Annotated in this window: 103 protein-coding genes, 1 rRNA gene and 2 pseudogenes; 52 read left to right on the top strand and 54 right to left on the bottom strand. The window is 60.4% G+C overall.

Features of this window, described 5'->3' with window-relative positions:
* Positions 1 to 11: 11 nt before the first annotated feature.
* Positions 12 to 311 carry a DUF3077 domain-containing protein gene (locus ACLD1Y_RS22660; protein WP_135289839.1) on the bottom strand — a complete coding sequence of 100 codons (300 nt, stop codon included), beginning with the start codon at positions 309 to 311 and terminating at the stop codon, positions 12 to 14.
* A gap of 492 nt (positions 312 to 803) precedes the next feature.
* Here ACLD1Y_RS22660 and ACLD1Y_RS22655 point away from each other — a divergent pair, with 492 nt between their 5' ends.
* Positions 804 to 2,048: an AAA family ATPase gene (locus ACLD1Y_RS22655; RefSeq protein ID WP_429480025.1), complete on the top strand. Its 1,245-nt coding sequence runs from the start codon at positions 804 to 806 to the stop codon at positions 2,046 to 2,048.
* A 148-nt stretch (positions 2,049 to 2,196) separates the two neighbouring features.
* Here the strand turns inward: ACLD1Y_RS22655 and ACLD1Y_RS22650 are convergent, their stop codons facing one another.
* Together ACLD1Y_RS22650 and ACLD1Y_RS22645 are read right to left on the bottom strand one after the other, a co-directional pair.
* Positions 2,197 to 2,772 (bottom strand): PIN domain-containing protein, encoded by a 576-nt coding sequence (locus ACLD1Y_RS22650; RefSeq protein ID WP_236531590.1) that lies wholly within the window; start codon positions 2,770 to 2,772, stop codon positions 2,197 to 2,199.
* A complete protein-coding gene (locus tag ACLD1Y_RS22645) occupies positions 2,769 to 3,239 on the bottom strand; it encodes a helix-turn-helix domain-containing protein (RefSeq protein WP_429480024.1) in 471 nt (156 codons plus the stop codon). Before ACLD1Y_RS22645 ends, ACLD1Y_RS22650 begins: the two co-directional genes overlap by 4 nt.
* A 194-nt stretch (positions 3,240 to 3,433) precedes the next feature.
* Here ACLD1Y_RS22645 and ACLD1Y_RS22640 point away from each other — a divergent pair, with 194 nt between their 5' ends.
* The 6 genes from ACLD1Y_RS22640 to ACLD1Y_RS22615 all read left to right on the top strand — a co-directional run bounded on the left by ACLD1Y_RS22640 (position 3,434) and on the right by ACLD1Y_RS22615 (position 9,510).
* A complete protein-coding gene (locus ACLD1Y_RS22640; protein ID WP_429480023.1) occupies positions 3,434 to 4,597 on the top strand; it encodes an S-type pyocin domain-containing protein in 1,164 nt (387 codons plus the stop codon).
* A gap of 15 nt (positions 4,598 to 4,612) precedes the next feature.
* Positions 4,613 to 4,897 carry a colicin E3-like toxin immunity protein gene (locus ACLD1Y_RS22635; protein ID WP_429480022.1) on the top strand — a complete coding sequence of 95 codons (285 nt, stop codon included), beginning with the start codon at positions 4,613 to 4,615 and terminating at the stop codon, positions 4,895 to 4,897.
* Positions 4,898 to 4,905: 8 nt separating this feature from the next.
* On the top strand, positions 4,906 to 5,382 hold the full coding sequence (locus ACLD1Y_RS22630) for a hypothetical protein (protein WP_429480021.1): 477 nt from the start codon (positions 4,906 to 4,908) through the stop codon (positions 5,380 to 5,382).
* 307 nt (positions 5,383 to 5,689) lie between these two features.
* The gene (locus ACLD1Y_RS22625; RefSeq protein WP_429480020.1) at positions 5,690 to 6,193 is read left to right on the top strand and encodes an RNA polymerase sigma factor; all 504 of its coding nucleotides are present in this window, start codon (positions 5,690 to 5,692) and stop codon (positions 6,191 to 6,193) included.
* Positions 6,190 to 7,023 (top strand): FecR family protein, encoded by an 834-nt coding sequence (locus ACLD1Y_RS22620; RefSeq protein ID WP_429480019.1) that lies wholly within the window; start codon positions 6,190 to 6,192, stop codon positions 7,021 to 7,023. Before ACLD1Y_RS22625 ends, ACLD1Y_RS22620 begins: the two co-directional genes overlap by 4 nt.
* A 93-nt stretch (positions 7,024 to 7,116) precedes the next feature.
* Positions 7,117 to 9,510, top strand: a complete 2,394-nt coding sequence (locus ACLD1Y_RS22615; protein ID WP_429480018.1) for a TonB-dependent siderophore receptor — start codon at positions 7,117 to 7,119, stop codon at positions 9,508 to 9,510.
* A 266-nt stretch (positions 9,511 to 9,776) separates the two neighbouring features.
* On the opposite strand, the gene ACLD1Y_RS22610 is transcribed toward ACLD1Y_RS22615, so the two are convergent.
* Both ACLD1Y_RS22610 and ACLD1Y_RS22605 read right to left on the bottom strand, forming a co-directional pair.
* Positions 9,777 to 11,120 (bottom strand): ATP-binding protein, encoded by a 1,344-nt coding sequence (locus ACLD1Y_RS22610; RefSeq protein ID WP_429480017.1) that lies wholly within the window; start codon positions 11,118 to 11,120, stop codon positions 9,777 to 9,779.
* On the bottom strand, positions 11,117 to 11,779 hold the full coding sequence (locus tag ACLD1Y_RS22605; protein ID WP_429480016.1) for a response regulator: 663 nt from the start codon (positions 11,777 to 11,779) through the stop codon (positions 11,117 to 11,119). The genes ACLD1Y_RS22610 and ACLD1Y_RS22605 overlap by 4 nt, the downstream gene beginning before the upstream one ends.
* A gap of 146 nt (positions 11,780 to 11,925) precedes the next feature.
* On the opposite strand from ACLD1Y_RS22605, the gene ACLD1Y_RS22600 reads away from it, so the two are divergent.
* The 5 genes from ACLD1Y_RS22600 to ACLD1Y_RS22580 all read left to right on the top strand — a co-directional run bounded on the left by ACLD1Y_RS22600 (position 11,926) and on the right by ACLD1Y_RS22580 (position 16,719).
* A complete protein-coding gene (locus ACLD1Y_RS22600) occupies positions 11,926 to 12,192 on the top strand; it encodes a PepSY domain-containing protein (RefSeq protein WP_429480015.1) in 267 nt (88 codons plus the stop codon).
* Entirely contained in the window at positions 12,192 to 12,737 is a 546-nt protein-coding gene (locus tag ACLD1Y_RS22595) for a cytochrome b/b6 domain-containing protein (RefSeq protein WP_429480014.1), read from the top strand. The genes ACLD1Y_RS22600 and ACLD1Y_RS22595 overlap by 1 nt, the downstream gene beginning before the upstream one ends.
* A 22-nt stretch (positions 12,738 to 12,759) precedes the next feature.
* The gene (locus ACLD1Y_RS22590; protein ID WP_429480013.1) at positions 12,760 to 14,028 is read left to right on the top strand and encodes a sialidase family protein; all 1,269 of its coding nucleotides are present in this window, start codon (positions 12,760 to 12,762) and stop codon (positions 14,026 to 14,028) included.
* The gene (locus ACLD1Y_RS22585; RefSeq protein WP_429480012.1) at positions 14,028 to 14,630 is read left to right on the top strand and encodes a hypothetical protein; all 603 of its coding nucleotides are present in this window, start codon (positions 14,028 to 14,030) and stop codon (positions 14,628 to 14,630) included. Before ACLD1Y_RS22590 ends, ACLD1Y_RS22585 begins: the two co-directional genes overlap by 1 nt.
* A 67-nt stretch (positions 14,631 to 14,697) precedes the next feature.
* Positions 14,698 to 16,719: an LTA synthase family protein gene (locus ACLD1Y_RS22580; RefSeq protein WP_429480011.1), complete on the top strand. Its 2,022-nt coding sequence runs from the start codon at positions 14,698 to 14,700 to the stop codon at positions 16,717 to 16,719.
* On the opposite strand, the gene ACLD1Y_RS22575 is transcribed toward ACLD1Y_RS22580, so the two are convergent.
* Positions 16,720 to 17,094 carry a c-type cytochrome gene (locus ACLD1Y_RS22575; RefSeq protein ID WP_429480010.1) on the bottom strand — a complete coding sequence of 125 codons (375 nt, stop codon included), beginning with the start codon at positions 17,092 to 17,094 and terminating at the stop codon, positions 16,720 to 16,722.
* Between the two features lie 43 nt (positions 17,095 to 17,137).
* On the bottom strand, positions 17,138 to 17,659 hold the full coding sequence (locus tag ACLD1Y_RS22570; protein ID WP_429480009.1) for a demethoxyubiquinone hydroxylase family protein: 522 nt from the start codon (positions 17,657 to 17,659) through the stop codon (positions 17,138 to 17,140).
* A gap of 153 nt (positions 17,660 to 17,812) precedes the next feature.
* Here ACLD1Y_RS22570 and ACLD1Y_RS22565 point away from each other — a divergent pair, with 153 nt between their 5' ends.
* From ACLD1Y_RS22565 to ACLD1Y_RS22495, 15 genes are all read left to right on the top strand, one after another.
* A complete protein-coding gene (locus tag ACLD1Y_RS22565; protein WP_429480008.1) occupies positions 17,813 to 18,193 on the top strand; it encodes a response regulator in 381 nt (126 codons plus the stop codon).
* A gap of 194 nt (positions 18,194 to 18,387) precedes the next feature.
* A complete protein-coding gene (locus ACLD1Y_RS22560) occupies positions 18,388 to 18,990 on the top strand; it encodes a biliverdin-producing heme oxygenase (RefSeq protein WP_429480007.1) in 603 nt (200 codons plus the stop codon).
* Positions 18,987 to 21,230 (top strand): ATP-binding protein, encoded by a 2,244-nt coding sequence (locus ACLD1Y_RS22555; protein WP_429480006.1) that lies wholly within the window; start codon positions 18,987 to 18,989, stop codon positions 21,228 to 21,230. Before ACLD1Y_RS22560 ends, ACLD1Y_RS22555 begins: the two co-directional genes overlap by 4 nt.
* A gap of 145 nt (positions 21,231 to 21,375) precedes the next feature.
* Positions 21,376 to 23,271 (top strand): alkaline phosphatase D family protein, encoded by a 1,896-nt coding sequence (locus ACLD1Y_RS22550; protein WP_429480005.1) that lies wholly within the window; start codon positions 21,376 to 21,378, stop codon positions 23,269 to 23,271.
* Positions 23,272 to 23,464: 193 nt separating this feature from the next.
* Positions 23,465 to 23,806, top strand: a complete 342-nt coding sequence (locus ACLD1Y_RS22545; RefSeq protein WP_429480004.1) for a type II toxin-antitoxin system RelE/ParE family toxin — start codon at positions 23,465 to 23,467, stop codon at positions 23,804 to 23,806.
* A gap of 10 nt (positions 23,807 to 23,816) precedes the next feature.
* Positions 23,817 to 24,125: a helix-turn-helix domain-containing protein gene (locus ACLD1Y_RS22540; RefSeq protein WP_429480003.1), complete on the top strand. Its 309-nt coding sequence runs from the start codon at positions 23,817 to 23,819 to the stop codon at positions 24,123 to 24,125.
* Between the two features lie 182 nt (positions 24,126 to 24,307).
* A complete protein-coding gene (locus ACLD1Y_RS22535) occupies positions 24,308 to 25,321 on the top strand; it encodes a diguanylate cyclase (protein ID WP_429480002.1) in 1,014 nt (337 codons plus the stop codon).
* Positions 25,322 to 25,474: 153 nt separating this feature from the next.
* A complete protein-coding gene (locus ACLD1Y_RS22530; RefSeq protein ID WP_429480001.1) occupies positions 25,475 to 26,725 on the top strand; it encodes a 2-aminoadipate transaminase in 1,251 nt (416 codons plus the stop codon).
* Between the two features lie 46 nt (positions 26,726 to 26,771).
* Positions 26,772 to 27,044: a response regulator transcription factor gene (locus tag ACLD1Y_RS22525; protein WP_429480000.1), complete on the top strand. Its 273-nt coding sequence runs from the start codon at positions 26,772 to 26,774 to the stop codon at positions 27,042 to 27,044.
* A complete protein-coding gene (locus tag ACLD1Y_RS22520; protein WP_429479999.1) occupies positions 26,977 to 27,219 on the top strand; it encodes a response regulator transcription factor in 243 nt (80 codons plus the stop codon). The genes ACLD1Y_RS22525 and ACLD1Y_RS22520 overlap by 68 nt, the downstream gene beginning before the upstream one ends.
* Positions 27,220 to 27,340: 121 nt before the next feature.
* Positions 27,341 to 28,018 (top strand): sensor histidine kinase, encoded by a 678-nt coding sequence (locus tag ACLD1Y_RS22515; RefSeq protein WP_429479998.1) that lies wholly within the window; start codon positions 27,341 to 27,343, stop codon positions 28,016 to 28,018.
* The gene (locus tag ACLD1Y_RS22510) at positions 28,015 to 28,659 is read left to right on the top strand and encodes a response regulator (RefSeq protein ID WP_429479997.1); all 645 of its coding nucleotides are present in this window, start codon (positions 28,015 to 28,017) and stop codon (positions 28,657 to 28,659) included. The genes ACLD1Y_RS22515 and ACLD1Y_RS22510 overlap by 4 nt, the downstream gene beginning before the upstream one ends.
* A 204-nt stretch (positions 28,660 to 28,863) precedes the next feature.
* Positions 28,864 to 30,228, top strand: a complete 1,365-nt coding sequence (locus tag ACLD1Y_RS22505) for a hypothetical protein (protein WP_429479996.1) — start codon at positions 28,864 to 28,866, stop codon at positions 30,226 to 30,228.
* A 69-nt stretch (positions 30,229 to 30,297) separates the two neighbouring features.
* Positions 30,298 to 31,443 (top strand): hypothetical protein, encoded by a 1,146-nt coding sequence (locus ACLD1Y_RS22500; RefSeq protein WP_429479995.1) that lies wholly within the window; start codon positions 30,298 to 30,300, stop codon positions 31,441 to 31,443.
* Positions 31,444 to 31,945: 502 nt separating this feature from the next.
* Positions 31,946 to 32,650, top strand: a complete 705-nt coding sequence (locus tag ACLD1Y_RS22495; protein ID WP_429479994.1) for a hypothetical protein — start codon at positions 31,946 to 31,948, stop codon at positions 32,648 to 32,650.
* Positions 32,651 to 32,800: 150 nt separating this feature from the next.
* Here ACLD1Y_RS22495 and ACLD1Y_RS22490 read toward each other — a convergent pair.
* The 8 genes and pseudogenes from ACLD1Y_RS22490 to hmpA all read right to left on the bottom strand — a co-directional run.
* Positions 32,801 to 33,106, bottom strand: a pseudogene (locus ACLD1Y_RS22490) (aminotransferase); the annotation flags it as partial.
* Positions 33,107 to 33,275: 169 nt separating this feature from the next.
* A complete protein-coding gene (cyoE, locus tag ACLD1Y_RS22485) occupies positions 33,276 to 34,163 on the bottom strand; it encodes a heme o synthase (RefSeq protein ID WP_034100500.1) in 888 nt (295 codons plus the stop codon).
* An 11-nt stretch (positions 34,164 to 34,174) separates the two neighbouring features.
* Positions 34,175 to 34,510: a cytochrome o ubiquinol oxidase subunit IV gene (gene cyoD / locus ACLD1Y_RS22480; protein WP_429479993.1), complete on the bottom strand. Its 336-nt coding sequence runs from the start codon at positions 34,508 to 34,510 to the stop codon at positions 34,175 to 34,177.
* On the bottom strand, positions 34,510 to 35,136 hold the full coding sequence (locus ACLD1Y_RS22475; protein WP_017734786.1) for a cytochrome o ubiquinol oxidase subunit III: 627 nt from the start codon (positions 35,134 to 35,136) through the stop codon (positions 34,510 to 34,512). The genes cyoD and ACLD1Y_RS22475 overlap by 1 nt, the downstream gene beginning before the upstream one ends.
* 3 nt (positions 35,137 to 35,139) lie before the next feature.
* Positions 35,140 to 37,158: a cytochrome o ubiquinol oxidase subunit I gene (gene cyoB, locus ACLD1Y_RS22470; protein WP_429479992.1), complete on the bottom strand. Its 2,019-nt coding sequence runs from the start codon at positions 37,156 to 37,158 to the stop codon at positions 35,140 to 35,142.
* A 3-nt stretch (positions 37,159 to 37,161) separates the two neighbouring features.
* Positions 37,162 to 38,103, bottom strand: coding sequence for a ubiquinol oxidase subunit II (cyoA, locus tag ACLD1Y_RS22465; protein ID WP_429479991.1), 942 nt, complete (start codon positions 38,101 to 38,103; stop codon positions 37,162 to 37,164).
* A gap of 793 nt (positions 38,104 to 38,896) precedes the next feature.
* Entirely contained in the window at positions 38,897 to 39,403 is a 507-nt protein-coding gene (locus ACLD1Y_RS22460) for a disulfide bond formation protein B (RefSeq protein ID WP_429479990.1), read from the bottom strand.
* A 212-nt stretch (positions 39,404 to 39,615) separates the two neighbouring features.
* Positions 39,616 to 40,797, bottom strand: coding sequence for an NO-inducible flavohemoprotein (hmpA, locus tag ACLD1Y_RS22455; RefSeq protein WP_429479989.1), 1,182 nt, complete (start codon positions 40,795 to 40,797; stop codon positions 39,616 to 39,618).
* Positions 40,798 to 40,944: 147 nt separating this feature from the next.
* Here hmpA and norR point away from each other — a divergent pair, with 147 nt between their 5' ends.
* Positions 40,945 to 42,468: a nitric oxide reductase transcriptional regulator NorR gene (gene norR / locus ACLD1Y_RS22450; protein ID WP_429479988.1), complete on the top strand. Its 1,524-nt coding sequence runs from the start codon at positions 40,945 to 40,947 to the stop codon at positions 42,466 to 42,468.
* 109 nt (positions 42,469 to 42,577) lie between these two features.
* On the opposite strand, the gene ACLD1Y_RS22445 is transcribed toward norR, so the two are convergent.
* Positions 42,578 to 43,480 carry a DMT family transporter gene (locus ACLD1Y_RS22445; protein WP_429479987.1) on the bottom strand — a complete coding sequence of 301 codons (903 nt, stop codon included), beginning with the start codon at positions 43,478 to 43,480 and terminating at the stop codon, positions 42,578 to 42,580.
* Positions 43,481 to 43,618: 138 nt separating this feature from the next.
* Between ACLD1Y_RS22445 and ACLD1Y_RS22440 the strand changes: the two genes are divergently transcribed.
* On the top strand, positions 43,619 to 44,494 hold the full coding sequence (locus ACLD1Y_RS22440; RefSeq protein WP_429479986.1) for a helix-turn-helix domain-containing protein: 876 nt from the start codon (positions 43,619 to 43,621) through the stop codon (positions 44,492 to 44,494).
* Here the strand turns inward: ACLD1Y_RS22440 and ACLD1Y_RS22435 are convergent.
* The 3 genes from ACLD1Y_RS22435 to ACLD1Y_RS22425 form a co-directional block, all read right to left on the bottom strand.
* Complete coding sequence (locus ACLD1Y_RS22435; RefSeq protein WP_429479985.1) at positions 44,491 to 46,980, bottom strand: LuxR C-terminal-related transcriptional regulator; 2,490 nt, start codon at positions 46,978 to 46,980, stop codon at positions 44,491 to 44,493. The genes ACLD1Y_RS22440 and ACLD1Y_RS22435 overlap by 4 nt on opposite strands.
* A gap of 239 nt (positions 46,981 to 47,219) precedes the next feature.
* Positions 47,220 to 48,578 (bottom strand): DUF1329 domain-containing protein, encoded by a 1,359-nt coding sequence (locus ACLD1Y_RS22430; protein ID WP_429479984.1) that lies wholly within the window; start codon positions 48,576 to 48,578, stop codon positions 47,220 to 47,222.
* Between the two features lie 26 nt (positions 48,579 to 48,604).
* Positions 48,605 to 50,386: a DUF1302 domain-containing protein gene (locus ACLD1Y_RS22425; protein WP_429480040.1), complete on the bottom strand. Its 1,782-nt coding sequence runs from the start codon at positions 50,384 to 50,386 to the stop codon at positions 48,605 to 48,607.
* A gap of 94 nt (positions 50,387 to 50,480) precedes the next feature.
* Here ACLD1Y_RS22425 and ACLD1Y_RS22420 point away from each other — a divergent pair, with 94 nt between their 5' ends.
* Positions 50,481 to 50,756: a hypothetical protein gene (locus ACLD1Y_RS22420; protein ID WP_429479983.1), complete on the top strand. Its 276-nt coding sequence runs from the start codon at positions 50,481 to 50,483 to the stop codon at positions 50,754 to 50,756.
* A 128-nt stretch (positions 50,757 to 50,884) separates the two neighbouring features.
* Here ACLD1Y_RS22420 and ACLD1Y_RS22415 read toward each other — a convergent pair whose 3' ends face one another.
* From ACLD1Y_RS22415 to ACLD1Y_RS22395, 5 genes are all read right to left on the bottom strand, one after another.
* On the bottom strand, positions 50,885 to 51,796 hold the full coding sequence (locus ACLD1Y_RS22415) for an SDR family oxidoreductase (RefSeq protein WP_429479982.1): 912 nt from the start codon (positions 51,794 to 51,796) through the stop codon (positions 50,885 to 50,887).
* Positions 51,797 to 52,053: 257 nt separating this feature from the next.
* Positions 52,054 to 52,956 (bottom strand): alpha/beta fold hydrolase, encoded by a 903-nt coding sequence (locus ACLD1Y_RS22410; RefSeq protein WP_429479981.1) that lies wholly within the window; start codon positions 52,954 to 52,956, stop codon positions 52,054 to 52,056.
* On the bottom strand, positions 52,956 to 53,738 hold the full coding sequence (locus ACLD1Y_RS22405; RefSeq protein WP_429479980.1) for a class II aldolase/adducin family protein: 783 nt from the start codon (positions 53,736 to 53,738) through the stop codon (positions 52,956 to 52,958). The genes ACLD1Y_RS22410 and ACLD1Y_RS22405 overlap by 1 nt, the downstream gene beginning before the upstream one ends.
* A 150-nt stretch (positions 53,739 to 53,888) precedes the next feature.
* Complete coding sequence (locus tag ACLD1Y_RS22400; RefSeq protein ID WP_429479979.1) at positions 53,889 to 54,575, bottom strand: LrgB family protein; 687 nt, start codon at positions 54,573 to 54,575, stop codon at positions 53,889 to 53,891.
* Positions 54,565 to 54,936, bottom strand: a complete 372-nt coding sequence (locus ACLD1Y_RS22395) for a CidA/LrgA family protein (RefSeq protein WP_135289872.1) — start codon at positions 54,934 to 54,936, stop codon at positions 54,565 to 54,567. The genes ACLD1Y_RS22400 and ACLD1Y_RS22395 overlap by 11 nt, the downstream gene beginning before the upstream one ends.
* 97 nt (positions 54,937 to 55,033) lie before the next feature.
* On the opposite strand from ACLD1Y_RS22395, the gene ACLD1Y_RS22390 reads away from it, so the two are divergent.
* A complete protein-coding gene (locus tag ACLD1Y_RS22390) occupies positions 55,034 to 55,930 on the top strand; it encodes a LysR family transcriptional regulator (RefSeq protein ID WP_429479978.1) in 897 nt (298 codons plus the stop codon).
* Here ACLD1Y_RS22390 and ACLD1Y_RS22385 read toward each other — a convergent pair.
* On the bottom strand, positions 55,911 to 56,366 hold the full coding sequence (locus tag ACLD1Y_RS22385; RefSeq protein ID WP_429479977.1) for a flavodoxin: 456 nt from the start codon (positions 56,364 to 56,366) through the stop codon (positions 55,911 to 55,913). The genes ACLD1Y_RS22390 and ACLD1Y_RS22385 overlap by 20 nt on opposite strands.
* A 141-nt stretch (positions 56,367 to 56,507) precedes the next feature.
* Between ACLD1Y_RS22385 and ACLD1Y_RS22380 the strand changes: the two genes are divergently transcribed.
* Positions 56,508 to 56,975: a PAS domain-containing protein gene (locus ACLD1Y_RS22380; protein ID WP_429479976.1), complete on the top strand. Its 468-nt coding sequence runs from the start codon at positions 56,508 to 56,510 to the stop codon at positions 56,973 to 56,975.
* 58 nt (positions 56,976 to 57,033) lie between these two features.
* Positions 57,034 to 57,639: a hypothetical protein gene (locus ACLD1Y_RS22375; RefSeq protein ID WP_429479975.1), complete on the top strand. Its 606-nt coding sequence runs from the start codon at positions 57,034 to 57,036 to the stop codon at positions 57,637 to 57,639.
* A 2-nt stretch (positions 57,640 to 57,641) separates the two neighbouring features.
* Here ACLD1Y_RS22375 and ACLD1Y_RS22370 read toward each other — a convergent pair whose 3' ends face one another.
* Positions 57,642 to 58,589 (bottom strand): MerR family transcriptional regulator, encoded by a 948-nt coding sequence (locus ACLD1Y_RS22370; RefSeq protein ID WP_429479974.1) that lies wholly within the window; start codon positions 58,587 to 58,589, stop codon positions 57,642 to 57,644.
* Positions 58,590 to 58,805: 216 nt separating this feature from the next.
* Here ACLD1Y_RS22370 and ACLD1Y_RS22365 point away from each other — a divergent pair, with 216 nt between their 5' ends.
* Genes ACLD1Y_RS22365 through ACLD1Y_RS22340 form a run of 6 tightly spaced genes read left to right on the top strand, consistent with a single transcriptional unit; the run spans position 58,806 to position 61,743 of the window.
* Positions 58,806 to 59,366: an antibiotic biosynthesis monooxygenase gene (locus ACLD1Y_RS22365; protein ID WP_429479973.1), complete on the top strand. Its 561-nt coding sequence runs from the start codon at positions 58,806 to 58,808 to the stop codon at positions 59,364 to 59,366.
* Between the two features lie 57 nt (positions 59,367 to 59,423).
* Positions 59,424 to 60,134, top strand: coding sequence for a dihydromonapterin reductase (gene folM / locus ACLD1Y_RS22360; protein WP_429479972.1), 711 nt, complete (start codon positions 59,424 to 59,426; stop codon positions 60,132 to 60,134).
* Between the two features lie 20 nt (positions 60,135 to 60,154).
* Positions 60,155 to 60,715: a GTP cyclohydrolase I FolE gene (gene folE / locus ACLD1Y_RS22355; RefSeq protein ID WP_429479971.1), complete on the top strand. Its 561-nt coding sequence runs from the start codon at positions 60,155 to 60,157 to the stop codon at positions 60,713 to 60,715.
* A gap of 2 nt (positions 60,716 to 60,717) precedes the next feature.
* A complete protein-coding gene (gene folX / locus ACLD1Y_RS22350; RefSeq protein WP_033896194.1) occupies positions 60,718 to 61,089 on the top strand; it encodes a dihydroneopterin triphosphate 2'-epimerase in 372 nt (123 codons plus the stop codon).
* Between the two features lie 23 nt (positions 61,090 to 61,112).
* Complete coding sequence (locus tag ACLD1Y_RS22345; protein WP_429480039.1) at positions 61,113 to 61,409, top strand: DUF1244 domain-containing protein; 297 nt, start codon at positions 61,113 to 61,115, stop codon at positions 61,407 to 61,409.
* Positions 61,402 to 61,743 (top strand): HopJ type III effector protein, encoded by a 342-nt coding sequence (locus ACLD1Y_RS22340; RefSeq protein ID WP_015885835.1) that lies wholly within the window; start codon positions 61,402 to 61,404, stop codon positions 61,741 to 61,743. Before ACLD1Y_RS22345 ends, ACLD1Y_RS22340 begins: the two co-directional genes overlap by 8 nt.
* A gap of 125 nt (positions 61,744 to 61,868) precedes the next feature.
* Here ACLD1Y_RS22340 and trxB read toward each other — a convergent pair whose 3' ends face one another.
* Positions 61,869 to 62,831: a thioredoxin-disulfide reductase gene (trxB, locus tag ACLD1Y_RS22335; RefSeq protein ID WP_429479970.1), complete on the bottom strand. Its 963-nt coding sequence runs from the start codon at positions 62,829 to 62,831 to the stop codon at positions 61,869 to 61,871.
* Positions 62,832 to 63,113: 282 nt separating this feature from the next.
* Here trxB and cysZ point away from each other — a divergent pair, with 282 nt between their 5' ends.
* A complete protein-coding gene (gene cysZ / locus ACLD1Y_RS22330; protein ID WP_429479969.1) occupies positions 63,114 to 63,863 on the top strand; it encodes a sulfate transporter CysZ in 750 nt (249 codons plus the stop codon).
* A gap of 54 nt (positions 63,864 to 63,917) precedes the next feature.
* Positions 63,918 to 65,120 carry a glycosyltransferase family 4 protein gene (locus ACLD1Y_RS22325; protein ID WP_429479968.1) on the top strand — a complete coding sequence of 401 codons (1,203 nt, stop codon included), beginning with the start codon at positions 63,918 to 63,920 and terminating at the stop codon, positions 65,118 to 65,120.
* Here ACLD1Y_RS22325 and ACLD1Y_RS22320 read toward each other — a convergent pair.
* The 7 genes from ACLD1Y_RS22320 to rplU all read right to left on the bottom strand — a co-directional run bounded on the left by ACLD1Y_RS22320 (position 65,089) and on the right by rplU (position 70,730).
* Positions 65,089 to 66,192 (bottom strand): NADH:flavin oxidoreductase, encoded by a 1,104-nt coding sequence (locus ACLD1Y_RS22320; RefSeq protein WP_429479967.1) that lies wholly within the window; start codon positions 66,190 to 66,192, stop codon positions 65,089 to 65,091. The genes ACLD1Y_RS22325 and ACLD1Y_RS22320 overlap by 32 nt on opposite strands.
* Positions 66,193 to 66,412: 220 nt before the next feature.
* A complete protein-coding gene (locus ACLD1Y_RS22315; protein WP_429479966.1) occupies positions 66,413 to 66,895 on the bottom strand; it encodes a glutathione peroxidase in 483 nt (160 codons plus the stop codon).
* Between the two features lie 101 nt (positions 66,896 to 66,996).
* Positions 66,997 to 67,461, bottom strand: a complete 465-nt coding sequence (locus ACLD1Y_RS22310) for a CreA family protein (RefSeq protein WP_015885841.1) — start codon at positions 67,459 to 67,461, stop codon at positions 66,997 to 66,999.
* Between the two features lie 15 nt (positions 67,462 to 67,476).
* Positions 67,477 to 68,595 (bottom strand): glutamate 5-kinase, encoded by a 1,119-nt coding sequence (gene proB, locus ACLD1Y_RS22305; RefSeq protein WP_135289912.1) that lies wholly within the window; start codon positions 68,593 to 68,595, stop codon positions 67,477 to 67,479.
* A 111-nt stretch (positions 68,596 to 68,706) separates the two neighbouring features.
* Positions 68,707 to 69,930, bottom strand: a complete 1,224-nt coding sequence (gene cgtA / locus ACLD1Y_RS22300) for an Obg family GTPase CgtA (protein WP_101272965.1) — start codon at positions 69,928 to 69,930, stop codon at positions 68,707 to 68,709.
* A 193-nt stretch (positions 69,931 to 70,123) separates the two neighbouring features.
* Positions 70,124 to 70,381 carry a 50S ribosomal protein L27 gene (rpmA, locus tag ACLD1Y_RS22295; protein WP_003176049.1) on the bottom strand — a complete coding sequence of 86 codons (258 nt, stop codon included), beginning with the start codon at positions 70,379 to 70,381 and terminating at the stop codon, positions 70,124 to 70,126.
* Between the two features lie 34 nt (positions 70,382 to 70,415).
* Complete coding sequence (gene rplU / locus ACLD1Y_RS22290) at positions 70,416 to 70,730, bottom strand: 50S ribosomal protein L21 (protein WP_007950961.1); 315 nt, start codon at positions 70,728 to 70,730, stop codon at positions 70,416 to 70,418.
* Between the two features lie 239 nt (positions 70,731 to 70,969).
* Here rplU and ACLD1Y_RS22285 point away from each other — a divergent pair, with 239 nt between their 5' ends.
* From ACLD1Y_RS22285 to ACLD1Y_RS22275, 3 genes are all read left to right on the top strand, one after another.
* Positions 70,970 to 71,938, top strand: a complete 969-nt coding sequence (locus tag ACLD1Y_RS22285) for a polyprenyl synthetase family protein (RefSeq protein ID WP_017735023.1) — start codon at positions 70,970 to 70,972, stop codon at positions 71,936 to 71,938.
* Positions 71,939 to 72,093: 155 nt separating this feature from the next.
* Positions 72,094 to 72,435, top strand: a complete 342-nt coding sequence (locus ACLD1Y_RS22280; RefSeq protein ID WP_429479965.1) for a zinc ribbon domain-containing protein YjdM — start codon at positions 72,094 to 72,096, stop codon at positions 72,433 to 72,435.
* Between the two features lie 159 nt (positions 72,436 to 72,594).
* Positions 72,595 to 72,852, top strand: coding sequence for a PA4570 family protein (locus ACLD1Y_RS22275; RefSeq protein WP_003194088.1), 258 nt, complete (start codon positions 72,595 to 72,597; stop codon positions 72,850 to 72,852).
* 153 nt (positions 72,853 to 73,005) lie between these two features.
* On the opposite strand, the gene ACLD1Y_RS22270 is transcribed toward ACLD1Y_RS22275, so the two are convergent.
* Positions 73,006 to 73,623: an FKBP-type peptidyl-prolyl cis-trans isomerase gene (locus ACLD1Y_RS22270; protein ID WP_017477811.1), complete on the bottom strand. Its 618-nt coding sequence runs from the start codon at positions 73,621 to 73,623 to the stop codon at positions 73,006 to 73,008.
* 177 nt (positions 73,624 to 73,800) lie between these two features.
* On the opposite strand from ACLD1Y_RS22270, the gene ACLD1Y_RS22265 reads away from it, so the two are divergent.
* The 3 genes and pseudogenes from ACLD1Y_RS22265 to ACLD1Y_RS22255 all read left to right on the top strand — a co-directional run bounded on the left by ACLD1Y_RS22265 (position 73,801) and on the right by ACLD1Y_RS22255 (position 81,596).
* Positions 73,801 to 79,512, top strand: a complete 5,712-nt coding sequence (locus ACLD1Y_RS22265) for a membrane-targeted effector domain-containing toxin (protein ID WP_429479964.1) — start codon at positions 73,801 to 73,803, stop codon at positions 79,510 to 79,512.
* A gap of 164 nt (positions 79,513 to 79,676) precedes the next feature.
* A pseudogene (locus tag ACLD1Y_RS22260) lies at positions 79,677 to 80,693 on the top strand (methyl-accepting chemotaxis protein); the annotation flags it as partial.
* 39 nt (positions 80,694 to 80,732) lie between these two features.
* Positions 80,733 to 81,596: a methyl-accepting chemotaxis protein gene (locus tag ACLD1Y_RS22255; protein ID WP_429480038.1), complete on the top strand. Its 864-nt coding sequence runs from the start codon at positions 80,733 to 80,735 to the stop codon at positions 81,594 to 81,596.
* A gap of 182 nt (positions 81,597 to 81,778) precedes the next feature.
* Here the strand turns inward: ACLD1Y_RS22255 and ACLD1Y_RS22250 are convergent, their stop codons facing one another.
* The 5 genes from ACLD1Y_RS22250 to ACLD1Y_RS22230 form a co-directional block, all read right to left on the bottom strand.
* A complete protein-coding gene (locus ACLD1Y_RS22250; protein ID WP_429479963.1) occupies positions 81,779 to 82,147 on the bottom strand; it encodes a glyoxalase superfamily protein in 369 nt (122 codons plus the stop codon).
* A 78-nt stretch (positions 82,148 to 82,225) separates the two neighbouring features.
* Positions 82,226 to 84,643, bottom strand: a complete 2,418-nt coding sequence (locus ACLD1Y_RS22245; RefSeq protein WP_429479962.1) for a dermonecrotic toxin domain-containing protein — start codon at positions 84,641 to 84,643, stop codon at positions 82,226 to 82,228.
* 118 nt (positions 84,644 to 84,761) lie between these two features.
* On the bottom strand, positions 84,762 to 86,234 hold the full coding sequence (locus tag ACLD1Y_RS22240) for an N-acyl-D-amino-acid deacylase family protein (protein ID WP_429479961.1): 1,473 nt from the start codon (positions 86,232 to 86,234) through the stop codon (positions 84,762 to 84,764).
* 1 nt (position 86,235) lies between these two features.
* Positions 86,236 to 87,096 (bottom strand): MurR/RpiR family transcriptional regulator, encoded by an 861-nt coding sequence (locus ACLD1Y_RS22235; protein WP_429479960.1) that lies wholly within the window; start codon positions 87,094 to 87,096, stop codon positions 86,236 to 86,238.
* Between the two features lie 11 nt (positions 87,097 to 87,107).
* Positions 87,108 to 88,457: a gluconate:H+ symporter gene (locus ACLD1Y_RS22230; protein WP_429479959.1), complete on the bottom strand. Its 1,350-nt coding sequence runs from the start codon at positions 88,455 to 88,457 to the stop codon at positions 87,108 to 87,110.
* Positions 88,458 to 88,704: 247 nt separating this feature from the next.
* On the opposite strand from ACLD1Y_RS22230, the gene ACLD1Y_RS22225 reads away from it, so the two are divergent.
* Complete coding sequence (locus ACLD1Y_RS22225; RefSeq protein WP_429479958.1) at positions 88,705 to 89,085, top strand: lysozyme inhibitor LprI family protein; 381 nt, start codon at positions 88,705 to 88,707, stop codon at positions 89,083 to 89,085.
* Positions 89,086 to 89,189: 104 nt separating this feature from the next.
* Here the strand turns inward: ACLD1Y_RS22225 and ACLD1Y_RS22220 are convergent, their stop codons facing one another.
* From ACLD1Y_RS22220 to ACLD1Y_RS22200, 5 genes are all read right to left on the bottom strand, one after another.
* The gene (locus ACLD1Y_RS22220; protein ID WP_429479957.1) at positions 89,190 to 90,635 is read right to left on the bottom strand and encodes a SulP family inorganic anion transporter; all 1,446 of its coding nucleotides are present in this window, start codon (positions 90,633 to 90,635) and stop codon (positions 89,190 to 89,192) included.
* Between the two features lie 185 nt (positions 90,636 to 90,820).
* Positions 90,821 to 91,714 carry an NAD-dependent epimerase/dehydratase family protein gene (locus ACLD1Y_RS22215; RefSeq protein ID WP_429479956.1) on the bottom strand — a complete coding sequence of 298 codons (894 nt, stop codon included), beginning with the start codon at positions 91,712 to 91,714 and terminating at the stop codon, positions 90,821 to 90,823.
* Positions 91,715 to 91,817: 103 nt separating this feature from the next.
* Positions 91,818 to 92,714 (bottom strand): LysR substrate-binding domain-containing protein, encoded by an 897-nt coding sequence (locus ACLD1Y_RS22210; protein WP_429479955.1) that lies wholly within the window; start codon positions 92,712 to 92,714, stop codon positions 91,818 to 91,820.
* Positions 92,715 to 92,744: 30 nt separating this feature from the next.
* Positions 92,745 to 93,335, bottom strand: coding sequence for an NAD(P)H-dependent oxidoreductase (locus ACLD1Y_RS22205; protein WP_429479954.1), 591 nt, complete (start codon positions 93,333 to 93,335; stop codon positions 92,745 to 92,747).
* Positions 93,336 to 93,453: 118 nt separating this feature from the next.
* Positions 93,454 to 94,218, bottom strand: coding sequence for a sulfite exporter TauE/SafE family protein (locus tag ACLD1Y_RS22200; protein WP_429479953.1), 765 nt, complete (start codon positions 94,216 to 94,218; stop codon positions 93,454 to 93,456).
* Positions 94,219 to 94,417: 199 nt separating this feature from the next.
* Here ACLD1Y_RS22200 and ACLD1Y_RS22195 point away from each other — a divergent pair, with 199 nt between their 5' ends.
* The 3 genes from ACLD1Y_RS22195 to ACLD1Y_RS22185 all read left to right on the top strand — a co-directional run bounded on the left by ACLD1Y_RS22195 (position 94,418) and on the right by ACLD1Y_RS22185 (position 97,295).
* Positions 94,418 to 95,296 carry a LysR substrate-binding domain-containing protein gene (locus ACLD1Y_RS22195; RefSeq protein WP_429479952.1) on the top strand — a complete coding sequence of 293 codons (879 nt, stop codon included), beginning with the start codon at positions 94,418 to 94,420 and terminating at the stop codon, positions 95,294 to 95,296.
* 122 nt (positions 95,297 to 95,418) lie between these two features.
* Complete coding sequence (locus tag ACLD1Y_RS22190; RefSeq protein WP_429479951.1) at positions 95,419 to 96,819, top strand: amino acid permease; 1,401 nt, start codon at positions 95,419 to 95,421, stop codon at positions 96,817 to 96,819.
* A 131-nt stretch (positions 96,820 to 96,950) separates the two neighbouring features.
* Complete coding sequence (locus ACLD1Y_RS22185) at positions 96,951 to 97,295, top strand: cupin domain-containing protein (protein WP_010206533.1); 345 nt, start codon at positions 96,951 to 96,953, stop codon at positions 97,293 to 97,295.
* Positions 97,296 to 97,405: 110 nt separating this feature from the next.
* Here ACLD1Y_RS22185 and mmsB read toward each other — a convergent pair whose 3' ends face one another.
* Both mmsB and ACLD1Y_RS22175 read right to left on the bottom strand, forming a co-directional pair.
* Positions 97,406 to 98,290 (bottom strand): 3-hydroxyisobutyrate dehydrogenase, encoded by an 885-nt coding sequence (mmsB, locus tag ACLD1Y_RS22180; RefSeq protein WP_429479950.1) that lies wholly within the window; start codon positions 98,288 to 98,290, stop codon positions 97,406 to 97,408.
* Positions 98,291 to 98,305: 15 nt separating this feature from the next.
* Entirely contained in the window at positions 98,306 to 99,823 is a 1,518-nt protein-coding gene (locus ACLD1Y_RS22175; RefSeq protein ID WP_429479949.1) for a CoA-acylating methylmalonate-semialdehyde dehydrogenase, read from the bottom strand.
* Positions 99,824 to 99,952: 129 nt separating this feature from the next.
* Here ACLD1Y_RS22175 and ACLD1Y_RS22170 point away from each other — a divergent pair, with 129 nt between their 5' ends.
* Positions 99,953 to 100,900, top strand: coding sequence for a LysR family transcriptional regulator (locus ACLD1Y_RS22170; RefSeq protein WP_429479948.1), 948 nt, complete (start codon positions 99,953 to 99,955; stop codon positions 100,898 to 100,900).
* Between the two features lie 79 nt (positions 100,901 to 100,979).
* On the opposite strand, the gene ACLD1Y_RS22165 is transcribed toward ACLD1Y_RS22170, so the two are convergent.
* The 7 genes from ACLD1Y_RS22165 to rrf form a co-directional block, all read right to left on the bottom strand.
* Positions 100,980 to 101,471: an OmpA family protein gene (locus ACLD1Y_RS22165; protein ID WP_429479947.1), complete on the bottom strand. Its 492-nt coding sequence runs from the start codon at positions 101,469 to 101,471 to the stop codon at positions 100,980 to 100,982.
* Positions 101,472 to 101,475: 4 nt separating this feature from the next.
* Positions 101,476 to 102,738 (bottom strand): diguanylate cyclase domain-containing protein, encoded by a 1,263-nt coding sequence (locus ACLD1Y_RS22160; RefSeq protein WP_429479946.1) that lies wholly within the window; start codon positions 102,736 to 102,738, stop codon positions 101,476 to 101,478.
* Entirely contained in the window at positions 102,735 to 103,310 is a 576-nt protein-coding gene (locus ACLD1Y_RS22155; protein WP_429479945.1) for a YfiR family protein, read from the bottom strand. The genes ACLD1Y_RS22160 and ACLD1Y_RS22155 overlap by 4 nt, the downstream gene beginning before the upstream one ends.
* A 21-nt stretch (positions 103,311 to 103,331) precedes the next feature.
* Complete coding sequence (recD, locus tag ACLD1Y_RS22150; protein ID WP_429479944.1) at positions 103,332 to 105,431, bottom strand: exodeoxyribonuclease V subunit alpha; 2,100 nt, start codon at positions 105,429 to 105,431, stop codon at positions 103,332 to 103,334.
* Positions 105,428 to 109,102, bottom strand: a complete 3,675-nt coding sequence (gene recB, locus ACLD1Y_RS22145; RefSeq protein ID WP_429479943.1) for an exodeoxyribonuclease V subunit beta — start codon at positions 109,100 to 109,102, stop codon at positions 105,428 to 105,430. The genes recD and recB overlap by 4 nt, the downstream gene beginning before the upstream one ends.
* Positions 109,099 to 112,554: an exodeoxyribonuclease V subunit gamma gene (gene recC / locus ACLD1Y_RS22140; RefSeq protein ID WP_429479942.1), complete on the bottom strand. Its 3,456-nt coding sequence runs from the start codon at positions 112,552 to 112,554 to the stop codon at positions 109,099 to 109,101. Before recC ends, recB begins: the two co-directional genes overlap by 4 nt.
* 137 nt (positions 112,555 to 112,691) lie before the next feature.
* Positions 112,692 to 112,777 (bottom strand): 5S ribosomal RNA (gene rrf, locus ACLD1Y_RS22135); the annotation flags it as partial.

Below are 112,777 nucleotides of genomic sequence, written 5' to 3'. Positions count from 1 at the left end.
AACCTCCAGCCTTACACTCCACCCTCTTCAGCAACCCCATTCGGCAACATCCCCTTCGCCAAATCATCCACCACCGCCTTGGCCATCTCCCCCAAATAATGCGCGGCCCAGGCATAGCGGTCGGCGCTCTTGTCCATTGCTGCGTCCATTGCCAGCAGTTTTGAACAGTGGAGAAGCTCGGAGGCATGCTCCAGCGCATCGCGGATGGGCACGCCGGAATTGACGCGAAACAGGTGGTGCAGCGCGGGCTGGGTGCCGCAGGTGGAGAAGGTGATGACGCCGAGGGTTTTGTTTGGGGGTGGATTGATCATTGGGCACCTCCGGGCTGAGCGGGGGCGTTGGTTCCAGGGTTACGAAGGTACGACCGATCAGAAACGCTCATGGGTTTAGCTCCTAATGTAGTGAGCTGCCACGTTCGTTTCTCATGCGAATGGGTGGCAGCTATGCGCGGGCTGAGAAACCGGGACAATAGGAACCCGGCAGACCCGAAGGTCTCCCACGCATAGCCGCCATGACATAGACAATGCGGGCACAAAAAAGCGCCAACAGTCTAATGGATGGTGGCGCCTATGCGCCTATTGTTTCTCGGATTCTCAAGTCCGGTCGCTGGGTTGGAAGCGACGAGCAGAAATTAGCGTGAAGAGTTCTGATGAGCAAAGAACTCTTCTGTTCCAAAAAAATTCGACGGAGGAACCACGCGCAGGGACTGTAGGATTTTTCATACACGTAGTAATATCCAAATGCCACCACAGAAGAAGGCTATTGAGAATGGCCTCTCTCAAAACAATAAATCATGGAAGTCTATGAGCATTAGGAAAGAAATTACCGACGTGTTTACACCTCGCCGTAGTGAGGTGAATGATGCAATGTATGTCGATAGACCACAGTTACAGAAAGCGCTACTACGCTCCTTCGCGAGAAACTCCCACACGCTGGTCTATGGTGAAAGTGGCAATGGAAAATCCTGGCTATATAAAAAAGTACTAGAAACAAACTCGATCCCTTATATCGTAGCAAATTGTGCAAACGCGTCTCGAATAAAATCAATAACACAAGAAATTTGCAGCTGCATCGTGGAGCCCGGAACCATCACAAAGATGGGTTTCAACGAAGAAAAAGCCGCAGAAGTAAGTGCAATGTTTGCCAAAGGAGGCCTAAAACATAACGCCAACTATTCCATATCACAAGAAGAGCCACTGCTAAAAGCATTCCGAATCTTTTCCGCCTCAACACCATTAAAAAAAATTATTGTTTTAGACAACTTAGAAACCATCTTCAACAGCCAAGACTTAATGAGCGAACTGGCTGACATAATAATCCTCCTAGATGACTCTAGGTATGCAGACTGCAATATCAACTTTTTGATTGTTGGCATTCCAAATGGCGTACTGCAATACTTTAGAGAAACCAAAAATTCGGACTCCGTGGCAAACCGTATTCAAGAAATTCGTCGAGTGGACAATCTGCACTCTGGGCAAGTTATGGAGATTGTTCGCAAAGGTTTCAGCCAGTTAAAAATCTCTTTAACGGGCCCCAATCTCACGGAAATTGCCAATCATGTATCAGAAGTAACGCTCGGAATTGCTCAGAGAGTGCATGAATACTGCGAATCTTTAGCATATGAGGTATCTGAAAACAATTGGAAGTATGAGAGAAAATTACTGGAAAAAGCCAACCAACAATGGTTACTGGAGGGGCTGCGCCATAGTTACCAAGTAATGGAAGGACATTTAAACAGCAGAGAAACCGCAGTTGCGCGGCGAAACCAGGTAATTTATTGCATTTCTAGAATTAGGCTTCATCAATTCGACTCATCAGAAATTGATAGAATGGTTCGAGACGAATTCCCCTCTACTGTACCCAACACCAACATGGGAATAGGCACAATTCTTGGCGAGCTTGCAAGTGGCGACACACCATTTATTTTGCGAAACCAAAAAACCGCCGCATACGTCGTCCGCGACCCAAGATACATTATGTGTGCCCGCATAATACTATACAAAGACCACACAGACTCAAAAGTTTGCCGGCGAAGCTTCACAATATAACCAACAATAAAACTCAACAGCCTAACACATACTCAATAGTAACTAATTAAACGGGGCCAGCCCCCCGTTTTCTCCCCGGCAACGCTCTTAACTTAAAAAACTAACTACTCGCCAGATGATTATAGTTTTTTCCCAGAAGACATGAAAACTACAACATCACCCCATAAGGCCCCAACACCTTACTCGTCTGCACCAACCCCTGCCGCATCAACATCTCAAGATACCCCTCCGCATCCACCGAAGGCCGCATCATCGCCCGCCTCTGCTTCTGCGCCGCTGCCAACACCGCCGCCTGATCCAAATCCCAAAGGTCCGAAATAAAGTCATCCGGATGCATCGGCTCAATGTCATAAGCCGCCAGCACATTTGCCGGAAAGTCTTTCAAATTGAAGGTCACGATGACCTCCGCCTTACTCCGAATCGCTGCCGCCAGGACGTGACGATCATCAGGATCGGGTAAATCCAAGCTCGAACATAGATCCTCATACCCCGTCACCAATCCATCCGGGATAGCCTTGTCCATCATCGCCGAGGTGTTATCCACTTGTTCCGGGGTGAGGTCAGGGCGGTTCTTGAGAACGTTGCGCTTCCATTCCTCATGAATCTGGCTGGTCCAACGCGCCCGATACAAACCGGACAGACCTAGCCACATCAACAAATCCCGAAGTGGAGCCGGGTAAAGCACACAAGCGTCGTATACAGCCGTGAAAGGCGAACACCTCATACGTCATATCCCATTCCCAGCTCCTGAGCCTGGCGTACCAACGCCTCCATCGCCTCCTGACTCTCCGCGTCACGCTGCTGTTTAAAAGCCATCAAATCCGAAAACCGAATACGCCGATGCCGACCAGTCTTCGTAAACGGAATCGCCCCCTCCTCCAACATCTTCACCAGATGCGGCCGTGAAACATTAAGCAGGTCGGCAGCCTCCTGAGAGGTCAATTCGGCGTGAACCGGCACGACCTTGACGGCGTTGCCGATAGCCAACTCGCCCAGGATATCGACCAGTAATCGCAGAGCAGAGGTGGGAAGTACAAGGGAATGGGCTTTGTCTTCCTTATCGAAGATATCGATGCGCTGGGTTTCAAATTTGGTCGACAGTAGCGAGGCCAGTTCGCGTTGGCCTTGCACGGCGGCTTCGACTTCGCTTTCCAGCGGAGGAATGGTTTTGGGGAGGTGATGGGTGATCATGATGGTGCTCCAGCGTTGCGCAATTCAATTGAAGCCAAACCTAAACGAAACAAACGAAAATCGCAATAATCGAAACAGAGCCAGCCATCTGACCCCAATTTACTTTTCCCACATACACCATCGAACAAATCCGATTTAGGTCGTTGATCTTCCCCTCGTAGGCTCACTCCCCCACACAAGGAAGTGAGCCCGCCATGTCAGAACGCGCCTACCCCCTCACCGAAGAACAACAACTCAAACAGCGAATCCTGACCCCGCAACCGGCGCGGCAGCATTACTCGCCGCCCATCCATCTATTCGACCCTCCCTCCGCCCCAACACCTACGCCCACCAAACCTCCCGGCTACGTCTTCACCAAACCCTGCCAATTGCCCGATGGCATCACCCACTACGCCGACCCCACCGGTTTCATACCACTGGAACTGGTGAAGGAATACGGCCATTTCTGCCTGTTGGGTGGGCGTGAGGTGGACGACCAGGGCGCTGTGGCCTTGCACAAGATCAGCGGTAGCGCGCTGCCCATTGGCCTGGGGCAACTGGCCTTGCGTACGGCGGTGGTGGAGTCGGCGGCTACCGCTGTCGGGACTGTTGTGGGTGGGTTGTTAACGGGGTTGGTGGCGTTGGCCTGGCCATCGGAGTTGGGCGATAGCGCGCTCTACACCGACGAGCAATTGCGCTCGATGCAGCGGGCGCGCTCGCAGATGCGTTTGCAGGTTGAGCAGTTGGCGGACGGCACGCTCAAGGGTTATGGGTTTTATACCGGCAACAATGCCGACTGGCAGATGATCGATGTGGTGCAGTTTCAAAGCCGTGGCGATCGGTTTGTGGCGGATTTGGGTGAGGGGGTGGAGTTGATCTGGACGCCTGTGGTTGATCCGGGTGACACCCTGGGGATTCCGGCGTTGGAGGCTGCGCCGCAGGCGCCGGTGATTTGGATTTACCCGCCGACCGAGAAGGCTGCACAGATTTTGGTGAACCCGGTTTATCCGCCGGAGTATCGGGATCTTATTCTGGTGTTCCCGGTGGAGTCGGGGGTTCGGCCGTTGTATGTGGTGGTTAATGAGCCAAGGAAAGGTCTCAAGAATCCAGACCATGATTACTTCCATGCCCCCGAAGCCAAAGACATAACAGGCTTCCCAGGCCTAATCCCCCAAAAACCAGTGACTCCCAGAAAAGGAGGAGCTGGCTTACGTGAACGTTGGATTGATGCGAAAGGAAGGAAAATATTTGAGTGGGATTCAAAGAAAGGCGAGCTGGAAGTTTATCGCAACAGTGATTTGGAACACCTCGGTGCATTTGATCCATACACCGCAGAGCGTCGAGGCCCGGCAAAACCAGAGCGTCGAATTTACAGATAAAAGGGAAGCCAAAAAATGGTTATGAAAATCAGATTGCGATGGTACGAAAAACACAGCAGTGACTTGAAAGCGGATGAGTACTCAGCAGATATCGAAGATTCAGACAGCGTTTTTGAAGCACTGGGTTTAGGCGAAGAAACCGCGATATATGCCGACGTATTCAACGTGATGACAGCGTGGATAACGATTGTTCAGCCTTATTTCCAGCACATGATTGAGCCCGACCAGTTCGACTATCAAATATCGTTCCGCTATCAAGGCGCCTGGCCCCCACCTCCCAAGCAACCCAAGAACCCATGAGGCCAACCATGCAAAAGCCCCTCCTCTACCGCTCAGTCAACACCCGTACCCACGGCGTGCGCCACGGCAGTTGCCGCGCCTATCGATACGAACGAAACACCAAAAAAGAAAAACTCGCGCAATCCACCGGCAATTCCATGCACAGCCACCACCGCCACGGTTTCGATTACACACCGCTGTTCCGCTTCCTCCTGTCCAAAGTCGGCCAACCATGGGACCCCGTTTTCAGCGAAGCCAACGCCCGCGTGGACCGCCCTGATCCAATCTTCTGGATCGTCGCGCTGCATGACAGCGAAAAGCAGGAGTATGTGAGAGTGGGCGAGAGTACTTACTACAGCGGCTTATGGGTCGACAACGCCGGCCTGCTGCAAAAAGTAAACCCGCAGCTGACACCTGAGCGCATGCCAACCTTTTGCGACTGCTGCACCCACACCTTCAACGGTGTGGTGTTCGCGCACGCTTTACCCATTGATCCCCTGGCATGAGAGAGGCTGACAACATTCCCTGTAGTGAGCGGGCTCGCCCCGCGCTGGGGTGCGCAGCAGCCCTAATCCGGCCCGTGCATTCCTCCAGGCGCAATTCGGCTGTCTGGTTTTGGGGCCGCTTCGCAGCCCAGCGCGGGGCGAGCCCGCTCACTACAAGATAGAGAACAGTCCTACCGACCTATCAGTTTTACCTGCTATCCAAATACTCCCCCACATTGCATCTCCTCCCCCACACCCCCTATGATTGCGATTCATTCTCATAAACCCAGCATCTCCCATGCCCACGCCCCCAGCCCATCACCCCCTCATGACTGCCCTCGCCCTCCACTACGACGAGTTGGTGGACTACATCAAGCGTCGCTTCCATGGCCGTGATTTCGCCCGCGACTTGATGCATGACGTGTGTGTGCAAATGCTGGAGAAACCACCCCGCGAGCCTATCGCCACGCCCCTGGCCTTTTTGCGTAAGACCGCCTTCAACCGTGCCATCGACCGCATCCGTGCAGAGCGCACGCGTCACGCCTATTTGCAGGGGCATGTGCCGGACTATGTGGGAGTGGATGAGTGGGACGGTGCACAGGCGTTGGATTTCGAGCAGCAGCTCACGGCGCTGCTGGACATCATTCATGCGCTGCCGGTACGCCAGCGGCAGGTGTTTTTGCTGCATCGGATTCATGACATGCCGCAGCGGGATATCGCCGATGAGTTGGGGATTTCGGTGAATATGGTGACGCAACATTTCGGCCGAGCCATGAAGACCATTGCGCAGCACTGGGAACCGGCGCGGCGGGCGTTGGGGGTGGTGTCGTGAAGCCGGCCCGTGGGAATAAGCCCGATCCGTTGCAGCCGTTTGCCGAGGCGTTGCGTGAGCGGGTGCCGTCCAAGGAGGCGTTGCTCGCCGAGGGCAAGGCGTTTACCAAGAGCCGGCGTAGCAAGCAGAAGTCTCTCAGTGCAGGCTTGTTGATGCTGGCGTTGGCGGGTGGGCTGTGGCAGCTAGACCCGGCGTGGCGTACGGAGGATGTGCAGGTTGCCATCGGCCAGCGCCAACACCTGCAACTGCCGGATGGCAGCCAGATATTGCTCAATTCCGGCACCCATTTGCGTATCGAACGCCGCCTGCGCAGCCGCCAGTTGGAGCTGGTGCGCGGCGAAGCGTCGTTCACGGTGGTGCATGAAGAGTCGCCCTTTGTTGTGCGTAGCCAGGGTGTGCGGGTGCGGGATATCGGCACGGTGTTCAACCTGCGCAGCGATAGTCGCGGTGTGGATGTGGGGGTGATCGAGGGCAGCGTGGAGGTGAGCAGTGGCCGCGCGGCGCCGCAGATACTGAGCGTCGGCCAGCGGGTGCAGGCCACTGCCGGACAGATCGGCGTGGTAGAGCCAGTCAAGCCTGAAGCACTGACCGCTTGGCAGCACGGCAAGCTGCGCTTTGACGGCACGCCGCTGAGCGAAGTGGTGCGCGCTCTGCAGCAGTACCGCACAGACCCTATCCGCGTGGCCGATGCTGCGACCGGCCAGTTGCGTTTGTCGGGCGAATTCGACACCGAGCGCGTCGAGGCACTGGTAGGCATGTTGCCGAGAATTTTGCCGGTGAGCCTGGTACGCACGGCCGATGGCAGCGTGATCCTCAATCGCCTGCGCTGACAGACGAGAATTATTTTCAACTGCACATCAAGGTTTACCCAACCTGATACGCCAATGCCCTGAGAGCACACTTTTCACCACTTGGGGATCACGATGGGCAACAACACTCTGGCGCAACGTTTGGCATTACTGGCTTCCAGCCTCGCACTGGCGGGGCTGGCCAATGCGCAGTCCGCCACTTATCGGGTGGATATTCCTGCACAGGCGTTGGATAAATCCCTCAACGCCCTGGCGCAGCAAACCGGCAGCCGCGTGTTGTTTGCTACGGACATCGCCGAAGGTCGTCAGGCACCGGCGCTGCACAGCCAGATGAGTGTGGAGCAAGCGCTGCAAAGCCTGGTGGGCGACAGCGGTTTGCAAGTACAGAAGGTTGAAGAAGACAGTTACCTGATCGCCCAACCCGGCAGCGATGGCGCAGTGAACCTGGGCGCCACGACGATTCAGGCGCAAGGGCTGGGGGCGACCACGGAGAACTCCGGATCCTACACCACCGGCGCCACCAGTACCGCGACCAAATTGCCGCTGAGCCTACGGGAAACCCCGCAATCGGTGACGGTGATCACCCGTCAGCACATGACCGATCAAGGCCTGGCGACCATCTCGGATGTGTTGCAGCAAACCCCTGGCGTTGTGGTGATGCATGACGATACCGAGCGCTTCAACTTCTATTCCCGTGGTTTTTCGCTGAACAACTTTCAGTACGACGGCGTACCGACGTCGGACTTCACCACCAACACCAATGGCCTGGGCGTGCGTGACATGGCCATCTACGACCGCGTAGAAGTGGTGCGCGGCGCTACCGGCTTGATGAGCGGCGTGGGCAGCCCAGCCGGCGTGGTCAACCTGGTGCGCAAGCGGCCGACCAAAACCTTCCAGGGCTACGTATCAGGCAACGCCGGCAGTTGGGACCGTTACCGTACCGAGATGGATTTGTCCGGCCCCTTGTCGGAAAACGGCGCGATACGCGGCAGGGTGGTGGCGGCCTACGCGGACGATCATTCGTTCATCGACTATTACTCGTCGAAGAAGAACGTGTTCTACGCCATCGGTGAGGCGGATATTTCTGACAACACCATGCTTTATGGCGGCATCGATTATCAGAAGATCGACTCCAATGGGTCGTCCTTCGGCCAGTTACCGCTGTTCTTTTCCGACGGTGGTCGTAGCGATTTCTCACGTTCCCAAAGCCCGGCCGCCAAGTGGGCCTACGGCGACAGCGAGAGCACCAAGTACTTCGGTGGCGTCGAACAGCGCTTCGACAATGACTGGATGTTGCGGGTCGAGGCCAGCCACTGGAAAGGCGACACCGATCAACTGCAGGGCAACTTGATCGGCTGGGGCCCCTTCCCCGACCGACAGGCCCGCACAGGCCAGTTGTTCCGCAGCCATAAGACTTACGTGATCAATACCGACTCGGTGGACGCTTACGCCACCGGGCCGTTCAGCCTGTTTGGCCGCAGCCACGATGTGATGCTGGGGCTGAATGTGAGCGACCGCCGCTCGGATTACTTTTCGGAAAACGCCAACAGCCCGACCCTCCCCATCAACTTCGACACGTGGGCTAACAACGCGCCGCGCCCAACGTCCTACGCTTCGTGGAGCACGCAGGATTACCACATCAAGGAAGTCGGCGGCTTCGCGGCGGTGCGTCTGAAACCGACCGATGACCTGGCGGTGATCCTCGGCACCCGTGTGGTCAACTACAAACGCGAAGGCGATTTGGGCTACAGCTCCGACCCGGCCAACCCGGACCACGACGACGCGAAAAAAACCGGCAAGGTGATTCCCTACGCCGGCATCGTGTACGACCTGACAGAACAACACTCGGTGTATGTCAGCTATACCGATATTTTCGAGCCACAAAGCAACATCGACATGAGCGGCAAAGTGCTCGACCCGGTGGCGGGCAAGAACTATGAAGCGGGTCTGAAATCCGAGTTCTATGGCGGTGCACTGAACACCAGCATCGCGGTGTTCAAGACTCAGCAGGATAACTACGCACAATACGTAGGCAGCACCGACGACGGTCGCGATGCGTATGAGGGGGTGTCCAATACCACCAAGGGTTTCGAGTTGCAGGCTTCCGGCGAAGTGCTGCCGCGCTGGCAGGTGCTGGCGGGATTCACCTACGCCCAGCCACGCGACGAGCAACACAAACGCATCGACCCGCAACGCCCCGAGCGTCAGTTCAAACTGGCCACCAGCTACAAACTCGACGGCGCGCTCAAGGACCTGACCTTAGGCGGCAACGTTACCTGGCAGGGCCGAACCTACTACGTCAACGAAGATTTGCCCGCCGAGGCGAAGGAAGGCAGCTATGCCGTAGTAGGCCTGCTGGCGCGCTATGACATCGACAAACACCTGAGTGCATCGGTGAACGTCAACAACCTGTTCGATCGTCAGTACTACGCCGGTTACGGGCTCTACAACAGCTACTTCAACGGCGACCCGCGCAATGTGATGGTAGGGCTCAAGTATCAGTTCTGAAGTCGCTGGCTTGCCTGCGAAAGCGGGGGATCAGCCAGCTTTGGTATCGACTGGCACGCCGCCTTCGCGGGCAAGCCCCAATGCCAGTCAGTTAAGGGTTAGAAAGAGTAAAAGCTAACCTGTGGCGAGGGAGCTTGCTCCCGCTGGACTGCGCAGCAGTCCCATCTTTGGGGCCGCTACGCGGCCCAGCGGGAGCAAGCTCCCTCGCCACACTGACGGTGTTTGCCCTTAACTGACTGGCATTAGGGCAAGCCCGCTCCTACAGGTCAGAATTCCAGGCGCGCGCACAAGCCACCGTGTTCGAGGTTGTGCAGCGCCAAACGGCTGCCGATTTTACCGACGATCATCTCCACAATCGCCAACCCCAACCCCGCGCCATTAGCGTTACCCCGGCTGTAGAAGCGCTCAAACAAGCGCCCCAGTTCCGCTTCATCAATGCCAGGGCCTTGGTCCTCGACGCGCAGGCTGTTAGGCCCAATCACCACTTTCACTTCGCTGCCGGGGGGTGAGAAGTTCAGCGCGTTGGTCACCAGGTTTTGCAACGCAATCGCGAGCGCAACAGGCTCGGTTTCCACCCACACCTCGTCCTCCCCTTCCAGCACCAGTTCCACGCCTTTTTCCATGGCCAGCGGGGTCAGTTCGGCGAGTTCTTCGCGTACCAGTTCGGTCAACTGCACGCGGCTGCGCACCGGGTTGTGCAGTTGCGGTTCGATGCGGGCCATGGTCAGCAGTTGGCTGCCGATGCGGGTGGCGCGGTCGACGCCGTTGACCAGAAACTCCAGGGCTTCGCGGCGTTGCTCCGGGGTCGCGGCGCTTTGGGCGTTTTGTGCGTGGATGCGCAGGATCGCCAACGGGGTGCGCAGTTCGTGGGCGGCGTCGGCGATGAAGCGGCGTTCGCGCTCAAGCAAATCATCGACCTGCACCAGCAGCCGGTTCAGCGCGGTTTGCATGGGTTCCAGGTCGCTGGGCAGGGGCGCCAGGTGCAGGGGTTGCAAGGTGTCGCTGTTGCGCCCGCGAATCGACGAGGCCATAGCCCGCAGCGGTTTGAAGCCCCAGCCGATCACCAGCCAAATCAGTAGCGCCAGCAATGGAACGCCAATCAGCGTGGGCCAAAGGGTGTGGCCGACGATGCGCTGGATCACGTCCTGGCGAATGTCATCGCGCTCGCCCACCCAGATCAACAGGCCTTGTTGCGGGTCGGCGAGGAGGAAGGCGCACCAGTCGTTGCCGTTGTCCATCAGGTCGTGGGAGCCGAGGGTCGCAGGCGGTGCCGCCAGTACCGGCGCTTCGGCGGAGCGAACCAATAGTTGGCCGTCGCTGCGCCAGACCTGGAAGGTCAGGCGGGTTTCATAGGGGTGGGCAACGCCCTCCTCACCCACCCGGCTCATGGCCTGGTCAAACGCCTGGTAGAGGCGGTCCCAGTCGGCCTCGCCGGGGTCGCGCTGGCGCAGTACGCCTTGCAGCAGACGGGCACTTTGGGCGAGTTGGGCGTCGTAGACTTCTTCGATTTCGTGGTGGCTGTCGCGCAGCACCAGCCAGCTGATCAGGGCGTCGCCCAGCAATATCAGGACCAAGACGGGGATGAGGATGCGCGTGCGTACCGAATTCATGGGGTGAGCACCAGCACGTAGCCCACCCCGCGCACGGTGCGGATCAGCTCTGTGGATAACTTTTTGCGCAGGTTATGGATCAGCACTTCCAGGGTGTTGCTCTCCACACGGTCCTGCCAGCCGTACAGTGCGCGGGACAGGCGTTCGCGGGTCACCACTTTGCCGGGTCGCACCATCAATTGGTGCAGCAGTTGGTATTCCATGGGGGTGACGATGATTTCCTCAGCCTGGTAGTGCACTTGCTGCGTGGCCGGGTCGAGGCTGATGCCGGCGTGCTCCAGCAGCGGTTGCGCGCGCCCCTGGCTGCGGCGCAACAGGGCGCGTACGCGGGCCTTGAGTTCTTCGACGTCGAAGGGTTTGACCAGGTAGTCGTCGGCGCCGGCGTCGAGGCCGGCGATGCGTTCGGCGGTGCCGTCGCGGGCGGTGAGGATCAGCACCGGCAAATCGTGTTGCTCGGCGCGCAGTTGCTGCAACAGGTCGATGCCGTCGAGGCGCGGCAGGCCGAGGTCGAGCAGCAGCAAATCGAAGCTTTCCGTGCGCAGCGCGTGCAGCGCGGCCACGCCGTCCTGCAACCAGTCGAGGGTGTAGCCTTCGGCCCCCAAAGCCACACGAATGCCCTGGCCGAGGGCACGGTCATCTTCGACAAGGAGTAGGCGCATTGCTGATTCTCTGTAGGAAACGGCGAAATCATGCCGGGTTTTACCCGAACACCACTGGCAAAGATGTTACGGCTCGTTGCCAACTAAGGTTGCCCTAAGGTTGGTTTAGCACTGTGAAATCTCCCACATCTGCTGAGAGCTTTTCCATGCGCAAAATTCTCCTGTTGTCCCTAATCCTCGCCAGCCCCTTGGCCCTGGCTGGCCCGCAGTGCACCACCGCCGAGCGCTCGCAATGGCAAGACCAAAAAGCCTTCCAGGACAAGCTCAAGGCCGAAGGCTACGAGATCAGCAAGTTCAAGGTCACTGACGGCAACTGCTACGAGATCTACGGCTTCGACAAAGACAAGCGCAAGGTCGAGATCTACCACGACCCGGTCACCGGCAAGGCTGTGAAGACTGAGATCAAAGGCTGATGCCAGCGCAATCCCTGCGCCTGTGGGACCCGTTGGTGAGGCTGTTTCATGTGTCTATCGCCGGGGTCTTTGTCGCCAATTACTGCTTTAACGAAGCGGGCGACAGCTGGCATGTCTGGCTGGGCTACTACGCCATGGCCTGGCTGCTGGTGCGCGGGGTGTGGGGGTTTGTCGGGCCGCGCAGCGCACGCTGGGCAGACTTTTGGCCGACACCCAAACGCCTGAATGCCCACCTGCGCTCGCTGCTCAATGGCCGGCCGCAACACCGGCTGGGCCATTCGCCGATTGGCGCGCTGGTGATGCTGTTGATGTTGCTGGCGTTGCTCACGGTGGGCGTCAGCGGCTTTTTGATGGAGGAAGTCGATGCCCTGTGGGGTGCTGACTGGCCGCTGCAAATCCATGAGACCGCCGCCAATGTGTTGTTGGGCTTGGTGGGCATCCATGTGCTGGCAGCGATCATTGAAAGTGTCCAGGTGCGCGACAACCTGCCGTTATCCATGCTCACCGGCCGCAGGAAGCGCCTGCCGGATGAGCGTGCGCCGTAATCCTTTTATCCACAGGTCTTCTATGCGCTCCGCCTTATTGATTTGCAGCCTGCTGGCGGTGTTTTTTGCCGCCTGGCAAAGCCATCCGCCCCATGTGTTGGCGCCGTTTGCCCAGGTAAGCCCGAACACCGCCAAAGTCGCGGCGGCCCCGCAGTACAGCAGCCGGTTTGTGTCCACCCAGCTCACCGACTTTGTGCACTCATCCTCGGTGACCGCCCTGCCCGGCGGCGACTTGATGGCGGTGTGGTTCGCCGGTTCCCGCGAAGGCGCCGCCGATGTGCAGGTGCGTACCGCGCGTTTTGATGCCCACAGCGGCGAATGGGGCGCCGAGCAGGTGCTGGCCACGCGCGAAAGCACCCGCGATGGCACCCGGCGTTACATCCGCAAACTCGGCAACCCGGTGATCGCGTTGGCGCCGGACAAACGCCTGTGGATGTTTTACGTGTCGGTGTCGGTGGGCGGCTGGGCCGCCAGTGCGATCAACGTGATGGTCTCCGATGACCTCGGCGCCAGTTGGTCGGCGCCGAGGCAGTTGGTGACGTCGCCGTTCTTCAACATCAGCACCCTGGTGCGCGCCGCGCCGGTGTTCCATGCCGATGGCTCCATCGGTTTGCCCGTGTACCACGAGTTTATGGGCAAGTTTGCCGAGTACCTGTACTTGAGCGCCGATGGGGCGGTGATCGATAAATTCCGCATCAGCCGGGGCAAGCATTCGTTGCAACCGACCATCGTACCGCTGGACGGCCAGCGCGCCGTGGCGATGTTGCGTTACGCCGGCGACACCCATCACCGCGTGCTCGCCAGCCGCACCACCGACGCTGGGCAAACCTGGAGCGAGCCGTATCCGCTGGAACCAGCCAACCCCAATTCGTCGCTGGCGGCGGTGGGCACGGAGGATGACGGGCTGCTGGTGGCCCTCAACGACCTGCAAGACGGCCGCTTCAAACTCAGTCTCTACGGCACCGACGCCCAGCTCAGCCAGTGGCGCACCGTGGTGGAGCTGGACCAGTCGCCGGACCCGCTGGGCCAGCCGTTCTCCCCCGAGGCCTACAAAGCCATCATCGGGGAGGGTTTTCGCGCCTCCAGCGGTGCGCGGCGCCTGCCGTTGGAGCAGCGGTTTCTCAGCAGCCTGGATTACCGCGTGTGCAAACCGGTCGGCTGCGATTTTGAGTACGAATACCCGTATTTCAGCCGCAGCCCGGATGGCACGTACCACCTGGTGTATTCGTGGAATAACACCTTTATCAAACATGTCAGCTTCAACGAAGCCTGGCTGGCGGAGCGTTTGTGATGTGGCAGGCCCATTTGAGTTTTGTGCTGCTGGGGTTTGTGGCGCTGTGCGCGCTGCGCGTCACCCAGCCGTGGCGGCCGTGGTTGTTGCCGGTGCTGGTAGCGGTGAGTTTTATCCCGGTCAACGCGCTGCCGTTGGCGGCGTATGTGCGCAGTTTTACCGATGACTTGGCGATCAGCACCTTGGTGTTGCTGGCGTGGGTGGCGCTGAGCCGGTTGGGCGTGGTGCAGCCTGTTGATCGCCCGCACCGCGTGCAGATGTTGCTGCTGTTTTGTGTGCTGGGCTTGGTGCTGTACCCGGCGACGTTGGGGCTGACCTATATCGACCCGTACCGCTGGGGCTTCAACCCTCGGCCGATGATTGTGCTCGTGGCAATGGCGGCGCTGGTGATGTTGGCCCTGCGTAATGCGCTGGCGGTGTGGATGTTGGTGGTGGGGACGCTGGCGTTTGCGTTGCGGCTTAAGGCGTCGGAGAACTATTGGGATTATTTGGTCGATCCGCTCTTGGCAACTTACTGCGTCATCGCTGGATGCATGCAGATCAAACTGTGGGAGCGGGCTTGCTCGCGAATGCGCAGTGTCAGTCAGTACATGTTTGGCTGACACACCGCTTTCGCGAGCAAGCCCGCTCCCACATTGGTTCTGCGTCGGTTTAAAAAATGGGGAAAAAATGACTGCATTGCAATCCCGCCGCCTACGCTACGGCGTGGGCGCAATCGGCTGGGTGTTTGTGTTGCTGGCAGCGTTGCGGCTGGTGTTCGTACTGGGCTTTTCGGGCCTGGCGTTGAATACCCCGCACCTGCTGGAGACCTTCGCCATCGGCCTGCGTTTCGACCTGCGCCTGGCAGTGTTACTCCTGTTGCCCCTGGCCGTGCTGGCCTGGCTGCCGCGCTGGAACCTCATCACCCTGCCCGCTCTGCGTTGGCTGGCGCGGGGCTATCTGGTGGTGGCGCTGGCGGTGGTGGGCCTGGTGTACATCATCGATTTCGGCCACTACGCCTACCTCGGCGTGCGCATCAACGCGACGGTGCTGCGTTACCTGCAAGACGCTCAGATTTCCCAACAGATGGTGTGGGAAACCTACCCGGTGCTGTGGATAACCGCCTGCTGGCTGGCGGCCGTGGCGCTGTGGGTGTGGGCGCTGGTGTGTCTGGAGCGCTTGACCCTGGATCGGCCCAAAGCCGTCATCGGCAAATGGGCACGGGTGTCAGTCTCGGTGATGGGGTTGACGGTCGTGCTGCTGGCCCTGCTCGGTCGCGTCGCCAACTTGAACCTGGAAAACCCGGTGCCCCTGCGCTGGAGTGATGCGTTCTTTTCCGGTGACAGCCAGGTGGCCGCCGTGGGCCTGAACCCGGTGCTGTTTTTGTACGACACGCTCAAGGTTGGCCAGTCTCAATTCGACGAAAAAAAGGTGCGCGAGCATTACCCGCAAATCGCTCACTACCTGGGGGTTGATCAGCCCGATACGCAGCAACTGACCTTCACCCGTGAACAAGGCGTGCAGCCCTATCGACTGGCTGGCGAGCACCCGCCGAACGTGGTGTTCGTGATGCTCGAATCCCTCGGCACCAGCGCCGTGGGCGCCTATGGCAACCCGCTGAACCCCACGCCGAACCTGGACACACTGGCCACCCAAAGTTGGTTCTTCAAGCACTTCTACGTACCCGTCACCGGCACCGCCAAGACCGTGTGGGCCAGCATCAGCGGCGTGCCGGATGTGACGCGCCAAGAGACCGCCACCCGTAACCCGCTGATCACCCGGCAACACACGCTGATCAACGCGTTCGAGGGTTACCAGAAGTTCTACATGATCGGCGGCAACGCGGGCTGGGCGAATATCAACGCGCTGATCCGCCAGAGTATCGACGGCGTGCAGCTGTATGAAGAAAGCCACTGGCGCTCGCCACGGGTAGACGTGTGGGGCATCTCCGACCTGGATCTGTTCAAGGAAGCCGATGGCTTATTACGCGCCGTGCCCCAGCCGCAACCGTTTTTCGCCTACCTGCAAACCTCCGGCAACCATCGCCCGTTCACCATCCCCAAGCAGAACGATGGTTTCCAGGTCAAGGACATGACCCTGGAACAAGTACAGGCCGCCGGTTCGCGCAGCGTCGAGCAATACAACGCCGTGCGCCTGCTGGACTACAACATCGGCCGCCTGATGGACATCGCCAAGGCCGGCGGTTGGTACCACAACAGCATCTTTGTGTTCTTCGGCGACCACAACACGCGCATCAGCCAGATCCCGCACATGGCGCCCGCCTTTGAACAGCTGGGTTTGGAGAGCAACAACGTGCCGCTGCTGATTCACGCCCCCGGCCTCAAGCCTCGCGTCATCGAGGAAGCGGTGGGCCTGGCCGACCTGCTGCCCACCGTGGCCGGCATGGCGGGCATGCCGTTTCGCAATGGCGCCATGGGCCGCGATATCCAGCAACCTGCGCCCGAAGGTGAACGGGTGGTGCCCTTGGTGTTGCGCGAAGGCACCTTCCCGATCATCGGCGGCGTGACCCAAAAATTTTTGCTGCAAATGCAACACGACGGCAGCGCGCCGACCCTGCATGACCTGGCTTCAAAAACGCCACGGGAAGACGTCGCCGAACAGCATCCCGAAGAGTTTCAACGCTTGCAGGGGCTGACCCGAGGGCTGCACGAAAGTGCGCGGTTGATGTTGTTCCGCAACGTGCGCGAGTGATTACTTGGGCTGGAAGGTTTCGAGGTAAGCCAGGATGTTGTCGATCTTCTCCTGGTCGCTGATGCCCCAGAAGATCATCCGCGTGCCGCTCACCACTTTCTTCGGCGCTTCGATATAGGCGGCGAGTTTGTCGCGAGTCCAGACCACGCCGGAGTTTTTCATCGCGTCGGAGTATTGGTAGTCGGTGGTGGTGCCGGCGGGCCTGCCGATGATGCCGTTGAGCTCCGGGCCGAAGCCACCGCGAGCGCCTTCGCCGACGCTGTGGCAACCGCCGCAGGTCTTGGTGAACAGCTTGGCGCCCGCCTCGGCATCACCGGCCGCGAAGGCTGGGCTGGTGGCGAGCGTCAGGGCGAGGGCGAACACGGCGTACTTCATGGGGGGCTCCACAGCAGGTGTAGCGGACGATTATGCCTGTTTGTCAGGAACGCATGCCCATCCAGATCACGGTTTCGGTCCAGGCGGTGACCACCGGCGTCAGTGCGCGAAACCAGGGATCGCGCCTATCAATCTGCGCGGCCGAATGGTCATGATGGTGTTGTTCTTCTTCGACGATAGAGGCAATCGCGGCCACGGCCTGCGAGTCGATATCGCGCAAAGTGTGCAGTTGATGGGCCAGGTGTTTGAGCACCACGCTTTCGACCGCGACGGTGGTAGCGACGATTGCCTTGCGCCCACACAGGCCGGTGAGCAAACCCAGCACTAAACCACCGAGGCCACACAGCCAGTAGCTGCGGCAGCGACGATAAGCGCGCCGTTGCAACTCGGCCTGGAACACAGCGCGATGGCGGCGTTCGTGGGACAAAAACTCCTGCAGTTCAGCCACCATGCCTGGGGCAAATAGTCGCGCCATGAACAGTTGGCCGCTGTAGATGCAGATCGCGCCATGCTCGCCGGCATGGTCGACTTTGATCATGCGGCTGCCCAAATCCGGGTCTTTCACAGTGAACGGCCTTGTGCGAGGTGACCTTTGAGGTGGGCGCAGTATCCTGCAACGCCCTTCTGATGACCACCCATCGCCCCGAATACATCCAATCGAACCTATACAGACGTGTTCTACTCCACCTTACTGAACCCTGATGGTGGAGTAAGGATCATGGCTCAGCCATCGATTTTAGTGCTGGAAGACGACGAGATCATTCGTTCGTTAATGGTGGATGTACTGGAAGATTTCGGGGCGGTGGTGACGTCGTTTCCTTCGGCCGATGAAGGGATGATTTACCTGGAACGGGGCGACGACCCGGTGGACCTGATTGTCAGCGATATCCAAATGCCGGGGTTGCTCAATGGCTATGATTTGAGCCGGGTGGTGGCGCATCGCTGGCCAACGGTCCCGGTGCTGCTCACTTCCGGCAATGCCAAGCTGGCGGAGCAACTGGGAAGTTCGGTGCGGTTCCTGCCCAAGCCGTGGAGCAGTGAACACCTGATTGAGTGCGTGCAAACGGCACTGACCCAACAGGGCACGTCCCTGCATTGATAGCGTCGCGATATCACCTAAACCGAACTTCGTAACAGGCTCTGGGGTCATTAATGAGCATGGAGCGACTTTTCTGATCCGCCGGTCAGCGTTTTCGCCTTGCGCAAGCTGCTGACGGCCTTGAGTTGTGTAGAATTGTCGCCCCTTTCAACGCGTCATTCATGGCCTAAAAGCCCACAGTTCGAGCTTATTGAATGCATTCTCAGGTCGCGCCCACGTTATTGGATGCGTTGCGCACAGGCACTGCCCTGCTGCACGTCGCGTTGGAAAAACGCTTGCCGTTTTTCTGCGAGCAATTGGATGCCGGCTGGTACCAGCGTTTGCTCCAGGCGTACTACGGGTTTTATGGGCCAATGGAAGTGGCTCTGTACAACTGTGGTTTGATTCCTGAAGGCTACGATCCCGTGCTGCGTGTGAAAACGCCGACATTGTTGGGCGACCTCACGGCATTGGGCCTGGATGCACAGGCTATCCGCGCCCTGCCCCGTTGCACCGAGTTGCCGGTTTTCGATACCCCCGCCGCCTGCCTGGGCGCCCTGTATGTGCTGGAAGGCGCAACACTGGGCGGCCAGGTACTGCGCCGGGAAATGGCCCAGCGCCTGGACGTAAATGCCGAAAACGGCGGTGCGTTTCTCAATGTATATGGCGCCGAGACCGGTCGGCGCTGGAAAGACTTTCTCGATTATCTGGGCCACCTGCCGCTGGACGCTCTCGCGAAACAACGCGCGGTGGAGGCTGCCCGTTCCACATTCAGCTGCTTTGAGCAATGGCTCGACAGCCAGGAGGTACTGCTATGAAACCCGAAGATTTTGAAGAGCTGCTTGCCAACTGTGCCGACGAGCCCATCCGCTTTCCGGGGGCGATCCAGCCCCATGGCGTGCTGCTGACCTTGTCGGAGCCCGAGCTGAATATCATCCAGGTCAGCGCCAACGTCGCTGCTCTGTTCGGCCACACGCCCGAGGCGCTGCTGGGCCAGCCGCTGCATACCCTGGTGGGCGCCGAAACGGCCAAGGCCGTTGCCGCGATGGCCGAAAACAACACGTTTTTTGACGCGCCGCCGCTGCATGTGAGCTTTAACGGCGCCGAGTTCGAAGGCCTGTTGCATCGCCATCAACACGTGCTGGTGCTGGAGTTCGAACCGCTGCTCAAGGATTTCCGCCCACGGGCGCTGAACGGTCGCACCAGCGACCTGGGCAAGATGCTGCAACGCTTGCAGGCGGCGAAAACCCTGCAGGCGCTGTACGAAATCAGCGTGAATGAAATCCAGGCCATGACCGGCTACGACCGCGTGCTGATCTACCGCTTCGAAGACGAAGGCCACGGCCAGGTGATCGCCGAAGCATCGGCACCGTCCATGGAGCTATTCAACGGGCTGTTCTTCCCCGCGTCCGACATCCCCGAGCAGGCCCGCGAGCTGTATCGCACCAACTGGCTGCGCATCATCCCCAACGCCGCCTATGAGCCGGTGCCGCTGTTGCCCAAATTGCGCCCAGACACCGGCCAGCCGCTGGATTTGAGCTTTGCCACCCTGCGCAGTGTGTCGCCGATCCACTGCCAGTACATGCAGAACATGGGCGTGCTGTCGTCCATGAGCATCTCGCTGATGAAGGGCGACAAACTCTGGGGCCTGATCAGCTGCGGCAACCGCGAGCCACTGCTGGTGCCCAATGACCTGCGCACCGCCTGCCAGACCATCGGCCAGGTGCTGTCGTTGCAAATCAGCGCCATGGAAGCCCTGGACCTGAGCCGCCAGCGCGAAGAGAAAGTCGAGGCCCTGGCCCTGCTGGACCAGGCGATGAAACGCTCGGAAGAAAACGTCTTCGACGGCCTGGCCCAGCAACCGCAGGTACTGATGGACCTGGCCCTGGCGGGCGGCGTTGCGATCATCGAAGACAAGCAACTGCACCGCTACGGCAACTGCCCGGAGCCGGCGCAGATCCGCGCGCTGCACAAGTGGCTGCAAGAGGGCGGCGAGCCGGTGTTTTCCAGCCATAACCTGGCTTCGGTGTATCCGCCTGGCGTGGAGTTCCAGCAGGTGGCCAGTGGCGTGTTGGCCATGAGCTTGCCCAAGCCTGTGGATAACGGCGTGCTGTGGTTCCGCCCGGAAGTCAAAGAGAACATCAACTGGAGCGGCGACCCGAAAAAGCCGCTGGACCTGGAAACCTCCGACGCCGGCCTGCGCCTGCGCCCACGCACCTCGTTTGAAATCTGGAAAGTGGAAATGGCCGGCATCTCCACCAAGTGGAGCCACGGTGACCGCTTCGCCGCCAACGACCTGCGCCGCTCGGCCCTGGAAAACGACTTGGCGCGCCAGGTGCTGCGCGAGCAACAAGCAGTGCGGGCACGCGATGAGTTGGTGGCGGTGGTGTCCCACGACCTGCGCAACCCGATGACCGTCATCTCCATGCTGTGCGGCATGATGCAAAAGGCGTTCAGCTCCGATGGCCCACACACGTCGCGGCGGATTTCCTCGGCCATCGACACCATGCAACAGGCCGCCGGGCGCATGAACGTGCTGCTGGAAGACTTGCTCGACACCTCGAAAATCGAGGCCGGACGTTATGTGGTCAAGCCGGTGGCGCTGGATGTGAGCCAGATCTTCGAAGAGGCTTATTCGCTGCTGGCACCGCTGGCGATGGAAAAAGGCATCGACCTGTCGTTCAACGCCGAGCCCGGCCTGCAAATCAACGCCGACCCGGAGCGCTTGTTCCAGGTGCTGTCGAACCTGATCGGCAACGCCATCAAGTTCACGCCGCGCCAGGGCAATATCGGCATCAGCGCCATGAGCAATGGCGAGGAGATCGTGTTTTCGGTGCGCGACTCCGGCGAAGGCATTGCGCCGGAGCAACTGCCCCATGTGTTTGATCGCTACTGGACACAGACCGAGAACAACCCGACCGGCAGTGGCCTGGGGCTGTATATCACCCAGGGCATCATCCAGGCCCATGGCGGCAAGATTGTTGCTGAAAGTGAAGTGGGCCGTGGCAGCGAGTTCCGGTTTACGGTGCCAAAGGTGGAAGGCGACTCGCACACCTGATTGGCGGTTGCACGCTCAACGCGCTTGAAACAGAGGGCAACACTTGTGTTGCCCTCTGTGGTTTCAGCGAGCCTTGCCTTAACAAAACACTCACATCCTTTGCGCTAACCTCACCGGCTCTCTTCTGCCCGGAGCCTGTACCCGCATGCCTCACCCCGCCCCACTGCCCGCCGTAATTGCCGGCCCGTTGCTGCGTCGCCTGGAACCCCAGCGCCTGGTGCTGTGGCTGGTAGGCAGCCGCGAATTGACCATGACGCTAAGGCTGCAGGCCGCCGGGCAGACCCGGGACATTCCCCTCGGCCCAAGCCACTGCCAGCGCGTGCCGGTGGGCCGCCAGGCCGTTATCCATCTGATCGACGTACCACTGGAAGACGCCCTGCCCCAGGATGAACTCATCGAGTACGACCTGCTGGTCGATAACGCAGGCATCGCCGAATGGGCGCCACACCTGCTGTACGGCAATGCGCAGACGCCCAACTTCATTCTCCACAGTCGCATTCATCAACTGGTGCACGGCTCGTGCCGCAAACCTCACCACCCAGCCAATGACGGGCTGCTGTGTGTCGATCGCTTGCTGGCCGAGTCTCACTCCCTGAACGAACGCCCCGCGTTGCTGATGATGAGCGGCGACCAGGTATACGCCGACGATGTGGCTGGGCCAATGCTGCGGGCCATCCATGCGCTGATCGCACGCCTGGGCCTGTTCGACGAATACCTGGAAGGCGCCGTGGTGGACGACAGCGCCAGCCTCTACGGCCACAGTGCCAGCTACTACCATCGCGCCGACCTGCTACCGGCGCTGGACAGCAACGAAACCCTGCGCGAGCGCTTTTTTGGCGGCGTGAAAAAACCCATTTTCACCAGCAGCACCGCCGATAACCATCTGGTGACGTTCGCCGAAGTGCTGGCGATGTACCTGCTGGTCTGGTCGCCCACACCCTGGACACTGATCGCACCACAGCCGCCGCAACTGAGCCGTGAAGAACAAGGGCGGTATACCCGGGAACAGGTGCACATCGACCGCTTTCGCGACGGCCTGCCGGGTGTCGCGCGGGTATTTGCGCACCTGTCCACCTTAATGATCTTTGACGACCACGACATCACCGATGACTGGAACCTCAGCGCCCAATGGGAGCAAACCGCCTACGGCCATCCTTTTTCCAAGCGCATCATCGGCAACGCCCTGCTGGCCTACCTGCTGTGCCAGGGCTGGGGCAACCAACCGGATGTATTTGGCGAACTGGTGAGCCAGGCCCAGGCGCTAGCCAGCGGCGTTCAGGCCGATCACTTACAAGCCGGCGCTCAGGATGAACTGATCGACGCGCTGCTGGCTTTCCAGCAATGGCATTACGTACTGCCCACCACGCCGGCCCTGGTGGTGCTCGACACCCGCACCCGCCGCTGGCGCAGCGAGTTCACCCTCAAGCAACCCTCCGGTCTTTTGGATTGGGAAGCCTTGAGCGAACTGCAACAGGCACTGCTCGACCACCCCTGCGCCATCATCGTCTCGCCCGCGCCGGTCTTTGGCGTCAAGCTGATTGAGACGGTGCAAAAGGTGTTCAGTTGGTGCGGCCACCCGCTGCTGGTAGACGCCGAAAACTGGATGGCCCATCGCGGTGCCGCTCAGGTGATCCTCAACATCTTCCGTCACTCGCGTACGCCGGGTAACTACGTGATCCTCTCCGGTGATGTGCATTATTCGTTCGTCTACGAGGTGCTGATCCGCCATCGCAACGCCGGCCCACGAATCTGGCAGATCACCAGCAGCGGCATCAAAAACGAATTCCCCCCGCGCCTGCTGGAATGGTTCGACCGCCTCAACCGCTGGCTCTACTCCCCCCGTTCGCCCCTCAACTGGTTCACCCGCCGGCGCACCATGCAGGTGGTGCCGCACATTCCGGAGCATCGTGATGCGGGTGAACGGCTGTGGAATTCGGCGGGGATTGGCCAGGTGTTTTTCAATGAGCAGGGGCAGCCGGAGGCGATTTACCAGCACAACGCGGATGGGAGGGCGCGGACGAGGATGGTGGCGCCGAAGTAATCTTTCTTACGCAAGCAGTAACACGATCACACCGACCTTTCTGAAATCACTTATGCCTATGTTTTTATTGATATTTTAAGAAACAACTCAATACCTTTTGCTCCGATAAAAAAGTGCCAGGCTCTGACCAATCTTCGCGAAAAACCCTATCAATCGCCGATGGTCAAATGAACTTATTTTGGTACACTCGCCAGTGAATGACATACATCTTGTGTTGAACGTTGTCTTTTATCGAACTGAGATAGGTAACGAGCCGGTTCGTGAATGGCTGATGGAACTGCCCAGAGAAGACAGAAAACTCATAGGCATCGATATCAAATCCGTCCAGTTCGGATGGCCACAGGGAATGCCGCTGGTTCGAAAGTTGGAAAGCCGCCTCTGGGAGGTACGAACCGAACTTGATAACAGCATCGCGCGGGTCATTTTCACGCTGGTCGATTGCCAGATGGTGTTACTGCACGGGTTTATTAAAAAGAGCCAGAAAACGCCGGCTGTCGAACTAGATACGGCAAGGCGTCGCAAGAGCAAGTTATGAGGAACCTCACATGAACAAACATATCGGCTCCAGCTTCGATGCTTTTCTTAACGACGATGGCCTGAGCGAGGAGGTGTCCGCTGGGGCGCTGAAACGGGTTATCGCCTGGCAATTGGCAGAAGCGATGAAGGCACAGAAAATCACTAAAAAAGCACTGGCTGAACGCATGCATACCAGCCGGACTGCCGTAGACCGCGCCCTTGATCAAAACGATGCCGGAATGACACTGGCTACTCTAGCAAGTGCTGCAAGAGCACTGGGCCAACGGGTGGAGGTTAGGCTGGTACCGGATTCACCTGTAGGGCCAACGATGACCTGAAGCATCACACAATAGATGAACGGGGTACCACTCCAAGGCAATAGCCCATTGCCACCCTAAAAAAAGCATCACACGCCCCCTATTCAAAGCCCCCAAGCCCCGTTGTACAGTAGCTCCAGCCACGAAGTATCGGTGTCAATTTTGACTGGCCTTGGAAGCCAGTGCAGGCAGGGAGCACGCAGATGGACGATATTTCTGGCAATAATCCGCAGCACACCGATTTCTCTCACCTCAACGCCGACATGTTGCACACCGTGCTGGAGTTGGTCAGCGATGGGATTTGGGACTGGAACGCCAACACCGGCTTCGTCTACCGCAACCCGGGCTGGTACGCGATGCTGGGCTACCCCCGTCACTCCCTGGAAAACAACGTATTTACCTGGGAAAACGTGATCCATCCCGAGGATTACCCCAAGGTGATGGCGCGGTTTGATGACTACATCCACCGTCGCGCGCCCCATTACCAGATCGAATACCGTTGCCGCAAACAGGATGGCAGCTACCTGTGGATCGAAGACCGTGGCTATGTGATTGCGCGTAATGCCGATGGCTCGGTGGCACGGATGGTGGGGGCCCATCGCGATATTCATGCGCGCAAATGCTCCATTGAACAGCTGGAGCGACGTAACCAATCCCTTGAAGCCCTGGTGACCGAGCGCACGCGGGAACTGTCGCGGGTCAATCAACAACTGCAATTGCAGCTGAATGAAAACCGCTCTCTGGCCGAGCGGGACACCTTGACCCTGGTTGCCAACCGCTATCGCCTGGAAAAAGTGCTGCTGGAAGAATGCGAGCGCGCCCAACGCTTTCGCCTGCCGCTGGCTTTGATCGCCATGGATATCGACGACTTCAAGCCGATCAACGACCGCTACGGCCACGGCGTGGGCGACCAGACCCTGGTGCGGGTGGTGGAATGCCTGGAAAGCTGCGTGCGTGCCGACGACCTGGTGGCCCGCTGGGGAGGCGACGAGTTCATGGTGGTGTTGCCGGAGAGTTCACTGGAAGTGGCCAAGGCCATGGCGGCCACTGTCCGTAACACGCTGAAGGCGGCAGCGCTGCAAGACGATTTCAGCGTCACCCTGAGCCTGGGCGTGGCCGAACGCCAACCGGGCGAGTCCCCCGCCGCCTTGATGGCGCGTGCCGATCAGGCGCTGTACCGCGCCAAGGCAGCGGGCAAGGATGGGGTTTCGGAGTGAGGGTGGGAGCCGTCGAGCGTTGTGCCGGCGCCGTACACGTTCGCTAAGCACGCGTTCCGATTTGGAATGACCCAGCGACTTTATTTCGTTTGCGACGGGACCCGCCCTACGGCTTAGATAGAAAAAAGCCCGCCACTTCCGAGTCCCCGATTCATGAGCCGCGAAACCATCAGCCAGTCGATTTCCATCGTTCATCCCATCAGCCTTAGCCACGGTAAAAACGCCGAGGTCTGGGACACCACGGGCAAACGTTATATCGATTTTGTCGGCGGCATCGGCGTGCTCAACCTCGGCCATTGCCACCCAGGCGTGGTCGCGGCGATCCGTGAACAAGCGACCCAACTGACCCACTATGCGTTCAATGCCGCCCCTCACGCGCCCTATATCGAGCTGATGAATCGCCTCTGCGCCTTCATTCCGGTGGGTTACCCGGTCAGCGGCATGCTCACCAACAGCGGCGCGGAAGCCGCCGAAAACGCCTTGAAGATCGTCCGCGGCGCCACCGGGCGCACAGCGGTGATCGCCTTCGATGGTGCGTTCCACGGCCGTACCCTGGCCACCCTTAACCTGAACGGTAAGGTGGCGCCCTACAAGCAAAAGGTCGGTGTACTACCCGGCCCCGTGTATCACCTGCCCTATCCCAGTGCCGACAACGGCGTGAACTGCGCCGAAGCGCTCAAAGCCATGGACCGCCTGTTCAGCGTGGAAATCGACGTTGACGATGTGGCCTGCTTCATCATCGAGCCGGTGCAGGGTGAAGGCGGTTTCCTGGCCCTGGATGTCGACTTCGCCCAGGCGCTGCGGCGCTTTTGCGACGAAAAAAACATCCTGTTGATTGCCGATGAAATCCAATCAGGATTTGGCCGCACCGGCCAGCGCTTTGCCTTCTCGCGCCTGGGCATTGAGCCAGACCTGATCCTGCTGGGTAAAAGCATCGCCGGCGGCGTGCCACTGGGGGCGGTGGTCGGACGCCAGGCGTTGCTCGACAACCTGCCCAAAGGTGGCCTGGGCGGTACATATTCCGGCAACCCCATCGCCTGTGCGGCCGCCATGGCCACGCTGGATGCGATGACCGATGAACACTTGAAGGCCTGGGGGACGCAGCAGGAAGAGGCCATCGTCAGCCGTTATCACGCCTGGCGTGCCAAGGGTATCTCGCCGTTCCTCGGGCGCCTGACCGGTGTCGGCGCCATGCGTGGCATCGAACTGGTCAACGCCGACGGTACGCCCGCCCCCCAGCAACTGGCGCACCTGCTGAGCCTGGCGCGGGATGCGGGTTTGCTGCTGATGCCCAGCGGCAAGTCGCGGCATATCATCCGCTTGCTCGCGCCGTTGACCACTGAGCCTGGGGTGTTGGAGCAAGGGCTGGATATCCTTGAGGCGTGCCTGAAGAAGCTGGACTGATTAGGTGCTATAACGTGGGTTCCTCCCCAACCCGCCAGGCCATCCCTTGCCCAATATTCCCCCGGTCGGGCGCCAAAACCTAACCCCCAGGGAATCAAGCATATTGCGGTTGATCGGGTTGGGCATGGACTGCCAGGCCATTGCCAGGCAGTTGAGTATCAGCCCCCTGACGGCACGCAAACACCGCAGCAACATCCTCACGAAAACCGGCCTTAAAACGGCAGTGCAACTGGCGATTTTTGCCGTGGAGCTTGAGTTTCGACGCCGTCTGCGCTGCGCCAATCGCCCCTTCGAAATTGGCGCAGTTGACCCGACGTGAGCAGCAAGTCGCGAATCGAATCGCCAGCGGCCAAACCAGCAAGCAAATTGCCAAGGCCCTCGGCATCAGCGATCTGACCGTGCGCAAACACCGCCAAAACCTTTACCGAAAACTGGGCCTGCAAAACCTGACACAACTGCTGCGTTACTGCCTTGACCCGCCAGCGTCAACTTGAGATCTACGCTATCGGCGGTATTGCGCTGCCTGTTCGTCGCTCCAATCATGTGAGCGGCCGTCCGTTGCAAGGAGTATCGGACGACGAAGCATCATTACCAGGGACAGCACGGAGACAGGGAATGTCACGTCAGAAAAAGCCACGCGCAGGCCGCTCTAGCCTGTCCGTTATTTGCGCGATTACCCGCGAGCGCCAACGCATTGCCCACGACTTGCACGACCGCCCTGCCCAGACACTGGCGTGGGTAATCATGTGCCTGGCCGGCCTTGAGCAGCATGAGGCCTGCCAAGCTGTTCGCTCGACACTCCAAGACCTGCGACGCCAGCTTCAGGAAGTCAGTCGGGAGCTGCGTCTGCTTGTGCACAACCTCAGTCCGCAGCCCAACGTCGACGGTTTGCTGGATGATGCCATGCGGGCCGCCGTACGGGAGATGCACCAGCACTTTCCCGGCTCACCGTCAGTGCTATTGAACCTGCAGGGCCCCAAGACCGCAGTTCCCCCCCAGGCCTTGACCCCGGTGATACGCGGATTGAAGGAGCTGCTGGCCAACTTGCGGCGGCACAGCAGAGCCGATCAGGCACTCTTAAGTTCATCCTGCCAACAGGACTGTGTCGTGCTGACCCTTACCGACTGCGGTCAGGGTTTTGATACGCAAAACCGTGGCTTTGGCTTGCAAAGCATCGCTGGTTCACTGGCCAAGATAGGGGCACGATTGGAGATCGACTCTCAGCCTGGCGTCGGCACCTGCGCACGTATTCGCCTGCCTCGGCTCGACCAAACGAGCGAGGGAGCACCATGAGTGGGGGGCCGCTGAGAATCTTGCTGGTGGACGATCATCAGTTGTTTCGCCAAGGGCTAATGGCCTTGCTTGGCCAGGAGCGCGACATGAGCATCGTGGGCCAGGCAGGTGATGGCTTACAAGCGCTGTCGCAGATCGACCAGCAACAGCCAGAGCTGGTGATTCTTGACCTGGAGATGCCGCAGCTCAATGGTCTGGATACCTTATCCCGCGCGCGCTTGAAATCCCCGAACCTGCGTGTGCTGTGCCTGTCGGCCCACGGCGATTTGCGCAAAATCTCACAGGCTCTGGAGGCGGGCGCCTGCGGCTATCTGCTCAAAGAGTGTGCCTGTGACGAACTGCTCAAAGCCGTGCGTACCGTGGCCAGCGGGCGGGTATACCTGTCGCCTGATGTCGCCACGGCCATGGCCGTCAACCGCCACCCCAGCCAGCGCAATGGGCTGGCCGGAGCGCCTCTGAGCCCGCGGGAAAAACAGATCCTGCAACTGCTGGTAGACGGTTGCACCACTCGAGCCATCGCCGAGTGCATGCACATAAGCAGCAAGACCGTGAGTACTCATCGCGAACACATCATGGCCAAGCTAAACCTCAAGGGCATCGCGCAGTTGACCCGCTATGCCCTGCGCGAAGGGCTGATTTGAACAGGCCCTATCGGTAGTTGTACCGACAGCGAATCAGCTTTTTTGAGCCTGAAAATCAGCATTGCACACAGTGCGTTGCTTGCCCACGACAACCACCATGGAACCCGGCGCTCAGTGTACGCAACCCCGTGCACTGAGCGTCCTCGGAGACCGTGGCGGGTGCTGCGGTGCTCGGTTAACTCAACCGATTTGGAGCTCGATGACATGGCTAACGTTGACACGCTGGACCTGTGGACTAAATGGATGGGCGCAGTACAAGCCACGGCACTGCCGGGCGGACTGGGAAATGGCCAGCAATTCAGTGCCGGCTCCACCACCCTGAATATCGACCTGGGGAACGCCGACCCCACCATCGTCAATTACTACATTCATGGCTTGGGCGATGTGGTGCCGGCCAATAGCCCGTCCTATACCGCCGGCGGTGGGCTGCTTAGCAGCTATGCCGTGTTCCTCGACAGTATCAACCTTGGTGCATTGCCCAACCCCAACCTGACCAGTCAGTTGAACCTGGCAACGACCGCCCTGAACACGGCGCAAACGGCGTTCAACAACACAATGACCCAGGCGATCCAGCAGTACACCAACTTCAAGGCGGTCGGTTCGGCGCCCTTCCCAGCTTTTTCAACATGGGTGGTGCAGAGCTATCCCGGCTACGTGACGGCCAATAACCAACTGATCGGCGCGGCCAATAATCTGGATACGCTGATGGTCAAACTGTATGGCCCAGGGTACTCAGTGCTGCAGCAAGCCCGGACCAAGGTGGGTATCAACGGCGCGCAAAGCCTGATCGGGCAAAACGCCTTCAATATGGCGATCACCTCGGGTTCTATCGCTCCACCAGGCTCTCAGCCGGTCGTTATCGGCGGCACTACCCCGCCGCCGGCTTCGTCGCTGGTCTCTTCGCTGGCCCCCTCCTACTCCCTGCAAGCCTTCGCCACCAAATACGCAGAATGGCAAGCCAACAGTGTGGCAGGGCAGACCAGCGCCGGAGCCACCATTTCCATTACGTCCAGTACGGCTACCTACAACCTGGATGAGTCAGGCTGGGGCGCATCGACAGACGTAAGCCTGTTCGGCGACTTTTTCAACTTCAGCGCGAGCGGCTCTGCCAGTGGGCAAAAAACCAGCATCGACACCACCAGCAGTGACTTCTCACTGACCGTCAAATTCACCGGGTTTGGCAGCTTCATCATCTCACCCGGTACCTGGTGGGATTCGGGCGCATTGGTGGCGACCTACCACAACCAACTCAACCCTGGGTCTGCGGACTTCTTTGGGGAGGATGGTGCACTGGCCAGGTATGCGACTCAGGTGGTAGTGGGCTTTGAACCCACCGTAATCCTGCAGATGAAGTCCAGCGACTACAGCAATGTGAAAAGCAGCTGGGAAGCCCAGACCACAGCGTCAATCGGCATTGGCCCATTCCGTATCGGCTCGATCTCGGGGTCGGCCAATGGCACCAAGCAAGACATCCAATGGGATGACGCATCGGCCTCGGTGACCATTGGCCCGGTCAGCACCAGCGTACCGGTGCTGCTGGGAGTGGTCAGCCAACAACTGGGCGCTTGATGTGCAGCCGGGAGCCCCCGTGGCTCCCGGCCTTGCGGTGTATGGGTGTGTAAAGCAGGAGATACGCGCATGTTGACGGACCAATCCCTATGGCAGCTCTACACCCAGGCCTTGTCGCGCCAGGCGGGGCTGATGCCGAACGAAGTGTTTTCAGTGGCAGCGGTCAACACCTTCAGCGCGCTGGGCAGCCCGGTCGGTGACATACGCAATTGGTGTATTTACCTGCTGGGTAATGGTATCCCGACGCCCAATGCCACCTACGCGGCCCAAAGCGGTGTGTTCAGTGCGTACTGGATCTATTTGAGTTATCTATTGCAGCGTGCCGCGCAGCCGCCGATGCTGGCATTCGCATCCGGTGCCGCCGCGGGTGATTTCGAACACTACCGACAGTTGATCAGCGCACGCCTGGCAGCCCCACCGGCGGCCCGTGCAACCCCCCTTTTCAAGACGTCCACCGACCCCTTGGCCAGCGCGCACCAGCAGTTGCTATCGACGCTCGGTCCTCAGGCACCCGCTATCGCGGCCGCGTTGAACCAGTGCTGGCTGGCATCCCAACCCGAAAAAGTCGAGAGCAATATGTGGGCGCAAATGAGCGACGCTGCGCCGCCGTTCCTCTGCCCTGGTTATGTGCTGGAAAACTGGAGCGCGACATTTGCAACTTGGCTGAGCCATAGCGCCGATAGCCCGATCCATTTGGTCGAACAACTGAGCATGGGCCTACCCACTCCCGTGCAGAGCACCGCAAGCGTGTTACTGGGCAGCAGCCCATGGCCGGCTTTTTTCCAAGTGGCGACCACGGTGACGCCAACGCTTGCCCTCACTCAGCCCCTGTCGCTGAGCATAAGCCTGGACATGAGTGCTTTTGGCAGCTTTGCACTGAGCGCCTCGACCTGGCTCGACCTGCGTTTTTTTAATGCCGAGGTTTACCCGCTGCCAACCGGCGCACCGCCCTTTCTCTCGACTGGCGGCTCTCTGGAATTACTGCCGACCCGCGCTGTGATCGGCTTTCAACCCCGTCTGACAGTGCGCGCAAGCAATGGGCCACTGGCCCAACAGCTAGCCAGCCATATCAGGCGCATCGGCCCATTTGACGTAACCCCGAGTGTCCGCACGGCGGCTGTGAACAATACCAGCCAGGTGGACCTGCATTTCAACGCGGCCGACTCCAGCGTGCCGGTTCTGCTAGGGGTGGTCTGTACCCCAACAGCGCAGTGATTTTGACGATGTGCTTCACACCCAGCTATCAAGGAGGACTGCGATGAACAAAACACCCCCCTCTTGAAACACCTCACGTCTAAACCGGAAAAAGCGTCATTGCGCTAAACACGAGGATTCAATCATGCCTAAATATTGCCAGGAAAAATTCGAACAGCAGGTTAGCGGCACTCAACAAAAGGTTTGCTGGCGTCAGGACAAACACGTCCACGACGCCACGCTGATTATCGCGATAGCCATGTGGTTGGGAGTGAACCAAGGAGGCGTGTGGCAGGTACGCCCCAACAGCTATGAGAGTAATAAATCGAGTTGCTCGATCGACTCAATCAGCTACCCATAAAAAGCTGTCAGGGAGCCGAGAGGCTCCCTGTTTTTTTGGCCTTCGCCTCACTACCACGCTTGCACCGGCTTGCCGCCCTTCGGCCACGCCTTGACCTGATCCCCCTCCCCCCTGAAAATGCCCGACGCTTTTTTGTCCCCCGTTTACTGAAGTGAAATTTCAATGTCTGATTCCCACCACGAAGAATCCGTAGTCGCCTTGCCGTCCAAAGCTGAATACGAAAACGCCATCAATCTTTCACAGCATGTGCCAGCGGCCAAGATCATCAGCGAGATGGTGCTGGACGCGTTCCACACCTCCAAGGAAAGCGACCAGATCCGCGAACTGCGCGTGGCCATCCGTCAGGCTCATGATGCCTTCGACGACGACAAGGCCTACGAGCTGATGGGCCAGCTCAAGCAACTCAAGGATGCCGAGGCCGCCGACAACATCGCCCTGGAAGACCTGAGCAGCAAGTTCTCCATCAGCCGCATCTTGTCCAGCTTTAAGGATGACCCCGAGTTCCAGGAGCTGGTCTACGGCCTGGCGTTGAAAGTCCTGAACCAAAGCCACCTGGCCATCAGCAACCCAAGCTCGGGCAAGAGCAAGGCCGCACGCCCCAAGAAAGAAGCCGAAGTGTTTGTGATCAGCAAGGATGGCACCAGCGTCACCCTGCCGTTGCGCACGCCGCGCTCCAAGCTGAACGTAGACCGCGAGGCGTTCGAGTTCCTGGGTTTCAGCTTTGTGGGTGAAGGCGATGAAGCCGAGCTGGAAGTGGAAAGCTTTGTGGATAACTCAGGGGCCGAGCAGCCACTGAACCGCAAGAGCGTGATCACTGCGCTGCAGCAGCAGAGTGCGTTTGACGGGTACAGCATCGCGCAGCAATAACGCATTCTCAGCAACACCGCTAAACCCATTGTGGGAGCGGGCTTGCCCGCTCCCACATTTTGAACTGTGTTGTGTCAGCTAACTTGTTCAATTTTCGCAGCAAACACCTCCCGAAACCGCGCTATCTCCCGCTTGTTCCCCACCGTCACCCGTAGGCGTAACGGTGCCGGTGGGGTTGCACAGGTACAGCATGCCCGCCTGGGAATCGACGGCGAGCATGGCCGGTACGTCGTGGGCGTGCTCGGCGTTCAGGTCCACTTCCTTGACCGGCGCCTTGTTCGACTCGGCCGCCTAACGCGGCACTTCTTAAGACGGTGTGGCCATCACCAGCCCATGGGTTTCATCGGTAAACGCCAACACCGCGTAGCGCAGGGCGGCCATGGAACCGGCAAACACCGCCACCTGTTCCTCGGCGATGCCTTGCTGCTCGGCAAACAACGCGGCCAGGGCGAAAAGGGACCGACGACTAACGCTGACCATTTGACTAATCCTTGTGAGGGCGAGATGGATTCGCACAGCTCGTACACAGGGGTATGACGAGACTATCGCCAGACGATTTAACCGAGCGCCCAAGAAAAAGCCCCGCGCTTCTCTCGAAGGCGGGGCTCTTTCACTGCGTTACCCCTCAGTGGGCGTAGGTCAGCAACAGCTCTTTCGGCACTTGGAAATCCAGGGACATCATCACGCTCAGCGCGGTGATGGTGAAGATCGAGAACACGAACAGCTTGCGCGCCCAAACGGTGTCATCCACCGCCTTGTAGCCGGTCCAGGCCATGTACAACCAGTACATGCCCATGGCGGCGGCGACGGCAAGGTAGCTCATGCCGGCGTAGCCACTGAAGGTCAACATCAAGGTCGCCACAAGGAAGGCCAGGATGTACAGCAGGATGTGTTTCTTGGCCACCTGGATGCCACGTTTTACCGGCAGAACCGGAATGGACGCCGCCAGGTAGTCATTGAAGCGGAAGATCGCAATGGCGTAGGAGTGCGGCATCTGCCACAGGCTGAACATCACCAGTAGCGTCAGCGCGGCCATGTCGAAGCTATTGGTCACAGCCACATAACCAATCACCGGCGGCATCGCCCCCGACAGACTGCCCACCAGCGTGCCGTGAACCGACTTGCGCTTGAGGTACAGGCTATAGAGACCGACGTAGATGACAAAGCCGATCACGGCAAACAGCGCCGCCAACGGGTTGGCCACCTTGTACAACAACGCCACGCCGGCAACACCCAGGACGGTCGCGTAGACCAGTGCCAGCTTCAGGGAGATAAGGCCCTGCACCAGCACGCGGTTCTTGGTGCGCTCCATCTTGATATCGATGTCACGGTCGATGCAGTTGTTGAACACACATCCGGAAGCGACCACCAGGGACGTGCCGATCATTGCAGCCAGGAAGATGGCCAGATCGACATGCCCCTTGGAGGCCAGGAAGAAACCGCCCGCCACAGAAAGCACGTTACCGAAAATGATCCCCGGTTTGGTGATTTGGATAAAGTGCTTAAGCGACATCGGGTCTTACCTCACTTCGCCATCATGAACGTATGGATGCTGAACATGATCCATATCGACAGGCCAACCAGCAGCAGGATTACGAGACCTGCGAACACAAACGCAATCACGTTCTCACGCTGGGCCTCGGAGCGGTCCAGGTGCAGGAAGTACACCAGGTGAACCAGAACCTGGATCACCGCGAACGCCAGAACGATCATCAAGGTGATCGACTTCGGCAAGGTTGGGTACATCACCAGGCCGAACGGGATCAGGGTCAGGATGACCGACAGGATGAAGCCGATAGCGTACGACTTGACGCTGCCGTGGCTGGCATCGTGGCTGTCATGGGAGTGTGCATTAGCCATTACAGAGTCCCCATCAGGTAGACAACGGTGAATACGCAGATCCAGACCACGTCCAAGAAGTGCCAGAACAGGCTCAGGCAGCTCAGGCGAGTCTTGTTGGTGTTGGTCAGGCCGTGCTTATTGACCTGATACATCATCACCGCCATCCACAGCAGGCCGGCAGTTACGTGCAGACCGTGGGTGCCTACCAGCGTGAAGAACGCGGACAGGAAGCCACTACGGTGCGGGCCGTAGCCTTCGGAGATCAGCAGGTGGAACTCGTTGATCTCCATGCCGATGAAGCCCAGGCCGAACAGGAAGGTCAGACCCAACCAGCTCAGTACGCCTTTCTTGTTGCCCTTGTAGAAGGCCAACATGGCGAAGCCGTAGGTGATCGAGCTGAACAACAGCAAGGCGGTTTCGCCGAGCACGTAAGGCAGTTCGAAGATGTCGTGGCCCGACGGGCCACCCGCTACGTTGTTTACCAGTACCGCGTACACCGCGAAGATCGACGCAAACAAGATGCAGTCGGTCATCAGGTAGAGCCAGAAACCGAAAACGGTCATCGGCCCCGAGTCGTGGTGATGGTCATCGTGCCCATGGTCATCGACATGGGCGTGTCCAGCATTGGTCACTAAGTTCGACATGGTTTAAGCCTGTTCCAACGAGGTTTCAACACGGTTGGCCGGGATCTTCTTCTCGGCTACCAGGCGAGCGTGCTGCTCGGCTTCGATGCGTTCGATCTCTTCGACCGGCACCATGTAGCCTTGATCGTCACGGGCTGCGTGAACGATGAAGTAACCGATAGTGCCAACCAGGCTCACGATTGCCAGCCACCAGATGTGCCAGATCATCGCGAAACCGAACACGGTCAACAGGCCGCCCATCACCACGCCAGTGGCGGTGTTGCTTGGCATGTGGATCGGTTCATATTTAGCCGGCTTCTGGTACGCAGTACCGTCTTCCTTGGCTTCGGTGAACGCATCAATGGTGTTCGCAGTCGGGATCACGGCGAAGTTGTAGAACGGCGGTGGCGACGAGGTCGACCATTCCAGGGTGTGGCCATTCCATGGGTCGCCGGAGTCGCAAGCGTTTTGCTTACGGTCACGGATACTCACGTACAGCTGGATCAGCTGGCAGGCGATACCCACAGCGATCATCACCGCACCGAACATGGCAACGTACAGGTACGGTACCCACTCAGGGTTGGTAGTGGCGTTCAGACGACGGGTCATGCCCATGAAGCCCAGTGCATAGAGCGGCATGAACGCGACGAAGAAGCCCGAGATCCAGAACCAGAATGCAGCCTTGCCCCAACCTTCGTGCAGCTTGAAGCCGAACGCTTTCGGGAAGTAGAAGCTGAAACCTGCGATGTAGCCAAATACAGCACCACCGATGATCACGTTGTGGAAGTGCGCGATCACGAACAGGCTGTTGTGCAGTACGAAGTCAGCACCCGGGATGGCCAGCAGTACGCCGGTCATGCCGCCGATGGCGAAGGTCACCATGAAGCCCAGGGTCCACAGAACCTGGCTGGTGATACGCAAACGGCCGTGGTAGATGGTGAATAGCCAGTTAAATAGCTTCACCCCCGTCGGGATGGAAATCAGCATGGTCGCCAGGCCAAAGAAGGCGTTGACGCTGGCCCCCGAACCCATGGTGAAGAAGTGGTGCAGCCAAACCATGAAGCCCAGTACAGAGATCGCGCCCGATGCGTAAACCATCGAGTGGTGACCGAACAGGCGCTTGCCGGTAAAGGTCGAGATCACTTCGGAGAAGATACCGAACGCTGGCAGGATCAGGATGTACACCTCAGGGTGACCCCATGCCCAGAACAGGTTCACGTACATCATTGGATTGCCACCAAGTTCATTGGTGAAAATGTGGAAATCCAGGTAACGGTCAAGCGACAGCAGCGCCATGGTAGCGGCCAGGATCGGGAACGAAGCCACGATCAGGACGTTTGCCCAGGTGCAGGTCCAGGTGAAGATCGGCATGTCCATCAGTTTCATGCCAGGGGCGCGCATTTTCAGGACGGTGGCCAGGAAGTTGACCCCCGTCAGCGTCGTCCCCAGCCCTGATAGCTGTAGCGCCCAGATGTAGTAGTCCACACCCACGCCAGGACTGTACTGAATGCCCGACAGCGGCGGATACGCAACCCAACCGGTCTTGGCGAATTCGCCGACGCCCAGGGATACGTTGATCAGCACCACGCCGGAAACCAGCAGCCAGAAGCTCAGGGAGTTCAGGAACGGGTAGGCAACGTCACGCGCGCCGATCTGCAGCGGCACTGCAAGGTTCATCAGGCCGGTGAAGAATGGCATCGCCATGAAGATGATCATGATCACACCGTGGGCGGTGAAGATCTGGTCATAGTGTTCAGGTGGCAGGTAGCCAGGCGAACCCTCGGTGGCCATGGCCAACTGGGTACGCATCATGATGGCGTCGGCGAAACCACGCAGCAGCATGACCATGGCCACGATGATGTACATGACGCCGATTTTCTTGTGGTCGACCGACGTCAGCCACTCGGTCCACAGGTAGGTCCACTTCTTGAAATAAGTGATTGCTGCAAACAGTGCCAGACCACCCAGCGCGATCATGGCGATGGTAATCATCACAATCGGCTCGTGGAACGGGATGGCATCCCAACTTAATTTACCAAACATCGTTTACTCCTCTGCCCCAGCAGTTGAATGCGAGCCCGTGTCAGAACCTTCAACCGCGGCCACTTCTTTCTTCTCGTGCTTGACCGGCTTGCCTGGTTTCATACCTTCGTACTTATCGACGATTTTCTGAAACAGGTTCGGCTCGTACGTGGAGTAGAGGGCGACAGGGTTGTTTTGGCTTGGTTTGGTCAGGGCATCGTATTCAGCTTGATCAAGCTGTTTAGGTGCGGCCTTGACTTCGGCTACCCAGGCGTTGAAGTCTTCCTGGCTCGTCGAGATCGCTTTGAATTTCATGCCGGTGAAGCCAGCGCCGCTGTAGTTGGCGGAGATGCCTTCCATTTCGGCTTTTTCGTTGGCGATCAGGTGCAGACGGGTCTGCATGCCTGCCATCGCGTAGATCTGGCCGCCCAGAGCAGGGATGAAGAACGAGTTCATCACCGCGTCGGAGGTGATCCGGAAGTTAAGCGGAGTGTTCTCCGGGAACTGGATCTCGTTGACGGTGGCGATACCCAGGTCCGGGTAGATGAACAGCCACTTCCAGTCCAGCGCGACCACTTCGATGTTGATCGGCTTGACGTCGGATTCCAGCGGACGGTAAGGGTCCAGCTCGTGGGTCGACTTATAGGTGATGTAACCCAAGGCGATGATGATGAGGATCGGGACCAGCCACACCGCGATTTCGATCTTGGTGGAGTGCGACCACTTAGGCGCGTAGGTCGCGCTGGTGTTCGACGCGCGGTATTTCCAGGCGAAGGCGAAGGTCATGATGATCACAGGGACCACGACCAGCAACATCAGCAGGGTAGCGGTGATGATCAGGTTTCGTTGATCCAGACCGACCTGTCCTTTTGGGTCCAGCAAGGTCCACTTGCAGCCTCCCAGCATTAACATCATGCCAAGCAGCGGCAAAAAGCCTAGTAATCGGGGGTACCTGTTTTTACTCATCTCACGACCTCTAAAGCAGCTTGCGCAATGCAGTTGGGTTTTGATCGCCAACACTTCACCCTGCCAAGGGTTGGCATTTCTCTTCGATTGAATAAGAGCCTGTCCGTCACGCCATAAAGCTACGTTTCACGGACCTGCGGTGAGTTCTTATTCGATTTCGTGGTTAAAGGCCTTGTTACAGACCAATTCCATTTGGTGCGGATAGTTGAAAGGCTGCCGGAACCTTGGGGTCGCACAGAGCCATCCATCTGCCCCTCGACCGCTCCAGTGCTCAAATATTGAACAGCACCGGACATTCAGTGCGGGCGATTGTAGTTAGCTAGCGATGTATAAACCATGTCTTATAAAGAAATAATTTTTATCGATTACAGCAATAATCCTTCACCAATATTGCAAAGGTTCGCGATCTTATCGCGTTCGATTCTCAACAAAAACCACAAAAATTGCCGTGTTATAGGGTGACCTGCGCCAGCCCTTACACCCTGTAAGGGCATGCAAAACCCATCCAACCCCCCATAAAACAAGGCATTCAGACATCACTGAATGACGCACGCCGCGCGCACTTCGCGAGGGCGCGCAAACGACGAACTGACAGCACAATTTAGGCGCCGGGTGCAAATTTAAGCGCCGCTTTGGCGGGTCAGAAACGTCCTGCGGCAAGCTCCGTGTGACAACATGTCGCACGCTGCGCGCACCTCAAATTGCCCTACGTCACGCTCTGTTCACAAAACCCTACAAACGAAAACGCCCCGGGCTTCCCTCAGGAAGCGCCGGGGCGTTTGCGATGATCGGCTCAGGCGTTGCGTTGACGATTACGATAGATGCCCAGGGGCACCAGGATCACCGTCAGCACAAATGCCACCAGCGCCCACTGCGCCAGGGACAGGCCCAGCACCGGCGGATAAGGCGTGCTGCAGAAGCCATCAACCTGGAAGCCCAGCGGGAACACCTTGGCCAGTGGCAGCTCATCGACGATCGGTTGCAACACATCGACCCCGCAGCTCACCTGCGGGAAGAACTGGGTGTACACATGGTGACCCGCCGCCGCCACGCCGCCCAGGGCACTCAGCACCACCAGGCCTTCAAACAGCGTGATCGCGCCTTTACGGCGCATCGCCGCGCCGATAAACGCGAAGATCGCAATCAACAGCAAGGCATAGCGTTGCAGGATGCACAGCGGGCACGGCGCCTCGCCCAGCACCACCTGCATATAAAGCGCACCGCCGATCAGCGCCAGGCAGATGATGCCCAGCAACACCAGAAAGCGCCGCTCCCTGCCTAAACGCAATTCGTCACTCATCTCCGTTTCCCTTTGTTTGGTCGTGCCAATGGCCGCAAGTTTACACACAGAGAGTGGTTTAAACAGAAGGGGGTTAACAGGAGATTAATCAGAAGGAACACAGAGCCAAATGTGGGAGCGGGCTTGCTCGCGAAGGCGGCGTATCAGCCAATACATTAGGAGATTGATCCACCGCTTTCGCGAGCAAGCCCGCTCCCACATTTTTGACCGCGTTACTCCAGAGCCGCCGCAGGACCAAAGAACTCATACCGACTCTGCTTCTCCGGCACACCCAGCGCCTTGAGGTGGCGCTTGATCGCGGCCATGAAACCCTTAGGCCCCAGGAAGTACGCATCCACATCGCGCTGCTCGGGCAGCCACGCTGCCAGTTGCTCCTGGCTCAGCAAGCCCACCTTGTCCGCCGCCGGGCTCACGCCATCATCCTCGGCGTAGCAATAAAAGCGCTTGAGCTGCGGATGCTGCGTCGCCAAGCCGTCCACCCAGTCACGGAACGCATGCACGCCACCATTACGCGCACAGTGGATAAAGTGCACCGGCCGCTGTGTGGCCAAGGCCGCCTCCAGCATCGGCAAGGTTGGCGTAATGCCCACGCCGCCACTGATCAGCACCAACGGTTTGTCACTGGCCGCCAGGGTGAATTCCCCCGAGGGCGGGAACAGGTCGATGGTCGCGCCCACATGCACCTGGTCATGCAGGTGGTTGGACACTCGCCCACCGGCTTCGCGTTTGACGCTGATGCGGTACAGGCCCGCATCGGTCAGGGCCGACAGGGAGTAATTGCGGCGTACTTCTTCGCCGTCCAGTACCAGCTTCATGCCGATGTACTGGCCGGGGGCGGCCGCCAGAATCGCGCCGTTATCCACAGGGGCAAAGTAGAAGGAGATGATCTCGTCGCTCTCCTCCACGCGTTTGACCACCGTGAACGCTCGTGCACCGCGCCAGCCACCGGGGGCCTGGGCTTTCTCTTCGTAGATCGCGGTTTCCGCGCCGATCAGGATATCCGCCAGTTGGCCATAGGCCGCGCCCCAGGCACTCATCACCTCAGGTGTAGCGATCTCGCTGCCCAGCACTTCGGAGATGGCGCGCAGCAGGCACGCACCGACGATGGGGTAATGCTCCGGCAGAATCTGCAGGGCCACGTGCTTGTTGATGATCTTGGCCACCAGGTCACCCAACTGGTCCAGTTGGTCGATGTGCCGTGCATACATCAACACGCCATTGGCCAGGGCACGGGGCTGGTCACCGCTGGCCTGGTGGGCCTGGTTGAACAGCGGGCGCACCTCGGGGTACTCGGACAGCATCATGCGGTAGAAATGGGTGATCAGCGCTTCGCCGCCGCTTTCCAGCAGGGGCACGGTGGATTTGACGATGGCACGGTCTTGGGCACTAAGCATGGGAGCCTCCTGGGCTTCTTTACTGATTGCCTTTGCTTACTCAGCATTCGTGCCAACTTATAAATCGTTATTTATCAATAATTTACAAGTGTTGTAGTCAGTATGACTTCCTACAACGTATAGTCACAAGGACTACAAGGAGTCATTATGACTGCGCAATCGCTGCTCACCACCCTCCTCCCCCTGGTCGCCGACCTGTCCCGCGAACTGCCCGAAAGCGAACGCTACCGCCGCCTGCTGGAAGCCATGCGCGCCCTGCTGCCGTGCGATGCCGCCGCGCTGTTGCGCCTGGATGGCGAGTGGTTGGTGCCGCTGGCGGTGGATGGCTTGAGCCCCGACACCCTGGGCCGGCGCTTCAAGGTCAGCGAGCATCCTCGATTTGCCGCGCTAATGAGCAGCCCTGGCCCCACCCGGTTTGACAGCGACAGCGAACTGCCCGACCCCTACGACGGCCTGGTCGCCGGTGTGCATGGTCAGTTGGAAGTCCATGACTGCATGGGCTGCCCGCTGTTTGTCGACGATCAGCCCTGGGGCCTGTTGACCCTGGACGCCCTCGACACCGAACGCTTCGAACGTGTCGAACTGGACGCCCTGCAAGCCTTCGCCAGCCTGGCCGCCGCCACCGTCAAGGTGGCCCAACGCATCGAAAACCTGACCCTGCGTGCGGAAATCTACCGTGAGGCCAGCGGCCAGCAGCACAAGGAAATGATCGGCCAGAGCAAGCCCCACAAGCGCCTGGTGGAAGAAATCAAGCTGGTGGGCGGCAGCGACCTCACGGTGTTGATCACTGGCGAAACCGGGGTGGGCAAGGAGTTGGTGGCCCAGGCGATTCATGCCGCCTCAGCCCGCGCCGACAAACCACTGATCAGCCTCAATTGCGCAGCCCTGCCGGAAACCTTGGTGGAAAGCGAGCTGTTCGGCCATGTACGCGGTGCCTTTACCGGCGCGCTGAACGAACGTCGCGGCAAATTCGAACTGGCCAATGGCGGCACTTTATTCCTCGATGAAGTGGGCGAGCTGTCCCTGAGCGTGCAGGCCAAGCTGCTGCGGGTGCTGCAAAGCGGCCAGTTGCAGCGCTTAGGTTCGGACAAGGAACACCGGGTGGATGTGCGCCTGATCGCCGCCACCAACCGCGACCTAGCCGATGAAGTACGCAACGGCCGCTACCGCGCCGACTTCTATCACCGCCTCAGCGTTTATCCGCTGCAAGTGCCGGCCCTGCGCGAGCGCGGCCGGGATGTGTTGCTGCTGGCCGGCTACTTCCTCGAACAGAACCGCTCACGCATGGGCCTTGGCAGCCTGCGCCTGACCAGCGATGCCCAGGCGGCGCTGCTGGCTTACAACTGGCCGGGCAATGTGCGCGAGCTGGAGCATTTGATCGGCCGCAGTGCGCTCAAGGCCCTGGGCAATTGCCGCGAGCGGCCGAAGATACTCAGCCTGAGCGCTCAGGACCTGGACTTGCCCGACGTCAGCGCGCCGATGATCGAGAAACACACTGAACCGACACCCATCGTCACCGGCGACCTACGCCAGGCCACCGAGCACTTTCAGCGCCAGATCATCAGCGCCTGCCTGGAGCGCCACGATCACAATTGGGCCAGTGCGGCCCGTGAGTTGGGGTTGGACCGTGCCAATCTGGGGCGCATGGCCAAGCGGCTTGGAATGAAATAGCAGGATCAACCGGTCTTAAGTGTGGGAGCGGGCTTGCTCGCGAATGCGGTGTGTCAGTCGAAGCATGTGTATTTGACCCACCGATTTCGCGAGCAAGCCCGCTCCCACATTAGATTTGCTGTGTCGTGAGGATTGGGGTCACAGGCTTAGGCTTCCTGAACACCAACACATTCCCCAGCATCACCAGCACCAACCCAACCAGCGCCGGCCCGGTCCACTGATAACCCTCGGCAAACGCCGACACATTCAGCGCCACCACCGGGAACAGCACCGTGCAATACGCCGCACGCTCCGGCCCCATGCGCCCCACCAGGGTCAGGTACGCCGTAAAGCCAATCACCGAGCCCGGAATCACCAGGTACCACAACGCGCCGATATACCGCGCGCTCCAGTCCATCTCAAACGGAATGCCGCGCACCGCGCAGTAGGTCGCCAGCATCGCCGAACCGTAGGCCATGCCCCAGGCATTGGTGGTCAGCGGCTTGAGCCCGGCCTTTTGTTGCAGGCTCGAGAGCATGTTGCCCGCCGAGAAACACATGGTCCCCAGCAACGCCAGGCCCAAGCCGAGCAAGGTTTGCGGGCTGGCGGTGTGCCCCACCAGCTCCGGCCAGAACAGCAACCCCAAGCCCGCCAGGCCAAGGCCGCCGCCCATCAACACATTGCGCGCCACCCGCTGGCCGAAAAACACTCGGGCATTCAGCGCGTTCCACAGCGTGGCCGTGGAAAACACCACCGCCACCAGGCCGCTGGGGATCCACTGGCTGGCCGTCAGAAAGCACATGAAGTTCACGCAAAACAGGCACAGCCCCTGGGCCAGGCAAATCAAATGCCCGCGCCGGTTCATCACCTGCAACTTGCGGCTCACCAGCAACAGCACAAACAGCACCAGCGCGGCCAAGCCAAAGCGATAGACGATGGACACAGGAATCGCCACCACCCCCAACTGCCATTTAAGGGCGATCCAAGTGGTGCCCCAGATCAGCACGGTGAGTAAATACAGGGAAAGGTTCATAGCGGGCTCCATCGATTGAGCCACAGTGTTGCCCTGAACTCCGGGCGCGCTCTTGCACAATCTTGCGCTTTTGTCGGGCCGCGGGATCACAACGCCAGCATCGCGGAGTAGGATGCAAGGCGTCGGAGAGTACTCACCATGCCTGATCTGGAATCGTTGCAAGTCTTTCAAGCCCTTAACCGCTCGCCCAACGCACGCCTTGAGGCCTGCGCCGAGCTCGGTGACGGCTTGTCTGCGGCCTTGTGGAGCAACCACCACGATGCCCAGAACTACCAGGCGCCGAGCCATCACACCTTGTCGTGTTACATCGGCGGTGGCACCGGCACGTTCCGGCGTGACCAGCCGGGCACCAAGGGCGGGCCTGACAAGTTGTGCATCCTGCCGGCCGAGCATCAGTCGGCCTGGGTGATCAACGGCGAGATCCGCCTGGCCCACGTGTATTTCAGCCCGGAGCAATTTGCCTTGGGCTGCGTGACCCTGCTGGACCGCGAACCGCGCACCCTGCAACTGCGCGAAAGCACCTTTTTGGAAGACGTCAGCCAAGCCCGGCGCTTTCACCAGTTGATCGCGCTGAACTGGCACGAACCCGCCGAGCGCCTGCTCACCAGCAGCCTGGCCCATGAAATGCTCAGCCATACCCTGCTCAGCCAGGTCGGTGCCCGCGACGGGTTGCGCTTGAAAGGCGGGTTGGCCACGCACCAACGGCGGCGGTTGGTGGAGTTCATCGACCAGCACCTGGAAGAGCCCATCAGCCTGGGCCAACTGGCGGGTATGTGCGCGCTGTCCGAATACCATTTTGCGCGAATGTTTCGCCAAAGCTTCGGCCTGCCGCCGCACCAGTACCTGCTGGCCCGCCGACTCACCCGCGCCCAGGCCCTGTTGCGCAGCGGCACCCTGGCCTTGAGTGAGGTCGCCTTGATCTGCGGTTTTTCCAGCGCCAGCCACTTCACCCATCGTTTCCGCCAGGCCATGGGCGCCACGCCCGGGGAATACCGCCAGGCGTTCTGCGGCTAAACCATCAAGCCCAAGGTTTTGGCCTTGGCCACCGCCTGGGTGCGCCGCTCCACCCCAAGCTTGCTATGGATGCGCCGCGCATGGGTCTTGACGGTGTGCAGGGAGATAAACAAACGGTCGGCGATTTCCAGGTTGGAGTTGCCCAAGGCGATCAGTTGCAGCACTTCCAACTCGCGCTGGCTGAGGGGACTCTCCACCGCGCCCGGCGTTGCGGTTTGGGGCTCCAGGCCCAGTTCACAGAGCAAACCCGGTGACCGCAGGCGCAGTTCGCGAATGGCTTGCTGTACCTGGCAACGCGCTGCCAGTGCCAGCCCGGCTTGCAGCGAACGCCGCGCCAAGGCGGCGTCGCCCAGTTGCCAGGCCACTTCTCCCAGCACCAGATGCAGTTCAGTTTCGAGGCACAGCATGCCGCGCTGGTGGGTGATCTCCAGCAAGGTCGTCAGCCGCGAAATGGGTTGTTCAGCGCAGCCCAACTTCACTTCCGCCAACACCAACAGGTATTCAAGACGCGGGATCAGCTCCAGGGTGGCCGGTGGTGCTTGTTTGCCCTGGGGCCCACGGAAGTGGCGCAGCACGCGGCGCACGGCCTCCACGGTCAACTCGGCGCGGCCCTGCTGCAACCAGAGGTGCCCGCTGACCAGCAACAGCACGGCGCGGTACACCGTGTCCGGCACTTGGCGTTGCTGCATCAGGCGTTCGGCCTCGCGCAGCTGGAGAAACGCCTGGGCATAATCGCCACGGTTGGCGGCCAGCAAGGCCAGGCCAAGAAACCCGTAGAGCACGCGTTTGTCCTGGCTGTGCAGGCACATCGTCAAGCCGGTGTGGAAACACTCGGCGGCCAGGCTGTCCTGGCCCTGGCGCAGCGCCAAGTGCCCACGCCGCAGGGCGATGCGCCCTACCAACGGCCCGCCCTTGAGGTGCTGCTGGAGCAAGATCCCTTGCACGTTTTCCAGCAGGGCTTGTGCCCGATACGGCGCGCCGCGTTGCTCCAGCAGTTGCGCATGGTCCAGTTCCAACAACGCCTCCAGCAACGAACCCTGGGCGCGGGCCAGGCACAACGCCTCGCGATTGAGCGACTGGGCCACGTCCAGTTCACCGCGCAGCAAGGCTTGTTGAGTGAGCCCCGACAGGCACATCAGCCGCGATGTCCAGGCGCTGTCAGGCAAGGCTTGCAGCGCCTCCAGAAAATGCACGCGGGAACGTTCGGCATCGCCGCTCAGGTGCAGCAGCCAACCCCATTGCGCCTGCCAGCGGGCCAGCAAGTAGCGTTGCAGCGCCGCCGTGGGTTGCGGGGCAAACCGTGCCAACTGGTCGATACACTGCGCGGCCTGCTCGAAACGCCCGGCAAACAACAGCGCCGCAGTGACCAGCCCCACAAGCTGAGCCGAGCCGAGCAGCAATTCGTCGCCATGCTGTTCATGCAGGCGCAATAACAGCACCGCGTTCTGCTGACGGAACAGGTCTTCGAACGTGAAGTGCTGCAACAGGCTCACCGCCACTTCATATTCTTCGGCCAGCAGCGCCTGCTCGAAGGCGGCCTGCCAGTCCTGTTCGGCGGTGAACCACTGGCACGCACGCCGGTGCCAGGAGCGCTTGGCCGGCCAGGGTTCATCGCGTAGCAAATGGGCCAGGGGCGGAAAAACCTGCAGCCAGTCGGTGTCTTCCCACGGCTGGATAAACGCACCGAGGAGCTGCAAGTCCCGCAGGTACTGGTCACCGTCGCCAAAACCGAACAGGTGCTCGCACAGCCCCGCGTTGAAACGCGGCAGGTGGGCCAACACGCGCCAGGCTTCGGCCAGTTCGGCGGGCAAGGTGCTGAACAGTTCGTGTTGCAGGTAGTCCAGCAAGGTCTTTTCCGGATGGCCGTCCCCCAGCAACGCGATGCGCACACCGGCACACCAGCCGGCGCTGAACTGCAGCACGCCGTCGATGGGCTGTCCCGGCAACAGTTGCTGGATCTCGGCCGGGCTGAAGGCAAGCTCCGCGCCGCACTCCAGCAACTCATCATCCAATAGCAAGCGCGGCCAGTTGCACAGCGGGCGGCGCCGCGCCCCCAGCCACCAGGTCAGCGCCGGGCTGCTGGCGGTGAGTAGGCGGTCGAGCAAGGCGTCGGTTTCGGGTGCGGGCAGGCGGCAGAAATCGTCGAGGAACAGCCAGGCCGGGGTTTGCCAGCGGCCCAAGTCCAGCAACAAGGTGGCTTCATCGGTGAACGAAAGGCCCAGGCTTTGCGCCAGGCGCAGGCATACATCGAGGGGGCTCAAGGCCACGCCATTGAGGGGCAGCCAGTACACCAGGCAACCGGTGGGCGCCTGCAATGCGCATTCGGCCAGCAATGCACTCTTGCCGCTTCCACCGGGGGCGCACAGCAACCTGACCCGGGCCTGCGCCGCCAACAATGGCGCGGCCAGGCGCGGGCGCAGCAAATGATGGGAGGACAGCCGTGGCATGAATCCAGGACGGTCCAGGCAGCGTGTCATGGCGGTCATTGCTGCATCCTGCTTTCTTATTGTTTTGCAACCTGGCGCCTACCCTAGTCCTGTGGTTGGCGGTTGTTGAAGGAGTATTCAGCGGGGTGATTGAACGACATTAAAATTAAGGTATGCACAACTCCATGTGGGAGCGGGCTTGCTCGCGAATACGGAGTGTCAGTCGCCTGATTCTTCGACTGACCCACCGCTTTCGCGAGCAAGCCCGCTCCCACACTTGATTGCATTTCAGCTCAAGGTTAGCGGATGCCTTCAGACCTCAGCGCCGCCGGGGTGTAGTCCGCCGCCTTGGCCTGGAAGCCGAACACGAAGCTGCTCTTCTCTTCGTTCTTCATGCCCAGGGCGATGTAGCGGCCGGCGATGATGTCGTAGAGGGTTTCCACGGTGTAGGCCGGGGTCTGGTGGTCGTAGTAGAACTGCGCATGGCCTTCGGCAACACGCCACAGTTGGCCACGGCCGTCGTAGTGGTCCACCAGCGCGACTTGCCAGCTGTCTTCGTCGATGTACATGTGGCGCTTGGCGTAGATGTGCCGCTCGCTCGGCTTGACCGTGCCGACCACTTCCCACACGCGGTGCAGCTCGTAGCGGGTCAGGTCCTGGTTGATGTGGCCGGCCTTGATGATGTCGTCGTACTTGAGGGTTGGCTGGTCCAGTTTGTAGCTGTTGTAAGGGATGTACATCTCCTTCTTGCCCACCAGTTTCCAGTCGTAGCGGTCGGGGGCACCGGAGAACATGTCGAAGTTATCCGAGGTACGCAGGCCGTCGGACGCAGTGCCCGGCCCGTCATACGCCACTTGCGGCGCACGGCGCACGCGGCGCTGGCCGGCGTTGTAGATCCATGCCAGGCGCGGCTCTTTCACCTGGTCGAGGGTTTCGTGCACCAGCAACACGTTGCCCGCCAGGCGCGCCGGCGCGGTCACCGATTGTTTGAAGAAGGTCAGTACGTTGGCCGCCTTGGCCGGGTCCATGTCGGGGATCAGTTGCGGCACTGCCACTTCTTCTTCGAAGCGGATCGCCGTGTAGCTGCCGTTGGTCTGCGGGGTGGCCTGGGTGATGATGCGGCGCAGGTTGCCGCCGTGGTAGCGGGTGATGTGGTTCCACAGCACTTCCACGCCATTTTTGGGAATCGGGAAGGCGTAGTAACGGTTGCCGGTGAAGTTTTCCAGGCCGTTGCCATCGTTGATCGGCTTGACGTTCAGCGCACTGCGCTTGATCGACTCGTAGATCTCCGGCGGCAGGTTGACCGTGCGGTGGGTCGGGTACACCGGGATCTTGTAGGTCTCGGGGTAGCGCTTGAACATCGCCACCTGGCCGTCGGAGAGTTTGCCTTTGTACTTGTCGACGGTGGCGGCAGTGATCACAAACAGCGGTTTTTCATTGGCGAACGGGTCGGCCAGGAAGCCCTTGCTGTCCACGGCGCCGGCGTTTTTGGGGATGCCGCCGGTCCAGGCCGGGATCGAGCCATCGGCGTTGCCGGCTTTTTCGGCGCCCACCGGGGTCAGAGTGGTGCCGAGCTTGGCGGCTTCTTCCGGTGACACAGCGGCCATCACATTGACTGCCAGCAGGCTGAGGGCCATTACCGCAAATATCTTACGCATAGAGTCTTGTCCTTCTTTAAGCCAAATCAGAAGTTCGCGCCAAAGCTGAGGGCGAGGAAGTCACGGTCAGTCAGGGTGTTGTAGTCGCCACCAAAAAAGTCGGTGTAGCTCAGGCTGGCGGTGTAGGTGCTGCGGTAGTCCGCATCCACGCCAATGCTGATGGCCTTGGCGCCTTTGTTGAACAGACCGTTGGGGCCGTAGCCGGCCACGTCATGGGACCACGACAGGTTGGGCTTGAGGTTCACCCCGAACAGCGCGTTGTTGTAGTCCAGGATGGCGCGAGCGCGGTAACCCCAGGAGTTGGCGGTGACAAAGCCGTCGGTGTCGCCTTGGAAACCGTAGGCACCGTAGACCGAGTCGCGGCCGTAACGCAGCTTGGATTTGTCTTCCAGCCCGCCGACGTGCACGTAGGCCGCCTCGCCCACCAGGGTCAGGCGTTCGGCGCCCAGCACTTGGTCGAAGAATTGGGTCATGGTGCTTTGGATCTGGGTGATTTCCTTGCGGCGGTAGCCTTTGTTGTCGTCGCCGAAGTTGCTGCGGATGGGTGAGGCCAATTGGCCGGACGTGGGGTTGATCAGCGCCAGGGTCAGGTCGGTGGTGTTGAGTTGCACCGGAGCGTTAGGGCGGTAGCTGATCTCGCCGGTCCACGCCGTGCCGGTGGGCAACGTTGTGGAGAAACTGGCGCCGAAAAGGCGGATATCTTCCGGGTAGTCAAGGTAGTACTGGCCACGACCGAGCATCGTGCTGGTGACCAGCCCGGCGCCAGGCAGGAGGTCGGGTCGCAGGGCGTTGGCCAGGTTACGGATAGCGGCCATCGTCGCCGCGTTAGAGTTATTGGTGATCGTACCCACCGTAGGCGTGCGGCTGTGGTAATTCATAAAGTACAGGCCGTATTCGGTGTCGTCCCCCAACCAACGCAACGCTGTACCGAATTGGCCGCCGTCACGCGCATCACGATCCCGTGCGCGCTGCACAATCACGCCCTCGTTCGTCACCTCAAAACCCTGCCCGAACGCCGCAGCCACAGGCTGCAATGGCGCAACCGTCGGGCTACCCACGGTGTAGTTACCATTACACCCATGGGCCGCCACGTCCCCACCAAAGAACGTGCCGCAGTTATCCAAAACGGTGTTTTCCCAGTTCAACTGGTAAAAGCCTTCCACCGTCAGCTGGTTGGTCAGGCTCTGGGAGGCGAACAGCATGTTCACCGGGATCAGCCCTTCCTTGATCTCTGCACCGGGGCGGCGGAAAGCCGAGACGTCGATGGGGTTGATGCTGTTGATGGAGTTGCCGATAAAGGTACTTTCCCCCCAACTGACCACTTGCTTGCCCAGACGCACGTTGCCCGGCTGATCGCCGATGGAATAGTTGTGATAGACGAAGGCGTCGAGCAATTCATAGCCGGAGGAGCGTGCGCCCTCGTCGCGGTGGTGATTGCTGATCTGCTTGAACTCGCGGTCTTCGTCCTGCAACTCGAAGTCGTACCAGTACTTGCCGCGCACAAACACGCCGCTATCGCCGTACTTGAGTTCCAGGTCGTGCAGGCCCTTGAAGATCTTGGAGAAGGTTTCACCCTTCTTGAAGTTCAGCCGACCGTCATCCCCGGTAGACGCCTGCCCGGTGCCACCGTTGACGGTGCCCACCAGTTTCTTGTCGGCATCACGCATGCCCCAGCTCGCGCCGACCGACAGCGAGGAGTCGAATTGCCCTTCGATCTCGCCAATGTTGAACGAAACAGCCTGTGCCTGGGCACAGCAACCCAATGCAACCGCAGCGGCCAGCGCCTGTGGCGTGAAGATGGCGCGCATTGTTGTTTTTGTCATGCGTCTTCCCCGGTGAGTGACAGAAGGCCCCACCCTACTGCCGCGCCTGTGGAGCGATAAGCGCACAAAGGAGGGATTCGTGTTGTCGCTCGAAAGGATTACCGGGCGCTCTGGCCTGGGTCTGGGCGCGGGCATGAACCGGGTGGATGGCGGGTTATCAGGGGCATGGATGGCGCACGAGCCGACTGTTGCCGTTTACGCAACAGTTTTTGTCATGAATCGGCATTACTCATTTTGTTACAAGCGACTATTCTTAGCGGGCTTTCAGGGCAAACGGCCCGCTTCCCCAACCGGAAGAAAAGCCAGATTCAAATGGATTGATGCCTGTTTTCAGTCTGTTACCGCTGTTCACTGACGTTGATTTGTCGCTCCTTGATCCAACGTCTTACTTCGGCCGCTGCCTTTGCAGCGGCCTTTTTTATGCCAAAAATAAAACGGGGCGCCATCAGCGCCCCGCAGGATTCAAATCTTTTACAGCAACGATCAGAGGCTGTACTTCTGCAAGTTGGCCATCATTTCCTTCAACGCCTCGATCGTGTCCTTGGGATGCGCCGCGCCTTCGAAGTCACAGATCTGCTGCCAATGCGCCGCCACATCTTCTGGGGAGAAACCGGCCTCAGGATCAAAACCCACCCCCAGGCTGCGCTCCCAGCGGGTCTTGCCGATCCAGCCGCCGCCGACTTCGAACAGCCCCGAGGTTTCCTCGCACGCTTCGCTGCCCAGGTACACCACCAACGGGCTGACCAGTTCCGGCTTGAGGCGCTCGAACACTTGCGGCGGGATCAGGCCTTCGGTCATGCGCGTGCCGCCGGTGGGGGCGATGGCGTTGACCAGGATGTTGTTCTTACGCCCCTCGATCGCCAGAGTACGGGTCAAACCGTACAGGCCCAGTTTGGCCATGCCGTAGTTGGACTGGCCGAAGTTGCCGTAGATGCCCGAGGTGGATGCGGTGAAGATTACCCGCCCGTAGCCTTGCTCGCGCAGGTGCGGCCAGGCGGCGCGGGTGACTTTGTAGGCGCCTTCGACATGCACCCGGTAAACCAGGTCCCAGTCGCTGTCGTCCATTTTGTGGAAGGTCTTGTCCCGCAGGATACCGGCGTTGTTGACCACGACGTCGATGCGGCCAAACGCATCGAGGGCGTTCTGTACGATCTTGTCACCGTCGGTGACAGAGTCGTGGTTGGCTTCGGCGATACCGCCGGCCTCGCGGATTTCGGCGACCACCCGGTCGGCGGCCGACGCATTGGCGCCTTCGCCCTGGGTGGAACCGCCCAAGTCATTGACCAATACCTTGGCCCCGTGTTTGGCGAACAGCAGCGCATGGGCGCGGCCCAAACCGCCGCCGGCACCGGTGACGATCACAACCTTATCCTGGAACTGCACTGACTCACTCATACCGAACTCCGCTGGGGATAATGGGAATGGGTTGAGTGTCGGGCACAGCGAGTTTGGTCACAATAATTACGATCAGCGCTGAATGGTGCGCGATAAGGCAGGGGGATGATGGCCGATGAACCACTGATGCTCTAACTGTGGAGCGAGCTTTTTGTGGGAGCGGGCTTGCTCGCGAATGCGGTGGATCAGTAAATGAATATTTAGCTGACACACCGCATTCGCGAGCAAGCCCGCTCCCACAGGGGGACAGTGTTCAATCAGGAGTAGGCAAGGCGTGGCGCAGGCTGCCCAATGCGTTCACGAAACGCCCAATAGTGCTTGAGCACCTGCACCGGCGCCTCTATCTGTGGGTAATGCCCGATATTGGTCAGCAACACCGTGTCGGCGTGAGGCACCAGCTCACGGTAGCGCGCCACCATGTGGGCGCCGGAAATCGGGTCGACTTCGCCATCGATAACCCGCAGCGGCACTTCATCATGTTGCATCGCCTGCACCCAACGCTCACGCAGGCGTCGGCGCTGGGGAATGTAGGCGATGAGTTTGTGCAGGATCCGCGTGCCTGCATTGCAGTCGATCAGGCTCCAGAAATCGTCCAGGGCGCTTTCACTGGGGCGGGTGCCGGGGCCGAAGATTTGCCTGAAACTGTCGGACAGCGCATTGCGCCCGAACGCACGGCCAATCATCCAGCCCAGCGGGCTGAGCAGGAGTTTCTGTACCAGCGCGGTGCGATGGGTTTCGGGGAACAGGCCGCCGTTGAGGAACACACAACTGGCCATCTGAAAACACCCTTCATAGTGCCGGGCCAGCAGTTCCTGGGCGACGCTGTCGCCGTAGTCATGGGCCAATACATGCACCGGCTGATCTACGCGCAGGTGTTCGAGCAGGGCCTGTTGCAGGTCGGCCTGTTCCAACAGGCAATAGTCATGGTCCAACGGCTTGGCCGAATCGCCAAACCCCAGCATGTCGCAGGCGATCACCAGGTTGCGCTGGGCCAGCGGTTGCCAGAGGTAATGCCAGTCCCAACTGGCGGTGGGAAAACCGTGGATCAGCAACAATGGCTCGCCCTGCCCCGCCACCCAGTAGCGAATGGTGCGGCCGCGAAAGACGAAATCCTGGCCACGCTTGCGCCAGGCTCTGAGGGGGATCTCGGCGAGTGGCATCAGGTTTTATACCCAGGATCGATACTGTCCAACTTACGCAGCAACGCCGGCCAGGCCAGCGCGCCCCCCATACCTTGTGCACTTTTGGTCACAGTCGCCACCATCGCCTTGGCACCGGCGAGAATCTGCGGCCCGATCGGAATCAATTCAGCCCCGCCCGTTTGCGCCAGCACCTGGATATCGCAGGCGCGCTGGAAGGTGAACATCATCAGGAAGGTGTCGGCGATGGTACTGCCACAGGTCAGCAGGCCGTGGTTGTGCAGCATCAGGAAATTGTTTTCACCGAGATCGGCCTGCAGGCGGGCCTTTTCTTCGTGATTCAGCGCCACGCCTTCATAGGCGTGATAGGCCAGGTTCGACAACACGAAGATCGATTGCTGGCTGATGGGCAGCACGCCCTGCTTTTGCGCCGCCACCGCTACACCCGACGCAGTGTGGGTGTGCAGCACACAGGTCACGTCGTGGCGCACTTCATGGATGGCGCTGTGGATGGTGTAGCCGGCCGGGTTGATCTCGTAGGGGCTGTCCATCAGCTTGTTGCCGGCCTGGTCGACCTTGACCAGGCTCGACGCAGTGATCTCGTGGAACATCAGCCCGTAGGGGTTGATCAAGAAGTCATCGGTGCCCGGCACCTTGGCCGAGATGTGGGTGAAGATCAGGTCGTCCCAGCCATGCAACGCCACCAGGCGATAGCAGGCCGCCAGGTCGACGCGGGTCTGCCACTCGGCAGCGCTGACCTGATTTTTGACATTTTGTGGCGATAGAACAGGGGCTAGGCTCACGGCAATGACCTCCTTGGCGCACTTTCTTATTGTTTTTTTGAGTGATGGGCCAGTCTAGTCAGACGCCCTGGCCGCCGGAGTAGCGTTGGCAGCCAGCTTGATGACCGTGCGAGTCAGCTTGGAGAATAGTTTAAATCTGTGTAAACGGCGTCAGAGAAGCGCCGCCAATAAAGGCGCGGCAAACAGGTTGAGCAGGCCCGTCAGCACCATCACCAAACCGGCGACCGAGCCCTCTTCGCCGCCCACTTCCCGCGCACGGCTGACCCCCGCACCGTGGGCGCCCACGCCAAACAAGGCGCCGCGTGCCAGCGGTGTGCGCAGTGGCAGCCACTTGAGCAAGACACCGCCGAGCATGGCCCCGAACACCCCGGTGAACATCACGAACACAGCGGTGAGTTCCGGCACGCCGCCAAGGTCGGACGACACCGGCATGGCAAACGGCGTGGTGATGGAGCGCGGCACCAGAGACATCGTCACCGAGCTGTCCAGCGCCAAGGCTTTGGCCAAGCCAAACGAGGTGGCGATAGACGCCACGCTGCCCGCGACCATCCCCAGCAGCAACGCCGACCAGTGCCGCGCCAGCAAGCGGCGCTGCTGCCAGATCGGCACGGCAAACGCCACGGTGACGGGACCTAGGACCAACATCAGCCAATGGGTGTCGGCGGCGTATTCGGCGTAGGCGGTGTTCATCGGCACCGCGACGGCCAGCAGCAACACCGGCACCAGAATCAACGGCGACAACAGGTAGCGCCTGGTGCGCCGGTAGATCCAGCGGCTGAACACATACGCGCCCAGGGTCAGGGCGAGCCAGAACACCGGCATCAGCTCAAGCTTCATGGCGCAGCTTCCAGCGGCATACCCACTCGACGGTGAAGGCGGTTACCAGCATTACCGCCAATGTACTGAATGCGATCACGAGCAGGATGCGCCAGCCGTCATTGCGCAGCAGGCCGCCGTAGTCCAGCAAGCTCATCAGCGCCGGGATAAAGAACAGCAGCATTTCTGCCATCAACACACCAGCGCCCAGTTGCAGCGCGGCCGGCTTGACCAGGCCGCTGGCAAAGGTCGCCAGCAGTAAGCCCAAGCCCACCACGCCGCCAGGAATCGGCCACGCCAGCCACACGGCCAGTTGGCAGCCGAACAGGTAAATAGCCAAGAGTACGACCAGTTCAATCAGCAGACGGGTGAAACGTTTCATGGGCTTTGGGTCCTCGCAGGCGCCCATTTTAAAGAGACGCCTGCCATCCCCACAGCGAATTGTTAGACTGCCAGCTATTCCAAACTGGAATTGAGCGATGGAATTCAAACAGCTACGCAGCTTTGTCGAGGTGATCCACCGTGGCGGTTTTACCCAGGCCGGGAAAACCCTGCATATCAGCCAGTCTGCGGTCAGCAAGCAGGTGGCGCAGCTGGAGCAAAGCCTAGGCACGCCGTTGCTTGAACGCACCGGCTCACAGATCCGCCTGACCGCCGCCGGCCAGGTGGTGCTGCAACGGGCCGAAGCCATGCTGCGCTTGCAGGGCGAGTTGCTTAGCGAGCTGGACGATATGCAGCAACTGACCCGTGGCGAGTTGCGCCTGGGCTTGCCGCTGCTGGCGGGCGATACCTTGTTTGCCGGGTTGTTCGCCGAATACCGAAGGCGCTACCCGAAGGTCACCATCCAACTGCTGGAGGGCGGCAGCCGCACCATCGAACAGGCGATTCTCAATGGTGAGCTGGACGTGGGCGGCAGCCTGATGCCCAGCGACCCGGCGTTCGCCTGGCAAGCCTTCTGCGATGAGCCGTTGGACGCCCTGCTGCCGATGGATCACCCGCTGGCGGACAACGCCCAGGTGCGTTTGGAAGAATTGGCGGACACGCCATTCCTGATGTACCAACGCAGTTTTGTGCTCAACGATCGGCTGCTGCAGGCGTGCCAGGGGGTGGGCTTTACGCCCAAGGAAGTCGGGCGCAGTGGCCAGGCGGATTTTCTCGTGGCGCTGGTCGCGGCCGGCCAGGGCGTGGTGCTGTTGCCTAGCGTGGTCGCCCGTGGGCTGGTGCGACCGGGAGTGGTGCGCCTGACGCTCAAGGCGCCCGACTACCTGCGCTGGGACATTGCGTTCATTTGGCGTGAGGGCGCCTATCTGTCCAAAGCCGCCCAGGCCTGGCTGGCGTTGCTGCGTGAGTTTCCGGTCAAGCGCGCAGTGCAGTGACCAACTCGGCCAGCCACGGTTCGGCGTCGGCCTCAGGGGTGACGCTTTCGCTGGCGTCCAGGCGCAGCATCGGCAGCACTTCGCGTACGCCCAACTCGCCAAACAGCTCGCGCATTTGCTCGCCACCGCCGCAGAAGGTGTCGCCGTAGCTGGCGTCGCCCAGGCCGATCACCGCACCGGGCAGGCCTCGGAAGGCGGCGGGCAGTTGGTCGCGGATGGTCGAATACAGAGGTTGCAGGTTGTCGGGCAGTTCGCCCATGCCGGTGGTGGAGGTCACCGCCAGGAAGGCATCCGGGGCAAACGCCTGTACATCCGCCAAGGTGGCGCGAGGGTTGTGCCAGGCCTCGAAGCCGGCCGCGTTGAGGATACCGGCAGCATGGCGGGCAACTTCTTCGGCGGTGCCGTAGACCGAGCCGGAAAGGATGGCGACTTTCATCAATCTGATCCTGTAGTTGAGCGAAAGCGTGGGATATTACCAGCTCAGCCCTGGCGCACGAAAAAACCTCGTGCTGACGTGGACAGATTGGCGCGGTGTCTTAGACTTGCGACACCTCAAATGGATGGGTTGCCCCCTGCAATGATTAACGCTCAACTGATGCAAATGGTCATCGACGCCTCTAACGACGGCATCGTCATCGCTGAACGGGAAGGCAAGGACTTGCCGCTGATCTACGTCAACCCGGCGTTCGAACGCATGACCGGGTATACCCGCGATGAAATCCTCTATCAGGACTGCCGTTTCCTGCAATCGGGCGACCGCGACCAGCCAGCCCTGATCGCCATCCGCGAGGCTCTGGACAGCGGCACCAGTTGCCGTGAAACCCTGCGCAATTACCGCAAGGACGGCACACATTTCTGGAATGAGCTGTCGCTCTCCACCACTTACAACCCAGCCGACAAACAAACCTACTTCGTAGGCGTGCAAAAAGACGTGACGGTGCAGGTCAAAGCCCAGCAGCGTGTGGCCCAATTGGAAGCGCAGGTCGCTGAGCTCAAGGCCGAACTGGCCACCCTCAAGGCGACGAGTGGATCTAACAATAATTAGGAAAAGTGGTCATTAAGAGGATAATGGCGTTTTAACACCTACCCGTTGAGCAAGCACCATGCAACGCGACGCACTTCTGACGCAGGACGAGCTGGATTTCATTCAGATGATGCACCACAACCCGCAGCTCAACCTGCGGGACGCGTCGTCGAGCCTGACCGTCAACGGCGGCGCACAGATCCGTGACTTGCTCACCCGGCTGGCCGCCCACGACCACGTGACCATCCAGGCGCAGTTCGATAACCAGCAACTCACCTTCCCCCTGCACTTGGTGGAAGACGAGTTTCACGCGGTGCATCTGCGCTTGGGCGTGCCGACGATCTTTGAAGATGGCCCGATGATCCGTCCGTGGCGCCTGGCGCTGGAAGCACCGGTGGCCCTGGAGAACATCAAGGGTCATGCCGGCGCGCTGTGGGTGCATGAGGTGTCGTTCAAGGGGGTACTGGTGGAGATGCGTGGCCGCAGCCGGCCGCCGAAAAGCTTTTCGCTGTGGTTCAGCCCCTCGGGGTATGAGCGCATTGCGCTACGGGGCAGCTTCGAACGGGAAACCGCGCGCGGCCTGTTTGCCTATCGGCTCAACCAGGGCGATGCCGATGAAACCGAGCGCCTGCGCCAATTCATCCTGCATCAGCACCGGCTGGCGCATCCCGAAGTGCACGCCTGAGATCAGGTATCCAGGCGGCCGCTCAGGAATTGCTGCAAGCGGCGCTGCATCAACCGTCCTTCATTGCCCAGGCAGCCAATCGGCGAACCCGTCAGGCTCTCCTCGGCCATGTCCGATGCATCACCGGCCAGCAGCAACGGGCAGTCCAATGTCAGCGCCAGGCGCTGGAGCCGCAGCGGAAATTCGCTGCCGGGCGAACGGTTGGAAAACAGCACCAAGGCCTGGGGCCGGGTCTTTTCACAGATCAACGTAAGCTCATCAAAGGGCTGACCGACACCGATCACTTTGACCGCCTGCCGCTCGCCTGAAAGCAACACGCCCGCCACCAGCAACTCCAATTCGCGACACTCGCCGGCGATCGCCGCCAGCAGCACCCTGGGCACTGGCGAGACGGCGGCCATTTGCAGGCGTTGCGCCGTGCGCGAGCGCAGGAAGTTGTCAAAGAACAGCCACTCGCTGGCCTGGCCGAAACGCCCCTGGTGACGCAACAGCTGTTGCCATAGCGGCATCAGGATGTCCTGAAACACGACGGCGAGGGGATAAGCGGAGAATATCTGGCCATAGAGCCGGTCCAACTGGCGGTCGTCAAAGGCGCTGATGGCGGTGCGCAATTGGCTTTGCCATTGGCCCCATTCCACCTCGGTGTCTACACCTGCGGCGTCGATGTGCAGGTCATCACGGGCAAGGATCCGACCCACTTTGCTCACCGCCACGCCGCGCTCGATCCAGTCGAGGATTCGGTGAACGGTGTCAATATCGGTGCTTGAGTACAGGCGATGCCCGCTTTCGGTGCGCACCGGCTGGATCAACCCGTAGCGTCGCTCCCAGGCACGCAGGGTGACGGGGTTCACGCCAGTCATGCGGGCTACTTCGCGAATCGGGAAAAGCACCTCGGCATCAGCCTCGATGGCGTGGGCGGTTTCGCGTAGAGGGGCAATGATCTCGGGCATCTGGAGTCGGAAACTTCCGTGTAGGGAGGGTCGCATTTAACGCTGATTAGCGCGCCTGATTCAAGGTTTTCGGCTTCTTGTCCGAAGTGTCTGGCGTATTTCGGCAAAACAGGAATAATCCTTGCCTGCTTTTTCAAGCGTAGCAGCTCTACCCCGCCGCTACGCCTGGTGCACCGCCTACCCGGCCACGTGCATCCACCTATATGGAGATACACAATGTCTACCTCACCTGTCACCCTGATGGTTGCGCGCCGCGTGGCCAAGGGTCGCTACGAAGAACTGATGGCCTGGCTGCGCGAAGGCGAACAATTGGCCACCGACTTTCCCGGCTACCTGGGCTCCGGCGTGCTTGCCCCGCCGCCCAATGATGATGAATTCCAGATCATCTTCCGCTTCGCCGATGAAAAGACCCTGCACGCCTGGGAGTTTTCCGCGTCCCGCAGCGCTTGGCTGAGCCGTGGCAGTGACTTGTTCGCCCACCCGCACGAGCATCGCGTACAGGGCATCGATGGCTGGTTTGGTACCGCAGGTGCACGACCGCCGCGTTGGAAGCAGGCCGTGGCAATCTGGCTGGCGTTTTTCCCGGTGTCGCTGATCTTCAACTTTGTGCTGGGCCCGCTGCTGGGCGAGCTGGAGTTGGTGCCCCGTGTGCTGGTCAGCACCCTGGCGCTCACGCCGTTGATGGTTTACCTGTTCATTCCGCTGTCGACCCACCTGCTGGCCAACTGGTTGCACCCCGCTCCCACTGCGCGCAAGGCCACCGAAGCCGCCGCGTGAGTACAGGGGGGGCCGGTCGCTGGTATGATTTGAGCCTGCCAGCGAATCGAGTCCCCCATGACTGCAACACACGCCCCGATCCTGATCACCGGCGCCGGCCAGCGTGTCGGCCTGCATTGCGCCCAGCGCCTGCTGGACGACGGCCACTCGGTGATTTTCAGCTACCGCAGCGAACGTCCCGGCGTGCAGGCCCTGCGCGAGCGCGGCGCAGTGGGTGTGTTTGCCGATTTTTCCAGCGAGGCTGGGATCCTGGCGTTTATCGCCGAGCTGAACACCCATACCCAACGCCTGCGCGCAATCATCCACAACGCCTCGGCCTGGGTTGCCGAAACGCCTGGTGATGAAAGTCGCGCCTTCACCGACATGTTCAGCGTGCACATGCTTGCGCCGTATCTGATCAACCTGCATTGTTCACCCTTGCTGCAACGCTCGACGCCCGCCGACATCGTGCACATCAGCGATGACGTGGTGCGCAAGGGCAGCCGCCAGCACATTGCCTATTGCGCCACCAAGGCCGGGCTCGACAGCCTGACGCTGTCGTTTGCCGCGCAGTTCGCGCCGTCGATCAAGGTCAACGGCATCGCCCCGGCGATGGTGATGTTCAACAAAGATGACGATGCAGCCTACCGCGCCAACGTGCTGGCCAAGTCCGCACTGGGCATAGAGCCTGGGCCCGAGGTGATCTACCAGAGCGTGCGCTACCTGCTGGATAACCCCTATGTCACCGGTACCACCCTGACCGTCAACGGCGGGCGGCATATCAAGTAAGCCGTTTGTGAGGATGTTGTATGACCTTATCCCTGCCCCAACACTACCGCGAGATCCTCAAAGGCCTGGGCGAAGACCCGGAACGTGAAGGCCTGCTCGATACGCCCAAGCGCGCGGCCAAGGCGATGCAGTACCTGTGCCACGGCTATGAGCAGAACCTGGACGATATCGTCAACGGCGCGCTGTTCACCTCAGATAATGACGAGATGGTGATCCTCAAGGACATCGAGCTTTACTCGCTGTGTGAGCATCACCTGCTGCCCTTTATCGGCAAGGCCCATGTGGCCTATATTCCGACCGGCAAGGTGCTGGGCCTGTCAAAACTGGCGCGCATCGTCGACATGTATGCGCGGCGCTTGCAGATCCAGGAAAACCTCACGCGGCAAATCGCCGACGCCATCCAGCAAGTGACCCAGGCCGCAGGCGTGGCGGTGGTGATCGAAGCCAAGCACATGTGCATGATGATGCGCGGCGTAGAAAAACAGAATTCAACCATGAACACCTCGGTGATGCTCGGCGCGTTCCGCGAGTCGAACACCACGCGCATGGAGTTCCTGCAACTGATCGGACGGAGCAAGTAGCAATGCCACAACTTCAGCCAGGCATGGCGCGCATCCGGGTCAAGGACCTGTGCCTGCGCACTTACATCGGCATCAACGAGGACGAGATCCTCAACAAGCAGGATGTGCTGATCAACCTGACCATCCTGTATGCCGCCCAGGAAGCCGTGCGCGACAACGACATCGACCACGCGCTGAACTACCGCACCATCACCAAGGCGATCATTGCCCATGTCGAAGGCAACCGCTTTGCCCTGCTGGAGCGCCTGACCCAGGAACTGCTGGACCTGGTGATGGGCAATGAATCGGTGCTGTACGCCGAAGTCGAAGTGGACAAGCCCCATGCGCTGCGCTTTGCCGAATCGGTGTCGATTACCTTGGCGGCCAGCCGCTAACTCTAGAGATTTGCGTGAACCCTATGAACGACCAACAACGCCTCGAACTCGAAGCCGCCGCCTTCCGCCGATTGGTGGCCCACCTGGACAGCCGCAAGGATGTGCAGAACATTGACCTGATGAACCTCTCCGGTTTCTGCCGCAACTGCTTGTCCAAGTGGTACAAGACCGAGGCCGATGAGCGCCAGATCGAGCTGAGCCTCGATGACGCCCGCGAAGTGGTGTACGGCATGCCGTACGCCGAGTGGAAAGCCCAATACCAGAAAGAAGCCAGCGCCGACCAACAGGCCGCGTTCGCCAAAGGAAAAACCCATGACTGATTTGAACACCCTGCGCGCCAGCCTCAACAGCGGCGAACATGTTTTTGCCGACACCTTGGCGTTTGTAGCTGCTGGTTACGACTACCAGCCGCAAGCCTTCACCAATGGCGATGTGGAAAACGCTGCCGGGCAGAACGAAGGTTCGTGCAAGACCTTGGGTCTGGCGTTGCTGGAAGGCTTGAGTGACCAGGAAGCGCTGCTGGCGTTTGGTGAGCATTACCGTTCGGTCGTGGCGACGCCTGAGGGCAGTGACCATGGCAATATTCGTGCGTTGATTGCGAATGGCCTGGCCGGGGTGAAGTTCACGGCACAGCCCCTGACCCGAAAATCCTGAGTCAGACATAGAACCAAATGTGGGAGGGGGCTTGCCCCCGATAGCGGTGTATCAGCCAAGTATTCATTAGCTGACACACTGCAATCGGGAGCAAGCCCCCTACCACATTTGTTTTGCGGTGCTGTTTAGAACGAAGCGTTCTGCAAGCCGTCGAGGTAACGCTCGGCATCCAATGCCGCCATGCAACCGGCGCCAGCCGAGGTGATGGCCTGGCGGTACACGTGGTCGGCCACGTCGCCGGCAGCAAAGATACCTTCCAGGTTGGTGGCAGTGGCATTGCCTTCACGGCCGCCCTGCACCACCAGGTAACCGTCTTTGGCGTCCAGCACGCCTTCAAACAGCGAAGTGTTCGGCGTGTGGCCGATGGCGATGAACACGCCGTCGACTGTCAGCTCGTCGAAGCTGCCGTCGTTGTTTTTCAGGCGGGCACCGGTCACGCCCATGTTGTCGCCCAGGACTTCGTCCAGGGTGGCGTTAAGCTTGAGGATGATCTTGCCTTCGGCCACACGGGCGTGGAGCTTGTCGATCAGGATCTTCTCGGCGCGGAAGGTTTCGCGGCGGTGAACCAGGGTCACGGTGCTGGCGATGTTGGCCAGGTACAGCGCCTCTTCCACAGCCGTGTTGCCACCGCCAACCACAGCCACTGGCTTGTTGCGGTAGAAGAAACCGTCGCAGGTGGCGCAGGCGGACACGCCCTTGCCCATGAACGCTTCTTCCGATGGCAGACCCAGGTAACGGGCGCTGGCGCCGGTGGCGATGATCAGCGCGTCACAGGTGTAGACGCCGCTGTCGCCGGTCAGGCTGTAAGGCTTCTGGGAGAAGTCGACTTTGTTGATATGGTCGAAGACGATCTCGGTTTCAAAGCGCTCGGCGTGTTCTTTCATGCGCTCCATCAGCACCGGGCCGGTCAGGCCATGGACGTCGCCGGGCCAGTTGTCGACTTCGGTGGTGGTGGTCAGTTGACCGCCCGCCTGCATGCCGGTGATCAGCAGCGGCTTGAGGTTGGCGCGGGCCGCGTAGACCGCAGCGCTGTAACCGGCAGGGCCGGAACCGAGAATAATCACTCGCGAATGACGGGTATCAGACATGACTCACTCCTGTCGACCGCCCGGACAACAAGGCGGCTGGAATAAAAAAGGGACCACGAAGCACTTGGGGAAGGCTTTAACTCGCAGGCCCTGAAAATAATGGGTGCAGCGTATAGAGGGGGGCAAGATTAAGGAAATACGCAATAACAATCCACCTCATAGGTGGTCTCTATGCAGTCAGGGTGATTGATCGATGGGTTTGTTACCACTGATGTCGCCGCTTTCACCTGTGCTGCAAAGCCGGTAAGGTCGGCGCGTTCGCCCCTTTGCTCGGAGTTTTCCATGCCCGCCCCTGCCCTTTCCGGCCCGCAATACCTGCGTGAAGGCCTCAAACTGGTGTTGAGCCCCGGCCTGCGCTTGTTTGTGCTGTTGCCGCTGGCGATCAACCTGGTGCTGTTCGTCGGCTTGATCTACTTCGCCGGCCATCAGTTCAGCCTGTGGGTCGATCACTTGATGCCGACGCTGCCGAGCTGGCTGAGTTTTCTGAACTACCTGCTGTGGCCCCTGTTTGTGGTGCTGGTGGTGCTGATGGTGTTTTTCACCTTCACCATGCTGGCCAATATCATCGCTGCGCCGTTCAACGGCTTTCTCTCGGAGAAGGTCGAAGTGGTGGTGCGCGGCACCGATGACTTCCCAGCGTTCAGCTGGGGCGAATTGATCGCCATGGTGCCGCGCACCCTCGCGCGCGAAATGCGCAAGCTGGGCTACTTCCTGCCACGGGCCCTCGGCCTGTTTATCCTGTCGTTCATTCCAGTGGTCAACCTGATCGCGGCGCCGCTGTGGTTGTTGTTTGGCGTGTGGATGATGGCGATCCAGTACATCGACTACCCGGCCGACAACCACAAGCTGGGCTGGAACGAAATGCTCGCCTGGCTGCGTCAGAAACGCTGGCAGAGCATGAGCTTCGGCGGCATCGTCTACCTGGTGTTGCTGGTGCCGGTGGTCAACCTGCTGATGATGCCGGCGGCGGTGGCCGGGGCCACGTTGTTCTGGGTGCGCGAGCAAGGTGCGGAAACGATGGCCAAGTCATAAATCCATCATCCCAACGACACAATGACGACATGGCCCACAGTGACACTGTGGGTCATGACGACAGCCTCGCTTCACATCACTCTGATTACCGAAACCTTCCCGCCAGAAATCAACGGGGTGGCCAATACCCTTGGGCGCCTGTGCGAAGGTTTGCGCGCTCGCGGCCATCAGGTCGAGCTCGTGCGCCCGCGCCAGAACGCTGACCAGAGCCGTACCAGCGACGATCAATTGCTGCTGTGCCGTGGCTGGCCGCTGCCGGGTTATCCAGGGTTGCAGTGGGGTCAGTCGTCGATGCACAAGTTACTGCGCCGCTGGACCCGTCAACGCCCGGATGTGCTGTATATCGCCACGGAGGGACCGCTGGGCTTGTCCGCGCTGCGGGCGGCGCGACGCCTGGGGATAAGTGTGGTGAGCGGCTTTCATACCAACTTCCAGCAGTATTCGAACCAATACGGCTTGAGCCTGCTGAGCCGGGTGGTCACTCACTACCTGCGTTGGTTTCATAACCGCTCTACCCTGACCCTGGTGCCAAGCGCCAGCCAACGCCTGGAGCTGGAGCGTCGGCATTTCGAGCGCCTGGGCATGTTGTCGCGCGGGGTAGACAGCCAGTTGTTCCACCCAGCCAAACGTGACAATGCACTGCGCGAGAGCTGGGGCCTGGGCAACGATGATATTGCGGTGCTGCATGTGGGTCGGTTGGCGCAGGAAAAGAATCTGAGCCTGCTCAAACGCTGCTTTGACGCCCTGCAAAGCACTTATCCACAGCGCCGGCTGAAACTGATCATCGTCGGTGACGGTCCGCAACGCCCGCTGCTGGAGCAGGCGCTGCCCGATGCCGTCTTCTGTGGCACCCAGCGCGGCGAAGAGTTGGCGCGGCATTACGCCTCGGGGGACTTGTTCCTGTTCCCCAGCCTCACCGAAACCTTCGGCAATGTGGTGTTGGAAGCCATGGCCTCAGGCCTGGGCGTGGTGGCTTACGATCAAGCAGCCGCCACGCAACATATCCGCCATGGCTACAACGGCGTACTGGCGATGCCCGGGGATGAAGGTGCGTTTTGCGATGCGGCCATCTGGCTGCTGGAGGAGCGGGAAACCTTGCGCAGGGCCCGCCTGAATGCGCGCCAGCATGCCAGTCGCCAAGGCTGGCCGGCAATCATCGAGCAGTTTGAACGTCAGCTGCGTGGCGTATGCAAGGACGGGCACCCAGTGCCCGCCCTTTCGCCGCTTACACCAGGCTCGTCAACGCCTCACGACTGAACGGCAGGATGTCGCCCTCGCGACCTTCGCGTACTTTCACTGCCCAATCCGGGTCTACCAACAGGGCGCGACCCACGGCCACCAGGTCAAACTCGCCGTTGTTCAAACGCTCCAGCAGCTTCTCCAGGCTGGCGGGTTGCGCGACCTTGTCGGTATTGACCATGAACTGCAGGAACTCGCCATCCAGGCCAACGCTACCCACAGTGATGGTCGGCTTGCCAGTGAGTTGGCGGGTCCAGCCGGCCAGGTTGAGGTCGGAACCTTCGAACTCCGGCTCCCAGAAACGGCGGGTGGAGCAGTGGAAAATATCCACACCCGCATCAGACAACGGCTTGAGGAACTCACCCAGCGCTTCGGGGGTTTGCACCAGGCGTGCGGTGTAGTCCTGCTGCTTCCACTGGGAGAAACGGAAGATGATCGGGAAGTCCGGGCCGACAGCGGCGCGGGTGGCCTGGATCAGCTCGATGGCGAAACGTGAGCGGTTGGCCAGGCTGCCGCCGTATTCGTCGGTGCGCTGATTGCTGCCTTCCCAGAAGAACTGGTCTACCAGATAGCCGTGGGCACCGTGGATCTCCACGCCGTCCATGCCGATGCGCTGGGCATCCTTGGCGGCTTGGGCGAAGGCGTTGATCACGTCCTGGATGTCTTGGTGGGTCATGCCGTGGACGACCACGTTGCCGTCCTTGAGTTTTTCCATCGGGCCATAGGCCGGCACGCTGGCGTCCGGCTCGGTGCCGATGCGCCGCACGCTGCCCACATGCCACAGCTGCGGGACGATCTTGCCGCCTTCGGCATGTACCGCGTCGACCACTTTCTTCCAGCCGGCCAGGGCGGCTTCGCCGTAGAAATGCGGAACGTTGGGATAGCCGTTGGAGGCCTGGTGGCCGACTACGGTGCCCTCGGTGATGATCAGGCCTACACCTGCAGCGGCGCGGCGACGGTAGTACTCGATCACTTTGGCGTTGGGTACGCCGCCCGGCGAGAACGAGCGGGTCATCGGCGCCATGACTACGCGGGTGGACAGTTGCAGAGCACCGAGCTGGAAGGGTTTGAACAGGGCTTGGACAGGCATGGGTGTACTCCACGTAAGGCGGGTTTATGACGTGGATAATATGGAGCTCATGCAGGACTGAACAGCACTATTGATCTGAGTGATTAAAGGGTAAAAGTGCACGGATAACTGTAGGAGCGAGATTGCTCGCGAAAGTCGTCGACGATGGCGCGGGCGTTCTGGATGAACGTAGCGATCTCAGGTTTTTCGCGAGCAAGCTCGCTCCTACAAGGGGTCCGTGTTAGCTCAGGGCTTTTTCGATGGCTTGGACGACCGTCGGGTCATCCGGGGCAGTGCGTGGAGAGAAACGCGCCAGTACTCGCCCATCCTTGCCCAGCAGGAATTTTTCGAAATTCCAGGTAATGTCCCCAGGAAACTCCGCGCCCTCGCCCGCCAACAAGCGGTAGAGCTGGTGACGGTCCGGGCCATTCACATCCAGCTTGCTACCCAACGGGAACGTCACGCCGTAGTTAAGGCTGCAAAACTCGCGGATCTCCTCTTCGGTGCCCGGTTCCTGCCCGGCAAACTGGTTGCAAGGCAGGCCAAGCACCGTAAACCCCTGGTCCTTGTATTGCTGGTAGAGGTTTTCCAACGCCGCGTATTGCGGGGTCAAGCCACATTTGGACGCCACATTGACCACCAGCACGACTTGCCCCTTGAAGGGCGCCAGCGGTAGCTCTTGTCCGTCCAAAGCTTTGAGTTTCAGGTCGTGGAAAGCACTCATGACGAACTCCAGATATCCCATGTTCTTCGCATTGCGGCCGTTCGAGATTACAGCCCGCAAGCCTGCAATCATAGACGCCGATTGCAAAACTCGCCTGCGGGTTACTGAGCGGTCGGCCAGGGCAGAATCGGGATCGCGGTCACGGCGTTCTGCGGGCTGCCTTCGATCAGGCGGTCGCTGTAAACCAGGTAAACCAGGGTGTTGCGCTTCTTGTCGAGGAAGCGCACCACCTGCATGGTCTTGAACACCAGGGAGGTGCGTTCCTTGAACACTTCGTCGCCGTCCTTGAGCTCGCCCTTGAAGCGGATCGGGCCCACTTGGCGGCAGGCAATCGAGGCTTCGGCGCGGTCTTCGGCCAGGCCCAGGCCGCCTTTGACGCCACCGGTCTTGGCGCGGGACAGGTAGCAGGTCACGCCGTCGACCTTGGGGTCGTCGAAGGCTTCGACGACGATACGGTCATTGGGTCCGACGAACTTGAATACGGTCGACACTTGGCCGATCTCTTCGGCAGAGGCCAACAGCGGCATGGCCAACAGCAGGCCGAGCAATCCCTTCATTACGCGCATTGTGTATTCCTTTGGTTAAACCAGGATCAGGTTGTCGCGGTGCACCAGTTCCGGTTCCGCCATGTAACCCAACAGACTCACAATCGCGTCAGACGATTGGCCAATGATTTTCTGGGCTTCCAGGGCGCTGTAGTTGGCCAGGCCACGGGCGATTTCGCGACCGTCGGGCGCGACGCACACCACCATCTCACCCCGGCGGAAACTGCCCTGCACCAACTTGACGCCCACCGGCAGCAGGCTCTTGTTGCCTTGGGACAACGCCGACACCGCGCCATCGTCCAGCACCAAGGTGCCACGGGTTTGCAGATGACCGGCCAGCCACTGTTTGCGCGCCGCCAGCATGCCGCGTTCCGGCGACAGCAACGTACCGATGCGCTCGCCGGCCTTGAGACGGTCCAGCACGCGCTCGATGCGCCCGCCGACGATGATGGTGTGGGCACCGGAGCGTGCGGCCAGGCGCGCAGCGCGCAGTTTGGTCTGCATGCCGCCACGGCCCAGGGCACCGCCGACGCTACCAGCCACGGCGTCCAGCGCCGGGTCATCGGCGCGGGCTTCATAGATAAGCTGGGCATCGGGGTTGTTGCGCGGGTCGGCGTCGAACATGCCGTCGCGGTCGGTGAGGATCACCAGCAGGTCGGCTTCCACCAGGTTGGCCACCAGGGCGGCCAGGGTGTCGTTGTCGCCGAAGCGGATTTCGTCGGTGACCACGGTGTCGTTTTCGTTGATCACCGGGATGACTTTCAGCTCTACCAGCGCGCGCAAGGTGCTGCGGGCGTTGAGGTAGCGCTTGCGGTCGGACAGGTCGTCGTGGGTCAGCAGGATCTGCGCCGTGTGCCGGCCGTGCTCGGCAAAGCTCGATTCCCAGGCTTGCACCAGGCCCATCTGGCCGATGGCGGCGGCGGCTTGCAGTTCGTGCATCGCGCTGGGTCGCGCGGTCCAGCCGAGGCGGCTCATCCCGGCGGCAACCGCCCCGGACGACACCAACACCAACTCGACACCAGCCTCATGCAAGGCCACCATTTGCTCGACCCAGACGCTCATGGCTGCGCGATCGAGCCCCTTGCCATCCGCCGTCAGCAGCGCACTACCGATCTTTACGACCCAGCGCTGCGCACCTGTCACTTTGCTCCGCATCATCTTCAACCTTAGATTGAGGGCTGCGCGACCCAGCGCGGCCCATAACGTTAAACCCGGATACTAAAACGCCGCTCTATAGAGAGCGGCGTTCAAGTTTACTGCAACGGATCAGTCACGCACGTAAATGATTTCCGGACCGTCTTCATCATCCACGTCTTCTTCGTCCCAATCGTCGTCGCCGATGTCATGGACAGACTTCACGCCGCTGCGGCGCAGGGCGCGCTGGTCGTCCAGGGCCTGCAACTGGGCGCGGGCTTCGTCTTCGATCTGCTGATCGAGTTCGGCCAGCTCAGCCTTGAACACCGGGTCGGCCGCCAGGCGGTCGGCGCGGTCTTCGAGGTAGCGCATGATGTCGCGGGTCAGGCGCTCGGTGCCTTCTTTGGCGATGGCCGAGATCACGTAGACCGGGCCTTCCCACTCCAGGCGATCGACGATTTCCTTGACGCGCTCTTCGTGCTCTTCTTCGAGGATCTGGTCGCATTTGTTCAGTACCAACCAGCGATCACGCTCGGCCAAGGCCGGGCTGAACTTGGTCAGTTCGCTCACGATCACTTCGGCGGCGTCCGGTGCACTGGTTTCATCCAGCGGCGCCATGTCGACGAGGTGCAGCAGCAAACGGGTACGGGACAAGTGCTTGAGGAAGCGAATCCCCAGGCCTGCGCCATCGGAAGCACCTTCGATCAGGCCAGGAATGTCGGCGATTACGAAGCTTTTCCAACGGTCCACGCTGACCACGCCCAGGTTTGGCACCAGGGTGGTGAACGGGTAGTCGGCGACTTTCGGCTTGGCGGCCGAGACCGAGCGGATGAAAGTACTTTTACCGGCGTTCGGCAAGCCCAGCAGGCCCACGTCAGCCAGTACTTTCATTTCCAGCTTCAGGTCACGCTGCTCGCCCGGCTTGCCCGGCGTGGTCTGGCGTGGCGCACGGTTGGTACTGGACTTGAATCGGGTGTTACCCAGACCGTGCCAGCCGCCCTGCACAACCATCAGCTTCTGGCCGGCCTTGGTCAGGTCGCCAATCACTTCCTGGGTGGCCGAGTCGATGATGGTGGTGCCGACCGGTACGCGCAGTACCAGGTCTTCACCTTTTTTACCGGTGCAGTCGGTGCTGCCGCCGTTGGAGCCACGCTCGGCATCGAAGTGCCGGGTGTAACGGTAGTCCACCAGGGTGTTGAGGTTTTCGTCGGCCATCATGTAGATGGAACCTCCGTCACCGCCGTCACCGCCGTTGGGGCCACCGTTTTCGATGAATTTTTCGCGACGGAAACTCATGCAACCGTTACCGCCGTCGCCTGCTTTTACTCGGATGGAAACTTCATCAACGAACTTCATAACAAAACGCCTCTCGTCGCATGGACGAGCTTAAGAAACCAAGACATAAGACTCTTGCAAAAATGAGCGCAGCGACCTCAATCAGCGACCGCAAATCCAGCGCCTGAGCCCATCACAAACAGCTTTGCAAGAGACTCACTCCACAAACGAAAAAGCCCCGTCGCAAGACAGGGCTTTTCCAGCGATCTCGCAATTAAGCTGCGACAACGCTCACGTAACGGCGGTTGAACGCGCCTTTTACTTCAAACTTGATCACGCCTTCGATTTTCGCGAAGAGGGTGTGATCTTTACCCATGCCTACACCGTAACCGGCGTGGAATTGGGTGCCGCGCTGACGCACGATGATGTTGCCCGGAATGATTTTCTGGCCGCCATACATCTTGACGCCAAGGCGTTTGGCTTCTGAATCGCGACCGTTACGGGTACTACCACCAGCTTTTTTGTGTGCCATGAGTCAATTCTCCTAGTGAGGAATTAGGCTGAAATTAAGCCTGAATACCGGTGATTTTGATCTCGGTGTACCACTGGCGGTGGCCCATACGCTTCATGTGGTGCTTACGACGACGGAACTTGATGATGCGGACTTTATCGTGACGACCTTGGGAGATCACTTCAGCCACAACGGTAGCGCCAGCAACAACTGGAGCGCCGATGTTCACGTCATCGCCATTGGCGACCAACAGAACGCGATCAAAAGTAACGGATTCGCCAGTAGCGACTTCCAGTTTTTCGATCTTCAGGTATTCACCTGGGGCGACTTTGTATTGCTTGCCACCAGTAACAATTACTGCGTACGACATGGTATTTCTCCGATAATCCTGCTCACCCAGCTCTTTATAAGAAGAGGTATTGGCTGGCATGGCTGCATGGGATGGACGTCCCGAATGCAATTGCGTAAGGCAGGTGCTGCCCAGGAAGTTCAGGGTGCGCGATTGTACGCAAGGCTTTGGCGCGTTGCAAGTGGCCGCCCATCGCGCCTTGACACTGCGGGGTCAGGGTCCTAGCATGCCGCGCAACCCTTCTGGAGCGACTGTCGCTGATGCAACCCCAAGCCTTCTACCGCGCGGTCGCGGACGATTTTAGCGCCGTCGATGGCATCATCAAGAAGCAGCTGACTTCTAAAGTGCCACTGGTCTCCAAAATTGGCGACTACATTACGTCGGCCGGCGGCAAACGTCTGCGTCCTTTATTAGTGTTGCTGTGTGGCAAGGCCCTGGGCCGCGAAGGCGACGACCTGCGCCTGCTGGCCGCCACGATCGAATTCCTGCACACCGCCACCCTGCTGCATGACGACGTGGTCGACATGTCCGGCATGCGCCGTGGCCGCGAGACCGCCAATGCCATGTGGGGCAACGCCCCGAGCGTATTGGTCGGCGATTTCCTGTATTCGCGCTCGTTCGAAATGATGGTCGAACTGGGCTCGATGCCGGTGATGAAGATTCTTTCCCAGGCCACGCGCATCATCGCCGAAGGCGAAGTGTTGCAGCTGTCCAAGGTGCGCGACGCCAGCACCACCGAAGAAACCTATATGGAAGTGATTCGCGGCAAAACCGCGATGCTTTTTGAAGCCTCCACCCACAGCGCCGCCGCGCTGTGTGGCGCCACTGCCGAACAGGCCGAAGCCCTGCGCACCTTTGGCGACCACTTGGGCGTGGCATTCCAACTGGTGGATGACCTGCTCGACTACCGTGGCGACGCCGAAACCCTGGGCAAGAACGTCGGTGACGACCTGGCCGAAGGCAAACCGACCCTGCCGCTGATCTACACCATGCGCGAAGGCACGCCGGAACAGGCTGCCCTGGTGCGCAAGGCGATCCAGAAAGGTGGCATCGAAGACCTGGAAAGCATCCGCGAAGCCGTGGAAGCCTCGGGCTCGCTGGACTACACCGCGCAGTTGGCGCGTGACTATGTAGCCCGTGCAATCAAGTGCCTCGAAGCGCTGCCGGCCAGCGAATACCGGGATGCGCTGGTTGAGCTGAGTGAGTTTGCGGTCGCGCGTACCCACTAACGCAAATCTGCGGCGAGCGGGCTTGTGTGGGAGCGGGCTTGTGTGGGAGCCCGCTCCCACATTTGGTTTGTATTGCCAATTCACCATCCCGCCCCGGCTACAAAACCCTATATAATGTGCGACTTTTAGCCATCCCTGACTCCCAAGGAGCTTTAGTGAGCACGTTGCCACCCTGCCCGAAATGCAATTCCGAGTTCACCTACGAAGACGGCGCCCAGCTGATCTGCCCGGAATGCGCCCATGAATGGTCCGCCAATGGCGAGGCCGAAGTGGCCAGCGATGACGCCGTGAAGAAAGACTCTGTCGGCAACGTGTTGCAGGACGGCGACACTATTACCGTGATCAAGGACCTCAAGGTCAAGGGCACGTCCCTGGTGGTGAAGGTAGGCACCAAGGTCAAGAATATCCGCCTGTGTGACGGCGACCACGATATCGATTGCAAGATCGATGGTATCGGCCCGATGAAACTCAAGTCCGAGTTTGTCCGCAAAGTCTGAACCTGCCGCATCCATCCCGCGCCCGCCGCGGGATGGCGTTTCGCCCTCTCGATTGATCGAACGCAATATCCACACAGAAAAACCCACAAACCGCCAATAGGCACTTGCTATTCTACGAATAAGAATTATTCTCATTGAAACTTATCAAGGAGAACGACCATGACTTATTTGATAGATGCCTGGCTGGATCGCCCACACCCCTACCTTCGGATCCTGCATCGGGAAACCGGGGAAGTCTGTGCGGTGCTGGAGGAAGAAGCGCTAAATGAACTGCAGGATCAGGGCGACCTGGACGTAAACGGCTTGAGTTCGAGTGAACCTGGGGTGTTGAAAGAGGTGGTGCGCAATCTGTTTCTGTTCTGCTATGCCCGAGCGTTGCGCCCGGCCACGGAGTTGAATGGCAAGTTCCATCCATGAGCCCAGCCGTCAAATCTGCGGGTGCGGGCTTTTTGTGGGAGCGGGCTTGCTCGCGAAGGCGGTGGATCAGTCAACTTACTTGTAACTGACATTCCGCTTTCGCGAGCAAGCCCGCTCCCACACAAGCCCAGTACCCGCAGTCATCAACAGGTCTTACAGAACGTCGAGCAGCTCGACGTCAAACACCAGAACGCTGTGCGGCGGGATGCTGCCAACGCCTTGAGCGCCGTAAGCCAGTTCGCTCGGCACGTACAGGCGCCATTTGCTGCCGGCATTCATCAGTTGCAGGGCTTCGGTCCAGCCAGCGATCACGCCGCCAACCGGGAATTCTGCAGGCTGGCCGCGCTCGTAGGAGCTGTCGAACACAGTGCCGTCGATCAGGGTGCCGTGGTAGTGCGTACGCACTTGGTCTTCACGGGTTGGCTTGGCGCCATCACCGGCAGTCAGCACTTCAAATTGCAGGCCCGAAGCCAGGGTGGTGATGCCATCACGCTTGGCGTTTTCAGCCAGGAACGCCAGGCCTTCGCCAGCGGCCGCTTCGGCCTTGGCAGCCGCTTCGGCTTGCATGATTTCACGGATAACCTTGAAGCTGGCCGCCATTTGCTCCTGGTCAACACGGCTTGGCTTACCGGCGAAAGCGTCGGTCAGGCCAGCCAGGATCGCGTCCAGGCTCACGCCAGGCGGCGGGTTGTCGCGCAGTTGGTCGCCCAGTTGACGGCCGATGCCGTAGCTGACGCGGGTTTCGTCGGTGGACAGATTAACTTCGGACATGAGGTGCTCCGCTGTAGGGCAGCACGATTTCCCGCGCCGCCCAAATCGAAAAGGGCCCGCAGACTAGCACACATCACCGCCCCATGATGAGCCCCGCCTTAGCCTACCTATCTACCGCCGCACGCCCGCCATTGCTACTCATGCTGATGACTCATTCATCACCCTGGGACAGTGCCAATGAGTACGCCGAAAAAACCCGTTGCATTACCTACCCTGCAACAGGTCCACAGCCACCTGCTGGAAATCGATCCAACGCTGCGCCCCCACAGCAAGCGCCCCGTCACGTTACCGCCCGAGCGCCTGGCGCTGGAAAAAATCAATGCCACCCTCAACCACGTCAACGGCGTCTACGCAACAAAGGCTCACGCCTTGTATCAAGACCTGACAGACGCCGACCTCGCCCAGGCCAGCGGCCAGCAACTGCTTGAGCGCTTGAGCAGCGAACTTGTCACACAATTGCAGGCCCTGGATGAAGCCAGCACCGTCGACGGCCAAAGCCGCAAAACCTACCTGAGCTTCACCGCCGGGATCAACGCGCTGGAACAGGAAGCCCGCCTCAACGCCAGCGACGCCCTGCTATCCCCGGCTGACCTGTTGATGCTCGACGACTGTTCCCGCGGGCCAAGCTTTCGCCCGGGCATGTACGCGCTGACGTTCGACTACCAAGACCAGCGCGTGGCATTCGCCGGGGCCTTCGTGCTGACGCGCCTGGCCAGCCCCACCGTCAGCAGCCTGACCGACACGGCCGCCGTGGGCCCGGTGCTGTTATTCACCCCTTCCCGCGGCCTGGAGGCATTCGACACACTCCACGACCTGGATCAAGGCCTGCAATCTGCGCTGGCCACAAGCGCCGGGCTGGCCGAGTTCAGCCGCCACCTCCCGACGCGTTATCAACACCTGGAGCCTATCGGCATTTTCCCGCTGGCCTTACAGCCCATTGAGGGCGAGCCGTTGTTCGAACAGGTGTACCAGGCCCAACTCGAAAAACGCGAGCAGGACATCAACCACGCCTTGAGCCTCGCCAAGGCCGGACAGGTCACTGCCATGGCGCTCAAGGTACATCTGGACGCCGCCATCCACGCCGCCCTGCCCGACCTGACCCCGCGCCTGGAATTCAGGGCACAGCGCTTGCTGGAGCGTGATTTATTCAGCAGCCTGCCTCACTGGTACCGCAGCGCCAACACGGCCCAGCGCAAAGCCCTCGACCAGCACTTACGCAGCTACAACCACGCACGCGAAGCATTCATCGAGTTGTTCGGCCCCGCCGCAACGCCCCAGGCGCTGGCCCGGCATCAATGGGCCGAGCAACTGGCTGATGAGCTGGACATCCACGACCTGGACCCGGACCTGCTGACCATCACCACCCGCCGCACCGTCCCCCAGGTCGGCACGTACAGCCAGCAACGTTCGCTGGTAGAGCTGACCCTGCGTGGCCTGCATACCGGCGATAGCGCACCTGGCTCGGCGTTTCTCGAGCACAGCACCTTGAGCTACGCCGGGGCGCCGCTCGGGCAAGCGTATGCCCACCTCACCGTGCCAACCTTACTGACCTTGCTGCAAGACCTGCAGCCGCGCCTGGACTTCGCCAACACCCAAAAAGCCGCCCTGGGTTCCCCCCCAATCAAACGGGCGGCGCGGGATTTTTTTGATCAGCGGCTCGTGGCAATGGCCTATATCGCCAAGCTGCAAGGGCACCTGAACCCCGCCGATTACCAGTTGTTCGAAGACCTGCGGGAACACCCACGCCCACAATTGTGTGCCCAGACCGTGTTGCTCCACGGCGCACAGCTCCACGACCTGTGGCTGCTGCGCGAGGAAGATGCCGACGGCCAGATTAAACGGTTGCTGTTGTGTACACCCGATGCGCCAAATGCCCAGCAGTTCATCGCGTTCAACACACTGCGCGAGTGCCAAAGCCACATCATCGGCTGGACAGATCGCACCGCGCGCATAAAAGGTCGCAGCCTCAGCGATTATCTGCTGGAACAAGTCCCCCTGCGGTTTCGGGCGAAGATGGGGAATTTCCTACGGGACATCAGCCTGCGCCCAGACGCCGCCGAGCATGAAGAAGTGACGTTCGGCAAGCCATGCAACCATACCGATTGCCTGGATGCGATGGCCGCGCATCGGCTGGCGGTGCAACTGGATGATTACGAATTCAGCTCCCCAGCCTGGTACCGCGCGGCCTCGGCGGCCGAGCGCATGCGCCTGGCGAGCCTGGCCGATAACGCCGCTGGCGCGCTGCGCAGCTATGACGCCAGGCCGGATGCCGAGGCGCAGTTCCCATCATTTGAAAGTTACCTGCATGAAAAGGCCAAGCTCAGCCTCAATACGCTACTGGGCCGCCAGCAGAATGACGTCGACCCGGATAGCGTGTTTGCCTACTCGCCCAAACCGCTGATCGGCGCGCCACCGCAGCCGGTGTCCTACACCACCCTGTACCGCGATGGCTACGCAGACGGTATTGGCTTTCTCGACGAAAAATTCTCCGCCGCCGCGACCTTTCGTGGCCCACCCGGTGTTGACCTGAGCCCACTGACCGCGCAAAACGTCGCCCGCTCCGTCACCGGGGTATGGATCGGTCAGCGGTATACCGATGAGGTACGTCGGCGTCTGCAACACAGTGAAAGCCCGGGCTACGACGAGCGACGCAACGCGGTCGTGGCGATCGAGCAATTGCAGATGAAAAACGCCGCACTGGAATCGCGCCTTCAGGGGCATATCGCCAGTGTCGACCTGACGTGGCTCGAACGGGCTATCGATAGCCTGTCCGACAGCGGCACTACAGCGCGCAACACCTATAAAGTTCACCGGTTATCCATCAACGGCGATTGGGTACTTGGCAACTACCTGTTCAGCCACGACAACCACCCCGTGCTGCTCTATACCCCACAAGCGCCGGATGGCATCGGCTTTCGCGAGGCCAGGTTGTTCAATTACCTGCTCAAAAAAGTCGAAGGCATGCCTGCCTACTGGTGCGCGCGGGTGCCGTTGCCGTCTATGGCGCGCATCGGGCTGTTCCTGAAAAACGCCAGCAACGGCTTGCCGGACGACATCAACCGCTCGACCCCAAGCATTGCCCGACATGACAGCACGCAGCACATCACGCCGTTGACCGACCTGCGCCATGAGTTTTACAACATGCGCCTGCAACGCAAGATCGACGACGTACAGGCCACCACGGTCAATCGCACGCAGATGATCACCGGCATCCTTTGGACCTGCATCGAGTGGGTGACCGCCGTGGCCACGATGCCGTTCCCGCTGCTTAGCCTGACCCTGGGCGGGTTGCTGGCATTCAAGGACGCCATGCTTGCCCTCAATGCCTATCACCAGAATGACCAAGGCGGCGCACTGGAGCACTACATTGGCTACCTCACCAACCTCGGCGGTGCGCTGTTATTCGATGTACGCCCGGCCCTCAAGGGCGCCTTCAAATCACTGCGACCGGTTATCCGCAGCAGCTCGCACGTCACAGACAGCGCGCTGATCAGCCAAGTGGATGCACTCAAACCCGAGGGCATGCAGCCTGTGTTGTTCGAAGGACGCCCCCTGTGGACCTCGCACACCCCGGATGCACTGGGCCGCTACTTGCTTTACCGCCACGACCCCCTCACCGATCAATTGCACTCGACTGCGCGGTTGGTCAATCAAACTGCCGAAGGCCAATGGGTACGTACCGGTGTGGCGGGCGGCGGGCGCAAACAATACGAAAAACTGCTGGCCGATGAGAGCAGTACGCTGGAGGCCTTTGACACGGCGCCTGATCAGGCCAAGACCTTCCGCAGCCTGCTAGACCCCCAGTTCAAGCAAAAATTGCAGAGCATGGGGTCTGACTACAGCGGGGCTGCCCAGGGCAATGCCCTGACACAATCGGCCCCCCTGCGCACCGCTTACGTCAAACAGGTTGAACAGCTAACCGAGCGGGCCAATGCCTTCTTCCAGGCTTTACCGGCCCCGGCGCCCAGAGCAGCGCTGCCCTCGTTGGCGACGGATGCGTTGCACGCCGATATTCTCAAGGCCCTGTTCAGTCGTAATAAACGCTTGATCATCGGCGCCGTCGACAACTCCATCGCCAGCAAGCAGTTGTTGATCGAACAATTGCCCGGCCTGGTCGATCAGGGCCTTAAGCGCGTGTATATCGAGAACCTGCCCCGGGACCTGTTTCATCGCAAACTGAAAATCCTCAACAACCAGCTCAGCGGCAACAAGGCCCATGCCCTGCGGCAAGTCGAAGAACACCTCAAGCTTGTGGATCAAGCCCTGGGGCTGGCAGCGGACGCGCCGTTCACTTATCGCAAATTGCTGCTGGAGACCCAGCGGCTGAACGTCGCCATCGACGGCCTCGATGGCAGCGCCTCCTACCATATGGAGCACGTGTTGGCCTTGGGCGATGGCCCACGCTTCATCCCCCGCAGCAGCAAACTGCGTAACTTCTACTCGCACACGGTGATCGAACAAAACCTTAAAAAAGACGCCGACGAAGGCTGGGTAGCGCTGGTGGAGCCCAACCGCCTGGGCACCTACGAACAAGTGGCTGGTTTATCGGACCTGCAAAGCGCCCCGGCCTTGCGTGTGGAAGACGCGGCAGCGGGTCAACGCACCGGCCTCTGGCCCGACACCGCCAGCAGCGCGCAAGCGCGTGGTGATTACACCCTGGCCATGCCAACGGCTCACGCTGCGCTGCAACCGCCGGGGGCCTCAGCACCGTCACCCCAGGCCGCGACGCACTATGCCGAATTCGATATTCCCTACGCCCAGCGTGCCGACATCGACCGCCTGAGAATGGAGCACCGTGGGCTGGATACTCGCTACGGCTCCAGCAGTTCAAGCACGGCGCGGCAAACATTCATCCAGACCCGCCAGCGCTTGCAGGCCAGCGCCAAGGCCTCGCTCGCCGACTTCGCGCCTGCCCAACGAGGCCCCCTTACGGACATCGCCACAGCCACCAACGAACGGGTATTTATTGAGCGGGTGTATGCCCAGAAACTGGGGTTGGTGATAGGTGAAGCGCACTCGGCCCAGTCCAGCAAGCGCCTGTTGATTGAATATATGAAACACCTGAGAAAACAGGGGGTAAAAACCCTGTATATCGAGCACCTGTTCACCGACCTTCACCAAGGCGCGCTGGATACCTTCCATGCCACGTCGCGCATGCCCGCCAATCTGGCAACCTATCTGGCCCAACTGGACCTGGGCCAGATGCCGCTCTACAAAGGGTCTTTTACGTTCACCAATGTACTCAAGGCCGCCAATAAACAAGGGATCCGCATTCGCGCCCTCGATTGCACGGCCAGCTATCACATCAAAGGGCTCGCGGGCATGAACGCACGTGGCGAACTGTTCAGCCACTTCGCCAATGAAGTGATCAAGGCCGACCAACTCGCCCAAGGGCCACACAAATGGGTCGCCTTTGTCGGCAGCACCCACACCGATATGTACCTGGGGGTGCCAGGGCTCGCCCAGTTGCAGGACGCCATCAGCCTGCATGTACGCGACACCGCCCCCGAGCTGGCACGGCCGCCGCACAGTGCCACCTGGCAAGTCGTTGATGAAGGCCAGAGCGCGGCCTTGCGCAGTGACTTCAAGATAGAAATGGCCGTCGCCGGGCGCCCGGTACACCACACGCCACTGCCGCCGAGTCGCAGCCGACTGACGGCGCCTGGGCAGTTCATTATCGAACGCCCCAACGACAGCGAGATCAACCTGGTGCACTTTTCGCGCAGCAATGAAATCGTGACCACGCCAATTCAAATAAATGAACAAGGCCAGTTTTTCGTTGAGCGCTGGGAGCCACTCAAACCGCGACGGTTCTATTACCTGTCCCAACTCACTGAGATGCTCAAAGCCGCTCCTCCCCCTGGCATGGGGATGACGCATCTGACCTGACCAGTCGCTCCCCTGCCCGTTCATCGGGCAGGGGGGCGGTTTTTCATCACCGGTGAAAAAGCCATTTCAGATCTGCGTCGCGCCGCCGATACCCACCTACATACTTTGGCTGGCTCAAACAACAACACCGTCCAGCAGACAAACATCAACTTGCGGAGCATTCGATGAATAGCTGGTTCGGCAACATCAGCGTCAACCTCAAACTGGGCTTGGGCTTTGGCCTGGTGCTGGTCCTCACCTCGATCCTGGCCCTCACCGGCTGGACCAGCCTGGGCGGCCTGATCGATCGCAGTAACTGGATGAGCGACATCACCCAGCTCAACGCGTCGCTGACCAAATTGCGCGTGGCCCGCTTGCAGTACATGCTCGCCAACGGCGACGAAGCCGCCGCGCAGAATGTGCAGACCAACCTTGACGGTTTCATCGCCCAACAGCAAAAACTGCTGAATACGTTCAAGAGCCCGGAAAACCTCAAGCTGCTCAACGAGCAGAAAGCCATCATTACCGCTTACCAGCAGTCCCTGAACAAAATGCGCGAGGCCTACCGTAACGGCAACGCCGCGCGCCAGAGCATGGGCGACAAAGCGGACATCGCCAATGCCCAGATCGACACGCTGGAAACCAGCGTAAAGCAAATGGCCGACAGCCCGCAGTACCTGGCCCAGTTCCAGGCGGTGGCCGACGCCAAGATGCAATTCCAACTGTCGCGCTATGAAGTGCGTGGCTACACCGGCAACGTCAACGCAGACACCGAAGCTCGCGCTGCGGCACAAATCGAAAAAACCATCACCGGTTTGAAAGACCTCAGCGCGGTGTTCGGTGCCAGCCAGCAAAGCGCACTGACCTCGCTGGAGTCGGCCCTGGGTGCCTATCGCACCGCCGTGCAGAACTACAAGGCGGCCAACGCCAACATCGTCACCGCCCGTGCCGAAATGACCGTGCAAGGCAACGATATCGTCAGCATCAGCGACAAGCTCTACGACATCCAGCTTGACCGCCGCGACGTCGAAAGCGCCCAGGCCCGTAGCCTGCAACTGATCAGCACCTTGCTGGCCCTGCTGGTCGGCATCATCGCTGCGCTGGTGATCACCCGTCAGATCACCCGTCCCTTGCAGGAAACCCTGGCGGTGGTGGAACGCATCGCTTCCGGCGATTTGAGCCATAACATCCAGGTCACTCGCCGCGACGAACTGGGCGTGTTGCAACAAGGCATCCAGCGCATGGGCACCACCTTGCGCGAGTTGATCAGCGGGATTCGCGACGGCGTGACCCAGATCGCCAGCGCTGCCGAAGAGTTGTCGGCCGTGACCGAGCAGACCAGCGCCGGCGTGAACAGCCAGAAGATTGAGACCGACCAAGTCGCCACTGCGATGCATGAGATGACCGCCACCGTGCAGGAAGTCGCGCGCAACGCCGAACAAGCCTCCCAAGCCGCGTCCGATGCCGACGGCCAAGCCCGTGAAGGCGACAAGGTCGTGGGCGAAGCGATTGCGCAAATCGAACGCCTGGCCGCCGAGGTGGCACGCTCCACCGATGCCATGGCGCACCTGCAACAAGAGAGCAACAAGATCGGCAGCGTGATGGACGTGATCAAGGCCGTGGCCGAACAAACCAACCTGCTGGCACTCAACGCCGCGATTGAAGCAGCGCGCGCTGGTGAAGCCGGTCGTGGGTTTGCCGTGGTGGCCGACGAAGTGCGCGGCCTGGCCCAGCGCACGCAAAAATCCACCGAGGAAATCGAAGGCCTAGTGGCCGGTTTGCAGAACGGCACCCAGCAAGTGGCCAACGTGATGAACAACAGCCGCAGCCTGACCGACAGCAGTGTGGAGCTGACGCGCAAGGCTGGCGTGTCCCTGGAAAACATCACCCGTACGGTGTCGAATATCCAGTCGATGAACCAGCAGATTGCCGCCGCTGCCGAACAGCAAAGCGCCGTGGCCGAAGAGATCAGCCGCAGCATTGTGAACGTGCGTGATGTGTCGGAACAGACGGCTACGGCCAGTGATGAGACGGCCAAGTCGAGTGTTGAATTGGCGCGCTTGGGTAGCCAGTTGCAGCAGATGGTCAGCCACTTCCGGGTGTAAGAAACATCATTGTGGCGAGGGAGCTTGCTCCCGCTGGGTCGCGCAGCGGCCCCAAAAATCGTGGGCGCGCTTCGCACTGGAGCGCCAGCCCGGTCCAGCGGGAGCAAGCTCCCTCGCCACAAGCCAACACTAAGATTGCAATAAAACCGCCTTAACTAAGGCGGTTTTTTATTGCCTGCGATTTACTCCTCACTCTCCTCAACAAACACCACCCGGTTCCCAAACGGGTCCTTGATGCTCATCTCCCGCGAGCCCCAAGGCGTTTCTTCAACCTCGGGCTTGGCATAACGGTAGTCCTTACCCTGCAATTGCTGCTGGTACGCGTCCACCCCTTGCGCCTGAATCCGCACCGCCGCACCCGGCGAAGCATCCCCATGGTGCTCGGTCAAATGCAGCACGCATTCGCCCAACGACACCTGCAAATACAACGGGAAATTCGCCTCGAAACGGTGTTGCCAATCCACCTTGAACCCCAGGAAGTCGACGTAGAATTCCAACGCTTTGGTCTCGTCGAAAATCCTCAAGATGGGGGTGACTTTTCCTAACGGCATATGACTCTCCAATGCAAAACCGCGTGCTGTTGACGAGCAAGCACCCTACCCCAGGACAGCGCCGCAGAGAAGTGCAGCTCAACCGTGGGGAATCCTGGTAATACGCGCGTGCCCCAATCGGTCATTGGCAACATGAACTTCATCAAACTGATAGGAGTTTTCTGCAAATTCTTTCAAGCGATTTTGGTTGCGCAGGCGTTCGATGGTACCTGGCGCCACGCACTGGCGGTCCTCAACGAACTGAGGGTTCGCCTCGATATTCTCGTTAAAGGACACTGCTGGTACGCCGCGGCTGTCAATTTCGTAGAGATAATAATCGCCGCCGAATTCGCTCTCACCAAATTGCATGGCCGCTTCCTTTGAGCGAGAGGCCACCACAACGTTACCCTCCATCATTTTTTCGGGGCCGGAAAAAAAGTTGGAATCCCTGAAACCGGTCTCGTCCGGACTCTCTCGACGATCCACACGTTCTGCCTTTTCAACCCGGTACAACACGGGAAGATCGGTGCGCTCGATCATGCCTCGACTGTTGAAGTACCCCCCGGCAGGCGGGGTAATGCTGTCCTTGTAGCGATTGATCTTGAGTACGGAGTCATCGTCATAAGGTTCATATTCCCCTGAAGATGTCGCATCCGAAGCCACGGAAGACGGCGACTGTTCATCCTCCGAGTCGTCAACTCTTGTTCTTTTTGCCGCGGGTTCCTCCACCGTCTCATAGCTGGGCTGTACCAACGGACGCTTGGTTCCCGGTAGCAGGTAGACTTCCATGGTCGGGTCCCAAGCGGGATTCAACTTGCCCTCCGACGGCTCCGGCAAACGGGGAGAACGCGTCGGGCTCATCAGTACACCCACCTGCCCGTTTACTCGCTGGTAATTGAAAAAGGGTTTGCTCCCTGCCGTATTGACACCCTCGGCCGACGCCTGCGGCGACGCGCCCTCAGCGGCCGTATCGCCAGGTGCCGCCTTACCCAGGGCATGGAAAAACGCCATGGTTGCAACGTCCGTTACGGCTTGGTGCAAACCACTCTTGCGTTCGGCCTGGGTATCGCCTTCGACAGCCTTGTCGACTTCCATCCCCACCTGCACCCCATACGCTGTAGCACCAATGGCGATACCGATCGGCCCAAGCAAGGCCAAGGGGATGGAAAATACGGCGTTTCCTGCTTGCAACATACCCAGCGCATCCTCCTTGTACACCTCGGTATTGGACTTCATTTCGGTGTCGGCATCGCTATTGATGCGCTGGCGCGTCTGGCTGGCCATAAACGAAAATACGTCGCCGGCGATGGGGTAATTGAGGGTATTGAGATGGCTGTTGTTGGCCGCCATCTCCCCGGTACTGATTTTTTTCAGGGTGCCATCTACGCCATTGGCACTCAGGGGACCAAAAATGCCCTGCTGACGATCTCGCAGCGAAAAATGCTGCTCCAGTGCAAGGGCCTTGGTGGGATCCTTGCTCTGCTGGAGCACCCACTGATCGAGTGCGGCGCTGTCCTTGAACTGTATGAGGGACGGCTTTTCACCAGGGAAGTACAACGTTTCGCCACCGTCCTTCGCGACGAATCGCAAGATATCGTTGGAACGGTAGCCATTGATGTCAAAGGCCAACACCTTGGTACCCGATACTGACGCGGCGGGTACTTGCGCCCCTCGCGCCTGCAACGCAACCTCCGGCGCGGCCGCCCGCATGATGCTGGCGTACGCCTGAGCAGTCAGGCCCTGATCCGGATGCGCCTGGTTTAAGGCCAGAGCGGCGTTGGCTTCCATCACAAACTGCTTTTTAGCCAATGCCTGCCACTGATCGCCATGCTTTGACCAAAAGTCGTCGAGCTTGGCTATCACCTTCGTCTGCAGGTCGGCCTCACGCACCATGCTCAACAACTCGCTGGGCTTCATGCGCAGTTGGTTCTCGGCGTTATAAACACCCTTCTGAGGGCCATCCAGGTAGAGCCCGTAGACTGAATCCAGGTCACGCCACGTCTCCTTGGCATTGGGTACGTCGTCATGGATTTTCGAATAGATGTAACCCGGTCCGGTGCGATCAAACACGAAAAGACCAAGGCGCTTGAAAAAATCAGAAACGCTGTCGCTATCAAACAGCGAGAACGGACTGGTATTGGAACCGACGAAATGCGCTACCGCCTGGGCCTTGCCTGCGGTGCCATAGCGTTCCGCCGAGAAAAAATCACTGGTAACGGCCTCGGTGAGGGTCATGGATTTCTCGGGGACGCCACGGTGCTCCCAGCCCGTCGAGGAGCCGCCGGTCTTTACACTGTTGGCCGCTGAAAATTGATGCAGGTAAACCTTGTCCGGATCAATCCACTGATTGGTCAAGTTCCAGACTTTTTCCTGGATCCAGCCTTTGACCGTATCGCGGGGAAAAGGGAAAGTCGCTATGGCAGTTGCCCCCGTTTCTTTAGCGATCCCCCCAGGCTGTTTAGTGAGCGACGGGGCAATGACCTTGAAACGGTGGAAGGTAAAAGGCTCAGTTTGCATACAGGTTCTCCCGAAAAAGACCTGCCCAGTCTAGGGAGAACCGCCTACCTCAAAATCGCCTTTTTGTAAGGGCTGATTGTTCATATTTCGACAACACCGAAGGATAAACGCACTCGCATCAAGTGCTGGCCGGCGGGGTGAAACCGCCGCGCAGATCGCCGCTACGCGCCAGGAAATGCCCAGGTCGTTGACCATTCGCATGCCCCTCCAGGTAAGCCAATACACCATTGACCCACACCCCATCGATGCCTTCCGCCGCCCGCTGCGGCGCCTTGAAATCAGCTAAGTCCCGCACCCGCAACGGATCGAACAACACCAGGTCAGCCCAGTGTCCTTCGCGTATTTCGCCACGTTCCGACAAGCCAAACCGCGCCGCCGACAACCCCGTCATCTTGTGCACTGCCGTGTGCAGCGGGAACAACCCCACGTCCCGACTGAAATGCCCCAGCACCCGTGGAAACGCGCCCCACAAACGTGGATGGGGGAATGGGTCTTCCGGCAACCCATCCGAACCGACCATCGACAATGGGTGCGCCAGGATACGGCGTACATCCGTTTCATCCATTCCGTAATACACCGCCCCCGCCGGTTGCAGGCGGCGTGCGGCGTCCATCAATGAAACGCCCCATTCGGCGGCGATGTCTTGCAAGTCGCGTCCGCCCATGTCCGGGTGCGGCGTCGACCAGGTGATGGTGATACGAAACGCATCAGTGACCTGCTTAAGATCCAAGGTCGAAGAACTGGCCGCATACGGGTAACAATCACACCCCACCGGATGGGTTTTCGCCGCCAATTCCAGCGATGCCAACAGCTGCGGACTACGCCCCCAGTTACCCGCCCCGGCGCACTTGAGGTGGGAAATGATCACCGGCACCTTGGCGTGCCGACCGATCAGGAAAGCCTCGTCCATCGCCTCCAGCACCGGCTCGAATTCGCTGCGCAGATGGGTGGTGTACACCGCACCGAACGCTGTGAGTTCTTCACTCAGTTGCAACACTTCATCGGTCTCGGCGTTGAACGCGCTGGCGTAGGCCAGGCCTGTGGATAAACCAAGGGCGCCCTCTTCGAGGCTCGCTTGCAGTTGCACACGCATGGCGGCGATTTCGTCCGGCGTGGCGGTGCGGTGCAGGTCGTCCATATGGTTACTGCGCAGCGCCGTGTGGCCTATCAACGCGGCGACGTTGACGGCTGGATGTGCGTTTTCGACAGCGTTGCGATAGTCGCTGAAACGCGGATAAACAAACGCCTCGCGTGCACCCAACAGGTTCATCGGGTCTGGCGGATCACTGCGCAAACTGACCGGTGACGCGCTGATGCCGCAGTTGCCGACAATCACCGTGGTCACGCCCTGGCTGAGTTTGGGCAACATCTGTGGGTGACGGATCACTACCGTGTCGTCATGGGTGTGCACGTCGATAAAACCCGGCGCCAATACGCGGCCCTTGGCGTCGACTTCATGCACAGCCGTTGCCGCCGACAAATCACCGATTGTTTCGATGCGCCCGTCGCGCAGCCCCACATCGGCGAGATAACCGGGCGTGTTGCTGCCATCAATGATCAGCGCCTGGCGAATCAACGTGTCGTATTTCATATCAGTCTCCAAGCGGCAGGCTGTCAGGGCCGCCGCGATATTCGTCCAGAGCCAGCTTGATCCGGCGTAGGCGTTCCTGGTTGTCGTCTGGCATGACCAGCGCCAGCTCGGTGGCGAGCAGGTCGATGGCCAGCAACATGCCGTAGCGCGCCGCCGTAGGTTTGTAGATAAAACTGGTTTCGGCCGGCTGCAGAGGCAGCACTACGTCGGCCAATTGGGCCAGGGGGGATTTGGCCAGGGTGATGGCGACAACGCGCGCGTCGTAGTTGCGCGCCAGGGTCACCACGTCCAGCAGTTCCGGAGTAAGGCCCGTCAGAGAACAGACGATCAACACATGCTCGGGGCCCAATGTGGCGGCCGTGACACGCATCATCACAGGGTCATGGCAGGCGGCAATCGGGTAACCCAGACGCACTAGGCGCACCTGCAACTCATCGCTGCACAGGCTCGACGGGCCGCCCATGCCGAAGGCGTGGATCATCCGCGCCTTGCTCAGCAGGCTTACCGCGTCGGCAAAACTCGCCTGGTTGAAACCCGACAGGTGCTGTCGCAACGTGGCCTCGATATCGCCGAGGATCTGCCGGTGAAACGCCGACTGTTCAGGCAACCCCGCCGGGTCCAGGAAACGACTACCCACCCCACTGGCCTGGGCCAATTGCAAGCGCAAATCACGCAGGTCTCGACACCCGACGCTGCGGGCAAACCGCGACAGCGTGGCCGTACTGACCTCGGCGCGTTGGGACAATTCTTCCAGGCTGGCCGAGGCAGCGAAGCCCACGTCATCGAGCATCAGTTGGGCGATACGCCCTTCTCCGGCACTGAACGAAGCTTGGCGGGCGCGGATCTGGTAGAGGATGTCCATGGGCTCTCCGGTTACAAAATGCAGGACAGACCGTACGTCAGAGCAAAGGCGACCACTGAAATGAGGGTCTCCAGCACGGTCCAGGTTTTGAAGGTCTGGATCACCGTCATATTGAAGTATTCCTTGATCAGCCAGAAGCCGCCGTCGTTGACGTGGGAAAAGATCACCGAACCTGCGCCGGTAGCCAGCACCAGCAACTCAGGGTGTGGATAACCCAGGCCCAGGGCCACGGGCGCGACCACGCCGGACGCGGTGGTCATGGCCACCGTCGCCGAACCCGTGGCGATGCGCATCAACGCGGCGAACAGCCAGCCCATCACCAGCGGCGACAGGTGGAAGGCATGGGCCAGGCCAAGGATTTCATTGGTGACGCCGGCATCCACGAGGATGCGGTTCAAGCCACCGCCTGCGCCCACCAGCAAGGTGATGCTCGCTGTCGGCGCCAGGCATTCGTTGGTGAACTTGAGGATCGACTCGCGGTTGAAGCCTTGGGCGATCCCCAAGGTCCAGAAGCTCACCAGGGTCGCCACCAGCAGCGCAATCACCGAGTTACCGATAAACAACAGGAACTGGTTGAAACCGCTGCCCGGCGTGGAAATCACATTGGCCCAACCGCCGATCATCATCAGCACCACCGGCAACAGAATGGTGCCCATGGTCAGGGCAAAACTCGGTAACTGGGTGCGTGGTTCGCGCTCGATAAACTGGCGCTCCAGCGGGTTTTCCGCCGGCAGGTGAATACGCGGCACGATGTATTTGGCGTACACCGGGCCGGCGATGATCGCCGTGGGAATGCCGATCAAAATCGCATACAGCACGGTCTGCCCCACCGACGCGTTGTACGCCAGTACCGCCATCATCGCTGCCGGGTGCGGCGGCACCAGCGCGTGCACCACCGACAAACCGGCGACCATGGGCAAGCCGACCATCAGGATCGACACGCCCACCCGTCGCGCCACGGTAAAGGCAATCGGCACCAGCAAGACAAAACCCACCTCGAAAAACAGCGGCAGGCCCACCAGGAACGCGATGCACACCATGGCCCAATGCGCATTGCGCTCGCCGAAGCGGTTGATCAGCGTGCGTGCCACCTGCTCGGCGCCGCCAGACTCGGCCATCATCTTGCCAAGCATGGTGCCCAGTGCCACCACCAGGGCGATATGCCCCAGAGTCTTGCCGACGCCCGCCTCATACGAGCTCATGATGGTATCCGCCGGCATCCCGGCCGTCAGCGCCAGGCCGATGGACACCAGGGTGATCACGATGAACGGGTTGAGTCGGTAACGTGCAATCAGCACGATCAAAGCGATGATGGCAATGGCAGCGTATGCCAATAGCCCGAAGCCCAGTGATGCGGCCATGCGGTACTCCTCGGAAAGGGTCACGTCGAATTGGTTGTGAAACTCATAAATCATTCCTGAGGAGTATTTTCAATTTTTATGAAAGTAAGTTTCGCCCACAGACAAGCGCTGTCGCGTTGGGATATGCCCGACGGCCATGCATGAAAATTCGGAGGGTGTTCTTACATGAAGATCAGAGGATGTCGGAAACTCAACGGCCGCCATCCAGTCTTAAAATGCGCATCCACTCACGCCCAGGAAACCGACCATGATTCGCACCTCCCTTGCCGCTGGCGCTCTGCTTCTTGCCTTATGCGGCACCGCCTCAGCGGCCGATAACGCGGCGCTGACAAAATGCATGAACACCGCCAACACCACCGCCGACATGGTCAATTGCAATGCCAATGAAACCAAGGTGCAGGACAAGCGCCTGAACACGGCCTACAAGACCGCCCTCGCCGCCCAGGACGGCGCGCGCAAACAGCAACTGCAAGACGTGCAGCGCCTGTGGATAAAGTACCGTGACGCCAATTGCGCCTTCGCGGGCAGTGCAACCGGCGGCAGCATCGACCGGGTCAATGGCTCCGGTTGCGTACTGGACATGACCCAGACCCGCGCCCAGGAACTGGAAGACCTGGTTGGGCCGTGATCTGTAGGAGCGAGCTTGCTCGCGAAAAATCCGAATGCGCGCGTACACGCAGAATGCCCGCGTTATCGTTGACGATTTTCGCGGGCAAGCCCGCTCCTACAAGGTTATTCGTGGTGAACCTTGGCGCGCTTGAGCAGCTTCTTGCAGCGCTCCGACAAGTGCAGCACCCGCAGATGCTTGCCGGCCTTGGCATAGCGCTCGCGCAGGGTCATCAGCGCCGCAATCGCTGAATAATCGACAAAGCTCAGGTGACGGCAATCCAGCGTCACCTGAGCCGGGTCATTGGCCGGGTCGAACTGGTTCAGAAACGGCGCAGTCGAGGCGAAGAACAACGTACCGTGCAGGCGATACAGCTTGCTGCCATCCGCTTCCAAGTGCTCATCGGCGTACAACTCACGCGCCTGTTGCCAGGCAAAGTTCAGCGCCGCAATCACAATCCCGCACAACACCGCCGTAGCCAGGTCGGTAAACACGGTGATCACCGTCACCGCGATAATCACCAGCACATCGTTGAGGGGCACCTTGTTGATCACCCGCAAGGAGGCCCAGGCGAACGTCTGCTGGGACACCACGAACATCACCCCCACCAGCGCCGCCAGCGGAATACGCTCGATAAACGGCGACAGAAACAGGATGAACAACAGGATCATCACCCCGGCAAACACCCCGGAGAAACGCCCGCGCCCGCCGGAGCTCAGGTTGATGACGGTTTGCCCGATCATCGCGCAACCACCCATGCCGCCGAACACACCCGAGACCATGTTTGCCGCGCCCAGGGCCACGCTTTCGCGGTCGGGGTAGCCACGGGTCTCGGTGATTTCGTCGGTAAGGTTGAGGGTGAGCAGGGTTTCCAGCAGGCCGACCATGGCCATCAGAAACGCATACGGCGCGATGATGCCGAGGGTTTCCAGGGTCCAGGGGATTTGTGGCAGCGCGAACGTCGGCAAACCGCCAGCGATGTGGGCCATGTCGCCCAAGGTGCGAGTAGGCAGGCCCAACAGGTACACCGCCAGGCCCACGCCAAGGATCGCCACCAGTGCCGGTGGCACGGCGCGGGTGAGGCGCGGCAGCAGGTAGACGATAGCCATGGTCACCAGCACCAGGGCGATCATCACGTACAACGGCGTGCCGCTGAGCCAGTGCTCACCGCTTTTGAAGTGCTCCAGTTGCGCCAGCGCGATGATGATCGCCAAGCCGTTGACGAACCCCAGCATCACCGGGTGCGGCACCATGCGCACCAGCTTGCCCAGGCGCAGCAGGCCGAAGGCAATCATGATCAACCCGCCCAGCAGCACCGTGGCCAGCAAGTACTCGACGCCGTGTTGCACCACCAGCGCGACGATCACCACTGCCATCGAGCCCGCCGCACCCGAGACCATGCCCGGCCGGCCGCCGAACAACGCGGTGAGGGTGCAGATGATAAAGGCGCCGTAGAGCCCCATCAGCGGGTTGAGGTGGGCCACCAGGGCAAAGGCGATGCATTCGGGCAGCAACGCAAACGACGTGGTGAGGCCAGCCAGGGCATCGGCGCGCAGACGGGTGAGGTTCATGAGGTACCAGGGTAATGCGGGGGATAAGGCGGGGGATGGTACGGAATTGAGGAGGTTGGGGCTAGTCTGGGGGACCGAGTCGCGCCTTTCGCAGGCAAGCCAGCTCCCACATTTCGATTTGTGAATACATTCAAATGTGGGAGCTGGCTTGCCTGCGATGAAGGCCACTCGGTCTCAAGCGAACATCAAACCATCTCGCGGCGAATCCACTCGACTACCGATGTGCGCTGCGGCGCCCATCCCAACAACTCTCGGGCATGCTTACCGCGCACCCGGCTATTGGAACCCAAACCATAGTTGGCCATCTCATAACCCCACTCAGCCTCAGCTTCGGCTAAAGGCCAATCTTGCGGTTGACCCAGGTTCAAGGCTTCGGCAATCGCCGTGGTCATGTCGATAAACGCCGCTTCACTGCTTTCGACAAAGTAGAACGTGCCCGGCACGTTCTTCTCAAGCGCCAACAGATACAACGCCACCACATCCTCAATATGCACGTTGGACCAGATGTTCTGCCCCGTCCCCACATGTCGCACCACGCCACTTTTGCGCGCCTGTTTGAGCAAGCGCGGCAATTGCACGCTGTCACGTTTCACGCCCAGGCTGTGGCCGTAGATCAGGGTGTTGCAGATCACTGCCGAATTCACGCCGTCGTTGGCGGCGGCGAGGATCAGGTTGTCGATCGCCACGCGGGCGGCTTTGTCGACGGTGGGTTCCGGCAGGTTATCTTCAAAATAGATAACGTCGCTGGATTTACCGCCCGACGCATCCCCCACGATGCTCGAACCGCTGGTGTGCAGGAACGGCTTGTTCGAGCCTTTCAGCGCCGCCAGCAAGGTTTCCACTGCCGCACGATGGTCGCTGCTGGCGGCGTTGATCACGGCATCGGCCTTTTGCGCTTGCTCGGTCAGTACAGCAGCGTCGTCCAGGGTGCCAATCACCGGGGTGATCCCGAGGGCGGTCATTTCAGCGGCTTGCTCGGTGCTGCGCACCAGACCGGTCACGCTGTGGCCAGCCTGGACCAGGCCGGTGGCAATGGAACCGCCGATAAAACCTGCAGCGCCGGTAACGAATACGTTCATGGAGGGCTCTCCTGAGTGGGTAAGTGATGGCTCCAGTATCAAGGCCACCTCCCTGACGAATAAGCCCCTGGCGCCCAATTCACTCTTGCGCGAGGGTCACGAATCAGCAGGCATACCGCGCCAGCTTGGCCTGGATAAAGTCCAGGAAGCACTGGATGCGCAACGCCAACTGCGAGTTGCGATAAAACACCGCGTGGATCGGCTGGCGATAACCGCTGTTGAACCCTTCCAGCACCGGCACCAGGCGGCCGGCATCGATGTCGTCGATGGTCATGAAGTTCGACAGGCAGCAAATGCCCTGCCCTTCCAGCGCCAACTGACGCACGGTTTCACCGCTGGACGCAGAAACACTCGGCTGGATCAGCCAACGGTCACCTTCCACATGCCGCAGCGGCCAGTGGTTGAGGGTTTCAGTTTGGCTAAAGCCGAGCAAAGTGTGATCGGCCAACTCGGCCACCGTGGTCGGCGCGCCGAATTGTTCGATGTACGCAGGGCTGGCGAGGATATGCAGCGGCGTGCAGCCCAGGGAGCGAGCATGCAAGGTGGAGTCGGCGAGCACACCGATGCGGATCGCAATATCGGTGCTCTGCTCCAGCAGGTCGATGATCAAGTCATCGCTGTTCAGCTCCAGCTGGATCTCTGGGTACAAGCGACGAAACTCAGCAATGTACGGCACGATCCCATGCAGCATGAACGGCACAGCCGCGTTGATACGCAGCCGCCCCGCCGGTTTTTTCTGGCGTGACGACAGGCGTTCTTCCAACTCTTCCATCTGCGCCAAGATCACCTTGGCCTGTTCGAAGAAGTACTTGCCCTCTTCGGTCAGGTCCATGCGCCGCGTGGTGCGGTTGATCAGCGTGGTGTCGAGCTTGGCTTCCAGGCGCGACAAGGTGCGGCTGACTGCCGAGGGCGTCTGCCCAACCTGCTCGGCCGCGGCGGAAATCGAGCCGCACTCGATCACGCTGACGAAGATTTGTAGCTCGTCGGATCGGGCTTTCACAGGCGCTCCTCGTTATCGGTTTGCAGCAGCTTACACCGAGAGGCTGAACACCTGCGCCAGATGCTGCTCGTAGCGCGCCACGTCGGCTTCGATGGCCGGGCGTTTCATCACGTCCACGCACAGGAAGGTCGGCAGGCCGGTCATGCCGAGGAACTCATTGGCCTTGTGGAACGGGAAGTACACGGCGTCCACGCCCTTGGCTTCGAAGAAGTCAGTCGGGTCGTCAAAGGCTTGCTGCGGTGCGTTCCAGGTCAGCGACAGCATGTACTGCTTGCCTTGGACCAGGCCGCCACTGCCGTATTTCTGCGAGGCGTCGGAACGGGTGCGACCGTCGCTGGCATACAGGCTGCCGTGGCCTTCGGTGAAGACTTCATCGATGTACTTCTTGACGATCCACGGTGCGCCCATCCACCAGCCGGGCATCTGGTAGATGATCACGTCGGCCCAGAGGAACTTGGCAACTTCTTCGGCCACGTCGTAGCCTGCGTCGATATGGGTGACCTTGACGTCGATACCGCCACGGTCAAGCACGGCCACGGCGGTGTCATGCAGGGTGGTGTTGTAGCGGCCATCGGAGTGGGCGAACTGTTTGCCGCCGTTGAGCAGGAGTACTTTTTTCATGGGAGGGTGTCCAGAGGTTGAAAATGTCTGGACGCAGACTATCGACCTTGGCCCTTCGGAATAAGCGGTGGTGCGGCAAAATACATTTGATCAAAATGCACGAATGCAGATGTGATTATTAACCACTGATCAGCAGATGGCCGCCCAACAGTGCCATGCCGATAAAAAACACACGCTTGAATAACACCGCACTGATCCGTTGACGCACAACCTGGCCCAGCCACATGCCCAGCAACGCGGGCACCAGCGCCAGCAGCGAAGCATTGAATGCGCCGCCGCCCAGGCTGCCACGCCAAGCCAGCCCAGCGGCCAAGGCCAGGGTCGAGACGGTGAACGACAACCCCAATGCCTGCACCAATTGATCGCGGTTCAAACCCAAGGCTTGCAGATAAGGCACTGCCGGGATCACGAACACGCCGGTGGCCGAGGTGATGATGCCGGTGACAAGCCCGCACAGCGGCCCCAGCCAGCGTTCGGTTTCGGCTTTTACCTTGAAGGTAGGTAGGAACAATCCGCTCAGCGCATACACCAGCAATGCGCCGCCCAACGCGTGAACCACCCAGCCGCCGCCGCTCATGCCCAACCACAGGGTACCGAGCCCGGTGCCGATGAAAATCAGCAGCAACATCGGCCACAGGCGTTTGAGCAAACCACTCAGGTGGCCGCCGAAGGCCAGTTGACAGAGGTTGGTGATCGTTGAGGGAATGATCAACAGCGCCGCAGCCTGCGCCGGCAGCATAGCCAGGCCGAGCAAGCCCATAGCGACGGTGGGCAGGCCCAGGCCGATCACGCCTTTGACCGTGCCGGCCAGCAGGAAGGTGCCGAACACCAGCATAGTCAGGGCTGGGCCGATGTCTTGGTAGAACGCTAGGAAGGTATTCATGGGGGGATTGTGCGGGGTTGGGGCTGGATTGGAAATTCGCCATATACTGAGGCAGCCTCTTGTTTTGTGTGAGGCTGAGGCCGTCTTCGCGAGCAAGCCCGCTCCCACATTCGACCGCATTTTCATGTTGGAACTCGGTCAATTGTGGGAGCGGGCTTGCTCGCGAAGAGGCCAGTTCTACCACCCGAGAATTCCAGCCATGCACTTTGACCTGACCGACCTGCGCCTCTACCTGCACACCCTCGATACCGGCAACATCACCGCCGGGGCCGCCCGCAGTCATTTATCCCTGGCGGCCGCCAGTGCCCGCATCCGCGCATTGGAAGCCTCACTGGGTATCGACCTCCTCGAACGCGGCCGCCGTGGCGTCACCCCAACACCCGCCGGCATTGCCCTGGCCCGTCATGCCCGCCTGCTGTTGCAACAGGCTGAGCATCTGCAACAGGACCTGGCGGAATACGCCAAGGGCATCAAGGGCCAGGTGCGCCTGCTGTGCAACACCACCGCCCTCAGCGAATACTTGCCCGAACTGCTGGCGGGCTTTCTGCGTGAGCATCCCAACCTCGATATCGACCTGCAGGAGCTGCCGAGCCTGCGTATCACCCAAGCTTTGCGCCAGGGTACGGCAGACCTGGGGATCATTTCCGACGCGGTGGATACTCACGGCTTGCAAACCCTGCCCTTTCGCGATGACCCGCTGGTGCTGATCATGCCGCTGGATCATCCACTGGCGGCCCAAAACGCAAGCTTCATCGACAGCCTGCAACACGACTACGTAGGCCTCACCGCCAACAGCGCGCTCTCGGTGTACCTGGAGGAGCAAGCGCTGCATGCAGGCTTTCGCTTGCAGACGCGTATCCGCGCCGAGGGTTTTGACGGCTTGATCCGCATGGTCGCCGGTGGCGCCGGCCTGGGTATCGTGCCCCAAGCGGCGTTGGAGCGCTGGCCATTGGAGAGCCGCTTCAAGGCCCAGCCACTGCGTGAAGAGTGGGCCTGCCGAAAGCTGCTGCTGTGCGCCCGCGCGTTCGAACAGCTCCCCGCCTACGCCGCCGCGCTACTGACGGCGCTGGCCAAGTGACGTAAACACTGCGCGCCACGGTGTTACGAACAGGTTACCCGGAGTAATATCTGCCCCCTCAGCAGTTCTTGGGGCAGATGCGGTGTGCATCACCCTCGCGAAAAAAGTAGAAGGTAACGTTAATGGCGGATGACATGGTTAACCCGGTAGGCCTCAAGCGGGGCCTGAAGAACCGGCATATTCAACTGATCGCCTTGGGAGGGGCGATTGGTACGGGGTTGTTCCTCGGCTCGGCGGGTGTACTCAAGTCAGCCGGCCCGTCGATGATCCTGGGGTACGCGATCGCAGGCTTCATTGCATTCCTGATGATGCGCCAGCTCGGCGAAATGATTGTCGAAGAGCCGGTGGCCGGCTCGTTCAGCCACTTCGCCCACAAATACTGGGGCGGTTATGCGGGCTTCCTGTCGGGCTGGAACTACTGGGTACTGTATGTGCTGGTGGGCATGGCCGAACTGACGGCGGTGGGCAAGTACATCCAGTTCTGGTGGCCCGAGATCCCGACCTGGGTCAGCGCGCTGGTGTTCTTTGCGGCGGTCAACCTGATCAACACCCTGAACGTGAAGTTCTTCGGTGAGGCGGAGTTCTGGTTCGCCATCATCAAGGTGGTGGCGATTATCGGCATGATCCTGCTCGGCTGCTACCTGCTGTTCAGCGGCACCGGTGGCCCGCAGGCGTCCATCAGCAACCTGTGGAGCCACGGCGGGTTCTTCCCCAATGGCGGCATGGGGCTGTTGATGGCCATGGCATTCATCATGTTTTCGTTCGGTGGCCTGGAGCTGGTGGGCATCACCGCCGCCGAGGCCAGCGAGCCGCGCAAGGTGATCCCCAAAGCTATCAACCAGGTGGTGTACCGCATCCTGATTTTCTACGTCGGCGCCCTGACCGTGCTGCTGTCGCTGTACCCGTGGGACCAGTTGCTGCAAACCCTCGGCGCGTCGGGCGATGCCTACAGCGGCAGCCCGTTTGTGCAGATCTTCTCGCTGATCGGTAATGACACCGCCGCCCACATCCTCAACTTCGTGGTGCTGACGGCGGCGCTGTCGGTGTACAACAGCGGCGTGTACTGCAACAGCCGCATGCTGTTCGGCCTGGCTGAACAGGGCGATGCGCCCAAAGCGCTGATGAAGCTGAACAAACAAGGCGTGCCGCTGCGGGCCTTGGCGGTGTCGGCGTTGGTGACCATGCTGTGCGTGGTGGTCAACTACGTAGCACCGCAGAGTGCTCTGGAGCTGTTGTTTGCACTGGTGGTCGCCTCGCTGATGATCAACTGGGCGCTGATCAGCATCACCCACATCAAGTTCCGCAAGGCTATGGGCGAGCAGGGCGTGACGCCATCGTTCAAGACCTTCTGGTTCCCGTTCAGCAACTACCTGTGCCTGGCGTTCATGGTGGTGATCATCAGCGTGATGCTGGCGATTCCGGGCATTCGCAATTCGGTGTTTGCGATGCCGGTGTGGGTAGGAATTATCTACATTGCTTATCGGTTGCGGGTGAGAAACACGACAGTCGCTGCAACCCAATAACCCATGTGGGAGCGCTGAGTGCAAGGGGATCGCATGCAGCGCTTCTGGACATCCCGATGTCGAGTTCAGACCACTGTCACCACGCCCGAGGCCTTAGGGTGCATCTTTGCATTCCCTGCCTCGGAGACATCATGTCCAAGCCCATCACCGTACTGCGCGACACCCACCCACTGCCGGTCCTGGATGCCTGCAAATGGGAAAAACTCGAAGGCGACCCGCACACCGTCAACCTCAACGCCTACACCAGCGAAGACGGCAGCAAGATCATGGGCACCTGGATCTGCACACCGGGCAAGTGGTATGTGGATTACGTGAAGTGGGAATACTGTCACTTCCAGGAAGGCTACTGCATCATCACCCCAGAGGGCCTGGAGCCGATCCATTTGCGGGCTGGAGATATCTTTGTGGTGGAGCCAGGGATGAAGGGAACGTGGGAAGTGGTTGAGACTGTGCGTAAGTACTTCGTCTTCGCCTGACCCCGCAACGCCACTGTAGGAGCGAGCTTGCTCGCGAAGATCGTCAACAAAAACGCGCTCATCCAGGATGAGCGCGTTGCCCTCAGGTTTTTCGCGGGCAAGCTCCGCTCCTACGGTTTGCGGTAGCTGTTGATGATTGCCGAGAAGTCCTTTCCCCCCTCCCCGCGCTGACTCATCGATTGGTACAACTGTTGCGCCACGGCGCCGAGGATCACCGGTTGGTGCACTTGACGCGCCGCCTCGGTGGCAAGCCCCAAATCCTTGAGCATCAGGTCGGCACCAAACCCCCCGGTATAACCCCGCGATGACGGCGCGGTTTCGATCACGCCCGGCCATGGGTTGTAGGTATCGGAACTCCAGCACCGCCCGGTGGAGCTGTTGATAATCCCCGCGAGCACCTGGGTGTCGATGCCCAATGCATCGCCCAACGCCATGGCTTCGCTGACACCGACCATGCTGATACCCAGCAGCAGGTTGTTGCAGATCTTGGCAATTTGCCCGGTGCCCACATCACCGCAGTGCACAATATTGCGGCCCATCTGCGCCAGCACCGGTTGCAGGGTGGCGAACAGGTCCGGGGTGGCGCCGACCATAAAGGTCAACGTGCCAGCCTGGGCGCCGCCCGTACCGCCAGATACCGGCGCATCGGCCACGGCCACACCTTGCTTGGTCGCAGCAGCAGCCACATCGCGGATGGTCTGCGGATCGATGGTGCTGCAATCCACTGCCGGTACGCCTTGGCCGATGCCCGCCAGCACGCCGTCTTCACCCAGCCACACGCTGCGCACATGAGCCGCAGCCGGCAGCATGGTGATCACCAGCTCTGCGCCGCTCGACGCATCACGCGGTGAGTCACTGATGGTGCCGCCCAACTCGGCCAGTTCCTTGAGCACGACCTGGTTGAGGTCGAACAGGTTCAGCGCGTGGCCAGCCTTGATCAGGTTACGGGCCATGGGCGCGCCCATGTTGCCCAAACCAATAAATGCGATCTTCATGATGATCTCCCGGAATCAGCGCAGGTTGATGGTGGTGTTGACGCCATCGTTGACCGTGTCGTCGTCGAACCAGCGGCTGGTGACGGTCTTGGTCTGGGTGTAGAACTGCACCACTTGCTTGCCGTACGGGCCGAGGTCGCCGAGCTTGGAACCACGGGAACCGGTGAAGCTGAAAAACGGCACCGGCACCGGGATCGGGATGTTGATGCCCACCTGGCCCACGTCGATTTCGCTCTGGAACTTACGCGCCGCCGCCCCGCTCTGGGTGAACAGGCCGGTGCCATTGCCAAACGGGTTGGCGTTGACCAGGGCGATGGCTTCATCGAGGGTCGCGACTTCGATCACCACCAGTACCGGGCCGAAGATTTCCTGGGTGTAGATTTGCATCTCCGTGGTCACGCCGGAGAACAACGTGGGGCCAACGAAGTTACCTTGTTCAAAGCCCGGCACCTTGATGTCGCGACCGTCCAGCTCCAGCTTGGCGCCTTCTTTCACACCGCTTTCGATCAAGTCCAGGATGCGTGCCTTGGCACGTTTGGAGATCACCGGGCCGACATCGGTGCCCGCTTCGCTGCCCGCATTGACCTTGAGCTTTTGCGCCAGCGCTTTCAGATCCGGCAGCCATTGCTTGGACGCGCCCACCAGCACCACCACCGAGGTGGCCATGCAACGCTGGCCCGCCGCGCCAAAACCGGCACCCACCAGGGCATTGAGGGTGTGTTCGCGGTTGGCATCCGGTAGCACCACGGCGTGGTTCTTGGCGCCCATCATCGACTGCACGCGCTTGCCGTGTTTACCGGCCAAGTCGTAGACATGCGTGCCCACGGCCGTCGAGCCGACAAAGGACACCGCCTTGATGTCTTTGTGGGTGCACAGCGCATCCACCACGTCCTTGCCGCCATGCACCACGTTGAGCACACCCGCCGGCACACCGGCTTCCAGCGCCAGTTCCACCAGCAGCAGGGTCGACAGCGGGTCTTGTTCGGACGGCTTGAGCACGAAGGTATTGCCGCAGGCAATCGCCATCGGGAACATCCACAGCGGAATCATTGCCGGGAAGTTGAACGGGGTGATGCCGGCACACACGCCGATAGGTTGGCGCAGGGTGTAGGTGTCGACGCCACCGGCGACGTTCTCGGCGAACTCGCCCATCTGCAAGGTGCCGATGGAGCACGCGTGTTCCACCACTTCCAGGCCACGGAAAATGTCGCCTTCGGCATCGGCAATGGTCTTGCCTTGCTCGTTGCTGAGGACCACGGCGATGCGCTTGGAGTGTTCGCGGATCAAGGCTTGCAGCTTGAGCATGATGCGCATGCGCGCGCCGATGGGCGTCAGCTTCCAGGTCTGGAAGGCGCGATGGGCGGCGTCGATGGCGGCGTTGACTTCATCGGCCGTGGCAAATGGGACTTTGGCCAGTACTTCTTGGGTGGCGGGGTTGACGATGTCTTGCCACTCGGTGGTCTTGGACTCGACCCACTCGCCGTTGATGAGCAACTTGACCTGTTGTACGGAAATATCGGCAGAAGCGTTCATGTGGTCTCCAAATCTTATATTTATGCAGAGACAAGGCGCGTAACCGCCTTGGGAATGAGGCGTTCGGACTGTTTTTGGAGTATAGATGTGCAAATCTCTAATAAGAACGCACATAAAAGCCGGTCCAATATGCAAAAAAACATCACATCGTTGGGGTCCCTGAACTGGGATGACCTAAAGTTTTTCCTCGAGGTGGCCCGCACCCGCAAGGCCAGCGTGGCCGCCAAGCGCCTGGCAGTGGACTACACAACGGTGTCGCGGCGCATCAGTTCGCTGGAAGTGTCCCTCGGCACGCTGCTGTTCGAAAAATCCCGGACCAACGGCTTCGTCCTCACCACCGAGGGCCAACGTTTGCTGGGCTACGCCGAGTCCATCGAAAGCACCTTGCACATGGCCTGCGAGCAAGTCTCCGGCTCCGGCGTGGCGTTGTCCGGGCATGTGCGCATGGGCTGCACCGAGGGTTTTGGCAGCTTCTTCATCACCCCGCAACTGAGCCACTTCGTCGACACCTACCCGGCGATCTCGGTAGACATCCTGCCCCTGCCCCACTTCATCAGCCTGTCCAAGCGCGAAGCCGACATCGTTATCGCCCTGGAACGCCCGGAACACGGGCCCTACGTGTGCTGCAAGCTGTGCGACTACACGTTGCAGCTGTACGCCACCCAGGAATACCTCGACCAACACCCGCCCATCCAACGCCCGGCGGACTTGGCTGAGCATCCGTTTATCAGCTACGTGGATGATTTGGCGTTCAGCTCGGAGTTGCTGTACCTGGCCAACGTGGTGCCTGGCGCCAGCGCCAGCCTGCGCAGTACCAGCGTGATTGCGCAGTACGTGGCGGCGCAACAGGGCCGGTCGCTGGCGATACTGCCGTGCTTTCTGGCGGCACAGGACCCGCGGTTATTACCGGTGCTGGGGGAGGAGATCACGCTGACGCGGCAGTTCTGGATGTACTGCCGGGAGGATTTGAGGAAGTTGAAGCGGATTACGTTGTTGTGGGATTACATCAGGGAAGTGACGGAGCAGAACCAGGGGTTGTTGATGGGGCAGACGCGGGAAATGCGCTTTGCCGACTGACTGTGAGGGCCAAATGTGGGAGCGGGCTTGCTCGCTCCCACATTTGGACTGCATTTCAATCTGGCAATGAGGGGCCAGCTCAGTCCGCAATCACCACAATCGACACCCGCCGGTTCTCCGTACGCCCCGCCGCCGTGGTGTTCGCCGCCACCGGTTCGCTGCTGCCCAGGCCGCGCAGTTGGATGTTTTCTTCTTTCATACCCACACCCTTGAGCACCGTCGCCACGCTTTTGGCACGGCGCAGGGACAGTTGTTGGTTGTACATTTCCTTGCCCGAGGCGTCGGTGTGACCGTCCACGCGTACCCGTTCGATACCCACGCCAAGCAAGGCCTTGCCGATGCGCTCGACGATATCGGTACTGGGTTTGTTGAGCGTCTCGACGTCACTGCCAAACAACACTTTGCCAGACAAGCCAAATGCCCAGCCTTCATCGGTCAGTTCAAAGCCTTGCTGTTGCAGCACGGCGATCTGCGCCGGGGTCAGGCCTTTGGGCGGCGCTGTCTGGCAGCCGCCGAGGGCGAGCAGTGTTACCAGCAGGGCGATAAACATAAAACGCGCGGTCGAGAACAAGGGGTCAACTCCTGTGTTGAACATTGACGACGGGAGTCTCCGACTCTGCCGTTTGCTGGCCGCCCAGGGACGAGCGTTTAGATTGGTACATCGCCGCGTCGGCGGCATTGAGCAAGGTGCCGGGCGTGGCGCCATGATCGGGGTAGATCGCGATACCGATACTGAGGGAGGTCAACACCTGGGCATTGCCGGGTACAGGTATGGGCATGTCCATGCTGGCGATGATGTTGTCGGCGATGCGTTGGGCATCTTCGAGCTTGTGCAGCGGCGCCAGCAGGATCGCGAACTCGTCGCCGCCCAGGCGCGCCACCAGGTCATCTTCACGCAGTTGCGCACGCACGCGGTCGGCGACGGCCACCAATACAGCATCGCCGGCGGCATGGCCGAAATTGTCGTTGATCTCTTTGAAACGGTCGCTGTCGAGGTACAACACCGCAAGCTGCTCCTTGGCCTTCGCGGCACTGCGCAGCGCACGTATCAAGCGGCCTTCAAAGAATGCGCGGTTGGGCAAACCGGTGAGGCTGTCGTGGTTGGCTTGGTGAGCGAGGCTTTCGTTTTCACTTTGCAGGTGGCTTTGCCAGGCTTCCATTTCGCCCAACAGCGCGTTGAAGTCGCTGCCCAGGCTGTGCAGCTCGGCGATCTGCGCCGGTGGCACGCGGCGGTCGAAATCGCGCTCGCTGCGAGCGGCGTGAGCCACGGCGGCAAGGCTCTGCAAGGGGCCGGTGATGCCGCGCAACAGGCGCCGTGCCAGGACCAGCGCCACCCAGGCGCTGAGTGCGGTGCAGATCAGGATCCCGGCCAGGCCGCTGAGCAAAAAGCGCAACAGGCTACCACCGTGACCGGTCAAGTGGATGCTGCCGATGACCCGCCCTTGATGCAGGATCGGCTGGCTGATGGGCTGTTCGAGCAAGGCATGCGCCAGCCCCAACTCAACCCGCGAGAGCATGTCGTTTTCCGGGCGCGTCCAGTGCGCCAGCAACTTGCCGCTGGCATCGAAGACTTCGGCCTGGGCCACTTCCTCAGTGGAGGCGATCAGGCTCAGGGCCTCGGTGGCCGCTGCGCTGTCATTGAACACCACCGCCGCTTCGACGGTGTAGTTGATGGAGCGGGCGATCAGGTGCAGGTTGTGCTCGGCATAGACCCGCAGCGCCAATACACCAAGCAAGGTCAGGGACACACTGGCCAGGGTCACCGCCACCAGTGCGAGAATCAAGTGCCCCCGGCCGATGACCGAGCGCAGCGTCGGTCGCACGTTCACGGCGGTCATGAGGTTGGGGCTCGACGACGGGACAGTTGCAGCACACTGGGATGAATGCGCACGCCGCTGCGGGCCACGGAGTCGAGGTTGACCTCGAACGACACTTGCTCATCGCCGACACGCAGGCAAAACAGGCTGCCCACGGTGCACTGGTCGCCACCCTCGCTGATGCTGAGCACCGGGTGGCCGATCAATGAGGCAAACAGTTGGCTGCGCTCATCGGCGCTGAGCTTGCCGATGTACACGGCATCGCACGCCCGCACGATGTCGGGGTGATCGGCCAACAGGCGTTGCACCACCACCGGACGGCCGGTGGCCTGGGTGGTGCCTTTGACCAGGTCATCGGTGTATTGGGTCGGCCCGACGATGCACAACCGCAGTTGCGCAGGTTCCACCGGCCAACGGGCATAACTGAGGATGCCGAGTACCACTTGGGTGACGGCCTGCGCCCGGTGATCGGCAGCGCCGGCAGGGGCCGGCGCTTGGGCAAAGGCATGTGGTGCGAACACACACAGGAACGCCACCAGCAGCATGCGTCTCCAGCTCAAACTGCGCTCTGTAGGCGAGACAGCCACGTTCATGCAGCGTTTCTCTCAGGTGTTTTAGGAGTGATGCCGCAACGATAGCACAGCGTCAGATATTTCTGACTCTCCGCCCAACTCCAGCATCAACCCGCTCAAGCGTTTGACCTTGCGCCGCACGGCTTCTTCAAACACGCCACCACGGGGTTCGATCAGGCTGAACCAGCGCTTGGCCCGGGTGATGCCGGTGTAGATCAGCTCTTTGGTCAGCACCGGGTTCAATGCGTCCGGCAGGATCAGCGCAGTGTGGGTGAACTCCGAACCCTGGGATTTGTGCACCGTCATGGCGTACACGGTCTCCACATCGTTGAGACGGCTGGGCAGCACAAAACGCACGCCGCCCTGGCCGTCATTGCGCGGGAACGCCACGCGCAGCACCTGGGGGCCGCCGTCGCTTTCGGGCAGCTTGAGGGCGATGCCGATATCGCCGTTCATCAAGCCCAGCCCGTAATCGTTGCGGGTCATCAGCACTGGGCGGCCTTCGTACCAGTGCTCGTCGCCTTCAATCAGCCGCACTTTGCGCAAGGCCGCGGTGATGCGCAGGTTGAGCCCTTCCACGCCCCACGGGCCCTTACGCACCGCGCACAGCAACTGGAACGCATCGAAGGCTTGCAGCAGTTGCTGCGCCCAGTGGGTCCACGCCTCGCTTTCACGCGGGGTGTCGAGGGATGGGCGCGCGCTGTGCAGCAAGCTGAGGTAATAGCGATAACCCTGAGCGCCGTCGCTGCCCTGCCCGTCCAGTACCAGGCGCTCAAGGGCGTGGTCGTGCTCGCCCTTGAGGCTGACGCAGAACAGGTCTTTATGGCTGCCGGCGCGTAATAGTTTGCGCGCCTCATCCGCGTTCATCTGGTTGACCCAGCGTGCCAGTTGGCCAATGCCGCTGCCTTCGCCGAAACGGCGCGAGTAGCGCAGCATCACCACTTGCTGGGCCAGCGGGTGGCTGTTGTCGAGGTCTTCCTGCAGGCCGCTGGTACTGAGGTCTTCGCCACTGACGTTTTGCAGCCATTGGCGGGTGTGGGGGCTGTACCAGCCGGCTTCGGCGTCGCGGCACAAGTCACCGAGCACGGCGCCCGCTTCCACTGAGGCGAGTTGGTCCTTGTCGCCCAGCAAAACCAGGCGTGCGTGGGGCGGCAGCGCGTCCAGCAGGTTGGCCATCATTTCCAGGTCGATCATCGAGGCTTCGTCCACCACCAGCACATCCAGGGGCAACGGGTTGCCGATGTGATGACGGAAGTGACGGGTGCCCGGGCGGCTGCCCAACAGACGGTGAACGGTGGTGACTTGGGTGGGGATTTTTTCCCGCACGGTGTCGGGCACGGTCAACGACTGCACTTGCTGGCTGATGGATTCGGTGAGGCGCGCAGCCGCTTTACCCGTCGGCGCCGCCAGGCGTATACGCAGCGGGCTGCCGGTTTCCACGGCAGGCGCTTGCAGCAATGCAAGCAGACGCACCACCGTGGTGGTCTTGCCGGTGCCAGGGCCGCCGGTGACGATGCTGAATGCACCGCGCGTGGCCAGAGCGCAGGCGAGTTTTTGCCAGTCGATCACGCCATCGGGTGGCGGCTGATCGAACAGGTTGTTCAGGCGTTGAGGCAGGTCGGCGGCGACGTTTTCCTGGGTGGCAAGGCGCAGGCGCAAAGCCGTGTCGATGCGCCGCTCGTAGGTCCAATAGCGACGCAGGTACAGGCGTTTGCCAGACAGCACCAGTGGGCGGCTTTGGGCCGACTCGCTGCCATCGACCGCCAGCGCGACCAACTGGCTGGACGCCAGGGCATGGCACCAGTGGGCGCCGTCCAAGCCTTCGAGCAATTGGGACGGCAGCAACATGGCGCCGGTTTGCAGGTCGCCTTCGGGTGGCAAGGACAGCGCGAAATCGGGCGCCTTGAGGGTTTCGAACAGGTCGAGGCACACGTGACCGTGGCCCAATTGGTGGCTGGTCAAGGCCGCCGCCAGCAGCACCAATGGGTCGGCCTGTGGGTCGAGTTCGTAGAGGAAGCCGACGAAGGCTTTGTCCAGGGCGCGTAGCCAACCGCGATCAACCCAACGTTCCAGCAGTTGCACCAGGTCAGCGGCGCGGCTCAGAGGCAGCAACGCCTCAAGCGGTAGCGGCGACAGGCTCATAGCAGCACTCCTTGTTCCCAGGCGGGCTCAACCTTGGGTGGGATGGGTTTGCCCTGGAACAGCAGGTCCAAGCCTTCGATCAGTTCCCGTGGCGGGCGGGTGAAATACGCGCCCTGGCTGCTGGACAGAGTGCCACGCAGGAATAGGTACAGCGCACCGCCAACATGGCGATCGTAGTCGTAACCCGGAAGGCGCGCCTTGAGCTGGCGATGCAGGGCCAGTAGGTAAAGCACGTATTGCAGGTCATATCGATGATCGAGGATCGACTGTTCCATGGCCTCCTGGGTGTAGGCCAAATCGTCGGGGCCCAGCCAGTTGGATTTGTAATCGGCCACGTAGTAGCGACCGTCGTGTTCGAAGGTCAAGTCGATAAAGCCCTTAAACATACCGTTGAGCAGCACCGGCTCGGCGGCGACACGGGACACGCCGTTGTGGGTGTATTGGCACACCAGTTTGTCGAGGGCGAGTACGTCGACCTTGTGGCTGGCGAACCAGAATTCCATTTCGACCTGGAACTGCTGCAGGTCGCTGAGGCTGACGTGACCCTTTTCGACTGGCAACGGTGTTTGCAGCAGATGCCCTAGCCAGCTGCTGAGCGTGGGAATCCAGCCTTCCCAATTGCGGCGATTGCAGCGGGCGCCTACGGCTTTTTCGATGTCGTGTGGGGAGGCGTTGAAGCCCTCCCCGCCAGCCCATTCAAGCAGGCCATGGAGGAAGGTGCCCGGGTTCGGCCCGCGTGGGAAACGGTGAATATCGCCGCCAGACGCCGCCACTTCACGCGGTGCATCGGGGTCTAGGCGTTCGTCATCGAACAGCTTCTGGGCTTGCGGGCTTTCCGGTGCCTCTGGCATCGCGGCGCTCATGCTGTCGCCGATGCGCAGGGCGCTGTAGGAGGCGATCCACCAGTTTTCGGCAGCCTTGCGCGTGGGCAGCAAGGGCGCGAGCAAGGTGGCCTCGTTGCGAGGTGGATGGAACAGGGTGTCTTGCGCGTCGGGTACTAGCGCGTAATGAATGGCCGGGCAGCCGTCCTGCAGATCCAGCAACCAGCGCGCCAGGCCAGCCGATTCGCCGAGGGATGCACCGCCGCCAAGCAGGTAGCCCAAAGCCGACAGGTGCAATACCGAACTGTTGCTGTTGCCACGCTTGAGGTCGGCAACGCCAAGCCAACAGGCGTGTTTGGCGCGGGTCAGGGCGACGTAGAACAAGCGCAGGTCTTCGGCGAGGCGCTCGTCATCGGCCTGGGCGATCAACTCGGCGGTCGGGCGCAAGCTGACTTGGGATTTTCCGTTTTCATCGTGGTAGTGAAGGGGCAATCGACTGCCGTCCACCGGTTTTGCCGAGCAGATAAAGGGCAGGAACACCAGGTCGTACTCAAGGCCCTTGGACTTGTGGATGGTCACCACCTTGACCAGTTGCTCGTCACTTTCAAGGCGCAGAATCTGTTCTTCGCCCGCCTGGCCGGACAACGCCAGATGCTCGGCCAAGTGACGAATCAGGGCCTGTTCGCCGTCGAGTTCCGAGGCCGCCTGTTGCAACAGTTCACTCAGGTGCAGCAGGTTGGTCAGCACACGTTCGCCATCGCTGCGAGCGATCAGGGTTTGCGGCAGTTTGAAGTCGTGCAGCAGACGCCGCAGCATCGGCAGCACACCTTGGCTGCGCCAGATTGCGCGGTAGCCACGGAACTGCATCACGCGGGTTTCCCACGCCAGTTCGTCCTGGTTCAGACGCTCAAGCTCGGGCAGTGACAGGTTGAGGGTGACACACGCCAGCGCGGCGCGCAGGGGTCGCTCGACATCCGGTTCGGCGCAGGCTTTGAGCCAGGCCAACAGGTCATGGGCTTCCTGGGCGGCAAACACCGAGTCTTTATCCGACAGGTAAACACTGCGCACACCACGGGCGGCCAACTCGGCGCGCACGGCCTGGGCCTCTTTGCCGTCGCGCACAAGGATGGCGATGTCTGACGGCAGCACACCGTTGAAACTGTCGTCGGGTTGTAGGAAACCTGCGCGCCCCTGCTGCCCGCCATTGAGTAAATCAACAATCTGTGTGGCACAGGCCGCCGCCAGTTGTTGGCGGTACACCAGATTGGAGACCGGCTGGTCGGTGGGCAAATGCCAGAGGTTCAGCGCCGGCAGCGTTTGGCCATCGACCTGTAAGTGTTCTTTGCGCCCCTGGGAGAGCACCGACTGGAACGGCACCGGGTTTTCGCCATCGGGCGTACGGAACAGGAATGCACCCCGGCCTGTTTCAGCACGCTGGAACACATGGTTGACCGCATCGACCATCGCGTGGCTGGAACGGAAGTTGGTGCCCAACGTGTGGTGGCGGCCGGTGGTGGACTGGCGTGCGCGCAGGTAGGTGTAGATGTCGGCGCCACGGAAGGCGTAGATCGCCTGCTTGGGGTCGCCGATCAGGAACAGGCCGCTGTCGAGGTGGTTTTCTTCGATGCGATAGATGCTGTCGAAGATGCTGTATTGCACAGGGTCCGTGTCTTGGAATTCGTCGATCAGCGCCACTGGGAACTGCTCGCGGATCACACTGGCCAGGCGCTCGCCGCCCTCTGTTTGCAGCGCGGCGTTGAGGCGGATCAGCATGTCGTCGAAGCCTATTTCGGCGCGGCGGCGTTTTTCTTCTTCGAAGCGTTTGCCCACCCACCCGGCGGCGTGTTGCAACACGGCGGCATCAGGGGCTGGCAATGCGTCGAGGGCAGCCTTGAGGCCGGCCATGGCGTCGATGCCTGGATGCTGTGGCGGCTCGCCCTTCCAGGCTTCGGCCATGCCATCGGGGGTCAAGCGCGTGAAGCCGGTACCGATGTCCAGTTGTTCGACGGCATCGTCAGCGGCCCAGGCACTGATCTTTTCGAACCAGGGTTCGAAGTAGCGGGCTTGCATCTTGCGACCGTCGACGGCTTTGGCCGCCACGGCTTGCAGGCAGATGTCGCGCAGCTCGGCGGCCCATTGTTGCCATGGAGCCTTGAGTGTCTTGAGCGCTTCGCGGCGTTCTTGCAGGCAGGCGCTGATCAGTTCGGCCGGTTCGCGGGTTTCGTCGGTGGGCCGATCGCTACCAAACAGGGCGCGCACCCGTGGCATCAACGTGGCCGGGCCGCCCCAATTGTTGCGTACCCAGTTGAGCGCATCGTCGTGCATCGGATAACAGAACAGTCGCCAGTAATCGCGCAGTACTTCGCCGAGCAAGTCGCTGTGGTCGGTTTCCAGGGTTTGGGTGAACAGGCTGCCGCTGTCGAAGGCGTGTTCGCGCAGCATGCGCTGGCACCAACTGTGGATGGTCGAGACGGCGGCCTCGTCCATCCATTGCGCCGCGATGTCGAGGCGATTGGCGCAGGCGGGCCATTGTTCCGGGAGGTACTGGGCGCGCAGGTCGGTGATCAGCGGGTCGAGCTGTTCGATTTCACCTCGGAAGAACCGTGCAGCTTCGGCCAGGCGGATACGAATGCGCTCACGCAGTTCCTTGGTGGCGGCATCGGTGAAAGTCACGACAAGGATTTGCGGCGGTAGCAATTCGCGGCCAAAGCCGAACTCATCGCCACCATTACCCAGCACCAGGCGCAGGTAGAGAGCCGAAATGGTGAAGGTTTTGCCGGTGCCCGCACTGGCTTCGATCAGTTGGCTGCCTTTGAGCGGGAAGGCCAGGGCCAAGGGTTTGCTGCTCATGCGCTGGCCTCCTCGCTGGTGAGTGATCGCCATGGGGCGTTGACGAGCGGCCGGTATAGGGTTTCACACCAGCCTTCAAATTCTTCGCTTTCTACCAGTGCGGCGTAGTCGGGGAACTGGCGGGTGAGCGCTGGGGTTTCGCGGCGCTCGCCATCGGTATTCACCCCGTCGCCTTCGTAGGCTTTGTGGGCGGCGGCTTCGGCCTTGGCTGGATCGGTTTGGCCGAGCCACGCGAAGGCGGTTTTGACGGCAACAGGCAGTGGTTTTTTCATTCCGGACTGCCAAGCCAGCAGCAGGTTGCCGAGGATTTCTTGGGCGGTGGATGTGTCCAGTGGTGGCAATAACAGGGTGTCATCGCTGGCCACCAAACCGGTGCTCAACGACAGGCCACAGGCGCAGGCGACCACATGATTAACCCAGGGGCGAATCAGGCGATGCCACTTGCGGCTCTTGATCGACCCGATGCTATTGGGAATGGTGGTCACGCTTAACAATCCGCCATCACGGCGTCGATGCAGACCGCTGATCCAACCTTCCAAGTGAATCCCTTGATGCTCAAAACTGATCGGTTCTGCGCCCGTGTGCGGGGTTGGCCAGAGGGCTAGCAGTTGTTGGTAGCGTTGCAGCAGATCGGGCAAGGGTTCAATCAATTCGTTGCGCAGGCATTCGCCAAAACCCACCATCGGCAGCAAGCCGCTGCCTTGCAGGCGCAGGGCCTGAGCGTTGAGGGCCTGGTCCGGTTGATCGGGTTGACTCAGCGCAGCGCTCAGCAGGCTATCGCTCAGGCTGTAGCGTTGCAGTGCGTCCAGGACGAAGGGTTCTTCATCGGCCAGCAGCACTTCGGCAGCTTCGAAGAATACTTTCAGACGCTGACTGAAGAAGTGTTTGACCGGGTTACGTAGGAAATCCTGTAACTGGCCGAGGGTTAACGGCTCTTCTTGCAGGTGCGGCGGCAGTTCGTCATCTGCTGGGCTCGCCTGGGGGGCCTCGTGGAGCAACTGCCACTCGCGGGCGTAACTGAAGAGTGGGTCGCCTTCATGGAAATAACGAGCACTGAAAGGTTGCAGGGGATGTTCTTGGGTCATGGCCTCGATCAGCGGTTTATCGCTGTTTGCGAGGTGCCAACCGCTGGCGATGTGATCGCGCAACTGACCGATCAACACGGAGGCCGGGCGCTCACTGTTGTCGCGGATGCTGCGGCCGACCCAGCTGATGTAGAGCTGGTCGCGGGCAGACAGCAGGGCTTCGAGCAACAGATAGCGGTCGTCTTCACGGCGCGAACGGTCGCCTGGGCGGTAATCGCTGCCCATCAAGTCGAAGTCCAGGGGCGGTTGGGCGCGGGGGTAGTCGCCGTCGTTCATGCCAAGCAGGCAGACCAGCTTGAACGGGATCGCACGCATGGGCATCAGGGTGCAGAAATTGACAGCTCCGGCGAGGAAGCGTTGGGACAGGCGCCCCTGGTCCAGGCCAGCCAACCAGGCTTCGCGGACTACGGTGAGCGGTAATTCATCCTGCAAGCCCACAGACTCGCAGGTTTCCAACCAGTCCTCTCTGAGTTGTTCAAGCTGGCCGAGCAGGTAGTCGTCGTGCTCGCTGCTGGGCAAGAAGAACAGTTGCATCAGGCGTTGCAGGCGTTCGCCCCATGCTTGGGGCGATGCGGGTTGCTTTAGCGCTTGATGCGCATCATTGAGCGCGTCGAGTAGAGCGACCAAAGGGCCGATCAGTGCGGCGTCGAGGCCGCCGATTTCGTCGTAGGGCTCAATGCCTTCACAGGCTGCGCCAGTTCCAACGGCATAGCCGAGCAGCATCCGGCGTAGGCCGAATCTCCAACTGTTTTGTTCAAGTTCACCGGGCAGACCGAGGCCGGCACGTTGCTCGGCGTTGAGCCCCCAACGGATGCCGGCGCCTTCGATCCAGCGGTGCAGCGTGGGTAGGTCGCGCTCTTTGATGGCGAATCGTTCGCGCAAGGCCGGGACGTCCAGCAGGTCTAGGATTTCGCTGACGGGGAAGCGGCTGTCGGGAAGTTTGAGCAGGTGCTCGACGGCGATCAATAACGGATCGCGGCCGCGTTGGCCTTGGTCGGTCAGGGTGAAGGGGATGAAGCGGGGATCGCTTCGCTCCAACTGGCCGAACACGGCGCGAATATGTGGGGCGTAACTGTCGACGTCCGGGACCATGACGATGATGTCCCGAGGGCGCAATGTGGGATCGGCGCTGAAGCGTTGGAGCAATTGGTCGTGGAGGATTTCTACTTCGCGCTGGGCGCTGTGGGCGATGTGGAAACGGATGGAGGTGTCTTGTTGCAGGTCGACGCCTTCGTCCCAGCGGGTGCGGGTTTCGCTCAGCGGTCGAAGTTCGAGGATATCGTCCTGGAGTTGATTGAGCAGCGTGGTGGGTTCGCTGTCGCTGAACAGGTCGATACGGCCATCACGGAACGCGGCGCGGTAGCTGTTGGGGTCGTCGTAGCTGTCCAACAGGCTGATGTAGTCGCGTCCTTGTTTGCCCCAGGCGGCCAGAAGCGGGTGGGCGTGCTGGTGCAGGGTTTGCGGGTCGATGGTGACCGGCATGCCGGCCTTGCGTGCTTGGCGTTTGTATTCGTTACGCAGCAGGTCTTTGTCGGCAACGATGTCGGACCAATGGTGCCGGCAAGGGTTGTGCACACACAGCAGGACTTGGCTGAATCTGGCCAAGCCGGCAAGGGCTTCCAACGCTTGCGCGGGCAATGAGGAAATACCGAACACAATGACCCGGGAAGGCAGGCCTGGTGGCGCATTTTCGAGGGCATTGATGCGCTCGATAAAACGTTGATGCACGCCAGCACGGCTTTCGGCCATGCCTTCTTCACCCACATCCAGTAGCAGTGCGCGCCACAATTCGGCTTGCCAGCAGTTGGCCGGGTTGAGGGGTTTGGATTCACCTCGGCCGTTGCGCAGTTGGTGGCGGCCAGCAGCCCAGTCTTCGAGCCAGTCGGCACGGTAGACCTGGTATTGGTCAAAGAGATCGGCCAAGCGCTCGGCGAGTTGGTAGCGCTTACGCAGGTCGGTGTCGTGGGTGAGGAAGCGCTGCAGTGGCTCGAAGTGCGGTTGATCGATGAGCTCCGGGAGCAGGCGCATCAGACGCCAGGTCAGCGGGGCTTTGTCGAGCAGGGATTTGGGCGGGATTTCGTCACGGCCCAAGACCATGCGGTAGAGCTGCCACATGAAGCTGCCAGGAAGTTGTACGTCGATTGCCGCAGCAATGCCGCAGCCGCCCATATCGTCTTCTTCTGAGTCTTCAGCCAGGGCCAACTTGAGCCATTGAGCGATGCCGTTGCTCTGTACCAGGGCGATTTCGTTTTCCAGCGGAGCCAGGGGATAGCGGCGCATCCAACTGACCACCAGGCTGCGCAATTCGTCCAGGCGGTTGCCGTGGACCACCATGAATCCAGCACTGAGGGACGTCGCATCCGGCATAACGGCTTCCTTGGGAAAAGCAAAATCGAGGCATGGACTTTATCACTGAAGGCCACCGCAATGAGCCCTCGTGCACTTTTCTCGCGCCCAAAACAAAACCCCTGACTGCGTTAGCAATCAGGGGTTTCGGAATTTAATCTTGACGATGACCTACTCTCACATGGGGAAACCCCACACTACCATCGGCGATGCATCGTTTCACTGCTGAGTTCGGGATGGGATC

Origin of the sequence: Pseudomonas sp. 18175 (genome assembly GCF_050432925.1) — a bacterium.
Taxonomy (GTDB): domain Bacteria; phylum Pseudomonadota; class Gammaproteobacteria; order Pseudomonadales; family Pseudomonadaceae; genus Aquipseudomonas.
Note: the sequence above shows the minus strand (reverse complement) of the source record. Positions and strands in the feature narration are given on the sequence as shown.

What these genes read in the sequence shown, in the direction of transcription:
- ACLD1Y_RS22660 (WP_135289839.1), bottom strand. Translation starts at nt 311, where the DNA reads ATGATCAATCCACCCCCAAACAAAACCCTCGGCGTCATCACCTTCTCC.
- ACLD1Y_RS22655 (WP_429480025.1), top strand. Translation starts at nt 804, where the DNA reads ATGAGCATTAGGAAAGAAATTACCGACGTGTTTACACCTCGCCGTAGT.
- ACLD1Y_RS22650 (WP_236531590.1), bottom strand. Translation starts at nt 2,772, where the DNA reads ATGAGGTGTTCGCCTTTCACGGCTGTATACGACGCTTGTGTGCTTTAC.
- ACLD1Y_RS22645 (WP_429480024.1), bottom strand. Translation starts at nt 3,239, where the DNA reads ATGATCACCCATCACCTCCCCAAAACCATTCCTCCGCTGGAAAGCGAA.
- ACLD1Y_RS22640 (WP_429480023.1), top strand. Translation starts at nt 3,434, where the DNA reads ATGTCAGAACGCGCCTACCCCCTCACCGAAGAACAACAACTCAAACAG.
- ACLD1Y_RS22635 (WP_429480022.1), top strand. Translation starts at nt 4,613, where the DNA reads ATGGTTATGAAAATCAGATTGCGATGGTACGAAAAACACAGCAGTGAC.
- ACLD1Y_RS22630 (WP_429480021.1), top strand. Translation starts at nt 4,906, where the DNA reads ATGCAAAAGCCCCTCCTCTACCGCTCAGTCAACACCCGTACCCACGGC.
- ACLD1Y_RS22625 (WP_429480020.1), top strand. Translation starts at nt 5,690, where the DNA reads ATGACTGCCCTCGCCCTCCACTACGACGAGTTGGTGGACTACATCAAG.
- ACLD1Y_RS22615 (WP_429480018.1), top strand. Translation starts at nt 7,117, where the DNA reads ATGGGCAACAACACTCTGGCGCAACGTTTGGCATTACTGGCTTCCAGC.
- ACLD1Y_RS22610 (WP_429480017.1), bottom strand. Translation starts at nt 11,120, where the DNA reads ATGAATTCGGTACGCACGCGCATCCTCATCCCCGTCTTGGTCCTGATA.
- ACLD1Y_RS22605 (WP_429480016.1), bottom strand. Translation starts at nt 11,779, where the DNA reads ATGCGCCTACTCCTTGTCGAAGATGACCGTGCCCTCGGCCAGGGCATT.
- ACLD1Y_RS22600 (WP_429480015.1), top strand. Translation starts at nt 11,926, where the DNA reads ATGCGCAAAATTCTCCTGTTGTCCCTAATCCTCGCCAGCCCCTTGGCC.
- ACLD1Y_RS22595 (WP_429480014.1), top strand. Translation starts at nt 12,192, where the DNA reads ATGCCAGCGCAATCCCTGCGCCTGTGGGACCCGTTGGTGAGGCTGTTT.
- ACLD1Y_RS22590 (WP_429480013.1), top strand. Translation starts at nt 12,760, where the DNA reads ATGCGCTCCGCCTTATTGATTTGCAGCCTGCTGGCGGTGTTTTTTGCC.
- ACLD1Y_RS22585 (WP_429480012.1), top strand. Translation starts at nt 14,028, where the DNA reads ATGTGGCAGGCCCATTTGAGTTTTGTGCTGCTGGGGTTTGTGGCGCTG.
- ACLD1Y_RS22580 (WP_429480011.1), top strand. Translation starts at nt 14,698, where the DNA reads ATGACTGCATTGCAATCCCGCCGCCTACGCTACGGCGTGGGCGCAATC.
- ACLD1Y_RS22575 (WP_429480010.1), bottom strand. Translation starts at nt 17,094, where the DNA reads ATGAAGTACGCCGTGTTCGCCCTCGCCCTGACGCTCGCCACCAGCCCA.
- ACLD1Y_RS22565 (WP_429480008.1), top strand. Translation starts at nt 17,813, where the DNA reads ATGGCTCAGCCATCGATTTTAGTGCTGGAAGACGACGAGATCATTCGT.
- ACLD1Y_RS22560 (WP_429480007.1), top strand. Translation starts at nt 18,388, where the DNA reads ATGCATTCTCAGGTCGCGCCCACGTTATTGGATGCGTTGCGCACAGGC.
- ACLD1Y_RS22555 (WP_429480006.1), top strand. Translation starts at nt 18,987, where the DNA reads ATGAAACCCGAAGATTTTGAAGAGCTGCTTGCCAACTGTGCCGACGAG.
- ACLD1Y_RS22550 (WP_429480005.1), top strand. Translation starts at nt 21,376, where the DNA reads ATGCCTCACCCCGCCCCACTGCCCGCCGTAATTGCCGGCCCGTTGCTG.
- ACLD1Y_RS22540 (WP_429480003.1), top strand. Translation starts at nt 23,817, where the DNA reads ATGAACAAACATATCGGCTCCAGCTTCGATGCTTTTCTTAACGACGAT.
- ACLD1Y_RS22535 (WP_429480002.1), top strand. Translation starts at nt 24,308, where the DNA reads ATGGACGATATTTCTGGCAATAATCCGCAGCACACCGATTTCTCTCAC.
- ACLD1Y_RS22530 (WP_429480001.1), top strand. Translation starts at nt 25,475, where the DNA reads ATGAGCCGCGAAACCATCAGCCAGTCGATTTCCATCGTTCATCCCATC.
- ACLD1Y_RS22515 (WP_429479998.1), top strand. Translation starts at nt 27,341, where the DNA reads ATGTCACGTCAGAAAAAGCCACGCGCAGGCCGCTCTAGCCTGTCCGTT.
- ACLD1Y_RS22510 (WP_429479997.1), top strand. Translation starts at nt 28,015, where the DNA reads ATGAGTGGGGGGCCGCTGAGAATCTTGCTGGTGGACGATCATCAGTTG.
- ACLD1Y_RS22505 (WP_429479996.1), top strand. Translation starts at nt 28,864, where the DNA reads ATGGCTAACGTTGACACGCTGGACCTGTGGACTAAATGGATGGGCGCA.
- ACLD1Y_RS22500 (WP_429479995.1), top strand. Translation starts at nt 30,298, where the DNA reads ATGTTGACGGACCAATCCCTATGGCAGCTCTACACCCAGGCCTTGTCG.
- ACLD1Y_RS22495 (WP_429479994.1), top strand. Translation starts at nt 31,946, where the DNA reads ATGTCTGATTCCCACCACGAAGAATCCGTAGTCGCCTTGCCGTCCAAA.
- cyoE (WP_034100500.1), bottom strand. Translation starts at nt 34,163, where the DNA reads ATGTCGCTTAAGCACTTTATCCAAATCACCAAACCGGGGATCATTTTC.
- cyoD (WP_429479993.1), bottom strand. Translation starts at nt 34,510, where the DNA reads ATGGCTAATGCACACTCCCATGACAGCCACGATGCCAGCCACGGCAGC.
- ACLD1Y_RS22475 (WP_017734786.1), bottom strand. Translation starts at nt 35,136, where the DNA reads ATGTCGAACTTAGTGACCAATGCTGGACACGCCCATGTCGATGACCAT.
- cyoB (WP_429479992.1), bottom strand. Translation starts at nt 37,158, where the DNA reads ATGTTTGGTAAATTAAGTTGGGATGCCATCCCGTTCCACGAGCCGATT.
- cyoA (WP_429479991.1), bottom strand. Translation starts at nt 38,103, where the DNA reads ATGAGTAAAAACAGGTACCCCCGATTACTAGGCTTTTTGCCGCTGCTT.
- ACLD1Y_RS22460 (WP_429479990.1), bottom strand. Translation starts at nt 39,403, where the DNA reads ATGAGTGACGAATTGCGTTTAGGCAGGGAGCGGCGCTTTCTGGTGTTG.
- hmpA (WP_429479989.1), bottom strand. Translation starts at nt 40,797, where the DNA reads ATGCTTAGTGCCCAAGACCGTGCCATCGTCAAATCCACCGTGCCCCTG.
- norR (WP_429479988.1), top strand. Translation starts at nt 40,945, where the DNA reads ATGACTGCGCAATCGCTGCTCACCACCCTCCTCCCCCTGGTCGCCGAC.
- ACLD1Y_RS22445 (WP_429479987.1), bottom strand. Translation starts at nt 43,480, where the DNA reads ATGAACCTTTCCCTGTATTTACTCACCGTGCTGATCTGGGGCACCACT.
- ACLD1Y_RS22440 (WP_429479986.1), top strand. Translation starts at nt 43,619, where the DNA reads ATGCCTGATCTGGAATCGTTGCAAGTCTTTCAAGCCCTTAACCGCTCG.
- ACLD1Y_RS22435 (WP_429479985.1), bottom strand. Translation starts at nt 46,980, where the DNA reads ATGACCGCCATGACACGCTGCCTGGACCGTCCTGGATTCATGCCACGG.
- ACLD1Y_RS22430 (WP_429479984.1), bottom strand. Translation starts at nt 48,578, where the DNA reads ATGCGTAAGATATTTGCGGTAATGGCCCTCAGCCTGCTGGCAGTCAAT.
- ACLD1Y_RS22425 (WP_429480040.1), bottom strand. Translation starts at nt 50,386, where the DNA reads ATGCGCGCCATCTTCACGCCACAGGCGCTGGCCGCTGCGGTTGCATTG.
- ACLD1Y_RS22415 (WP_429479982.1), bottom strand. Translation starts at nt 51,796, where the DNA reads ATGAGTGAGTCAGTGCAGTTCCAGGATAAGGTTGTGATCGTCACCGGT.
- ACLD1Y_RS22410 (WP_429479981.1), bottom strand. Translation starts at nt 52,956, where the DNA reads ATGCCACTCGCCGAGATCCCCCTCAGAGCCTGGCGCAAGCGTGGCCAG.
- ACLD1Y_RS22400 (WP_429479979.1), bottom strand. Translation starts at nt 54,575, where the DNA reads ATGAAGCTTGAGCTGATGCCGGTGTTCTGGCTCGCCCTGACCCTGGGC.
- ACLD1Y_RS22395 (WP_135289872.1), bottom strand. Translation starts at nt 54,936, where the DNA reads ATGAAACGTTTCACCCGTCTGCTGATTGAACTGGTCGTACTCTTGGCT.
- ACLD1Y_RS22390 (WP_429479978.1), top strand. Translation starts at nt 55,034, where the DNA reads ATGGAATTCAAACAGCTACGCAGCTTTGTCGAGGTGATCCACCGTGGC.
- ACLD1Y_RS22385 (WP_429479977.1), bottom strand. Translation starts at nt 56,366, where the DNA reads ATGAAAGTCGCCATCCTTTCCGGCTCGGTCTACGGCACCGCCGAAGAA.
- ACLD1Y_RS22380 (WP_429479976.1), top strand. Translation starts at nt 56,508, where the DNA reads ATGATTAACGCTCAACTGATGCAAATGGTCATCGACGCCTCTAACGAC.
- ACLD1Y_RS22375 (WP_429479975.1), top strand. Translation starts at nt 57,034, where the DNA reads ATGCAACGCGACGCACTTCTGACGCAGGACGAGCTGGATTTCATTCAG.
- ACLD1Y_RS22370 (WP_429479974.1), bottom strand. Translation starts at nt 58,589, where the DNA reads ATGCCCGAGATCATTGCCCCTCTACGCGAAACCGCCCACGCCATCGAG.
- ACLD1Y_RS22365 (WP_429479973.1), top strand. Translation starts at nt 58,806, where the DNA reads ATGTCTACCTCACCTGTCACCCTGATGGTTGCGCGCCGCGTGGCCAAG.
- folM (WP_429479972.1), top strand. Translation starts at nt 59,424, where the DNA reads ATGACTGCAACACACGCCCCGATCCTGATCACCGGCGCCGGCCAGCGT.
- folE (WP_429479971.1), top strand. Translation starts at nt 60,155, where the DNA reads ATGACCTTATCCCTGCCCCAACACTACCGCGAGATCCTCAAAGGCCTG.
- folX (WP_033896194.1), top strand. Translation starts at nt 60,718, where the DNA reads ATGCCACAACTTCAGCCAGGCATGGCGCGCATCCGGGTCAAGGACCTG.
- ACLD1Y_RS22345 (WP_429480039.1), top strand. Translation starts at nt 61,113, where the DNA reads ATGAACGACCAACAACGCCTCGAACTCGAAGCCGCCGCCTTCCGCCGA.
- ACLD1Y_RS22340 (WP_015885835.1), top strand. Translation starts at nt 61,402, where the DNA reads ATGACTGATTTGAACACCCTGCGCGCCAGCCTCAACAGCGGCGAACAT.
- trxB (WP_429479970.1), bottom strand. Translation starts at nt 62,831, where the DNA reads ATGTCTGATACCCGTCATTCGCGAGTGATTATTCTCGGTTCCGGCCCT.
- cysZ (WP_429479969.1), top strand. Translation starts at nt 63,114, where the DNA reads ATGCCCGCCCCTGCCCTTTCCGGCCCGCAATACCTGCGTGAAGGCCTC.
- ACLD1Y_RS22325 (WP_429479968.1), top strand. Translation starts at nt 63,918, where the DNA reads ATGACGACAGCCTCGCTTCACATCACTCTGATTACCGAAACCTTCCCG.
- ACLD1Y_RS22320 (WP_429479967.1), bottom strand. Translation starts at nt 66,192, where the DNA reads ATGCCTGTCCAAGCCCTGTTCAAACCCTTCCAGCTCGGTGCTCTGCAA.
- ACLD1Y_RS22315 (WP_429479966.1), bottom strand. Translation starts at nt 66,895, where the DNA reads ATGAGTGCTTTCCACGACCTGAAACTCAAAGCTTTGGACGGACAAGAG.
- ACLD1Y_RS22310 (WP_015885841.1), bottom strand. Translation starts at nt 67,461, where the DNA reads ATGCGCGTAATGAAGGGATTGCTCGGCCTGCTGTTGGCCATGCCGCTG.
- proB (WP_135289912.1), bottom strand. Translation starts at nt 68,595, where the DNA reads ATGCGGAGCAAAGTGACAGGTGCGCAGCGCTGGGTCGTAAAGATCGGT.
- cgtA (WP_101272965.1), bottom strand. Translation starts at nt 69,930, where the DNA reads ATGAAGTTCGTTGATGAAGTTTCCATCCGAGTAAAAGCAGGCGACGGC.
- rpmA (WP_003176049.1), bottom strand. Translation starts at nt 70,381, where the DNA reads ATGGCACACAAAAAAGCTGGTGGTAGTACCCGTAACGGTCGCGATTCA.
- rplU (WP_007950961.1), bottom strand. Translation starts at nt 70,730, where the DNA reads ATGTCGTACGCAGTAATTGTTACTGGTGGCAAGCAATACAAAGTCGCC.
- ACLD1Y_RS22285 (WP_017735023.1), top strand. Translation starts at nt 70,970, where the DNA reads ATGCAACCCCAAGCCTTCTACCGCGCGGTCGCGGACGATTTTAGCGCC.
- ACLD1Y_RS22275 (WP_003194088.1), top strand. Translation starts at nt 72,595, where the DNA reads ATGACTTATTTGATAGATGCCTGGCTGGATCGCCCACACCCCTACCTT.
- ACLD1Y_RS22270 (WP_017477811.1), bottom strand. Translation starts at nt 73,623, where the DNA reads ATGTCCGAAGTTAATCTGTCCACCGACGAAACCCGCGTCAGCTACGGC.
- ACLD1Y_RS22265 (WP_429479964.1), top strand. Translation starts at nt 73,801, where the DNA reads ATGAGTACGCCGAAAAAACCCGTTGCATTACCTACCCTGCAACAGGTC.
- ACLD1Y_RS22255 (WP_429480038.1), top strand. Translation starts at nt 80,733, where the DNA reads ATGGGCACCACCTTGCGCGAGTTGATCAGCGGGATTCGCGACGGCGTG.
- ACLD1Y_RS22250 (WP_429479963.1), bottom strand. Translation starts at nt 82,147, where the DNA reads ATGCCGTTAGGAAAAGTCACCCCCATCTTGAGGATTTTCGACGAGACC.
- ACLD1Y_RS22245 (WP_429479962.1), bottom strand. Translation starts at nt 84,643, where the DNA reads ATGCAAACTGAGCCTTTTACCTTCCACCGTTTCAAGGTCATTGCCCCG.
- ACLD1Y_RS22240 (WP_429479961.1), bottom strand. Translation starts at nt 86,234, where the DNA reads ATGAAATACGACACGTTGATTCGCCAGGCGCTGATCATTGATGGCAGC.
- ACLD1Y_RS22235 (WP_429479960.1), bottom strand. Translation starts at nt 87,096, where the DNA reads ATGGACATCCTCTACCAGATCCGCGCCCGCCAAGCTTCGTTCAGTGCC.
- ACLD1Y_RS22230 (WP_429479959.1), bottom strand. Translation starts at nt 88,457, where the DNA reads ATGGCCGCATCACTGGGCTTCGGGCTATTGGCATACGCTGCCATTGCC.
- ACLD1Y_RS22225 (WP_429479958.1), top strand. Translation starts at nt 88,705, where the DNA reads ATGATTCGCACCTCCCTTGCCGCTGGCGCTCTGCTTCTTGCCTTATGC.
- ACLD1Y_RS22220 (WP_429479957.1), bottom strand. Translation starts at nt 90,635, where the DNA reads ATGAACCTCACCCGTCTGCGCGCCGATGCCCTGGCTGGCCTCACCACG.
- ACLD1Y_RS22215 (WP_429479956.1), bottom strand. Translation starts at nt 91,714, where the DNA reads ATGAACGTATTCGTTACCGGCGCTGCAGGTTTTATCGGCGGTTCCATT.
- ACLD1Y_RS22205 (WP_429479954.1), bottom strand. Translation starts at nt 93,335, where the DNA reads ATGAAAAAAGTACTCCTGCTCAACGGCGGCAAACAGTTCGCCCACTCC.
- ACLD1Y_RS22200 (WP_429479953.1), bottom strand. Translation starts at nt 94,218, where the DNA reads ATGAATACCTTCCTAGCGTTCTACCAAGACATCGGCCCAGCCCTGACT.
- ACLD1Y_RS22195 (WP_429479952.1), top strand. Translation starts at nt 94,418, where the DNA reads ATGCACTTTGACCTGACCGACCTGCGCCTCTACCTGCACACCCTCGAT.
- ACLD1Y_RS22190 (WP_429479951.1), top strand. Translation starts at nt 95,419, where the DNA reads ATGGCGGATGACATGGTTAACCCGGTAGGCCTCAAGCGGGGCCTGAAG.
- ACLD1Y_RS22185 (WP_010206533.1), top strand. Translation starts at nt 96,951, where the DNA reads ATGTCCAAGCCCATCACCGTACTGCGCGACACCCACCCACTGCCGGTC.
- mmsB (WP_429479950.1), bottom strand. Translation starts at nt 98,290, where the DNA reads ATGAAGATCGCATTTATTGGTTTGGGCAACATGGGCGCGCCCATGGCC.
- ACLD1Y_RS22175 (WP_429479949.1), bottom strand. Translation starts at nt 99,823, where the DNA reads ATGAACGCTTCTGCCGATATTTCCGTACAACAGGTCAAGTTGCTCATC.
- ACLD1Y_RS22170 (WP_429479948.1), top strand. Translation starts at nt 99,953, where the DNA reads ATGCAAAAAAACATCACATCGTTGGGGTCCCTGAACTGGGATGACCTA.
- ACLD1Y_RS22160 (WP_429479946.1), bottom strand. Translation starts at nt 102,738, where the DNA reads ATGACCGCCGTGAACGTGCGACCGACGCTGCGCTCGGTCATCGGCCGG.
- ACLD1Y_RS22155 (WP_429479945.1), bottom strand. Translation starts at nt 103,310, where the DNA reads ATGAACGTGGCTGTCTCGCCTACAGAGCGCAGTTTGAGCTGGAGACGC.
- recD (WP_429479944.1), bottom strand. Translation starts at nt 105,431, where the DNA reads ATGAGCCTGTCGCCGCTACCGCTTGAGGCGTTGCTGCCTCTGAGCCGC.
- recB (WP_429479943.1), bottom strand. Translation starts at nt 109,102, where the DNA reads ATGAGCAGCAAACCCTTGGCCCTGGCCTTCCCGCTCAAAGGCAGCCAA.
- recC (WP_429479942.1), bottom strand. Translation starts at nt 112,554, where the DNA reads ATGCCGGATGCGACGTCCCTCAGTGCTGGATTCATGGTGGTCCACGGC.